This window comes from Myxococcus eversor, assembly GCF_010894455.1.
Lineage (GTDB): Bacteria > Myxococcota > Myxococcia > Myxococcales > Myxococcaceae > Myxococcus > Myxococcus eversor.
This window is the reverse complement of the sequence record NZ_JAAIXY010000014.1, coordinates 113,801-226,595: the sequence shown is the minus strand read 5'-3', so window position 1 is coordinate 226,595 and position 112,795 is coordinate 113,801. Positions and strand designations below refer to the sequence as shown.

Sequence of the window (112,795 nt, the reverse complement as noted above, 5' to 3'; positions counted from 1 at the left end):
CTCCGCGAGCTGGATGCAGAGCTCCTTGCGGCTCTCGTCGTCCGAGGCGTTGCGGAACGCCAGGAACAAGGCGTCGACTTCGCGGTGCTGTTGAATCAAGAGGTCGATGACGTCCACGGGTGCGCTCCTTGTTGTGTCGGTGGGGTCGCCGCACAACGGTCCGCATGCATGCGGGTCGTGGCAATCACAGGCATGGGCGCGCTTTCTCCCTCGCCATGTCCGCCGTGAGGGAGCGGGGAGGGGAGCGCTTCAATGGGGGCTCGGCCAGGCGCGACTCGTGGGCAGGCGGTCAGGAGGAAGGAAGGACTGTGGCTTGCTCGTTCAGGCTCGTGAGCGCTGGCGAAGGCGTCGAGCTCCCAGCAGGAGCATGAGTGCTCCGAGGAGTGGCGCCGAGGTGGTGTCGCAGCCTGATTTGGACGGAGTGCCACCATCGTCGCCCGGGATGCCGCCATCCGGTGAGGTGGAACATCCCTCCGTGGGCTGACCGAGGACTGGTCAGGTGACACGCGGGTCCTCTCTGGGACGCGGATGGGCCTCGAACCCTGATGCCTGGCAACGTCGCCTTGCCGTGAAGTTTGCCGAAGCGTGCCTGGACTTCCTGGCAAAGGGACTCGAGGGCCTCGGGGCAGTGTCTGCTTTTTCGGGCAGGCGCGGGCCATGGACAATCATTGCCATGCAGGCAAGGCGCGAGTACCCTTGCATGCGCGGTAGTGGTACCCCCATATCCCCCAGGTGCCCAGATGAGAATCCATCGACGGATGATGCTTTGCCTCCTGTTAGCCCTCGCGACAATCCCAGTTGTCGGTAGCGCCCAGCCAGCACCCCTGTTCATCACCAGTGTCACCGTCGATTTGGAGCAAGAACAGCTCACCATCTCCGGTCAGAACTTCGGCGCCGCCGAGCCAGGAGTCAGCCTCGCTGGCTTTGGGCTCACGGTCATGAGCAACAGTGCGACGACGGTTGTGGCGCAACTCCCCGCGCCGGTTGCGGCCCTCCCTGGTAGCTACCTCCTGACTGTGACAGCAAAGGACCCCGCGGCAACTGGCTATGACCGTTTCAACGTCGCCATCGGAACGGTGGGGCCGGCAGGGCCGAAGGGAGATGCGGGTCCTCCTGGGGCTCCCGGCCTGGACGGAGCTCCTGGTGCGGTCGGGCCTCAGGGGCTCAAGGGAGATACGGGCTCCCAGGGGCCTCAGGGAGCAAAAGGTGACGTGGGAGCCCAAGGCAAAGTCGGGGCGCCAGGACTGAAGGGAGACACCGGCGCGCAGGGACCCAAGGGTGACAGGGGTTTCGCGGGTCCAGGTGTCACGGTCTACAATGATTATGTCTCGGCACTCACGGCGAGTTTTAGTTCCTGCACGACCTCGACCATCATTACCTCTGGGCCTGTATTTGGATACTCCGCGGCCTGCAATGCCGCCGTCAGCCGCTATTGCAAGGCCCGAGGCTTTGCGACTGGTTTCGGCCCCATCGAGTATTCAGGAGGGCCGAACTATAGCGTTCAGTTTGTTTGTGTTGGATGAGCTCCGCTGTCAAAGAAGCGCATTCCCGACAGGGTTTTCTCGCTGTGCTTTCGCTTGTCCTTCCGCGCTGCCGCGCACTTCGTTGATGGCTGGGTGAGCCGTTCGATTGATGGGCATCGGCGGAGGCGCGCGGCAGCGCGTCTCTCAGCCCTCGCCCTTGCCTCCTGACTCGTACTTCTTGCGCTTGCGCCACAGCGTGGACGCGTCGATGCCCAGCACCTTCGCCGCTTCGTCCAGCGTCGGCGCGGACGTCATCACTCGCAGGGTGTGCTCGCGCTCCACTTCTTCCAGCGTGTGCGGCCCCCCCAGCGTCACCACCGAGCCCGCCGCCGCGGCGATTCGCTCCGGAAACGCCTGCGGCTCCAACACCCCCGCCGGCCACACGATGAGCGCTCGCTCCACCGCGTTGCGCAGCTCTCGCACGTTGCCCGGCCACGGATACGCCAACAGCATCTTCTCCGTCGCGGGCGACAACTCCGGCGTCGTCAGCCGCTGCGCCGCCTTCGCGAAGAACGCCACGAAGCGCCTCGCCAGCGACAACAAATCCTCCGGCCGCTCCCGCAGCGACGGCAGCTTCACCTCGATGACGTTGAGCCGGTAGAGCAGGTCCTCGCGGAACCGCCCCTCCGCCACGTCCTTCTCCAAGTCCCGATTCGTCGCCGCCACCACGCGCACGTCCGCCTTGCGCGTGCGGCCCTCACCCAGCCGCTCGAACTGCTTCTCCTGCAGGAACCGCAGCAACTGCGCCTGGAGCGACGGGCTCATCTCCGCGATTTCATCCAGGAACAGGGTTCCCCCCTCCGCCTGCTCCACCCGCCCTGGCTGGTCCTTCACCGCCCCCGTGAAGGCCCCGCGCACGTGGCCGAACAGCTCGCTCGCCAGGAGCTGCTCCGACAGCGTCGGACAGTTCACCGTGACGAACGGCCTCCGCCGCCGCGCGCTCATCGAGTGCAACGCCCTCGCGAGCACCCCCTTGCCCGTGCCGCTCTCGCCGCGCAGCAGCACCGCCGCATCCGAGGTCGCCGCGCGGGAGACCAGTCCAATCGCCGCGTGCATCACCGGCGAGCTGGTCTCCAGCGTCGCCTCCGGCACCGCCTGCGCGAGCTGTCCCTCCAGGCTCTCCAACTGCGAGGACAGCGCACGGTGCTCCCTGGAGCGGTCCAGCACATGTCGTATCTGCGCCGGCGTGAAGGGCTTGGGCAGGTAGTCCCGCGCCCCCCGCCGCACCGCCTCCACCGCCGTGTCGAACGTCGCGTACGCGGTGATGAGCACCACGTCCAGGTTGGGCGACTCGGCGAGCAGCCTCGGCAGCAAATCCAATCCACTCGCGGTGCCCAGCCGCAGGTCGACGAAGGCCAGGTCGGCCGGCCCCTGGGCGAGCGCCGCCAGCGCCGCCTCGGGCGTGGCCGCCTCGCGCACCTCGCAACCGAACCCCTCCAGGCACACCCTCAGCGTGTGGCGGATGTTGCGCTCGTCGTCCACCACCAGCACCCGCATCGGGCGCTCCCCTGAAACGGGGCCCTGCTCCTGCCTTGCGTCCATGCGTCAATCCTAAGTGCATCACCCGAGCCCCGCCGTGCGTCCCGCACGACGCGAGTCCTCACGGGGACTTCCACGCCGCCCCCGCCACCCCTGTCGTGCGGTCCGCAACCTGGACCCGGCCCTTTCGTGCAGGCTGCAACACACCGGACGCAACCAATGCTGGCGTTGGTCCCCGGTTTGCGGTGGAACAGGGGCCTATGGGTTTGAACGGGAACGACGAGGGTGCCGAGGACAACATCTTCACCCGTGACAGGCCCCCCACCCGCAACCAGAAGCGCGTCCGCCAGGCCGTGACGCTGGGCGTCGTGCTGGCGGTGCTCGCCGTCGTGTGGGGCTATCTCCAGGGCGGAGAGAACCGCGCCATCAACGCCATGTCCCCCGCCCAGCGCGAAGCCCTCTTCCAGGAGACGCGCGACAGCTTCCACCTCATGTGCCTGGGCGACGCCGGCCCCCGCCTCCTCCAGCGCTGCCAGAAGCAGGCGGAGTTCATCCTCCGCTTCTCCGAGTGTGACGAGGCGTGCCGTCAGGAGCTGGAGCCCGTGCTGCGCAACGCCGTGCGCTGAAGCCTTCGACTCGGAGAGGCTTGCGAGATGCACGGCTTCGCGCGGGCGAGCTTGCTGGATGCAACAGACGCGGAGCTTCGAGGCGCTCGAGTCCCTCGAAAGACCTGCTCCACCGCGCGGCACGGGGTTTGCCCCTGGAGTCGCCGTCATGCGTCCTCATCCGCACCTGTCCGTCGAGTCCTCCTCCCCTGACCCCGTCACCGAGCCGGAGCCCGCCTCCCTGGCGCGTCCCTGGTGGAAGGACCTGCTGTGGATGCTCGGGCTGGGAGTGGCCCTGGCGGCCATGGTCGGCTGGCTGGCCTCGGAGCGCCGCGCCGTGCTGACGCTGGAGCCCGAAAGCCGTGCCGCCGTGTTCGATGACGCGTGGGCCAGCTTCCAGCGTTTGTGCTCGGCCCCTCTTCACACCGGGCTGGTGCCGCGCTGCCGCGAGCAGGCCCGCTTCCTGTTGCTCTTCCCCGAGTGCCAGGGCGCGTGTCGCGAGCAGGCCCAACTGCACGGGCGTGCCCTGCGCTGAATCGGCGTGCCCCGCGCCGCATGGGCTTGTCCCGCGCTGAAGCAGCGCCCCCCGGCACGTGACGAGCGGGGGGCGCTCACTGGCGTCACGTCAGTGGAAGCTCACCGTCGTGCGCGCCAGCACCAGCCATGAGTCGCGACGGTCCGGCTCCTCGAGCGGTGCCGTGTCGTAGCGCTGCAGATACCCCGCGACGCCCACGCCCAGGAAGGACGTGGTCCACCAGCGCACGGCGAGCGCCGCGCTCGACGCGCCACCGGATTGCACATCGGCGGCGCCTCGGCCCAGCCACAGTCGCTCGACGCGCGCGGCCACCTCCAGCGCGCCCTCGGGGACCTGGCCCTCGCGCAGCGCCTGGAGGGACTGGGAGACATCGTCCTTCGGCTGCGGCCACAGGGGGCCGTCGTCGCGCGGTCTTCCCCAGGCCACCCAGGACACCTCCAGCGACGCCCCCTGGCTCTTCAGCTCGGGCAAGGCCTCGCGCGGAGTCCCCGGGTTTCCATCCGTGTCGCGCGAGCGCCGCTCCCACGCGGCGGCGGCCTCCGCGGCCACTCGCACCGGCCCCATGTCGACGCGCGCATGCGCCTCCGTCACGGTGCGCGTTCCGCTCACGGGCGGCGGCCGGTAGTAGACGAAGCCCTGCGGTCCGATGCCGCCGATGCCCGCGCGGTCATAGGCGCTCTCCACATGCGCGCCCGCGCCCACGCGCACGCCCCAGGGGGACTCCAGCACTCCCGCCGAACGACCCCACCTGCCGTCCACGCGCACGTCCAGCGCGGGCAGCTGGTTGTCATTGCCCAGCGGACTGCGCGAGCCGTTGCCCACGCGCACCCAGGTCTCCAACGGCAGGCTCGCCGGCGTCCACCGCGCCTCCAGCCCCAGGTCACGCCGAGGCCAGAAGGACTGCGCCAGGCCCGACAGCTCGGGGATGGCGCGGGCCTCCAGGTGCTCGTCGTGCGCGCTGGGGAACAGCGGCGTCTTGTTGAAGCCGAGCGACAGCCGCACGTCCCGCAGCACCGTCACCGCGACGAAGGCGTCGATGAGGGCGGGCTTCTCCTGGGCCCACTCCGCCACGCCGCGCGCCACCAGCCAGGGAAGGGGACGGGCCTCGGCGCCCAGGCGCAGGCGCGCGAGCGTGAAGCCGTCGAAACCCTCCACGTCCGAGGCGTGCTGGCGGTAGTCCAGCTCACCCACCAGCGTCGGCCGAAGCCATGCCTCGTCCGCGAGCGCCGGCGCGGAGGCCAGCCCCCAGAGCAACAACCACGGTGTCGGGCGCATCAGTCGACCGGGATGATTTGGAGGAAGTGCGTGGTGCCGTTCGTCTCGTCGTCGTCGTGGTCCGCGGCGAAGATGCGGCGGTTGACGGCGTCGTAGGCGAGCCCGCGCACCTGCTGGTAGCCCGTGGCCAGCGCGGACGTCGCGCCGTCGGTGGTGGAGATGCGCAGCACCGTGCCCTGCCGCGTGCCGGTGAGCAGCGCGCCGCCGGGCCCCAGGGCCAGCAGGTCCGGCTCCGGAATGGTGGCGAGCGTCGTGAGCTCCGAGGGGTTGGACAGCGGGGAGCGGTACACCTTCCCGGCCACCTGGTCGGAGATGTAGAGCGAGTCCTCCACCGCCAGCACGCCCACGGGCTTCTGGAGCGCGCCCACCAGCTCCGTCTCGGTGCCCTCCAGGGTGACGTGCGCCACCGAGCCCACGTTCACGTTGTTGTTGCGCACGAAGTAGCTGTCGAGCAGCCGGCCGTCCTTCGTCACCGTGAGGCCGATGCGACGGCGGTTGATGGGGAGCCCCGGCACGGTGCCCGGGGTGCCGTCCGGACGCACGAACAGCACCGCGCCCGCGTTGCCGAAGCCGAAGCGCACGGTGACGAGGGTGCCGTCCTGCATGCGCACCACTTCGCCCAGGTTGGGGCTGTTGGCGGGCGCGTCCGGCAGCGCGGCCGCCACCGAGACGCCTTCTCCATCGCGGTACTTGAGGAGCCGGTGGTTCTGGTCGTCGGCGATGTAGAGCGTCTGCGTGGTGGCGTCCCAGAACAGGCCGTTGGGGTCGCCTTCGAGGGGAATCGCGCGGGGGCCTCGGTCGACCTGGGTGCCCGAGTCCGGAGTGTTCGGGACGGAGTCGTCGTCGCAGGCGCAGACGAGCGCGCAGAGGAGGAGGGCGGAGTGGAGGGGCTTCATGGGCGCGCAGGATGCCACAGCGGATGGGCGGGCAGGCGAGCGGGCACGGAGGAGACCTCGCGATGTGCCGGGCCGCGCGGGGCTTCGGGTTGCGGTCTGCACGGTGCCGTTGGAGGCCGCTGGGGAAAAGGCTCGGGATTCCGAGCCCCTGGCGCGGGGCGGAGGTGGCACGGCGGATGCGATGGGAGGGCGCGTGCGGCGGGTCATGAGGGCCCGGCACGGAGGACCCATGTGGCTGCCCCGCTTCGTGATGTCACTGCCGTTGTTCCACGCGCTGGCCGCCGGGGAGGTCGGTCCGTCGCCTGGTGAGGCGCCGCTCAAGGCGGTGCGGCTGCTGGGCGTGGAGCGGCTGGTCGAGGCCCGGGCGCGTGCTGAACATGCCTTGGATGGCGCTCGGCGGTGCTCGTGCTGCAGGGGCGTGCTGGAGCATGTGTATGACCGGCTGGGCTCCACGCTGTTCCTGGATGACGACCCCGAGCAGCTCGCGCGGGCCTTCGACGACGACGAGCGGGATGCCTTCACGGCGCGCGTGCTGGCCGCATGCATCGTCCTGTCGGGGCGCGAGCGTGTGGCGGCGATGGGGTGAGGGCCGCGGCGGGCTTCGCGCCGGTGCCCCGCGAGTGAGTGGCGTTGCGGGCGGTGTGGTGCCCGCCCTGGGAGGAAGGCATGTTGCGGTGGACCGAGTTCCTGGACGTGGAGGCCATCCGCCTGTCGCTGCACGCGAGAGACCGGGTGGAGGTGCTGCATGAGCTGGCGGGGTTGATGTCGGCCCGGGCGGGGGTTCCCCAGCGGGAGCTGGCGGTGCACCTGCTGGCGCGCGAGCAGCTCGGCGCGACGGCGATGGAGGGAGGCGTCGCGGTGCCGCACTGTCGCCATGCGCGCGCCGGGCGCATCGTCACCTGCCTGGGCATCCACCGGAGCGGGCTGGCGTTCGGCGCGCCCGAGGACGGGCTGGTGCGAATCTTCGTGGGGCTGGTGTCGCCGCCGGACACGGCCGGGCTGCACCTCAACGTGCTCTCCCGCATCGCGACGCTGCTGAGCGATGCGCGGCTGAGGGCGGAGCTGCTGGCCGCGCCCTCCGCCGGGGCGATTCGCGCGCTGCTCGTCAGCGCCGAGGAGGCGCACCTGCCGCTTCCCAACGAGCCCGCTCACGCCCGGTGAGGGGGCTGCCCTGGAGGGCAAGGCGGATGTCTCGCGCGGACATGGGCCCGAGCGGGTCCGAGGTTGGCGAGGCGTGTGGAGCGGGCCGCGATTCCCGGTGCGCTCGCGGTCCTCACTCGATGACGCGGTGAGAGGTGGAGTGCCTTCGACGAGGTTGAGAAAAAGCGAGCGGGGCGGGGTCGAAGCGACTGACCCCGAATAACCAGAGAGAAGTGTGTAGTGGGCTCGAAGAAAGACAGGAGAGGGATGCGGAATCGCGGTGGTGGACACATCTCTGCGCCGACTCGGGAGGTGGCGGTGCGCCCGAGGAGGTGAGCCATGCTGCGGTGGACTGATTTCCTGGAGGTTGAAGCTGTCCGCCTGACGTTGGAGGCGCGCGAGCGGGTGGGGGTGGTGAATGAGCTGGCGGGGCTGATGTCGGCCCGGGCGCGGGTGTCCCCCAAGGAGCTGGCGTCGCATCTGCTGGCGCGCGAGCAACTGGGCTCGACGGCGATGGTGGGGGGCGTGGCGGTGCCGCACTGTCGGCTCGTCGGCGTGCCGCGCATCGTCACCTGCGTGGGAATCCATCCCCAGGGCGTGGACTTCGGCCAGCCCGATGGTGAGCGAGGGCGCATCTTCGTGGGCATGGTGTCGCCGCCGGACACGGCGGGGCTGCACCTGAGCGTGCTGGCGCGCATCGGCGCGCTGTTGCGCAACGCCCGGCTGCGCGAGGCGCTGCTGACGGCGCCGTCTCCATCGGCCCTGCGCGCGCTGCTTGTGTGCGTCGAGGACGCGCACGTGAATCACCGGTCCGAAGTCGCCCTGGCCCGGTGAGGGTGGGGTGGCCGGAGGAAGGCCGCTGACGCGGACTCAGTGGACGTCGAGAATCTGGCCCTGGCCGTCGACGGCGTAGACCGCGCCGCCGTCCAGGATGGGCACATCCAGGCCGCAGCGGCTCAGGACCGGTGAAAACCGGACGAAGTAGAGGTCGTCGCGAGCCTGGTGGATGAAGGTCTCGTAGGTGCTTCGCCGCGACAGGCACTCATCCAGACGTGGGTCGGTGCGGTGACCCTTGAGCTTGCCTCCAGGAGGCAGGAAGTCGCTCATGGCCACTTCCATCGCCGACGCCATGGGCCCCGTCAGATGGACACCCGTCTCGAAGGAATCAGGGAAGTCGATGTTCCGGGCCTGCTCCGGCGGAGCCCATCGCGCCTTCTCATGCTTGTAGTAGCCGAAGAAGGAGCAGCCGCTGAGGGCTCCGAGAGAGGCGACCGCGAGCAGGGTTCGTCGCATGGATGCTTTCCGCGTCATGGCAGCCAGTCCTGCCCTTCGAACATCTTGAGGTCACCCCAGTTCCCCTCGACTCTACCTATGTGGATGGCCATGGCCGGGCCCGAGGAGAAACACGCCTCCCGGATGCGACGCATCGCGGGCTCTCGGCACCTCGCAGTACTTCTTGCCGCTCGCCCGGTTTCCCCCGACACCCGACAGGTAGCTGATGAAGTACTGCCGCGCGTCCCTCGCGTAGTACCAGAGCACGCAATACTCCACGCCGAGTTGGCCCGCGGTGGCGCCTGGCTGGGCCGTCACCAGCTCACAGGCGTTCTGGGCCAGCTCCTCCTTCGTTTCGAAGGGTCCGGCGGCGGGGCCCTGCACGACGAGGAGTCCGTCCGCGCGGCGAGAAACCCGAACCAAGGGGTTCGGGGTCGCGCATCCAAAGAGGCCGACCCCCGTTCCCAGCAAGAGGGCCCAGCAAAGCCGCCGCATCATGCCTCCGGTGTGGAGAGGGGAAGTGTTGAAGCCGTTGACAGATAGCAGAGCGGGCCCACTGAGACGCCGGCCCGCGCCCGGCGCGCCTGCTAGCGTCGCCGGCCGTGACGACGACTTCGAGCTCGACTCCCCGCTGGTTGCTGTATGGCGCCTCTGGCTACACCGGCCGCCTCATCGCCGAGGAGGCCGTGCGTCGTGGCCACCGCCCCGTGCTGTCCGGCCGCTCTCGCGAGAAGCTGGCACCCCTCGCCGACGCGCTCGGCCTGGAGGTCCGTCCCGCCGCACTGGATGACGCCCGCCAGCTCGCCGCCGCCATGGAGGGCCTGCCCCTGGTGCTCCACGCCGCCGGGCCCTTCGTCCACACCAGCGAACCCATGCGCCAGGCCTGTCTCGCCTCCCGCACCCACTACCTGGACATCACCGGCGAGATTCCCGTCTTCGAGGGCTCCTTCCGCCATGACGCCGAAGCCAGGGAGCGCGGCGTCTCGCTCATGTCCGGCGTCGGCTTCGACGTCGTCCCCACCGACTGCCTCGCCCGCTACGTCGCCGACCAGGTCCCCGGCGCCACCGAGCTGGACATCGCCATCGCCGCCGGCTCCCAGGCCAGCGCCGGCACCACCAAGTCCGCGCTCCTCCAGCTCCCCGAGGGCGGCAAGGTCCGCCGCGACGGCGTCCTCCAGCCCTACCCCATGGGACAGGGCGCCCGCTCCCAGCGCTTCATCGACCGCGAGCGCACCGTGATGCCCATCCCCTGGGGCGACCTCTCCACCGCCTTCCGCACCACCGGCATCCCCAACATCACCACCTACATGGCCTTCCCCTCGTCCTCCGCCCGCGCCCTGCGGTGGACCTACCCCGCCCTCCGCCAGCTCCTGAAGGTCCGTCCCGTGCGCGACGGCCTGATGAAGCTCGTCGAGTCCCGCGTGAAGGGCCCCACCGCCGACATGCGCCTGTCCACCCGCTCCCAGGTCTATGCCCAGGCCCGCGCCCCCGACGGCCGCTCCGCCCAGGCCTGGCTGGAAGTTCCAGAGGGCTACCTCTTCACCGCCCGCGCCGGGCTCCACGCCGTGGAGGAGCTGCTCGCCCAGCCCTCTCCGGGCGCCCTCACCCCCGCCGGTGCCTTCGGCGCCGACTTCGTCCTCCGCATCGACGGCTGCCGACGCCTGGACACCCTGGGTTGATCCACCCAAGGGTGGTGTCTTTTTCCACCCAGACTGGTGGAAACTCCTCGGCTGACACTGTGGGATGACCTTTTGGGGGTGGCTTAGCAGCCAGTGTTCAGTTGGCTATCCTGCGCTTCGGCGGATCACCGGTCCGTCCGAACTTCAGGGGGTCCACGGGGCCCCACGGAAGGATGGCGACATGAGCTGGCACAGCACGCTCTCGAGGGTCGCTGAGAGGGAGGGGGCTCGGTGCGATTGAAGCTGAAGCAGAAAGTGATGCTGTCTCCAGCCGTCGCCGCGGTGTTCCTGGCGGTCATCTTCACGGTGGTGCTGGGGGGCGGGGCCTCGTGGCTGGTGGGGGCGCTGTGTCTGGTGTGCCTGGGGTTGATGGTGGCGCTGTCCATCTGGCTGCACCGCGAGGTGGCGGAGCCCATGGCGCGGCTGACGGCGGTGGCGCAGCGAATCGCCCACGAGGGGGATTTGACCCAACCCATCGACACGGCCGGACAGGACGAAATCGGGGACCTGGGCCGCAGTCTCCAGGTCATGGTCAACCGGCTGCGCGAGGTGCCGGCGACGCTGCAATCCGTGGTGACGGAGCTGTCCTCGGCGGCGACGCGGCTGACGCAGGCGAGCCAGGACCAGGTGACCTTCCTCACCAACCAGTCCCGCAGCCTCACCGAGGCGAGCACCACCATCGCCGAAATCGCGCAGACCTCCAGCATGGCGGCCAGCCGCGCGGAGATGGTGCTGAAGGTGGCGGCGCAGGCGGATGCGTTCAGCTCCTCGGGCCAGCGGTCGATTGAGCAGAGCGCGGAGGGCATGCAGCAGATTCGTCAGCGGGTGGGCACGCTGGTGGGCAGCATCGCGCACCTGAGCGACCAGGCCGTGCACGCCGGCGAAATCATCAGCAGCGTGAAGGATTTGGCGGACCAGTCCAACGTGCTGGCGCTCAACGCGGCGATTGAAGCCGCGCGCGCGGGTGAAGAGGGCCGAGGCTTCGCGGTGGTGGCGCGGGAGATGCGCGCGCTCAGCGGCCAGTCGCTCCAGAGCACGCAGCGCATCGGCAAGATTCTCCTCGAAATCAACCAGGCCATCCGCCAGACGACGTCCATCGCCGAGGGCGACAGCGAGAAGATGGAGGAGAACATCGAGCAGGTGCTGTCCTCGGCCAGCTCGCTGAAGGAAATCACCACGGTGGTGCAGGAGAGCAGTCAGGCCGCGCGCCAGATTGTCGCCTCCGTCACCCAGCAGAACGCGGGAATCGCCCAGATGACCGAGGTGATGACGCAGCTCTCCTCGATGATGGCGGACGTCGTCACCTCCACCATGACGGCGGAGGAGGCGGTGACTCAAATCAACGCCACGCTCGGCCGCCTCCAGGACTTGTCCACGTCGTTCCGCGTCTGAGTCCGAGCGCGAGTGGCGGCCCGACGTCCGGGCCGCCCGTGCTCGTGGATGTCCCAGGCGACGGCTACTCGCCCTGCATCAACCCGGTGATGCGGCCGTCGTCGTGGACGGTGATGCGCTTCGCGGCGGGCTCGCGAGGCAGGCCCGGCATGGTGAGGATGTCGCCCGTGAGCGCCACCATGAAGCCCGCGCCCGCGGACAGGCGCACCTCGCGCACCGTGAGCGTGAAGCCGCGCGGCCGGCCCTGCTTCGTCGGGTCGTCCGACAGCGACAGGTGCGTCTTCGCCATGCACACCGGCAGCTCGGAGCCGCCCAGCTCGCGCACCATCTCCAAATCCTTGCGCGCCGACGCCGTGAAGGCCACGTCCTCCGCGCCGTACACCGTGCGGGCAATCGCGCGGACCTTCTCCTCGGGGGACTGCTTCACGTCGTAGAGGAAGCGCGGTGTCGGCGGGGCCGCGTCCGTCGCGTCCAGCATCGCGAGCACCCGGTCCGCCAGCTCCAGCGCGCCCTCGCCGCCGCGGGTGAAGCCCTCGCACACCGCCATCTCCACGCCGCGCTCCTTGCCGAAGGCGCGCAGCTCGTCCAGCTCCGACTCCGTGTCCTGCGGGAAGCGGTTGACGCACAGCACGGCCGGCAGGCCGAAGGCGCTCACCGACTCCAGGTGTTTCTCCAGATGGGCGAAGCCGCGAGCCAGCGCGGCGCTGTCCGGCTCGGCCACGCGCGCGAGCGGGGCGCCGCCGTGGTACTTCAGCGCGCGCAGCGTCACCACCAGCACGACGCCTCGGGGCCACAGGCCGGTGTCGCGGCATTTGATGTCGAGGAACTTCTCCGCGCCCAGGTCGAAGCCGAAGCCCGCCTCCGTGACGACCTCGTCCGCGTAGGCCAGGCCCATCCGCGTGCCCACCACGGAGCTGCACCCGTGGGCGATGTTGCCGAAGGGGCCCGCGTGCACCAGCGCGGGGCCGCCCTCGCGAGTCTGCACCAGGTTGGGCATCAGCGCGTCCTTCAGCACCGCCACCATGGCCGCCGCCGCGTCCACGTCGCGCGCGCGCACGGGCTTGCCGTCGGGCGAGTGGCCCACCACGACGCGGCCCAGCCGCTCCTCCAAATCCTTGAGGTTCTCCGACAGCGCGAGGATGGCCATCACCTCGCTGGCGGCGGTGATGTCGAACGCGGCCTCGCGCGGAACGCCGTGCGCCTTGCCACCCAGGCCGATGATGACGTTGCGCAGGAACCTGTCATTCATGTCCATCGCGCGCCGCCACCGCACGCGCGTGGAGTCGATGGCCACCGGCTGGCCGTAATACACGGCGTTGTCCACCAGCGCGGCGAGCAGGTTGTTGGCGCTGGTAATCGCGTGCAGGTCGCCGGTGAAGTGCAGGTTGATGTCCGCCGCGGGCTCCAGGCTGGCCTGTCCGCCGCCGGTGCCTCCGCCCTTCACGCCGAAGACGGGACCGAGCGACGGCTCGCGCAGCGCCGCCACGGCCCGGCGTCCGCGCCGACGCAGCCCCATGGCCAGGGCCACGGACATGGTGGTCTTCCCCTCGCCCGGGGGCGTGGGGTTGATGGCGGAGACGAGCACGAGCCGGCCCTGGCGGCCCGCCTGTTTGCCGAGCGCGCCGAGGGACACCTTGGCGCGATTCGTTCCCCAGGGATGCACGTCGTCGGGCGACAGGCCCAGCTCGGCGCCCACTTCTGCGATGGGTCTCAGCGTCATGCCGAGGACTCTCGATGCGCGGGCGTCACGGGTCAACGGGGGAAGTGCGCGGGATGCCCGCCCGGCGTCATTGTCACCGCGCCGCGCGTTGACGGACCACGCGCAGCCGCCACAGCAAGGCCACGGGAAGTCCCACGCCCACGGTCATCGCCAACCACGGCCAGGCCCCCACGCTGGAGAGCCCCTGTCCCAGCCGTGCGCGCAGGTCGATGGGGAGCTGGGCCCACGACAAGAAGGCGGCCGTGGCGAGCACGAAGACGGCGAAGCCCCTGCGCAGCGAGCCCGGCGCCACGCGGCCCGCGAGCTTTCCTCCGAGCACGCTTCCCATCAGTGCCACCGCGAGGACCTCGCCGGTGAGTCTCCACGGCAGCTCCAGATGGCCCAGGTGTCCGACGAGCCCCGCGGCACACTGGAGCGCGATGACCACCAGCGAAGTGGCGGTGGCCATCGGCGTGGACAGGCCGACCAGGGTGAGCGCGGGGACGATGAGGAAGCCGCCGCCCGCGCCCACCAGTCCCGACAGGAGTCCCACGCCCAGGCCCTGAAGGACGATTCGTCCCACGTGGCGCGCGGTGGGCGTGTTCCCGTCGAGCCCGCGCGGAGTGGAGTGGAACAGGCCGCACGGCGTGAGGTGGGTGCGCGCCGTTGCGTTCTCGCGGCTGGTGTCGGGGGAGGAGTTCTCCGGCTGGCGTCCGGGTGCGCGCGCGGCGACTTCGGTGGACACCGGGTCCGTTGTCCCGAGGCTCGCGATGGACGCTCGCGGTGTCTCCGCGCGCAGCAGCATGGCGACCGCGGCGGAGACCATGACACCCGCGAAGAACAGCATCAGTGTGCTCGAGGAGAAGAGGGGATTGAGCTTCCCGCCCAGGAAGGCGCCCACCATTCCGCCCGTGCCGAACACGATGGCCGTGCGCCACCGCACCCGTCCTGCTCGCGCATGGAGGAGCGCTCCGCTCGCGCTGGTGACACCCACCACCACCAGCGACATCGCGATGGCCGTGCGGGGCTCCACGCCGAGCACGTACACCAGCAGCGGCACCGTGAGGATGGAGCCACCGCCGCCCAGCAGTCCCAACAACACGCCCACGAGCAACGCGCCCGCGAGGCCCATGTACAACATCATCGCGAGGCGCCCCCAGGTCTCGCGACCGCGAGCAGGTCCCTGACCTCGCGCAACGTCCGCTCGAAGCTCGCGGGGTCCACCAGCCTCGACGGGGGCGTGGCCTGGAGCGCGTCCAGTGCCGCGGTCAGCTCCGCGCGCGAGGGCTCGCGCGGCAGGGCCTCCACGTTGGAGTCCTGCACCCCCTGGAGGCGGGCGCGCAGCGTGTCGCGCACGTCAGCCAGGGTCGGCGGCGTGGCGCCAGGCGGCGTGCGCACCACGGGCAGCTCCTCCGTGTTCCACGCGAGCATCCCCCCGCGCAGGTTCATCACCCGCGTGAAGCCCACCTCCACCAACTGCGCGGCGGCCCTCGCCGACCGTGCCCCCGAGCGACAGATGAGCAGCACCTCCGTGTCCCGAGGCCACGGGGCCACCGCCTCGCGCACGGTGGCCAGCGGTGCCGGGCTCACGCCTTCGAGATGGCCCAACACTCCCTCCAGCTCGGAAGGCTCGCGCACGTCCACCAGGAGAAGGCCCGGGGGCCGCTCGGTCGCGAGCCGCCGCACGTCCACATCGCGGTAGCCCGCGGGTTGAGGGTGCGCGCTGTCGTAGAGGTGACTCAAGACGATGACTCCTTCCCGGTCCTTTCGTCGGAGGCAGGACGCGGGCAATGAGGTGCCGTTCCGCTTCCCTGATGGGAGGCGGTTCGACACGGGGAACAGGGAGGACGCAGCCGTGCCCGAAGGCACGTCACGTCACGCGGATGACGGAGACGAAGGCTCGAAGTCCAGACCGCAGGCGCGGTTGGCGGGGACGGCCACGTCCAGCTTGCGCGGCGGAGGAATCCGACGCTCGTTCATGAAGCGGATGAAGTCCTCGCGCGACCTGCCGGCGAGGCGGGGGTTGTGACGCTTCTCCTCTCCCACGGAGGAGACGGTGAAGCCCGCGTAGTCGTGGCCGGGATACAGCTCCGTCGCGTCGGGCAGCGTGAAGAGTTCGCGGGTGATGGAGTCGTAGAGCTGCCCCGGGTCGCCATTCTGGAAGTCGGTGCGGCCCGTGCCGCGAACGAGCAGCGTGTCTCCGGTGAACAGGCGCCCATCACACAGGAAGCAGAGGCTGTCGTCGGTGTGCCCCGGCGTCTCCAGGACGCTCAGCTCCAGTCCTCCCACGCGCACCCGGTCCCCGTGCGCCAGCGTCAGGTCCACACACGGCGCTCCCCGCTCGGAGGCCATCACCCGCGCACCCGTGCGCACCCGCAGCAGGCCCGCCGAGGTGATGTGGTCCGCGTGCACGTGCGTCTCCAGCACCACCGTCAGCTTCAGCCCCAACTCCTCGAGCAGGCGCAGGTCGCGCTCCGCCTGCTCCAGCACGGGGTCGATGAGCACGGCCTCTCGCGTCGCCAGGTCCGCCAGCAGGTACGTATAGGTCGAGGACTCCGCATCGAAGAGCTGTCGGAAGAGCATGGTCCACTTCCCTCCTGAGAAGGCCGTCGTGGGTGCGGGCCTGACGATACTGCCAGCGTCGTGCCAGGATTGCCTTGCCCTGTGAGAACAGGCCCGTTCAGGCCACGAGCCGTTCCCCGGGAAGTACCTGCAACACCCCGGTGAAACAGTTGCCGTGCGAGCGAAACGGATTCACCGCGTGGCTTCGCCCAGGGCGCGCAGGCGGCGCCACAGCGTCACGCGGCTGACGCCGAGCAGGCGCGCGGCCTCGGAGCGGTTGCCTCCGGCTTGGGCCAGGGCCGCGCTGACCTGTTGCGCGTCGAGCGGGCCCGCCTCCCTCGGGGCGCGGGCGACACTGCCGGGAGCCGCGGTCTTCGCTTCCGAGAACTCCGGAGGCAGGTCGGCCTCGCGCAATACCGCGCCCTCGCCGATGACGTAGGCGTACTCCATCACGTTGCGCAGCTCGCGCACGTTGCCGGGCCACGCGTGGGACTCCAGCAGCCGGCGCGCGCCGGGGGCGATTCGCTCCACGCGCCGCGTCCCTCGCTGGTGCAGCTCTCCCAGGAAGCGCAGGGCGAGCGGGAGGATGTCCCCTCGGCGCTCGCGCAGCGTGGGCAGGAAGATGGGCACCACGCGCAGCCGGTACATCAGGTCCGCGCGGAAGCGGCCCGCCTCCACCTCGCGCCGCAGGGCCCGGTGCGTGGCGGCGATGATGCGCACGTCCACCGGCACTGGCGCACGGCCTCCCACGGGGATGACGGTGCGCGTCTCCAGCACGCGCAACATCTTCGCCTGGAGGTCCAGCGGCAGCTCCGCCACTTCGTCCAGGAACAGCGAGCCGCCGTGCGCCAGCCTGAAGTGGCCCGGACTGTCGCGCACCGCGCCGGTGAAGGCGCCGCGCACGTGGCCGAACAGCTCGCTCTCCAGGAGGTTCGGAGGCAGCGCGGCGCAGTTGATGGCGCGCAACGGCCCCTTGCCGCGCGTGGACAGCGCATGCAGCGCGTGGGCGATGTGCTCCTTGCCCGTGCCCGACTCGCCGCGCACCAGCACGCTCGACTCCGTGCGCGCCACCTTCTCGACGATGCGGAAGACCCGCCGCAGCTCGGCGTCCTGGGTCCACAGGCCATGGAAGACCTCGGCGCCCTCGGTGCTTTTCGCGGGGGACTCTCGTGTCACGGTGAGCGCCCAGCCCTCCTTCTCCAGCGCCACCGCGCGCACGCGCACCGCATGCGAGTCGGCGCCCACGCGCAGCCGCGCCGTCGTCTCTCGGCCCGTCGTGAGCACGGCCTCCAGGCGCTCGGCGCCGCCCTGGGGCACGAGCACCTCCGAGAGCGGAGTCCCTTCTCGCACGGAGGCGTCGAGCTGCTCTTCGAGCGCGGGCGTCAGGCCCACCACGCGACGGCTCGCATCCACGAGCAGCACGGCGCCCGCGAGCGCATCGAGCGCGGACAGGGCGAGCTGGGACGAGCGTGGCGGACGGGACGTGGGCATTCGTCAGGGCATAGCCCGGCGCGCGGCGGCTCGCACTCAGGCCCGTCCGCGCATCATCCAGTTCCAGTAGAGCTGGGGCAGGCCGTACTTCTTCATCAGCCACATGTCCCGCCGCTCCTTAAGCGTGTCGATGAGGGGGAAGCTGGGCGCGGGCATGCCGTCGTAGTCGAACTCGGCGAGCAGCAGCTTGCCGTAGCCCGTGGTGAGCGGGCAGGACGCGTAGCCGTCATACCGCGCGGTGGGGGCGCGGCCGGCCATGACGGCGCGGAGGTTCTCCACCAACACCGGCGCCTGCTTGCGGATGGCCGCGCCCGTGCGGCTGGTGGGCAGGTCGGAGGCGTCTCCGAGCGCGAAGACGTCAGGGAAGCTCGGGTGCTGGAGCGTGTACTTGTCCGCGCGCACCCAGCCGACACACGCGCCCTCGCGCGAGGACAACGGACTGTTCTTGATGAAGTCCGGGGCACTCTGGGGCGGGGTGACGTGCAGCACGTCGTAGCGCAGGGTGACGCGCGTCTTCCGTCCGTCGCGAGTCGCCTCGAACGTGGCCTCGCGAAGTGCTCCGTCCACGGCCACCAGGCTGTGCTCGAAGTGCGTCTGGATGCCGTAGCGCTTCACCACGTCTTCGAGCACCCGGGCATAGGGCTGAACGCCGAAGAGGGCCTTGGCGCCAGAGCCGAACACGACTTCCGAGCGCTCCATCACCCCCGTGCGGCGGAAGTGGTCGGCGGCCAGGTACATGATTTTCTGTGGCGCGCCCGCGCACTTCACCGGCGTGGCGGGCTGGGTGAAGAGGGCGGTGCCACCCTGGAAGCGCTGGAGCATCCGCCACGTCTTGGGGGCGAGCTTCACGTCGTAGTTGCTGCTGACGTGCTCGGTCTCCAGCGCGTCGCGCAGGCCGGCCACCTTGTCCCAGTCCAACTGGATGCCGGGCGCGACGACGAGGAAGTCGTAGCCCACGCGCAGCCCGCCCCGGGTGCGGACCTCGCGACGCAGGGGGTCCACCTCCTCCGCGGCGTCCTTCAGCCACTTCACGCCCCGGGGGATGAGGCTGGCCTCGTCGCGCACGGTGTCCTCGACGCGCGCCTCACCCGCGCCGACGAGCGTCCAGAGCGGCTGGTAGTAGTGGTGCTCGGAGGGCTCCAGAATCGCGACGTCCTCCTGGCCCAGTCGAGCCAGGCGCGCCGCCACGCAGATGCCGGCCGTGCCTCCTCCGATGATGAGGACCCGGTGGTGCTCGCTCGCGGGCGCCACGTGGGGCATGGGCGTCACCGCCGGGGCCGTGCGGCCGGGGTCCTCGCTCGGGGGCATCTCGCGCTCGCTTCCTGTCTTTGTCATGGGACGTCGACAGGGGGCCTTAAGCAGGGCGCGTGCCACCATCGTCCCCGAGGGCGATGTGTATGTCGCCCGGGGACGTGGGGTGTTTCACGGTGTTTCAGCGCGTTTCAACTTCGGAAACACCTGAACGGAGCGCGCACGGCGCAGGGAAGGCCGTGCACCGTCGGGGGGACGCGAGCCAGGAAATCTCCCTGGCCCGCACGCCCGTGTGACTACTTGCCGAAGATGCCGCGCAGGCGCTTCTTCGCCTCTTCCTCGGCGCGCTTCTTCGCCTCGGCCTCCAGCCGCGCCTTCTCCTCGGCGGCCTTGACCTCCAGCTCCTTGCGCTTGGCCTCGGCGTCGGCGCGCAGCTTCTCCTCGCCGCCTTCGATGATCTGCTGCACCTGCTCGCCGCGCTTGCCGCCGATGAGGTTGCCCGCGAGCGATGAGGCCGCCAGCTTCGCGAGCGTCGTCACCGCCGGCTTCACGTCCACGCCCGTGACTTCGGGCTTCCACGCCGGGCCCGTCAGCTTCAGGCCCACGGGGATGTCGCCCGGCGGCGTCACCTTTCCCAGGGTCAACGTCTTCACCGTGGACGGCGTCAGCGCCACCGAGCCGATGAGGTCCAGCGTGCCGTCCAGCTTGATGCCACCGTCGAAGCTCATCGCCGCTTCCGGCCGCGTCCAGGTGATGGGCTTGGAGAGCTGCGCGACGCCGTTCTTGATTTGCACGCCGAAGGGCAGGTTCTCACTCAGCGACGTCACCTCGCCGCTCTTGAGCGCCTTGGAGGCGAAGGGCAGCGCCTTGGCGAGCGGCTCGGAGACGGACGCCACCAGGTCCTTGCCCAGGAGCGTGCCGCCCAGGATGTTGCCGCTGATGCCGCCCAGCAGCGTCTCCTTGAGCTTCTCCGGCGTGTAGCCGATGCCCTTCACGTCCACGTTTCCGTTGAACGTGCCCGTCATCACCTTCCGCGGCGTGGCCTGGGCAATGGCCTGTGCCATCTCCACGCCGTCCACCTTCACCTTCGCCTCGAAGGGGCGCTGCGCGGCGGCGGGGCCCAGGCGAATCGTCGTCCCGTCCGCGGCCACCTTGCCGCCGAAGACGCCCGAGGAGAACTTCTCCACGCTGATGAGGTCGTCCGTCATCTTCACGACGCCCGTCACGTTGGACAGGTCCATCTCGGCGTAGCGCAGCGCGCCCACCGCGAAGCGGATGTCACCCCGGTAGCCGTTGAAGCGCGCCGGGTCCTCGGGAGGCAGCTCCGCCGACTCCGGCGCCGGCGCGGGCACGGTGCCGCCGTTGCGCGCCGCCAGCTCCTTCTCGTCGAACAGCAGCGCGTCCGCGTCCAGCTTGTTGGCCTTCACGTCCGCGGAGAATGTCGTCGTCTGCTTCTTGCCCACGCCCGCGAGCGCGAACGCCGCGCTGCCCGTCACCGTGTCCTCCAGGACGTGTGCGGTCATCTTGGGCACCTCCACCTTCATGCCCACGCCGCCCTTGCCGGGCGCATAGGTGCCGGCGACGGCGAAATCCATCCGCTGGCCGGGCGACTTGTCCACCAGCAGGCCGGGCCGCAGGTCCACGCCGGACAGGTCCGCGTTCGCGTCGAACTTCAGCGCCCCGCCGCTGGCCGCCGCGCCCGTCACGCGCGCGGTGAGCTTCATGGCGCCACCCGCGCTCTTCACGAGCTGCGCGGGCACACGCAGGCGCACCGGCGTCAGGTCCACGTCCACGTTGATGGCCTGCGCGTCCTGCGTGCCGCTGCCGCGCACCTCGAGGCCGATGGGGCCGGCAATCATGCCGTTCAACTGCTTCTTCAGCGGCGGGTAGTACTCGGCGAGCACGGCCGGGTCCAGGTTGCGGCCCACCAGCTCGAAGCCCTGCACCGAAGGCTTGTCCGACAAGAGGCCCTTCACCTGGCCCTTGCCGGTGATGTTCGCGGGGCCCAGGTCCAGCTTCAGCTTGTCGAGCGACAAGTCTCCCGTGGCGATGTCACCCGCGACGTCCGTGTCCAGCACCACGTCCAGCGCCTTGCCACCCTCCGAGCCCGCGAAGCGCAGGCCCAGCGCGGAGATGACGCCAACGAGCCGCGTGGGGCCCTTGCCCCCGGGCACCGCGCCGCCCAGCTCCGCCTTCCAGTCCGCGTCCACCGTGCCGGCCTGGAGGCCCACGTCGGGAGGCAGGAACGGCCCCAGCGGAGACAGGTCGATTTTCTGCGCCTTGAGCGTCACGCTTTCCGGCGTGGGAATCAGCGTGGGCGGCAGCGGCGCGGCGTGCAGCGACAACTGGAGGTTCTGCTTGTCCGCGAGCACCGCCGCGGCCAGGTCCACCACCAGCGGCTTGCCCGCGCGCAAATCCTTCACCTCGATGTCCAAATCCTTCACCGCCAGCTCGCGCGCGGCCTGTCCACCCGAGCGGTCCACGAAGCGGATGGTGCCGTCGGTGAGCGCGGCGCGCTCCACGTGCACGCCGGAGAGGTCCGTGGGCTGCGACTCGTCCTCGGGCTTCTCCTCCTCCGTCTTCGGGCTCTGCTCCTCCAGCCGCTGCAGCAGTCGCTGCACGTTGGTGGTGCCGTCGGCCAGCCGCACCACGTTGACGGTGAGGCCGGACAGCTCGGCGTTCTTCACCTGGATGTCCTTGCCCCGCGAGGACAGGAGCGGCCCGGCCGCGACGCTGATGTCCAGAGACGCCATCTGCGCGAGCGGCAGGTCCTCACCCTCGGCGGCGCCGATGGAGACGTTCTCCACCTCCACGCCCACGGTGGGGAAGAGCTGGGTGGAGATGTCCCCGATTTCAATCGGACGACCCAGCTTCTGTGAATACGTGGCGGCCTGCTCGCGCGCTGTCTTCAACAGGATGGCGTCGAGCCGCCAGAGGACCCCGAGCACGACGACGACGAGGAGCGCGAAGACTCCTCCGAGCACGTAGGGCCAGCGGCGCTTCTTCTTCACGACGTCGGACATCGCTTGGTACCTCCTCCAGCGAGCGGGCCCCGGGACTCGGCCCGGCGCGGGGCCTGGGCAGCGGTGTGACGCTTAGCCCAGCCGGGGCCTTGCCGCACGCGTCAGGCGCGAGAACCTCCTTGCGTGCGGCGGAAACCTCATCGCATCCCGGGACGGGGGCCGGGGCGTGGAAATGCACGGCGCCCCGCTCAAGCGGGGTCGTCCGGCTGTCCCAGGGGCGAGAAACGGAGGCGCCAGCCGGCCCTCTGGCGCCTCCAGCCACTCAACACGCTCGATGTGCGCACGGAGCAGGCGAGAGGGAAGGGGCTTTCTCTCCTCAGGTCGCCTTCAACCCCCGGAAAACGCGCGGGTCAGGGGCCGCTCGGTGAGGGAGCGGCAGGGGTATTCCCGGGGGGGCTCGTGGGTTTCACGGAGGGCTTCACCGCGGGCTCCCACTTCACGGGGCCCACGGGCACGGTCTGCTCGGGCTTGAGGTCGGCCCACTCGGGGGCGGCATGCGTGTAGCGCAGCGCTCCGCCCCGCGTGTCGATGGCCAGGGGCGCTTCGGTGACGGGACCCAGCACCTGGGCGGTGCCCAGGTCCATCAGCCATCCCATGTAGAGCACTCGCTCTCCCGCCCTCTCCTGGAAGTCTCCACCGACCTCGCCGACCAGACGCTTCTCGCCGGTGTCCGCGCTCCACAGCCACAGTCGAGGCTTCGCGCCGTCTCCCGTGGGGTCCTCCCGCAGCAGCGCATGGGCACCCTGGGCATGGACCCAGGTGCTGGCGGGGATGGGAGGAGGCACGAGCGTGTGGCGCTCCATGTCCAGGAGGAAGACGGCGTAGGTGCGCTCGGTGTCCTTGCTGGTCAGGACGAAGGTGGGCAGCAGTCGAGGACGCTCTTCGTTGGAGGACCTCCTCACCGGTGTGTACGGAGACACCTCGCGCTCCAGGGACAGGTGCAGCTCGGGGCCGTGCAGCTCCAGCGTCGTCCCCAACGGGTCCCTCGTCTTGCAGCCGACGATGAGCAGCCGACGCGGCTCGTCCACGGCGTACAGCCGGGCCCGACAGCTCTCGGGCACCCATGTCTCTTGTTTCCCCTGCGCGTCCTCGAAGGCGATGGCGCCATACGGCAGGGTGCGAAGCAGGCCGTCACCCAGCGGCTGGAGGATGTCCCGGCCCTCGACGAGCGTGCCGCCGTCCACGCGCAGGAAGCGGCGCACGGGACTGTCTCCCTTCCAGTCGCCATGGGAGGCGGAGCTGACAGGGCCCCGGCACCGCGCCGGCGCGAGGGACGTCTGTTGATGAGGCCAGGTCAGCGTGCCGTCCTCGTCGGTGTCCTGTGCCACCACGTCGAAGACGGCCCAGAGTCCGTTCTCATGCAGCCTCGCCTGGCCGAGCAACCCCGGGCCCGCGTCCAGCACGCGCTCCTCGCCACGCGTGACGTCCCGCAGCACCGCGACCTTCTTTCCGGCCTCGGTCTTCAGATAGAGCAGGCGCTGGCCGTCGCGCGAGAAGCTGGCGCGCACGGGCGGCTGGGATGCGTTCGTGCCCACGTCGTCGGCGGTCCAGGGCGCGAGCACCTGCTCCGTGTCCGTCACGGTGTCGAGGAGTCGGAGCGCGCCCTCGCGCACCAGGACCAGGTGTCGTGCCAGGGAGTCCACCGCGAGCACGTCGTCGATGGGGATGCCCGCTCCGGGCTCCCGGAAGAGATACAGCCGCGCCTCGTCACCGCCGAGATTTCCGTGGGCGCCCACCTTGACCGCGATGGTTCCATCCTGGTTGGTGTCCGCGCGCGCCTGACACGCGAGCAGCCAACGACCATCGGGCGCGGCGGCCTGGAGGAGGAAGGGGTGCGGAGTTCCATACTCCGCTGGAGGAGGAGGCGTGCTCGGGAGGTGTTCACGCGAGGCACACGCACTGGACAGCCACACCAGGGACCACAGGACACAGGCGCGCGGAGTCATGTCCCCGAGCCTGCGTCACGTCGTCACAGGGGAGCAAGCAGGCGTTGCGCGCGCGTCGTGAGCGTCCGACTCAGGACGGACCCGGGGGCGTGTGCGCGCAACGGTGAGTCAGCACACGTCAAGGGGGACCTCTGGGGCGACCCGACGGGTTGAGCGCACGACGGCGTCTTGCGAGCGCGCTTGTTTCCGCCTACCCCTTACCCACACGAGTGCCGAGACTTCGGCCCGTCATCCTTGAAGAGAGCCCTCATGCGCATTCGTGTCGCAGTCATTTTGCTGGCCAGTCTCTCCGCGTGCGCGTCGCGCTCGAAGGACGGGACGGAGTCGTCCTCCTTGCCTTCTCCCTCTCGCGCCGCCACCGCCTCCTATTCGCACTTCATTCGCGAGTACCTGGATTGGTTCTCCGCGGCCAACCCCGTGCGCGCGACGCGACTGGGCTTCCATGCGCATGACGCGCGCCTGCAGGACGTCTCGCAAGAGGCGCTGCGGCGCAAGGCCGAGGCGCTGCACGGCTGGCTCACGCGACTGGAGCAGGTGAACTGCTCCGCGCTCACCGGCGACGAGGCCATCGACGGCGTGGTGCTGCAGAACGCCATCCGCGCGGAGTTGTTCGAACTGGAGGAGGAGCGCATCTGGGAGAAGAGCCCCGGCGCCTACGTGGGCCTGGTCTCCGGCGGCCTGTCCACGCTGTCCTCGCGCGACTTCGCGCCGCTGGGCGAGCGGATGAGGGACATGCGCGCGCGCATGGCGCGCATCCCAGACGTGCTGGAGGCGGCGAAGACGAACCTCAAGGGCGTGCCCCGGTTGTGGGCGGAGCAGGCCATCCGCGACGCGCGCGGCACGCAGGTGTACCTGCGCGTGGACCTGCCTCGGGCCCTGGAGGCCCAGGGCCTGGACAAGGTGCCGCCCGCGGAGCGCGAGGCCTTCCACGCCGCGCGCGCGGACGCCCTGCGGCAGATGGAGGGCTTCACCGAGTGGTTGGAGGAGGAGCTGCTGCCCCAGGCGAACGGCGACTTCCGCCTGGGCCGCGCGCTGTTCGAGAAGAAGCTGGCGCTGGAGGAGCACATCACGCTGAACGCGGACCAGCTGCGCGACATCAACGAGCGCGCCATCCGTGAGTACAAGGCCTGGGTCGCGCGCGAGACGGCGAAGGTGGACCCGACGAAGACGCCCGAGCAGGTGATGGCGGCCCTGGTGAAGGACCACCCCACCTCCGAGGAGCTGATTCCCCTGGCGCGCACCCAACTGGTGGAGTTGCAGCGCTTCGTGCGCGAGAAGGACATCCTGACCCTGCCCTCGGACGCGCTGCCGTCCGTGCGCGAGACGCCTCCGTACGAGCGGCTGGGCTTCGCGTCCATGGACACGCCGGGCCCCTTCGAGAGCAAGGCGAAGGAGGCGTACTACAACATCACCAACGTGGAGTCGGAGTGGTCCACCGACGAGAAGGCGCAGCACCTGACGTACTTCAACCGCGCGGGCCTGTTGGGCATCACCGTGCACGAGGCCATGCCGGGCCACTTCGTCCAGCTTCTCTACGGGTCCAAGATTCCCACCGACGTGCGCAAGGTCTTCACCCCCGCCTCCGTGGTGGAGGGCTGGGCCCACTACGCCGAGCAGATGATGGTGGACGAGGGCCTGGGCCAGGGTGACCCGTCGGTGCGCCTGGGCCAGTTGCGGCGCGCGCTCCAGCGGCACGCGCGGTGGTACGCGGCGCTGGCGCTGCACGTCTACAACGAGCCGGTGGACGCGGTGGCGAAGCGCTACGCGGAGATTGCGTACTTCGAGCCCTTCCCCGCGATGCGCGAGGTGGAGCGCGGCACGTCCAACCCCACGTACCTGTACTACGCGGCGGGGCGCATGCAGATTCTGAAGCTGCGCGAGGACTACCGGAAGCACCTGGAGGCGAGCGGGAAGAAGTTCGTCCTGAAGGACTTCCACGACCGCTTCCTGCAGCTCGGCCTTCCGGTGTCGCTCGCGCGCAAGGTGCTCATCCCCAACGACGAGTCACCGTCGCTGGAGTGAGCGTAGGGCGGCTACAGCTCGATGACGTCCGACGGAGTCGTCGGCGTCTCGCGCGCGGTGAGGCCCTCAATCGTGAAGCCCTGGGGCGCGCGGATGGCGGCCCCGTGGTTCGGGTCGATGTACAGCCGCACCGGGTCCATCAGTCCCTCGTAGCCGACCTCGAACACCTCCAGCCCCGCGTACTCGAGCGACGGCGTGGGGCCGGTGTCGCAGCACGGGCCCAGCCGCTTCCAGGCGACGCGCTGGCCCTGGGGGCCGCGCAACAGCTCGAAGAAGGCCATGACGCCCGGGTTGCCCCAACCCACGCGCACGGGGTCCTCCGCGCGGTAGCCGTAGGTGCTCCCGTCCTCCGTGACGCTCGCGACAGCGGGAGCCTCCTCGCGAGGGGCCCGCACCACGGCCGGGTTCGACGACGCACACGCCGACAGTGTCAGCAGCAGCCCGAGACAGGCGATTCGAAGCGAAACCATTGCACCCTCCTCCTCCACGCCACCCGGGGCGAAACTGGGGCCGGCCTTTCGCGCGTGCACGAACTCGTCCGCCGGAGTCGTTCGACAGCTGACGCTCCCAAGCCCTGGCGGCGGGCCCCCGCTTGCCCGTGCCTCTGAGACGGCCGTGCACCTGACTTTCCAGAACCCGGCACTTGGCCCTCGGGCCCCGAGGAATGCCGTCCTGGAAGGCCCCTGGTTTTCCACCCGGGGACACCGTTCCCCGGCGCGAATTGACTCCCGGGGACGGCGGGCCGAGCGTGGGTGCGTGCGCCCGCTCTCACGTCCAGCTCGCGGTGGTTCGCAGGGCGCCGCGGTGTCTGGCCGCCGCGCCCTGGCGTGGGGACTGCTGGCGCTGACAGTGGCGTGTCCGCACCGCAGGGAGGAGTCGTGTGCCTCCGTGCAGGCCCTGGTGATGGAGGAGCTGCGCGTGACGGATGGCTTCCGGGACAGCCAGCATGACGCGCACTCGCTGGCGTTGAACGCGAGTCAGCTCGAGGAGCTGTCCTCGCGACTGAAGGCCCTGCGCGTCAGTGACGCCGCGCTGCGCGAGGCCGTGCGGCGCTACGGCGCGGACCTGGACCTGCTCGCGCGGTCGCATGCGCACATCGCCCGGGTGAGGGCGCGCCCGGAGCAGGACGTCGCCGCGATGGACGATGGACAGGTGGGGCCCGGCGTCACGCTGGCCACCTACGAGGACTCGGTGAACGAGGCGCGCTCCGCCATCTCCCGCCTCTGCTCCAGGCCGTGAGGCCCCGTCACCTCACGTGCCCCAGTAGTAGCTCCACTTGAGCATTACCGCGTCGTTGGCGGCTCCGGCCAGGAGGCGCCGTGGACGCAGCGTCGCGAAGGGCCGCTCTCCCTCCGGCTCCGGCAGGCCCTGCTGCGAGCGCGAGTAGACGACGAAGAGCGTGGAGCCGAGCTGGTACTCCCACCGCGCCACGACATTCACGTTCAGCGCGGTGTCGTAGAAGCTGCTGTCGTCCGCGTGCTCGACGGGGGTCAGCGAGTCGAGCCGGATGCGCGACCGCCGCGCGTCGGACGTCGCCGTGAAGAAGGGCCCGTAGGTGCCGTGCGCGGTGAAGAGCTGCGCGTAGCCCTGCAGGGTGAGCCGGGGCGTCAGCACCCACTGCTGGCGCAGCGTGAGTGACAGGTATTGCGAGTCCAGCGCGCCCAGCAGGAAGCCGCCGTCGGCCCGTGTCTCCACATAACGAGGCCCGTGGTCCGTCTTGTCGTTGCCCACGGAGAGCTCCGTCTGGAGCGAGGGGTGCGGCCGCATCGACAGGGTGACCTCCCCGCCCCAGTCCCAGGCCGGAGCGCTCGGTCCGCCCCGGAAGCGGTGGCCCACCGACGCGTAGGCCTCCACCGAGACAGGGCGGTTGGGGTTCGTCTCGGCGCTGGCGGCCATGAACATCCGGTCTGGCCGCTCCAGGGGAATCCCCGTCCTCGCCAGCTCCCGCACGTCGAAGCTGTTGAGGTCCAACCCCGTCTCCACGCTCACCGTGTCGAAGCTGGGCAGGGTGGCGCTCGCGTAGAGGTTGAACCAGGTGACCCGGTGCTCGCTCCGCTCATCCGCCGTCCACTTTCCGCCGACGTGGGCATTGGCGAAGAACGCCTTGAACGGGCCCAGTCCATTGGGCTTCGCGAGGCGCAGCGTGGCCCTGGGGGCCACTTCGTTCTGCGAGCGCTGGAAGCCCGTGGCCACCAGCGACAGCTTCGGCGTGGCGATATCCACGCCGACCTCCGGACGCAAACCCTCGCCACCGAAGCGGCCCGCGCGCAGGTAGCCGCCCGCGCCCGAGTCCCCGCCTCGCAGCAGCGTGCCATCCGCGAGCACGCGCTCCGGTGGGCCGCCGTCCACGCGCGACGCCACCATCATCCCGTACACGCCCCAGGTGCTGTCCGCCGTCTTCAGGTCGAAGTCGAGCGCGCCCGTGAGCCCTCCGTGTCCCCGACACGACGCCGGTTGCTGAGCGCCTTCCAGGGCCGCGTCCTCGGCGGTGCAGGTGCCCGACAGCGGGTTGGCCATGGCCACCGCGCCGCCCACGCGCGAGCCCGCGCCCACCTTCCCGCGCGCCACCGCCACCAGGTAGTGCGTCGTCGCGGAGGGCTCGTCCGGCAGCTCCAGCCCCGCGCCCAGGTGCAGCGGCCTGCGCCAGTCGAAGCGCAGGCTCCGGTCCGGGCTCGCCTCGTCGCGCGCCTGCCAGGGGCCGGTGACGAGCGCGTCCAGTATGCCCACCTGCACGCCGCCCACCGAGCCCGTCACCTTCGCCGCGCCGAGCAGCGGCGTGTCCAGGCCGATGCGCCGCGAGTAGAAGAGCGCCAGCGGCGCGTCACCCACGCCCATGCCCACCGGTTGGAACAGCTCCATGCCCTGCGTGAAGAAGGGGCGGCGCTCCGGGAAGTACGCCTCGAACGTGCTCAGGTTGAGCAGCAGTTCGTCCGCCTCCACCTCGCCGAAGTCCGGGTTGAACGTCGCCGCCAGCAGCAGCTCGCTGGTGAGCGATGCGCGCACGTCCAGGCCCACGTCCATGGATGGGCTGAGCAGGCGCGGCGCCGGCCGTGACGCGTTCGAGAACTGGGGCCGCGCCAGGCCCCGCGCCGCCAGGTACGGCATCAACTCCCACCGCCCGCGAGGTTGGAGGTTCTCCATGCCCGTCAGGTGGCCCAGCCGCGACACGTTGGCGTTGTGGTTGCGCGGGTTGTCCACCGACTCCAGCTCCTCGTTCTTGCGCGCGATGTCGCGACGCACCGAGAAGCCCCACGTCTGCACCGGCGCCTCCGGGAAGCGCAGCAGCGAGAGGGGAATGGCGAACTCCGCCACCCAGCCGTCCTTCACGTCGCCCGCGGCCCCGGCCCAGATGCCGCTCCAGTCCTCCGTGTAGTAGCGGTCGTCGTAGAACAGCCCGTCGCTCTGCACGCCGCCGGCGGTGACGGAGAAGCTGTACGCGGTGCGATGGTCATGCGTCGGGTCGATGAGGACATGAATCGTGTCCGAGTACGGCGCGCTGTCCCGCCGCCCCAGCCGCCGGTCGATGCGCGAAGGCTCCGAGTCGCGCGCCACCACGCCCACGTACAACATGTCCTCGTCGTAGAGCACTCGCAGCTCCGTCTTCTCCGACGGTGCCCGGCCCGCCGCCGGATAGCGCTCCACGAAGCCGTCGAACACGGGCGCGCGCGCCCAGTCATCCTCGTCCAGCCTCCCGTCCACCTGGAGCGAGCCCGTGGCCCGCGCCGCCTGAAGGAACTGCTCCTTCCCTGGCCCCTCCACCGCCGCGCCCGCCGCCAGACTCCACAGCGACACCATGAGCGCGATGGCCCCTCTGACACCGAATGACATGTCCCTCTTCCCTGGTGCCCCGCGAAGCGGGGACACCGGGCTCCCTCGGTAAAGAACGTGAGTGGACGGCGCTTCCTGAATGACCCTGGAGTGCTACTTGCCGCCCTTGCCGTCCTTGCCGCCACGCGACATGGAACGCATGAACGTCTCGTCGATTCCGTGGATGCGCAGGCGCACCAGCTCCTCCGGAGTGATGTTCTTGTAGCCCGCGTCGCGCAGCTTCTTCACGAACTCGGGCGTCACGCCGTGGATGCGGAAGGAGACCAGTTCTTCCTGCGTGATTTCCTTGAAGCCCAGCTCTCGCATCTCCTTCACGAAGGGCGTGGTGACTCCGTGGATGCGCATGGCGACGAAGTCGTCCGAGTCCAAATCCTTGAAGCCCAGCTCCCGCATCTCCTTCACGAAGGCCGTGCTGACGCCGTGGATGCGCATGGCGACCAGCTCGTCCGCGTCCAGGTCCTTGAAGCCCAGGCCGCTCATCTCCTTGGCGAACGCGGTGGTGATGCCATGGATGCGGAAGGCGACGATTTTCTCGGCGTCCAGGCCGCGGTAGCCCATGGCGTTCACCTCGCGGATGTACTCGGGGGTGACGCCGTGGATGGACATGGCGAGCAGGTCCTCCCAGGACAGCTTGGGGAAGCCGGCGACGGCCAGGTCCTTGGCGCGCTGGGCCGTGACGCCGTGGATGCGGCCCGCCACCAACTGCTCGATGGACAGCTTCTCGTAGCCCAGCTTCGCCAGCTCGCGGACGTACTCGGGGGACACGTCGAAGATGCCCACCGTGAGCAGCTGCTCGCGCGGGATGTTCTTGTAGCCGAGGGCCGCCAGCTCCTTCACCCGCTGGGTGGTGACGTTGGTCGCCGCGAACTGGAACTGTTCGTAACTTGTGAGGTTCGTGTAGCCGAGCGCCGCCATGGCCTTCGCGTAGGCCTCGCTGGGCGCGAAGCGGTAGTGGCCCGCGCCGTCACCGCCCTGGAAGGTGCCGGTGAAGGTGAGGACGCCCGCCTCGCGGGTGAGGGTGAAGGTGGACGGGCCGTCCGCGGTGGACAGGCCCTGGAAGGAGGCGCGGGGCTCGGTGAAGCCCATCTGCCCCTGGCCGCCCTCTTCCTTGTCGGGGTGGATGAGGTTGATGTGGAAGCTGTCGGGGGACGACTTCTCGCGGGCGGTGGACGTCCAGGTGCCGCGCAGCTCGTTCGCGGCGGAGGCGGTGGTGGCCACGAGCAACAGGACACAGCAGGTCAACAGCGACGGCAGGCGACGCATGGAGAGGCTCCTTCGATTCTGGATGGACCCCTCCCGTCCGACGCGCCTGTGTGGACGCGTCAGCGGGGAAGGGCGTGAGAGGGATGGGGTGTCACGGGGCCGGGGAGCGAGCGCTGCTCCCCGGGCCACTCGGTGACGGGTGTTACAGTGTGGCGGGTGTTACTTGGAGTCGCGCAGCCGCCGGATGAACTCGGCGTCCACGCCGCCGGAGCGCAGGCGCACCAGCTCATCGGCGGAGAGGTTCTTCAGGCCCGCGGCGTTCAGCTCGCGCAGGAACTCCGGGGTGACGCCCAGCGCGCGCAGCTCGGTCAGCTGGTCCGGGTCCTTCGACTCCACGCCGGCCGCGCGCATCTGCTCCAGCCACGACGGCGTGACACCCACCGCGCGCAGCTCCTGGAGGTCATCCGCGGCGAGCTTGGACAGGCCGAACTTGCCCAGCGCGCCGATGTACTCCGGGTCCACGCCCACCGCGCGCAGCTCGGTGATGTCCTCCAGCGACATGCCGGAGTAGCCCGCGGCCTTCAGCCCGCGCACGTAGTCCTCGCTCACTCCCACCGCGCGCGCCTCCACCACGTCGTCCGGGTCCTTCGTTTCGAAGCCCGCGTTCTTGAGCGCGGCGAGGTACTCCTGCGTGACACCCATGGTGCGCAGCTCCACCAGCGTGTCGGCGTCCAGCTTGCGGCCGAAGTTCGCGGTCATCTGCTTCGTGTACTCGGGGGTGACGCCCACGTGGCTCATCTCCACCAGGTTGGCGACGGTGGGCTCGTAGCCCATCGACTCCAGCTCCCGCACCCGCTCCGGCGTGACGCCCGCCGTCTTCAGCGCCACGAGCTGGTCGACGGAGAGCGGCTGCCCCGCGCCCACCCGGGTGCGCTCGTCGACGTCATCATCGTCACGGCCCGAGAACGCCTTCACCTTCACCTTCACCTTGGGCGCGACGGCCAGCTTGATGGGGACGTTCACCTTGACGTCGACCTTGGGGTTCGGCGCCACGGTGAAGCGGGGCGCGGAGGGCGCGCTCGGCGGCGCGGGAGGCTCCGCCGCGTCGGGAGGCGCGGGGATGGCGACGCCCGGCGGGGCCTTGGACGACGTGTTGGACGCGGGGCTCTGGCCCAGCACCAGCGACGTCAGGGGCGTGGCCACCGCGAGGCTGCTGACGAGCGTGAGCACCGACGCTCCCGCCACCCAGCGGGAGGAGCAGCGCGGCGCGGCGGGGGAGACCAGTCGGCGCACGCGCTCGGGCAGCGAGCCACCGAGGGCGGACATCGCGTGGCTCGACTCCGAGGGCAGCACTCGCAGCGCCTCCAGCGCGGTGAGGGCCCGGGCGTAGGAGACGGAGTTGCCGCTGGCGCTCACCGCCACGTCGTCGCAGCAGTGCTCGCGCTCCACGCGGATGACGTTGGACATCCACCGCACGGCCGGGTGGTAGAAGAAGAGCGTCTCCACCACCACCTGCGCCAGGTTCACCGCGAAGTCATGCCGGCGGATGTGGGCCAGCTCGTGCGCCAGCACCATCTCCAACTGGCGCGTGGGGAGTCCAGAGAGCGTGGACACCGGCAGCAGCACCACCGGCGACAGCCAGCCCACCGTCGAGGGAACGTCCACCTCGGTCGACTGGAGCAGCCGCACCGCGCGCGCCAGGCCCAGTCGTCGCGACAGCGTGTCCAATCGCTCCTGCCACTCACGCGGCGCGGGCAGGGCACGGCGCGCGAGCCGGCGCAGTTGCACCCACTCCGCCGTCAGCCGTCCGGAGCTGAGCCCCACGCCCGCCACCCACGCGAGCACCACCCACCGCAGCAGGCTGTCCAGCGACGCGCGCGCCTGTTCCACCAGCCGCGTCAGCACGCTCGCCGGCTCCAGCCGAGTCCATCCAGACGTCGTGGGCTCGCGCTCGGAGGAGATGACGGCGCTGGGCGTGGCGGCCCACTGGGGCCGGGCCCGGGTCGCGAGGAGCGGCTCCTCATGCACGGCCCGGGTGGCAGCGGCGTGCTCCGCCTGACGCGTGGCGCGCGCTCGAGTCGCGTGCCGCCACCCGGTGGCCGCGGGCAGCACCACGGTCAGCACCAGCGCGCCACAGGCCAGAACATAACGCGCGTTGGCCGCGCGGCGTCCCACCGTCACCAGCGCCACCGCCAGCCCCAGCGCCACCAGCGCGCCCTGCCAGAGCGAGTGCATCAGCGCCCATCCCAAGGACTCCATCCACAGGCCGCTCATTCGTCCGCTCCTTCCATGGAATCGAGCAGCTGGCGCAACTGGGCCAGCTCCTCCGGGCTCGTCTTGCGCGAGGACAACGCCTGCATGGCCAGCCGCGCCGGAGAGCCGCCGAAGGCGCGCTCCACCAGGTCCGTCACCAGCTGTCGCTGCGTGCGCTGCTCCGTCGCCTGGGCCCGGTACACGTGCGCGCGCTGGGACTCGTCGCGCTCCACCAGGCCCTTGTCCGTCATGATTTGCATCAGCTTCAGCACCGTCGTGTAGCCCGTGGCCTCCGCCGGCTCTCGCCGGTGAAGCGCCTCGTGCACCTCCCGCACCGTGCTGTCACCGCGCTCCCACAACACCCTCAGGATGGCCAGCTCGCCATCCGTGGGGCGCGGCAGCTTCGACTCGCTCATGGCTTCCTCGCGTCCAACATGCACGACTCATCATACGAATGGCTTCGTAGATGTCAACGAAGGTCTTCGTAGATGCGAGGGGTGGGGTGGGATGCGCTCTGGAAGTGCGGGCCAGTTCCCAGTCTGGGAACGCGAGGCCTCACCTTCGTGCCTGCCTGCTCCCGGGCTTTACCCAGGAGGAGAAGAAAACCTCTTTTGGAGAGGGAAGCGCCGTTCCCAGCGGAGGGAAGCCGGGTTCCACGCAAGGTGCCCTGGCGTCCCGCCTGCTCGGCCTGGGGGGAGGTGGGTCCGTCGCGGCGGAGGCGACCTGACAGGTCTCCCGCGTGGCACATGAGGTGAAAAAGGCCCGTCCGACGTGAGCCATACAGGCTCGAGACGATGCAAGGCGGGACAGACAAATGAAGGCGTTGAGCGGTTGGATGGGAGCGGCCTGTGCCGCCGCGGTGGGGTTGGCGGGTGTGGCGGAAGCCCATGATTTGACGTGCTCGAAGCTGGTGAACGGGCAGTCCTCCGTGGAGGCCACGTCGTATCCGTTCACGGCGAACTTCAGCTACCAGGTCAACAACGTCCACCCGACGTTGCCGTCCATCATGCTGACCGCCGCGGATCCGCTGCTGGTGCTGGAGGGCTTCTCCTTCATCCCTCCGCCGCCGGTGGTGATTCCGGTGGGCCAGTCGGTGACGTCCACCTTCGCGCTGACCATCAACAGCTACGACGACTGCCGCACGCTGTCCATCCTCGACGGACTGCCGGACAACAACATCGACAACGTGTTCACCGCGGGGTTCGACCTGGGCTCCTCGCTGTGCACCGCGCGCGTCACCTGTGTGGAGCCGCCGCCGGACGCGTGTGCCAACGCGACGCGCACGCTGGGCTTCTACAAGAACCACATCTCCGCGGTGCAACAGTGCCTGGCCGGTGGCCCCATTCCGCTGGGCAGCATCGGCATCGTCGCCACGTTGCCGGGCGCGGAGGGCATCCTCTGGGGGGACCCCGCGAAGTACCCCATCACCGGCCTGCCGCGCAGCCAACTGGACCGCGTCCGCTTCCTGGCCTCGCGGCAGATGCTGGTGGCCACCTGCAACCAGCGCCTGTTCGGCGGTGTCACCGTGCCACCCAACCTGCTGGCGCTCGTGCTGACCGCGCTGGGCACCGTCAACTGCACCACGCTCGACAACCTCGCCACGCAGTTGGACACGTACAACAACTCCTGTGACTCGGCGCCGTTCCCGACGGGCTTCGACGCGGGGCCCCCGACGCCCCAGGCCGCCCAGGCGCTCGCCATCGACTTCACCATTCCCACGGGCCTCAGCTGCCTGCCGTGAGCCCCCCGTCACATCCCCTTTCCAGACATCGATTCACTGAAAAGCTTTCGAGGAGCCACGTCATGAAGAAGTTGCTGCTGTCCACCCTGGGGGCTTCCGCCCTCGCGCTCGCCGCCTGCAGCGGTGATGACCCCGCCCCGTTCCCCGGTGAGGAAGACCCGGGTGTGGAGACGCCCGTCCCCGGTGATGTGGACCCCGTGCCCCCGCCTGGCGGCGAGGGCCCCGGTCCGACTCCCCCCGGCGGCGAAGGCCCCGGGCCGACGCCTCCAGGAGGGCAGGGCCCCGGCACGCCTTCCACGCAGTCATTCGAGCTGCGGCTGCGAGCCGAGGGCGTGGCGGACTACACCTCGATGAAGGTGCCCGTCTCCGACGTGCTGGTCACCGCCGAGGGCAAGCCCGTGCCCGTGCAGGTGGTGTCCAACATGCTGGAGCTGGCGACGCCGGGCCATTCACCGCTGGCCGCGCGCTTCACCGTGCCGCCCGGTGTGGAGAAGGTCCAAATCACCGTGCACTTCAACGCGCTGGGTGACTTCGCCCGGAATGGCGCGCGGGCGTCGGAGCTGGACGCGCGGGTGGCGCCGGTGACGTTCGAGGCGCGCGTGAGGGACTTGTCCGTGCGTGGCCGCGCGGTGCTCGTGCTGGACATGGCGCGCTCGATGATGACGACGCAGAAGTCCAACTCGATGCAGCTGCTGCCCAACGGCACGGTGAAGTACTAGCCGCGTCCGGTACGTGCGGAGGGCGTCGTCACGGCGCCCTCCGGTGAAGCCTTCTGGCGAGCCGTGTGCGAAGGCTCGCCGTCGCTTCGTCTACGGCTCGCCGCGGGCGGCCGGAGCGTCCTCGGGCTGCGTGCCCTGGCCTTCCTTGCCCTGCCAGAAGCGGCGCGGGTGGTCATCACCGCGCGTGCCATTGGAGAGCTTGTCCACCCACGGGTAGCGCTTGGCCTCCTCGGCGGTGTAGCCCAGGTTGAAGACGGTGGGGCTCTTGGGCTTCTCACCGGCCTTCGAATAGAAGGTCCCGAAGAGGCGGTCCCAGAAGTAGTTGGTGATGCCGTAGTTGCCCTGCTCGTTGTGGTAGTGGTGAGACAGGTGCAGGCGCTTGATTTCCTTCAGGAAGCCCAGCTTCGGCGTGTAGTTCAGGTGCTGGATGCAGTGGCAGAATTCATAGAAGCACGTAATCACCATCGCCCAGCCCAGCGCCGCCGCCGCGCCCGACCTGCCGCCAATCAGATAGCCGATGGGCGCAATCACGCCGCCCACCGTCGGCAGCACGTTGGCCAGCGCGCCGAAGAGCACGCGCAAGTCATTGGGGTCCTGGTGGTGGTCGAAGTGGATGCGCTTCCACGTCGCCGCGGTGAAGGGCGTCTTGTAGAGGAAGCGGCTGTGCAGGATGTTCTTGTGCACCAGGTACCAGCCGAACGGGAACACCACGCTCGCCGCCAGCATGGCCAGCAGCATGCGCCCCGGATTCTCGAACCACTTCACCGCGTAGACGAAGCTGACGATGCCGACGGCGATGTAGGCCACGACGGCGTAGTACGTGAAGAACGAGTAGACGAGGTCTCCCAGCGTCATCCGGTCCAGGTTGTGCTTGCGGTGCTTCAGAAACAGAAAGGGTTGGCTGACCGCCACGGTATCCCTCGCGATTGGACGCTTGCCCGCCCATGCGGCGTCGTTGTGAGTAGCAGGGGCCCGGCACCCTTGCGCCACAATCATCAGGCCCGCTTTTACGTTTTTCTGCGGTGCAAGAGAAGCTCCGCTGCTCCCCTGCCCGCTGACTGGACGCCTGCCCTCCCACCTGGGTGGTGGCCGAGTTGAGCGGCGGACTTCCCCGAGAGGTGCCCACGTCCCACTTTCGACGAGGGGATCAGCGCGTGGAGGCTCCCATGGCGGAAAAGGCAGGGGAAGACAAGTCGCGAGGGAGCAGGGCCCGGGGGCAAGTCGCGGTGGCGACACGGAGCGTGGAGACGGAGGACCGAGGCACCCTCGCCCTACGTCGGACCACCTCGGAGTACCGGGCGTCGGCGGAGGAGCAGGCGGCGCGGGTGCGTGAGGAAATCGAGGCGGCGCTCGTCGTCGCCCGGGACACGCGGGAGGCCATCGAGCGGAGGATCGCCGACGAGCTGCACGCGCCTCCCGGCAGCTTCAGGGCTCGGGCCCAGCCCAAGGCTCCCCGGCGCAAGGTCGCCGCCCGGAAGAAGAAGGCGAGCGCCTGAAGAAGCCTGGGTGCGCGTCTCAGCTTCGCAGGCGCGTGGCCTCGGGCGTGGTGGGGCGCGGGGTGTCCTCGTGCGCGTCCGCCGGGGCGGGGGGAAGGGCGGACTCGTCGCCCATGCCCTTGAGCCGGCGCGCCAGCTGCGCGGCCTGCTCGCCCTTGGCACCCAGCTCATGGCCCTGCGCGCCGATGAAGGACACGCGGGCGCGCTCCAAGAGCGCCACCTGCGCGTGGAGCTGGGCGACCAGCCGCTCGCGCTTGCGGCTCAGCGCATCCAGGTGATTGAGCTCCTCGCCCAGTGAGGACGCGGCCAGCTCCAGTTGGCGGCGCGCCACGGTGTCCTGGATGGCGGCGGCGCGCGCGCGCAATTCCTTCACCTGTGCGTCCACGTCATGGGCCACGACGGAGTCGAGCTGCGCGGTGAGCGCCGAGTGGGCTTCCGCGAGCGAGAAGCTCTCCGCGGCCATCTTTTCAATCACGCCCACCAGCTCCTGCCGCCCGGTGCTCGCGGGCATGCGCAGCACCGCCGCCTTGCACTGCTGGTACAGCCCGAGCGCGCGCGCGGCCAGCTCCTGGGCCTCGCCCTTGAGCGTGTCGCCGAGCGCCAGGCCGCGGGCCTCCACCGTGTCGGTGTGCAGCACCACGTGCGAGGGCAGCGTGCCGATGCTCCAGAAGAGGGCCACGCAGGCGAAGCCCACCACCAGGGACACCAGGTTCATGTCACCCAGGAAGCGGGCGTCCAGCACCTGCTGCACGTACAGGCCCACCGGGGCGAGGATGCCGGCGGCGGCGGCGCTCGCGGCGACGGCGGTGGAGGTGCCCGCGCTCTCGCGGCCGTTGCCCAGCCACGTCACCAGCGCCGCGGCGATGCAGGCCGCCAGGCTCTGGGGCAGCGGGTGGGGCGCGGAGAAGAGGAAGGGGAACACCGGCAGCACGGCGAGCGCCGCGCGCAGGCCCAGCCCGTAGCCCTTCAGGGGCTTCGCGGCGGCGAGCGCGGCGGCCACCACCGCGAAGTAGCCCGGCTCCAGCGTCAGCCGGACGATGGGCGTGAAGGGCTCCCAGACTCGCAGCGCGAGCGCCGCGAAGATGCCCATACAGGCTCCTCCCCCCAGTGCGCGAAAGGTGCGGGATTCGAACTCCTCGCGGTGGAGGAACTGCAGGGAGAGGGCCATGGGCTGCACACCGTCCTGACTAATAGGCGTTGTTCTCGCCGAAGTTCTTCATCGTCTTCTTGTAGAGGTTCAGCGACTCGCGGCGAACGTCACCGTCATTCGACGCCCGCCCATAGGCTGCCTCTGTCTGGTCCAGCTCCGCAAGCTCCCCCGACAGCGCGGCGGCGGACGAGCCGAAAAGCTTCCGGGCGTTGCCCAGCAGACCCACGGCGCCCTTGCGGTTGCCGCGCTTCATCTCCTCCACCGCGGCGCGCATCTGCTGGGTTCCCAACGCTCGCACCGCGTGCACGCGCACGTCCCGGTCCAGGTGGGCGCGCACCAGGGCGGCGTCCTCGGTGACCTGGGCCTTCAGGGGCAGGGTGGACTCGGCCATCATGTCCCGGGCCACGTCCAGGTAGTGCACGGTGGCGTCGAGCAGGGGCAGGGCTTCCGAGGTGGCGCTCGCTCGCAGCGTCAGCTTCACGACGACGCGGACGGACTGCTCTCCGGACAGGTCGTACAGCGGCACCTTGACGACGGCGCCCTCGCGGGTGGAGGGCAGGCCCATGACCTCCACGTCGCGGACGGACGGGGGCAGGGTGAGCCGCAGCTCCACGCGGCGGGCGACGGTGCTGGTGGCCTGGTCCAGCTCGCGGGAGAAGACCTCCGCCAGCCGGGAGGAGTCGTTGAGGAAGCCGGAGAAGCCGCCGCCCTGCTCGGCCATGCCGCGCATGAGGGAGGCCTGGAAGTCCTCGCCCACGCCGAGCGCGCTCACGGTGATGCCCTCGTCGCGCAGGCGGCGCGTGAGCTGGAACAGCTCCGGCTCCGTCACCAGGCCCGCCGTCGGCTGGCCGTCGCTCAGCAGGATGGCGCGGCTGACGCGGAACTGGGAGAGGTGGCCGCGCAGCGCGGAGGCCGCCTCGGTGAGTCCGCCGCTGATGTTGGTGGAGCCGTCGTCCTGGATGCCGTCGATGGAGGCGAGCAGCTCCGCGCGGACCTCGGAGGTGACGAGGCGGCTGGGGATGACCTTCACGTCGGTGCCGTAGTGGATCAACGCGAGCCGGTCCTCGGGCGTCAGGCGGTTCACCAGCTCGGTGGCGGCGCGCTTGGCGTCCGCGAGCTTCTGGCCGGACATGGAGCCAGAGCGGTCCACGACGAGGGCCATGTTCACGGGGACGCGGTGCTGGGCCTCCACGGGGCGGGCCTTGAGCTCCATCCACGCGAAGGCCTCGCTGTCGCCCGTCTGGACATAGGTGCCGGACAGCTTGCCGGTGAGCGTGAGGGCCCCGTCGGAGGGCTGCGCGACGAGCAGCGGCAGCACGGCGGTGGCGGGCTGGTCATCCGGCCGGGCCACGGTGTGGCTGGTGTCGGTGACGGGAGGAGGCGGCGGCGGGGCGGGCTTGCCCAGCGAGAGCGCGCCCAGGGCGAGCAATCCAGCGGCGGACAGCAGCAGCAGGGTGCGGTTCATGTGTGGCCTCGGGGTGTGAGGGCTGAAGTGAGTGGCACAGTCGCCCGTCAGAGCCCCGGGCCGCATCGGTCACCGGGAGGAGGGTCCCCCCGATGACCGATGGAGCGATGTCAGGCGTTGCGTGGGTGGAGGAAAACCCAGACGTCTGTCCATGCGACGTGCCCGGTGGCCGGGGCGAACCCCTGGGACGCCGTGGATCCACCGAACCCGCGATTCGTTCCCAGGATTCGAGAAACGACGCAACTCCCACCAGGGGACCCCGATAATCGGGAATGACCACGATTGGAAAGCCTGGTTCGCGCCCCGCCCTCACCGTGAAGCCCGAGCCGAAGCCGGAGCCGGTGAAGCAGACCGCCCAGGCCCAGCGCGCGGACCCCGTGAAGACGGCCGTCGCGCAGCGGATGAAGGACGGCTTCGACGCGGCCCCGCGCACGGGCTCGGCGTCCCGTCCGGTGCTCTCCGAGATTCGGGGTGAGGGCGCGCCGGTGGGTCCGGGAAGCGCGGCGGGCAAGTCCGTGGGGAACCAGGCGGGCAAGTCCAATCCGCCTGTCGCGGCCACGGGCCCTCAGGTCAGCACGAACGCGAACGGTCAGACGGTGGTGGACCTGGGCACGGGGAACAACACCGCGACGGTGTCGCAGGGCCAGGATGGCTCGCTGACGGTCAGGTCTGGCACGGACTCGGTGACGCTGACGCCGGAGCAGGCCAGGGGCGCCATCATCAACGGCGGCGACGGCAACGACACGATTACGCTGGATGCGAGCGTCACCCAGGACGTCACGGTGGACGGCGGCGCGGGCAACGACAAGCTGACGGGCGGCCGGGGCAACGACACGCTCATCGGCGGCGCGGGCAACGACACGGTGCTGGGTGGCGCGGGCAACGACTCCGTCTCGGGTGACGACGGCGACGACTACGTCGAGGGTGGCGCTGGCAACGACCTGGTGAACGGTGGCGCGGGTCGCGACGTCCTCTACGGCCTGGATGGAGATGACCTGGTGAACGGCGGCGAGGGCCGCGACTACATCGACGCGGGCGCGGGCAACGACACGGCGACGGGCGGCGCGGGGGATGACCAGGTCATCGGTGGCCGGGGCGACGACTCGCTGAGCGGTGGCGAGGGCAACGACGCGGTGGCCGGTGGTGAGGGCAAGGACACGGTCAACGGCAACGGTGGGACGGACAAGCTCTACGTCGAGGAGGGCGAGGAGAGCGCCGACTCGGCCGGGGACACGCGGACCATCGTCGACATGACGAACGCGAGCACGCGCGGCAGCTCCGTGTCGGTGACGGGCAGCCCGGAGTTCCAGGCGCGCGTGCAGTCGGACCTGGACGCGATGCGCTCGCTGCCGTCGGGCCAGGACCTGCTGCGCTCGCTGGATGCCAGCGGCAAGACGACGACCATCTCGGAGACGTCCGGCGGCAACACGGCGAACGGCACCCACTTCAACGACGGCTTCTTCAACGCGGACGGCACGGCGGGCAAGGGCACGAACGCGACGGTGAACTACAACACCTCGCGCATCTCCCTGGGCGCCGACGAGTGGATGAACCGTCCTCCGATTGTCGGCCTGTTCCACGAGCTGGTGCACGCGTCGGACCTGAACAACGGCACGCTGGCGAACGGCTCGAAGGACGGCACGCGCAACCTCGAGACGTCCGCGGTGGGCCTGCCCATCGACCTGGACCAGAACCCGGCCACGCCGGACGTGGTGCAGGGTGGCCGCCCCGGTGAGAACGTCCTCCGCGACGACCTGAACCTGCCGACCCGGCCGCACTACTAGCCGCTGTTGAGCCGCTCCCGGCTTTCGAGAAACGACGCAACTGTTGTCCGGGGAACCCGATAATCGGGAAGGTCGGCGTTCGTCCGCCCCGGCATTGACCGCTGGGACTGTACCGGGTGCCTCGTCTTCAGGGAGAAATCGTCATGACCACGATTGGCAAGTCCGGTACGCGTCCCACCCTCACCGTGAAGCCCGAGCCGAAGCCGGAGCCGGTGAAGCAGACCGCCCAGGCTCAGCGCCCCGACGCGGTGAAGACGGCCGTCGCCCAGCGGATGAAGGACGGCTTCGAAGCGGCCCCGCGCACGGGCCCTGCTGCATCCCGTTCCGCACAGGGCAGTGACTTCGAGGGCGCCCGGCCTCCTCCGAGTGGCCCCGGTTCCACGGTGGGCAAGGCCGTGGCCGCCGCGGCCAACGCCATCAAGCAGGCCGTCGCGGGCACGGGCCCTCAGGTCAGCACCAACGCGAATGGCCAGACGGTGGTGGACCTGGGCGCCGGCAACAACGATGCCCGCGTGACGATGAACCGGAGCGGCGGGCTGACCATCACCTCCGGCTCCGACTCGGTGACGCTGTCGCCCGAGCAGTCCAAGAACGCCATCATCCAGGGCGGCGCTGGCAACGACACCATCACCGTGGATCCGAACGTCACCGTCGACCTCACGATTGATGGCGGCGCGGGCAACGACAAGCTGACGGGCGGCGCGGGCCACGACACGCTCACCGGCGGCGTGGGCAATGACACGCTCATTGGTGGCAACGGCAACGACTCCATCTCCGGCGACGACGGCGACGACTACATCGAGGCCGGCGCGGGCAACGACCTGGTGAACGGTGGCGCGGGCCGTGACGTGCTCTACGGCCTGGATGGCGATGACCTGCTCAACGGCGGCGAGGGCCGCGACTACATCGACGCGGGCGCGGGGAACGACACCGCGACGGGCGGCGCGGGTGACGACCAGGTCATCGGCGGCCGGGGCGACGACTCGCTGAGCGGTGGCGAGGGCAACGACGCGGTGGCGGGTGGCGCGGGCAAGGACACCGTCAGCGGCAACGGCGGCGACGACAAGCTCTACGTCGAGGCGGACGAGAAGACCGACGACGTCGCTGGGGATACGCGGACCATCGTCGACATGAAGGACGCGGAGAAGCGGGGCCGCTCAGTGACGGTGGAGGGCAGCCCGGAGTTCCAGGCGCGCGTGCAGTCGGACCTGGACGCGATGCGCTCGCTGCCGTCGGGTCAGGACCTGCTGCGCACGCTGGACGACAGCGGCCACTCGACGACCATCAAGGAGACGACGGGTGGCAACTCGGCGTCCGCCTCGAACAAGGACGACGCCTGGTTCAAGGCGGACGGCACGCCGGGCAAGGGCACCGACGGCACGGTGAACTACAACACCTCGCGCATCTCCCTGGGCGGCGAGGAGTGGATGAACCGCCCGCCCGTGGTGGCGCTGTTCCACGAGCTGGTGCACGCGTCCGACTACGCCAACGGCACGCTGGCGAACGGGGAGAAGAACGGCACCAACAACCGCGAGACGTCCGCGGTGGGCCTGCCCATCGACCTGGACCAGAACCCGGCCACGCCGGACGTCGTGCAGGGCGGCCGCCCCGGTGAGAACGTCCTCCGCGACGACCTGAACCTGCCCACCCGGCCGCGCTACTAAGCTCTGTCGCGCATGAGAGCCCTGCTCCAAGCTGGCGCCTGCTGCATGGCGCTGGTGATATTCGTGGGCTGCACGCGGGCTTCGAATCAGCCCGCGCATCCGGGAGGACGCGTGGCCCAGGCGGACGTGGAGCTGAAGGTGGAGTCGGTGACGAGCGGGCCCGAGGGGCTCGCCGTCGCGTACGCGGTGCGCAACGCCACGTCCCACGCGGTGCTGCTGGTGGACGGGCTGCCGGAGTGGGGCCCCACGGGCTACGTGGGCCTCGCCCCCGAGCGCGCCTATGTGGACTTCTCCGGCGACGACGCGGTGCTGCTGCGTCAGCTCGTGCCCGTGCCGGAGAACCTGGACGTGGAGGCCCCCGAGGTCCCCGCCCTGAGCCGCGTGGAGCCGGGCGCCACCGCGTCCCGTCGCCTGCTCGTGCCCCTGCCGCTGCGCACGTCGATGCCCTATCCCACGGGCCCCGAGGTGACGCGCGAGCTGTCCACCGTGCGCGAGCTGCGCCTGCGCGTGGGCTACGTGCCGGATGCGGCCGACCTGCGCCTGCACGGAGCGCCAGAGTCGGCGGGCCTCACGTACCGCACGGCCGAGTACGGCCAGGTCCTGACGCGCCAGCAGATATTGGACAGCGGACCCCTGCCGCTGGACGGCGTGAAGTAGGCCCCGCTCAGGGCTCGAGTCGCAGCAGCAGGAAGTTCGGCTCGTCGTGTCCCGGCGTGGCGAAGAAGCGGAACGACTCCGCGCGAGGCAGCTCGCGGAAGGCGTCTGACTTCACGGCCTGGAGCACGGCCGCGTGCGCGCATTGGAGGGTGCGCACCAGCAGCAGCTTCTGGAGCGGTTCGAACACCTCCAGCTCGCGAAGCGCTTCGTCCTCGGCCAGCTCCACCAGCGTCGCTCCGAGCGAGCCCAGGTCGAAGCCGCCAGAGGAGTCGAAGTTCGTCGCGCCGAACTCCAGCACGTTCTCCGTCTCCGTCTCCTCGTAGGAGCAGTCGACGAGCCCCTCTCCCCACACCATCTGCGGCACGTAGGGGCTCACGTCCCCGCCCGCCCAGTAGAGGAGCAGGGCGGACAGCGGCCGGATGCGCGCCGTGCGCACGCCGTCCCGCTCCTCCCAGGCATATGCCTCCGGACGCAGGTAGCGAGGCTGGCGGTACATCCCGAAGCTCTTCACCAGCCCGGCCGTCATCTCGGCGACGAGCCCTTCGTCAATCGCCTCGGCCTCGGCCACCTGCTCGCGGACGAGGGCGAACCCGTCCGCCTGGCGCACCTCCTCCAGCAGCCGCGCCGCGCAGGCTGGAAGGTCCCTCAGCTCCACGTCATTCCACATGTGTCCTCACGCCTCCGCGGTGGGACGCCGCAAGCGGACCAGGTCTTCCACCACGCGCCTCACGCGCCCCTCGTCGAAGGGCTTCTCCAGCAGGATGTTGGGAATGCTCGCGAGGAACTCGCGCGCGCCGGTGGTGAAGGCCCCGCCCGACACGAAGACGAAGCGGCCCTCCAGGCCCGCGTGCTCGCGCCGCACGGACTCGTAGACGTCGCGGCCCGTCAGGTCCGGCATCATCACGTCGCACAGCACCGCGTCTGGCTCCATGCCCTGCTCCAGCAACTCCAGCGCCTGTCGCCCGCTGCACGCCACCTCCACCTCGTGGCCCCGGAGGATGCGCTGCAACACGCGCCCCACCGCGGGCTCGTCGTCCACCACCAGCACGCGGCCTCGGGGTTGGATGAGGGGCCGGGGCGTCACGTCGAGCGCCGCCGCGGCAGCGCGCGTGTCCTGCTCCATGGTGGGCAGGCTGACGCGGAAGATGGTGCCCTTGCCGGGCTCGCTCTCCACGGTGATGTCACCGCCCAGCCCGTGGATGATGCTGTGACAGATGGACAGGCCCAGGCCCGTGCCCACGCCCACCGGCTTCGTGGTGAAGAACGGGTCGAAGATGCGGTCGATGACCTCTTTCTGGATCCCCACGCCCGTGTCCTGCACCTCCACCACCACCCGCGAGCGCCCGTCCCGTCGCGTCGCCAGCCGGATTTCATGCCGGTGCGCGGAGCCCTCCGGAATCGCCTGCGCCGCGTTCACCACGAGGTTCAGGAACACCTGGCTCAGCTTCCCCTCGTTCGCCATCACCGGGGGGATGTCGCCGTAGTTCCGCCGGAGCTGCGCGCGGTGGCGAATCTCGTTCGCCGCCATCATCGCCACCGACTCCAGCACCCCGTGCACGTCCAGCGGCGACACGTTCTCCTCGTCGGGCCGGGAGAACGTCTTGAGCTGACGGACAATCTGCCGCACCCGCTCCGCGCCCTCGCAGGCCTCGTGCAGCACCTCCAGCCACTCGCCCAAATCCGGCTCGCCGCGCAGCCGGGCCTGGAGCGCCGTCGCGCCGTCGCCGGGGGGCAGGTTGCGGCGGAACTCGTCCGACAGGAAGCTCAGGTTGGACAGCACGAAGGCCAGCGGGTTGTTGATTTCGTGAGCGATGCCCGCCGCCAGCGTGCCCACCGAGGCCAACCGGTCCGCCAGCGTCAGCCGCGCCTGGAGCTGCCGCTGCTCCGTCACGTCCCGGGCGATGGAGACGACGGCGGGCTGTCCGTCGAAGCGCAGGGGCAGTGAGACGACCTCCGCCACGCGCGTGCGTCCGTCGCGCCGCACCAGCCGCCGCTCGCCGGTGAGCGCGCCCGCCCTCACCGCCTCCGTGCCGCGCATGTCCTTCACGAACTCCGACAACTGGCGGCCCACCAACTGCTCCGCGCGCTCGAAGCCCAGCGTGCCCACCAGCGCCGCGTTCGCGTAGACGATGTGCCCGTCCCGCTCAATCGCCGCCGCGTCCGGCACGCCCTCCAGGAGCGCGCGGAAGCTGGCCTCGGACAGGCGCAGCGCCTCCTCGGCCTGACGTCGCTCGGTGATGTCGCGCGCCAGGCCCTCCACCGCCACCATGCGCCCCATCGCGTCCGTCACCGGCACGACGACGTGCTCCAGCCACAGCGTGCGCCCATCCGGATGCAGGTAGCGCACCGTCACCGGCGCGCCGGCCGACGCGCGCGGGGCCTCCAGCAGTCGCTCCAGCGCGTCGCGGTCCTCCGGGTGCACGCGCCGGTACCACAGGTCCGCGTCGCCGTAGTGCGCCACCGGCCCGTAGCCCAGCTTCGCGTGCGCCACCCGGCTGACGTAGACGAAGCCTCGCGGCGCCTCGCAGCGGTACAGGTACAGCACGTCGGACGCGTTCTCCGCGAGCTGTCGGAACCGCCGCTCCCGTTCGCGCAGCGCGCGCTCCGACTCCCGCCGCTCCAGCGCCACGGAGACGGCGCCCGCCGCCGCGGACAACAGGTCCACCTCCAGCCGGTCCCACCGCCGCGCCTCCGCGCAGTTGTCGAAGCCCACGAAGCCCGTCAGCACGCCCTGCACGCGCAGCGGCAGGACGAGGATGGAGAGGATGCCCTGCGGCTCCAACAGCTCGCGCTCCACGGGGGGAAACGTCTCCACCAGGCCCTCGATGACGTCGCCGCGCGACAGCGTCTTCAGCCACCGCTCCAGGTCCGGCATCATCGGGAGGTTCTGCAGTTGCGGATTGTCTATCTCGGCGCCCACGCCCGGCGCGCACCACTCCGCGCGCTGGCTGCAGAGGTGGTTGCCATCGGGGCTGGGGTGCAGCTCGAAGACGTACACGCGGCTGGCGCCCGAGGACTGGCCCAGCGGCTCCAGCACCGGCCCGTACAGGTCTCCGCCGTCGCGCACCGCGAGCAGCCGCTGCTGCACCTCCACCAGCGCGGTGAGGTAGCGCTCACGCCGCGCCAGCGCGCCGTCGGACGCCTTGCGCTCGGTGATGTCGTTGAGCGTCCCGGACGTGCCCAGCACCGCCCCGTCCTCGCCCATCATCAGCCGCCCGTAGACCTCCACCCACCGGAAGCCGCCGCCGCGATTCACGTAGCGTACCTCCGTGCGCACGTACTCCAGCTCCTTCGTCACCAGCTTGCGCAACCCCTCCAGGCTGCGCCGCTGGTCCTCCTCGTAGACGAACTCCGAGAAGTGCCTGCCCAGCGAGTCCTCCACCGGGTGGCCCGTGATTTCCGACCACGCCGGGTTGAGGAACGTCCACGCACCTTCCGCGTTCGTCTGGAAGACGACCTCCTTCAGGCTGTCGATGACGAGCCGATACCGGCGCTCGTGGGGAGTCCAATCAGGCCTGGCGGGCGGCGTCTGCATGTTGAGGCTCGAGGAAGTGGACGCGTCGTCCGAACGAGGAGTTCGGGCGATGTACAACTATCCAACGATTCAGGATTTCCTGCAGGACAGGCAAGGGGGCTGGCCTGACCCCAGGAAGGTTGGGATTCAGACCGCGCCCTCTCAGGTGTTGAGCGAGGGCAGGGAGTTGTCTTCCTTCGGGCGGGTCGGAATGCCACCATGCCACGAGCGGAAATTCCCTGAACTCATGTCCTCTGGCCGCGCCCCGCTTTCGAAGATTCATCAGGTGCTCGCGGAACGGGCGGAAGCCCGGCTGAGCGATGCCGCCCTGCGCCTGCTCGTCGAGCAGACGGGCGAAGCGCTCGTCCTGATGGATGCCATGGGCACCGTCCTCGTCTTCAATTCAGAGGCGGGACGCCAGTTCCGCATCCCCATGCCGGAGCGCCTGGAGCGAGGCGGACTGCCTGGGTGTGACTGGGTGCGCGCCGACAATATGTCCGTGCCACTGGAAGTTTCTCCACTGACGCGTGCGCTCATGGGGGAGCCGGTCCGCGAGGAGCGCTGGGGTCTTCGCCGACCGGACGGAACCGTGGTGGTGCTGCGAGGCAGCGTGTTCCCGGTGTCCCCGGACGGGAGCTTGAAGCCGTCGGGGGTGCTGCTGCGTGCGCGGGAGGAGCTGCTGCCTCGCCTGGACGCGGCGCGAGGCGCGAAGCTGCTGGCGGAGGCGGGAGCGCTGCTGGGCGCCGAGCTGGAGACCGAGGCGCAGATGGAGCCGCTGCTGCGGCTGCTGGTGCCCACGCTGGCGGACGCCGGAGTGCTCTTCCTGGGCTCGTCCGGCGAGTCGGTGCGCGCCGTGGCCGCGGTGCACGCGGAGCCGGAGCGGCACGTGTCGCTGGTGGAGATGCTGTGCCGGTATCCGCCGGACTCGCTGGACCCTCGGGGGCTGCCCGCCCTGTTCCTCACGGGCCGCACGGAGCGGACGGCGGAGCTGTCGGAGGAGCACCAGGTGGCCCTCGCGCGGGACGCGGAGCACGCGCGGCTCCTGCTCTCGCTGGGGCTGAGCAGCTACCTGGGCGTGCCGCTGGTGGCGCGCGGGCGCATCATCGGCGCGCTGGTGCTGTACCGCACGGATGGCGCGCCGGGCTTCGGCGACGAGGACGAGCGGCTGGCGGAGGAGCTCTCGCGGCGCACCGCGCTGTCCCTGGACAACGCGCGGCTCCTGCGCGAGGCGCGCGAGGCGGTGCGTCTGCGCGACGAGTTCCTCGGCATCGCCAGCCACGAGCTGAAGACGCCGCTGACGCCGCTGCACTTGAAGGTGCAGTTGCTCCAGCGGCAGGTGGAGCTGCTGGCGTTGAACGGCAAGCCGGTGTCCGCCGAGCGCGTCTCGGAGACGCTGGAGGTGGTGCAGCGCCAGGTGCGCAAGCTGACGAGCCTGGTGGACAACCTGCTGGACGTGTCGCGCATCACCGCCGGCCGCTTGAAGCTGGAGCTGGAGGAGATGGACCTGGCGAGCGTGGCGGCGGAAATCCTCTACCGCTTCGCGCCGTCGGCCGCGCAGCTCCACTGCTCGCTGGAGCTGCACGCGCCGGTGCCGGTGCTGGGGCGGTGGGACCGGCTGCGGTTGGAGCAGGTGGTGACGAACCTGCTCTCCAACGCGCTGAAGTACGGCGCCGGAAAGCCGGTGCGCATGAGCGTGGAGGCGGACGGCCGCACCGCGCGCCTCACCGTGGAGGACGGCGGCATCGGCATCTCCGCGCGGGACTTGCCGCGCATCTTCGAGCGCTTCGAGCGCGCGGTGAGCGACAGGCACTACGGTGGCCTGGGCCTGGGGCTCTACATCACCCGGCAGATTGTGGAGGCGTTCGGCGGCACGGTGAAGGCCACCAGCGAGCTGGGGGCTGGCTCCACCTTCGTGCTGGAGCTGCCGCGCGGCGACATCCCCGAGGAGTGGCTGTCGGTGGCCGGCGCGCCCGAGCCCTCGCCGTGAGCCGAAGCCCCTGTCCCCTCAGGCCGCCACGTCGCTGATGTGCGGCACGACTTCACGGGGCAGGCGCACGTGGAACGCGCTGCCCTGCTGGGGCCCCGGGCTCTCCGCCCAGATGGTGCCGCCGTGGCGCTCCACGATTTCGCGGCAGATGAAGAGGCCCAGCCCCAGCCCGCCGTAGTGCCGCGCGGTGGCGTTGGACGCGCGCGCGAAGGGCTTGAAGAGGCCGGCCAGGCTCTCCGGTGGAATGCCGATGCCCTGGTCCTTCACGTGGATGAGGACCTGGTCCGCGGCCTCCTCCAGCGTCACGCACACCGCGCCGCCCTGGGGCGAGTAGCGCACGGCGTTGCTCACGAGATTCGTGATGACCTGGTCCAGCCGGGGCGCGTCCCAGTCGCCTTCCACGGGGTGCTCGGGCACGCGCAGCTCGAAGGCGATGCCGCCCTCGCCGCGCAGCTCGAAGCGCTCCATCACCTCGCGCAGCACCGGCGTCAGGTCCACGCGTTGGCGCTCCAGCTCGAAGCGGCCGCCCTGGATGCGCGCCGTGTCGAGCAGGTCATCCACCAGCCGCGCCAGCCGCTCCGTCTGTCGGGCCATGGAGCGCAGCGCCTTGAGCAGCCGCTCGCGCTCCGGGAAGTCGCCGCTCTTCTCCAGGCGCTGGAGCGTGAGCGCGGCGAAGCCCTTGAGCGGCGTCAGCGGCGTGCGCAGCTCGTGGCTGGCCACGCTGAGGAACTCCTCGCGCGTGCGCACCGCCTCCTTCAGCTCCCGCTGCGCCTCGCCCGTGCGGTCCGCCATCTCGTTGAAGCCGCGCGCCAGCTCTCCCAGTTCGTCGTCCTCCTCCACGTCCACGCGCCGGTCCAAATCCCCCGCGGCCAGGGCGGCGGTGGCCTCGCGCAGCGTGCCGAGCCTCCGGATGACGTCGCGCGCGACGAGCTGGGAGAGCCCCAGCGCCATCAGCACGCCCATCAGCACCAGGCCCACCACCGCCGCGCTCATGCGCGTAATCGCCGCGTAGGCCACGCCCAGCTCCTGCGTCACCACGACGCTCCACGGCGAGCCCTCCACCGGGGCCTCGGCCGCGAGCACGCGTCGGTCCGCCGCGTCGAAGGCCTCCAGCACGCCGCCACCCGGGCGCTCCAGCTCCTCGCGCAGGGCATCCGGCAGGTGGGCCGCGCCCAGGAGCCGCGCGCCCGTTGCCGTGTCTCGAAGGACTTTCTGTCCGCGCCGGTCCATCACCTGCACGCGGAAGCGCTGGGACGCGGGCGTGGCGGCCTCGCTCAGTCGCTCCAGGGACAACAGGCCCACCAGCACTCCGCGCCGCGAGCCCTCCAGCTCGAACGGCAGGGCCACCGCCACCAGCGGGTGGTTGTGGGGCCGCATGAAGGGCAGCGACAGCGGTAGCTCGCCGGGCGCGGGCGGCTGGGGGAAGTGCTCCTGGAGGTTGAAGCCCCAGCCCTCTGGCCCCTCGGACGTGGCCAGCACCTGGGCGTTCTCGTCCATCGTCAACGCGGCGTGGAAGGTGCGCTCGCGGGCGGCGAGGTTGGCGAGGTACGGCTCCAGCCGCTCGCGCTCTCCACTGGCGAGCGCCGCGCGGAAGCCCGGGGACTCCAGGAGCAGGTGCAGCGACTCGCGCGAGTCATCCAGGTAGCGCCGCAGGAAGTCCGCCTCGCCCGCGGCGGCGTAGCGCGTGTCGTCGCGCACCTGCTTCTCGATGGCCTTCTGCGCCAGGTAGGCGGCGAGGCCCCCCAGCGCGAGCAGCGGCACCAGCCCCGCGAAGGCCAGCCCGCGCAAGAGCTTCCAACCCACGGTGCGCGGCGCGCGCGGACGCCAGTTCAGCGCCTGCGCGACGCAGGAGAGGGCCAGCACGGTGTACACGGCCGCGCCCAGCCATGAGGCGCCGCGGGCCAGCGCGTAGGCCAGCAGCGCGAAGGGCGCCGCCAGCATGGCCAATAGCAGCGGCGGCATGCGCGGGTGCAGCCAGCGCGAGGGCAACAGCAGGCCCACGCCGCCCGCGGTGAACAGCAGCCCCACCAGCGGACGCAGCGGCGACAGGTGCGCGTAGACGGACAGCGGGAAGCGCTCGGGCACGGCGAGCATCGCCACGCCGAAGGCCGTGCCGGTGAGGGCCACCATCACTCGCAGCGTGGGCCGCTGGCGCATGGAGGGCCACGCCTCCAGCAGCAGGCCCACGAAGAGCAGCGGGTACATGGCGATGCCCGTGAGGCTGCCGGGCAGGACATTCAGCACCCACCAGTACAGGCCGATGGCCGCGCCCAGCAGCAGGCGTCCGCCCACGTCCAGCCAGCGCGGGGCGCGCGGGTACAGGAGCGCGCCCATCAAGCAGATGCTGCCGGTGAGGTAGGTGACGCCGAGCAGGCGCACGTACGGGTAGAGCGGCCGGAAGGCGGCCACGCGGAACTCGTACGGCACATACGTCATCAGCACGCCGAACAGCAGGCCGATGAGGGCGGCGGGCCACGTGAGTGGCAGCAGCGTCGCGGTGGGGGAGGGCGCCTGGAGTGAACGCGGTGCGGAAAGTGGGGACATCTTCCCGGATTCACGCGTGTCGGGGCCCATGGGTTCTAGTGCTTGCTCGCGTTTCGTCGGGGGCAGGACACCCCGGACGACAGGGGTGGGACACCTGGGCTCAGGCGACCTCGAGCACCGTCCACTCGCGCACCTCACCCGCCAGCGTGACTTCGATGGTGTCGCCCGCCTTGCGGCCCATGAGCGCGCGGCCCACGGGGGAGGCGGGGGTGATGACGGACAGGAAGCCGTCGCCGCCGGGCCCTGTCAGCTCCGTGCCCGCGCCCACGGGCAGCACGAAGAAGGTGCGCTCGGCGAAGCCCTCTTCGTCCTCGGTGCTCACGTCCACCAGCGCACCCAGGCCCACGGGCCCCTGACGCGGGAAGCGCGGCACCGGCCCCTGGCCGAAATTGGAGAGCGCCTTGAGCTCTTCCTGCACGCGGCGGGCGCGATTCGCCTGGCCCGTGGCCAGGCTGCCGAACTCCAGCGCGGCGCGGCCGTCCTCTCGCTTCTCCGACTCGGTGGCCAGGCTGCGGGCCGCCTCGCGGGCTTCGGCCTCGGCCCGGTGGGCCAGCCTGTCGCTCTGCTGGAGGCGCTCGGCGAGCTGCAGCATCAATGCCTGCTTGTCGAGTGACATGGTGGCACAGAACTGTAGCGCCCCTCGGCGACACCTCCAGTTTTCGGCCAGGCGCGCGCGGTGGTGGTGCGGGCCGTGGGTGCGAGGGCTGGTGCGGTGCGACATCCCGTGTGGCCTCTCGTTCTCCAGCCGGTACGCGGTCCTGGTGCTCAACGGGAAGGAGCCCGGAGTGGGTGAGGAGGAGTTGGAGGCGAAGGTGCGCACCATCGCCGACTCGATTGATGAGAAAGTGGGACTCGCTGTCACGCACTTCCCCCGAATCCAGTCGCTCGTCGCGCGGCTTCTCGGAGACGGTGGGAGGCTCTGGTGAATGAGCGTCAACGCAAGCAGGTGAAGGTGCTCGCCGAGCAGGTGCTGAAGGGCGCGGGCGACGTGGTGGTGGAGTGGGGGAGCGACGGGCACCTGGAGGCGGGGCTCACGCAGGTCGACGAGGAGACGGGGGAGGTGCTCTCCCGGCTGTTCGTGTCGACGCGAGGCGACGTGGTGCGGCCCAGGCTCGCCGCGCGACTGGGTGTGGCGGCGCAGGCCGAGGAGCTGGCGCGTCGACTGGGGGCGCTGAAGCTCGCGCCCCGGAAGGAGGCCCCGCTCCGCAAGCAGGAGCTGAAGCTGATTCCCGGGGCGTTGGAGCACCTGACGCGCGTCTTCGATTACGGGACGTATCCGCTGGAGTCCGTCTTCGACTACACGAACGGCGGGGACTGGGACTCGCTCGAGGACGAGCGCGTGAAGCGCCTGGTGCTGGAGCAATTCGTCGCGCACGTCCGGGCGCGGCGGGAGGAGGAGAAGACGTGGCCGGACGTCCTGGAGGCGGACCGGGTGGAGGCGGCCTTCGCTTCGCTGAAGCGCGCGGGCATCGTCGCGGAGATGGGCGCCACCGACACGCAGAGCAGCGGCTGGAGCCTGGTCCGCGAACTGGCGGTGGAGCTCCGGGCGAAAGGCAAGAAGCCCTGGGGCGCGGCCTTCTTCCACGAGCAGGACCTGGAGGGCGCGTTCGAAGGCGAGGCGATGTGCATCTCCTTCGGCACGCTGGACAAGGAGCGCTCCGACAAGGACCTGGACGTGGCGCGCGCCGTCATCAAGGCGCTGCGAAAGCAAGGCTTCGAGCCGGAGTGGCCCGGCACCGCGGACAGCCGCATCGAGCTGCTGCCCGCGTTCGTCTGGCGACGCAGGCGCGCGCGAGTCGACACCACGAAGCGCCTGGAGCTGGGCCCCGGCGAGTACAGCCTCTTCCCCGGTGGGCTGGTGGAGTTCCTCCCCCGGCTGCACGTGCTCTCGTTCTGGGCACACCGTCAGCGACTGACGGACATGCGCTCGGAAAGCGTCGAGCATCTCACCGTGGAGTACGAGCGGGAGGATGATGCCCGGGAGGTCCTCGATGAGGTGCGACAGCAGGCGAAGGAGCGCTTCCCCCGACTGCGCAAGCTGGTCATCAAGGCGGACGACTTCGCGCACACCGCGCACTTCCCGAAGTGAGCGCGGGGATGTGCCGTGAAGGGAACAAGGGTTCGTGGGATGCGCGAGCCTCCGTTGCCTGAATCAGGCATGCTGCCCCGCATGACGCCCCAGGAACTGTCCCAGAAGGCCCGGCAGCTCGTCGCGGAAGGCGCGGTGCTGCTGGACGTGCGCACCCCCCAGGAGTTCCAGCAAGGACACCCGGACGCCGCGCGCAACATCCCCGTGCAGGAGCTGGCCCAGCGCGTCGCCGAGGTGGGCCCGCCCGGCACCCGCGTGGTGGTGTACTGCGCCGCTGGAGGCCGCAGCGCGGTGGCCTCACAAATTTTGCGCGCCAATGGTTTCCCGGACGTGTTCGACCTGCGGTCCGTGAACAACTGGTAACCCCCTGTCCGGGTGGGAGGGGCCGGACGCGTGGCGCGTGACATGGGGGGCGGGTTGGAGCAGCGTGCCGCCGCTCCCTCCATGAACCGCACCGCTGGCTTCCTCATCGTGGCCCTGTCCGGAGCGTGCTTCGGCGCGCTCGGGCTCTTCGGTCGCCTCGCCTACGCGGCGGGTGCGGACGTCTTCACGCTGCTCTTCCTGCGCTTCACGCTCGCCGGAGCGGTGCTCGCCGCCTTCATGGTGGCGATGCGCCAGCCGCTGCCGAAGGGCCGCTTGTTGGTGGGGCTCATCCTGCTGGGCGCGGTGGGCTACGTGAGCGAGGCGGGCGTGTACTTCGCCGCGCTCCAGTTCGCCCCAGCCGGACTGGTGGCGCTGCTCTTGTATTCGTTCCCCGCGCTGGTGGCGCTCCTTCAAGTCGTGGTGTTCCGCGAGCGCCTGGGTCGGCTCAAGTGGGTGGCGGTGGTGCTGGCCCTGTGTGGCACGGGGCTGACGGCGGACCTGAGGCAGGGCGCGGTGACGCCGACGGGCGTCTTCCTGGGCCTGCTGTCCGCGCTGCTCTACGCGGTGTACGTCGTCACCAGCGCACGGGTGGCGGGCAAGGCGGGGCCGCTGGTCTCCAGCACCGTCATCCTCTCGTCCGCGGGGATTGTCTTCGGCCTGGCCATGCTGGTGAAGGGGCCGTCCTTTCCCACCACGGGCCTGGGCTGGGGCGCGGTGGTGGGGTTGTCACTCATCTCCACCGTGGCCGCTGTCTTCCTCTTCTTCCTGGGCATGGCGCGCATCGGCCCGGTGAACACCTCGCTGGTGTCCAACATGGAGCCGCTGACGGCGGTGGTGCTGAGCGCGCTCTTCCTCGACGAGCGGCTCAGCCTGCGTCAAGTGCTCGGTGGTGCGCTCATCCTCACCGCCGCGGTGCTGCTGGCCCGCTCGGACACGCCGGGGGAGAGTCTGCCGCCCCCCGAGGACGCGAAGGCCGAGGGGCCGGCCTGAGACGCTTCGAGCGTTACCGGGACACGCGGCGCAGGAACTGGCTCACGTCGCGAACGAAGGTCTGCGGAAGCTCCGCGTGGGGCGCGTGGCCGGTGTTCGAGTAGAGGATGTAGCGGGCATCGGGCAGCGCGTTGACGAGCGCCTGCTGCTGCGCGACGGGGAAGAAGCCGTCCTGGTCTCCGCCCACCACGAGCACGGGCACGCGGATGTGACGCAGGCGCGAGGAGTGGTCCTCCGCGAGCATGCCGTCGAGCGTGTCCTGCCACACGCGCGCGGGGACCTTCAGGCTCTCCGAGACGAGCGTGTCCAGGTACGAGGCCGGTACGGGACGGACGAAGGTGCTCGACTGGAACTCGCGGACGAAGACCGGGTCCACGGTGCCTACCTGCTCGTCGACGACGGACTTGAGGAACAGGGCGACCTCGTTGCCCGCGACGGTGGGCGCAGAGCCGACCAGGACCAGGGCCTCCACGCGGCGCGGGAAGTCGAGCGCCACCTGCTGCGCGATGAAGCTGCCCATGGAGTGGCCGACGAGGATGGCGTCGCGCTCGCCCACGGCGTCGAGGAAGGCCGCCACGTCCGCGGCGAAGGATTGCTGCGTGTAGCAACACACCGGGCGCGTCGAGTCACCGTGTCCACGCTGGTCCAGCGCGTAGATGTGGAAGTCGCGGGAGAAGAGCGACAGGTTCAAGTCCCAGGTGTGGTGCGAGTCCGTGTAGCCATGGAGGAAGACCACGGCGGGTCCGTTGCGCGAGCCCTGCTCCACGTAGCGCAGGGTGACGCCGGTGCGCAGGCGGACGGAGCGCTCGCGAGGGGCGGTGGAGGACAGCTCGCTGGACTGCTCGGTCAGCGCTTCGGACGGGGCCGGTGTCTCGGTGGGCGCGGGCTCGGAGGCGGGGCCACAGGCGAGAAGGGGCAGCGTGAGCAGGGCGGCGAGAAGTGTCTTCATGGGTGCGTGCCTTGTTCAGGGCCGGCGGGTCATCCGCCGTAACGCACACCATTCTACGCCTACCTCTGACATTGCCTCCCCTGGCATGACGTGTGGGGTCGTATTCACTCAGGCCCGAGGTGAAACAGACCCGGAAGTGATGTCTGTCATCAGTCGGGGCGGAAGGTTTTCATCCGGGCGAAATCATGTGTGAGACATGTTTCAGCGTGCGCCCCGCTGGGCGATTCACTGCGCTTCTTCAGCGGCCTTGGACTCTTCCTTTTCCGCGGCCGGTGCATCCGAGGAGGGGGCAGGTCCATACACGGGCTCGCTGGAGGGGGCGGGGGGCGGCTCCCTGTAGGCGGGCTGGGTGTTGGACCGGGTGCTCGGGTGGTCGAATCGGGCGATGGGGAGGAAGGGGACAGCCCACCAGTAGTTGCTGCATCCGGTGAACAGCAGGCTCGCGACGATGGCGAAGATGATGTGGCGCATGAGTGTCTCCAGCCGGCCCTGAGTGCCCGTACCATAGCCGGGAGTTCCGCGCAGGCGACTCTTGATGAAGTCGCGTCAGGGAGGGCTCGCCAGGGGATGACACCTGAGCGGTGGAATCAGCGCATCCAGACTGCCCGCACGGCACGTCGCTCGGCACAACGCGCCGCGTCCTGGGGTGGAGCGGGCATGGGCTCGACGTCGTGGGCGGGGTCCAGCGGGAAGAACGACGGAGCGCGGAGCGGCGGGGCGTCGAGCCGCGGCATGGGGTACGTGCCGAGGGGGCGCGAGCTTCGCGCGCCGTGTGAGCCGCCGGGACGTTTCAGGGCGCTTCGTCGGCGGGCTTGGACTCTTCTTTTTCCGCGTCTGGCGCGTCCGAGGCGCGGTCCGGTCCGTACACGGGCTCGCTGGTCGGGACGGGGTCCTCCTCCCATCCGCCGGGCTGCTGGTTGAGGCTCCTGGGGTTCGGGGTGGAGGGGAGCATGGGGTAGAGCCACCAGCGGCTGCAGCCACTCAGCAGCAGTCCCGCGATGACGGCGATGGTGATGGTGGCGTAGCGCATGTTTCTCCCCAACGGCCGGCCCTGACTGAGTTCCCCACCATATCCGGGGGCTTGGACGAGTGCGACTCACGGTGGAGTCGTGAGCGGGCAGGCTCTCTTCGAAATGACACCGGCGCGGTGCGTCTGGCGCATCCAGAGTGCCCGCACGGTGTGGCGCCCAGCACGACGCCCCGCGTCCTGGTGCGGATGAGGCACGGCGCTCAAGGTGGTTCGAGGAGGCTCCTCATGAGACTGCGTGCCGTGGTCCCGCTGTTCCTGGCGCTGGTGGCGGCGGGGTGTTCATCGGGACGTGTCGTCCGCCTCGAGGCGGGCCCGGACTCTTTCGTCGTGACACCCCGCGAGGAACCAGGCGCGGAGTTGAAGGCGGCGGAGCTGGGGGCTGATGCTTTCGGGCAAGCCGTCGCGGAGCTGGCGGGAGATGTGCGGCCCTTTCGGCACCCCATGAGAGAGGCGCGAGCGCTCTTCGGTGTTCCCTCCCGAAGTGGGACGTTCCTGTACGAGTCTCAGGGGCAGCGCCTCGTTCCGCAGTAGCAGGAGGTGGACGGACCCCGGCTCCTGGAGACCTATGCGGATGAGGAACTCACGCGCGCCTACGGTGAGGGGTGTGCTCGCCGGCGGAAGGCAGGGGATTGCCTGCGCCTCTTGGATGAAGGTCCCTTGTTGGGGAGTGACGGCAAGTACACGCTGGCCATGGCCATCGCCATGGATGCGGTGTGGGACGAGACGGCCGAGGCCTTGGCGGACCTGGTATCCCCCGACGTCCTTCAAGCCACTGTCCTGGCTTCCGTCACCATGTACATGCTCCTGTGGTCTCTCCCCGAGCCTGTGAGCAAGGGGCTCGCGGCGGTGATGACCGCTGCCGCCATCGCCTATCTGGGCGTGGATACGGTGCTCCGCCTCATCGATGGCTGGGTGTCGTTGGTGCGGAAGGTGGATTCATCCAGGACGTTCGCGCAGCTCAGCGAAGCGGCTGGAGAGTATGGCGAGGTGCTGGGCGAGAACGCCGCCCGTGTCTTCGTCATGCTGGCGACAGCGGCGATTGGAAGCACGGCGGGGCTGGCTGCGAAGTCAGCGGGGTTGCCGGGCTCCGCGCAGGCGGCGCTCGCCGTGGAGTCGCAGGCCGGCTTCTCGTATGCCGCACTGGGTGGGGTTCAGTCCGTCGCGGCGACCACGACGGGACTCACGGTGGTGCTGGCCCCTACCGCGGTGGCCATGGCCGCGCGTGCGCCGCGAGGTGGCTCGCTTCCGCATCAACATCATCTCGCCACCAACAAGAACGACATCTCTTCGGTCCGCGGAGGACCCTGGACTCCAAGGTTCCGGCACATCTTCCAGAAGGCGGGGATGGAGCTGAAGGACTCCGAGAACATCGTGCCCCTCAAGGGGCATCGGGGGCCGCACCCTCAGCGTTACCACGAGCTGGTCTTCGAGGAATTGGACGCGGCGACGCTGACCTGTCGAACGGTGCTGTCCTGCCGAGCTGCCCTGAAAGCCACGTTGCGGCGGCTCGCACGGGAGGTCTCCACTCCGGGGACGGAGTTGAACCTGCTCGTCACTCGCGGAGCAAAACCGTAGGTTCCCTCCATGTCCCGGCGCTTCTTCGAGCTGCATGATGATGTCCAGGCTCCCAGGCGTTGGCATCTGGGAATGCCCGTCGACGCTCGGGGCCGTGCCGTGAAGGAGCCCGAACGCTTCCGGTTGGGCGCGCCCGTTTCAGTGGAAGGGTGCCTGAGACTGCCCATCGAAGTGCCGGGTCGTCCCCTGGACTTCACCGAGGCGGGAGTGCGAATCCCGGTGGTGCACGTCAAGGTCGCGACGGTCTTCACCGAGCTGGCACCCGACGACGTCCAGCTCATCCCAGTGGACATCGACAAGCACGAGGATGCGTATCTCATCCTGGTGGCCACCCGCCTCATCCGCTGCATCGATGAGAAGGCCTCGCGGATTCAGCGCTGGCTGCCCGAGGACGGAGTGCCCGAGAAGGTGGGCCAGTATGCCTCCGTGCGCGGTCTTCGAATCGATGCCTCGCAAGTGGGAGAGGCCCGCGTCTTTCGGCCGGAAGGCTGGCCCGGAGCCCTCATCATCTCCGAGGACCTTCGAGATGCGCTGATGCGTGTTGGAGCGACGGGGCTGTCGCTCACGGACGTGTGAACCCCGGGCCCGGAGGTATTCGCCAGGCCCTCTGTAACCTTTCGCCCCCCATTTTCGTGGAGTCGTCGAGTGCTCGGGATTTTCCCGGGTGTGAGTCGACGGAGGACGGACATGGACGCGAAGACGGTGGCGGTGGTGGGGGGTGGACTGGGTGGGCTCGCGGCGGCGGCCCTGCTGGCGCGTGGCGGCTGCGCGGTGACGCTGTACGAGCGCTCCAAGCACCTCGGTGGACGCGCGCAGACCTCGGACGTGGAGGGCTTCCGCTTCAACCTGGGACCGCACGCCCTGTACCGCGCCGGAGCCGGCATGCGGGTGCTCGGCCGCCTCGGTGTGAAGCCTCGGGGGGGAATCGCAGGCCAGTCAGGTGCCAGCTATGCCCTGCGCGCTGGCCGACTTCACACGCTGCCCCGTGGCCCCGTGTCGCTGATGACCACGGACGTGCTGCCCCTGACTGGCAAGCTGGAGTTGGGCCGACTCCTCGCGAGCCTCCGTCGAATCGACCCCAACACCCTGGCGCACGTGTCCCTGCGCGAGTGGCTGGACCTCCGCATGTCTCGCGAGGACGTGCGTGCCCTCGTCGCCGCGCTGGCTCGCCTGGGCACCTACTGTGGAGACGTGGACACGCTCAGCGCGCAGGCCGTGGTGACGCAAATCCAGCTCGCGCTCCAGGCGAACGTGCTCTACCTCGACGAGGGCTGGGCTTCGCTCGTGTCGTCGGTGGAGTCCGTTGCCCGCGAGGCCGGAGTCACGCTGGAGCTCTCCGCGCGAGTCGACCGCGTCGTCATCCAGTCGGGCCAGGTCCAGGGCCTGCGAATGGGCGACGGCACGGTGCGCGCGGCAGACGCGGTGGTGCTGGCCGGCAGCCCCGGTGACGTGTCCAGCCTCATGCCCGAGGACACGGTTCTCGCGCGCGAGGCCGCCGAGTCGACGCCGGTGAGAGCGGCCACGCTGGAGCTGGGCCTGTCGCGGTTGCCCAGGCCCGAGGCGCTGTTCGCGCTCGGCATCGATGGTCCATGGTACGCCTCGGTGCACTCGGCCTTCGCGAAGCTGGGGCCGGAGGGAGGCGCCATGGTGCACGTATTGAAGTACCTCGCGACGCCCGACTCCGAGGCGACCGAGGCCGAGCTGGAGGCGGTGATGGACGTGCTGCAACCCGGCTGGCGCGCGCACCTCGTGGCCCGACGCTTCCGCCCCTCGCTGGTGGTGAGCCACCGGATTCCCACGGCGAAGTCGGGAGGCCTCGCGGGCCGTCCGTCGCCAGAGGTGCCGCACGTGCGCGGCCTGTACCGCGTGGGGGACTGGGTGGGCGCCGAGGGGCTGCTGGTGGACGCGTCCTTCGCCAGCGCGGAGTCGGTGGAGCACGCGTTGCTGCGACAGCGCCACGAGGAGCCGCGCCTCGCGGTGGGAGCCTGAGCCATGTCGGACGTGTCGCACGGGGCACTGGCGAAGGCGGCGCGGGAGCACGAGCGCTACCTCTGGGGCCTGTGCTACCGCATGACGGGCGTGGCGGCGGACGCGGACGAGCTGGTGCAGGAGACCTTCGCCCGCGCGCTGACCTCGCCTCCCGAGCGTCACGAGGAGCTGCGCCCCTGGCTGACACGCGTGGCGCTGAACCTGTCCCGAGACGCCCTGCGCCGCCGTCGACGCGAGGGCTACATCGGCCCGTGGCTGCCCTCGCCGCTGGAGACCGGTGATGAGGAAGTGCCGCCCGCGGTGGAGGCGAGGCTGCCGGGTGGAGGCTCGACGGAGGGCCGCTACGAGCTCTTGGAGAGCGTCTCCTTCGCCTTCCTGCTGGCGCTGGAGGCCCTGACCCCCAAGCAACGCGCAGTGCTGCTCCTGCGCGACGTGTTCGACTCCACCGTGCACGAAGTCGCCGAGGCCCTGGGCATGACCGAGGCCAACGTGAAGGTGGTGCATCACCGCGCCCGCGCCGCCATGGCCGCCTACGACGGCGCGCGCTGCCTGCCGACGAAGGACCTCCAACAGCGCACTCGCACGGCGCTCGAAGGCTTCCTCGGCGCGCTGCTGTCGGGAGATGTGGCGGCGGCCGAGGCACTGCTTGCCCACGACGTGTTGACGCTGACGGACGGCCGGGGCGAGGTGCGCGCGGCCCAGGTGCCCATGGTGGGCGCGAAGCGCGTGCTGACGTTCCTGACGCGGCTGATGGAGCTGCGTGGGACTCCCCTCGCGGTGGAGCTCCAGTGGCTCAACGGCCTGCCCGCGCTGGCGCTGGTGTATGCGCCCGCGAAGGATCCGCTGCTCGCCACGAACGTGGTGGTGCGCGTGGAGCTGGGAGCGGACGGACGCATCGCCTGCATCCACTCGGTGCTCACACCGCGCAAGCTCTCCGCCGTGCGCATGCCCGTACCCGCCTGAGTCGATCCGACCCAGCGGAGCCGCCAGGGCGCGGCGGAGTCCCGCGGCCCATACCCCAGACAGCAGAAGGCCCTCGCGAATCACCGCGAGGGCCCGGAACCACACCCTACCGCGCCGTGCCCAGCGTCTTCCCAGGTGGTGCTGACGTCGCGCTCGACTCGCGGCGGCGCAACAGCCCCCACACGCCATAGGCCACCAGCGCGAAGCAGCCATACTGCGCGGGCGTCAGGCCGAAGTAGCGCGCGTCCACGTAGTTCATGTCCGTGGCGCGCAGGAAGTCGAAGCTGAACCGGCACGCCGCGTACAGCAGCGAGAGCAGCGGCAGCAGCCGCCCCTTCATCTTCTCCACGTCGCGCAGCGCGTACAGCAGGCCGGAGATGAGGAAGAGGGCGATGGCGTCGTACATGCCCAGGTCATGCCGGGCCCCGTTGGGGAACGCCACCGCGAGGAAGAAGTCGGTGCGCACGCCCGGGTGGTCATGCACCGCGAAGCAGCCCAGCCGCGCCACCGCCCAGCCCGGCGCCACGCCCAGGGCGAACGCGTCCGCGTAGTCGTTGAAGCGCAGCTTCCGGTGCCGGAAGAAGAAGATGGCCGCGATGATGCCGCCCACCAGGCCGCCGAAGGACGACAGCCCGTCCCACACCTTCAGAATCTGGAGCGGCCCCTTGGACAGCTCCTCCGGGTGGTAGAAGAACAGGTGCACCCAGTGGCCCACCAGCACGCCGATGCCCACGCCCCACGGGGCGTAGTCGGCGAGCGGCGTCGGGTCCAACCCTTGGCGCTGCGCCTGGCGACCGAGCAACCGCGCGGCCAGCAGGATGCCCACGGCGACGAAGATGCCGAAGGGCTCGATGGTGAGGGGCCCCAGCTTCAGCGAAGGGGCATGCCAGTAGGGAATCACGTCGATGGCTCCAAAGGACGGACCGCTTGCGCCCACTTAATCCGTCGTGGGCGACGTAGGCGAACAATTGTGGGGACGCGAACTTCCCCCTCCCTCCCCGCCTCCTCCGACGCCCCGGGTCGGCTGGCGGACACCGCTCTTGTGACGCTCCGAGCAGTCTGGGGGGCCTCCTTCATACTTCCCGACGCTCCGGAAAGTCCCGCAAGGACCGATTCAGGGGGGCTCATGCGTCTACAGCATGGAATCCCTGGTTTAATTGTCAGGCCCATCCTGTCCAATCTCACAATGGGTCCGGGGATTCCTGGAGGAGAGAGCGAAGCCATGGAAGGGCGCGCCACAGCCACCGCGGGTCGGGCGCCCGTGAAGGCGACGGACCGGGGTGTACGGCGGCTCGCACGCGAGGACGCGGTGGCGTCCTTGAAGTCCTGGGGAGTCGGGGGCCGGAGGGCTGCCCCATGCCGCGAGGAGGTCTCATGCGCCGGGGAGGAGGACCCGGCTGTTTTCGGCGCCGCTCCCGCGTGCGCCATCCACATCCGCCGCTCTCGCGAGGCTCCGGGCGCGGCGGACGCAGCTTGGGTGCCGGTGGCCCTTGCCTCACGCCGCCAGCGTTGCACGGTCGTTCAAGGAGTAGACAACCCATGAAGTCCTACCTGTTGGTTCCCAAGGAGTCCATCGAAACGCAGGCCCGCGTCGGGCCTCGCGGTACGCAGCAGGGCGAGCGCGTGTTGCCGCGCACCACGGCACTTCGCTTCGCGGTCGCCAACCGCGCACCGGACACCCTGTCGTCGCTGGGCCTGCGCTCGGCCACGCTGCCCGGACCGCGTCCGGCCATCAGCGGCCAGGAAGAGCGCAAGCGCGTGGCGAAGGGGTCCAAAATCAAGCGTCCCACCACGCGCGGCGCCGACTCCACGACGGTGCCGTTGCCGGGCGCGCCCGTGACGGAGCAGACCGGCAGCGAGGCGGGCAGCTTCCGCTTCATGCCGCTCATCGGCGCCACCATGGCCCACTTCTACTCGGAGGACACGGAGCGCGAGGCGCGCGGCGAGCTGTCCAACGACTTCGAGTTCATCCCCGACGTCGTGCCCCTGTCCTTCCCCGGCCCCGTGTCGGCGGGACAGTCCGGTCCGCGCAACCGGGGCATGAGCTCGCTGGCCGAGCGCGAGTGGCCCGAGGAGAGCGGTGTGCCCCTGGCCCACGCCCAGGGAATCCGCGGCGCGGGCGTGCTGCTCGGCGTGCTCGACACCGGCGTGGACGCCGACCACCCCGAGCACGCCGCCAAGGTCATCCAGTTCCGCTACGTGTCGCTGTTCCCCAACTCGCCGCACAATCCGGCGCGCGACATCCGCGGCTTCGACCCGGATGGCCACGGCACGCACGTGTGCGGCATCGCCGCGGGCACGCACCATGGCGTCGCTCCGGAGGTCGACCTCTACGTCGCGTCCGTCATCGAGTCGGAGACCATCCGCACCAGCCTGGGCCGCGTGGCCGCCGGCATGGAGTGGCTGCTGCACCAGTTCAGCAGCCCGCAGAACGTCACCCGTCCCGCCGTCGTCAATCTCTCGCTGGGCTTCCCGCTCAAGCCGCCTCCCGGCATCTCCGAGGCGGACTACAAGCTCAACCAGCGCGCGCTCCAGACGATGATTCGTCGGCTGCTCGACAGCAACGTGCTGCCTGTTGTCGCGGCAGGCAACAGTGGACCCGACTCGGTTGGTTATCCAGCCGCCTTTGACGAGTCCCTGGCCGTCGGTGCAGTCGACTTCGAGCGCAACGTGGCCCATTTCTCGGCCAGCGGTGTCGTGGAGCGCCGCGTCGTGCCCGACATCATGGGTTACGGGGTGAACGTGTATTCCAGCACTGAAAGGCGCTGCAACAACCAGGCGTTCTACGAGCGAATGAGTGGCACGAGCATGGCGGCGCCTTATGTAGCGGGTATCGCGGCGCTCTACCGATGCCGTGCCCCTGACTTGACGGCGCTCGAGGTGCGGGATTTGATTTTGGCCAATGCGGTCAAACTTCCTCGCTCAGGCGGACACCGGACAGGCAAGGGCCTGGCTGTATTCAGGTGACGGCGGGTTGAAGCCGGGGTCGGCGCCAGTCGAGCGCCGGGCCCGGGGGAGGAGGATGAGGCCATGAGCAGAAAGATTGGCGAGCCGGGGGACGGCTTCGCGGCGGGTTCGTCCCGCATCACCTCGGCGGTCCGTCCGTTGCCCGGCCTGGCCGGCGCGCGGACGCAGCCTGAATGGATAGATGTCACAGTCATGCCCCGCGAGGAGCCCAAGGCTGCTCGTGGACGCACTCCTCCCCGTCCTCCGCCCCTGTCTCGGGCGGAGGTCCAACGGGCCGGGCTGGCGGAGAGCGCTCGTTTCCACGAGAGCTTCATGCGCTGGCTCGAGGCACACCACCTCCTGGGCTCCGTGCGTTCGGTGAGCGAGCCGGGCTCGTTGCCCATGCTCCACCTGCGCTGCGCGCCGCGCGTGCTGGACCAGCTGCGGCGTGCTCCGGAGTTCGAGGCGGGCGCCATGATGCCCGTCGACCTCTACTAAGCGGTGGGTGCCCCTCGCCGTGCACCCCTGGTCTGGGCTCCCCTCCAATGACGTGGAGGGCGGCCCTGGTGGTTCGTTCCACCGTGCGCGGCCGTCCCGCGTTTCCAATTCGGGAAACGCACGGGTTCTCCGCTTCTTCCTGACTAGCGTAGAAAGTCGCGATTCGCCTGTCATCCCGCAATCGTCCCGCGGGGCATGTATGCGTCGTGGGTCGGTTGAAAGAGGACAGCCTGGGGCTGGAGCTGACTGCCAGTCACCAGAGGCGCGAGAGGCGGGGCGAAAATGTTTCGACTCAGGACCGAGGCCTTCATCGACGCGCCGCCGGACGCCGTGTGGGCGGTGCTGGGTGATTTCGCCCGCTATCCCACGTGGAACCCGTTGATGGTGGAGGCGCGGGGCCGGGTGGAGCGTGGGGCGCATGTGAAGATGAAGGTCCGCCCGCCGGGGCGCCTGGGGCGCGTGTATGGCTTCACGGCGACGATGTCGCGCGTGGAGCCGCCCAGGGCGCTGGAGTGGACGGGTGGCATCCCTGGACTGATGCATGGACGTCACTACTTCCTGTTGTCCCAGGAGGGCACGGGGACGCGGCTGGTCCACGGCGAGGACTTCAGCGGGGTGGTGACGTGGGTGGCGGGGCGCCAGTTGAAGACGCTCCAGTCCTCCTATGAAGCGCTGAACCGCGCGTTGGCGGAGCGGGTGATGGCGGAGCAGGCGAAGCCCTCCGTGCCCGCGTTCCACTGAGCGCCTGGCGGTCCTCATTCCTCCGAGCGGACTTGAGGTGGGGCGCCGGCGCACGTGGATGATGCGGTGTGACGGGTGGTCTTTCGCGCCACCACCGCGCAGGCGCACCCACGTGTAGCGCGCGGTTCCGTCGTGTTTCGAGCAGTGACGCGCGGACACTTCGCGCGCGTCTATCGCCTGGACGACGCGTGTGCGTTCGGCGTGCCCGGCGCCCGGTCCCAAGTCTGCCCTGCGTGCAAATCCTCAGGGGCCCGAATCGCGGAAGAGGGCATGCATGGATGGACGACGTCGGCTGCGCGTGGGTGCCATGGCGATGTGCGTGGCCTGCGCGGGCCTGGTGGGTGGGGCGGGTTCCGCTCGGGCGCAGTCGCTCGAGGATGACGGGCCGGGTGAGGGGTTGTCGGAGGAGCAGTTGGAGCAGTTGCTCGACACTCCGGCGGAGCAGCCCTCTGGCGCGGAGCTGTCGGTGGTGTCCTTCGGGCCCGAGCAGCTCGCGCCCTACTTCGCGGAAGGCGTCCTCGCCAAGGCCCGTGACGAACTGCGCCGGGGCCGTCATGCCCGCGCGCGTGCGCTGCTCAAGGACGAGGAGTCCACGCTGCCGGTCCGCTTCCTGCGCGCGCAGAGCTCGATGTTCGCCAGGGACTACGCCACCGCCGCGGACGAGTTCGCCGCGCTGGCCGTCGACTACGTCCCGCTGAAGGACCACTGCCTGCTGTGGGCGGCGCAGGCGAACGAGAAGCTGCGTCGGCTGGAGCTGGCGACGTCCCAGTACCGCGAGGTCAGCCCGGGCTCACCGCTCTACGCCGAGGCGCGCTTCAGCCTGTCGCGCGTGCTGCAGCGTCGCAAGGACGTCCCCGGGGCGCTGCAGGCGCTGCAAGAACTCATCGACAGCCGGCAGGCGCGAGGGCCGGACGCGCTGCGGATGAAGGCGCTCCTGGCCATCTGTGATTTGGCGCGGGTCCAGGGCCTCTACAACGTGGAGCACCGCGCGCTCCTGGAGGTGTGGGCCACCAGCCCCCTGTCGCGAGAGGCGCAGCGGGCGCGTCAGCGGTTGCAGGGCCTGCCGTTGCCCACCAAGTGGAAGGTGCGTCGGGGCGAGGCGCTGGTGGAGCTGCACCGCCATGCCTCCGCGATGGACATGTTGTGGGGCGTGATGTCCTCGGTGGACCTGCCCGACGAGCTGTCCTGTCGCGCGCACCTCGCCTACGGACGCGCGCTGCGCAAGGACCGGCAGCACCGCCGCGCCATCCAGCTCCTCACGCCCGTGGCGGAGAAGTGCATGTCCGCCGAGCAGCGGCCCCAGGCGCTCTACGTGCTGGGCTACTCGCAGTCGGTGGTGGACCCCAAGGCCGCCATCAACACCTACGCGACGCTCGCGCGTGACTATCCCGAGCATGGATATGCCGACGACGCGCTCTTCTTCGAGGCATGGCTCCTCCAACGGACGGGACAGCTCGACAGCGCATTGGAGCGCTATGAGGAGACGGCGCGGCGCTACCCGGCGGGCAACTTCGCGTCGGAGGCGCTGTTCCGGGCCTTCTGGCTCCACTCGCGCAAGGACGCTCCCGCCGCGGCGCTGGCCGCGCTGGAGGCCGTGGAGAAGCTGCCCGCGGCGTCTCGCACGGACGAGGCACTGTGGCGCTCCCGCTACTGGCGCGCGCGGGTGCGGGAGCCGATGCCCCTGACGAACGCCACTGCGCTCGATGAATACGAGCTGCTGGCGACCGAGCGCCCCGCGACCTGGTACGGGATGCTGGCGCGCTCGCGGCTGGCGTTGCTGGCTCCGGAGCGGCTGACGCGCCTGACGCCACCTCCTGGAGCCGGTGACGACGCGCCGCCGCCGGACGAGGTGTGGCCCCTTCCGCCTGGGCCGCTGCGCCATGACGCGCGCTTCGCGGCGGGAGTGGAGCTGATTCGACTGGGGCAGCCGGGCGCGGCGGATGAGTTGCTCGCGGTGAACTCGCGAGGGTTGCCGGAGGCGCCGGCGAGACTTCTCTACCAGACGATGCTGCGCACGGGGCGCCAGCGGGCCGCGCGGCAGGTGGCGCGCGAGTCACTGCGCCAGGAAGTGCAGGGGCCCCTGAGCGCGGCGTCGCGTCCCGTGTGGGAGGCGACGTGGCCGCTGGCGTTCCGGAACGTCATCCAGCGTTATGCGCGCGCCTCCAAGGTGGACCCGGACCTGATGCAGGGGCTCATCCGTGAGGAGAGCCGCTTCCGTCCGCAGGCGCGCTCGGCCACGGGGGCGCTGGGGCTCGCGCAGCTCATGCCCGCGACGGCGCGCCAGGTGGCCAGCTCGCTGAAGCTGGGCGAGGTGGGGGAGGCGGCGCTGCTCCAGCCCGCGCAGAACGTCCGGCTGGGCTCGGCCTACCTGGGACAGTTGCTCAACCGCTTTGGCGGGAACATGGCGTACGCGGTGGCCGCCTACAACGCGGGGCCCAGGGCGGTGGACCGCTGGCGTCAGGCGCTGCCTCAGGCGGAGCTGGACGAGTGGGTGGAGCACATCGCCTTCGACGAGACGCGCGAGTACGTGAAGCACGTGCTCGGCAGCTACGGCGCCTACAAGCTGCTCTACAAGGGCGAGCCCGTGCTGCTGCACCAGACGCGCGTGGGCGACGTCAGCCGCAGGTAGGACGCGTCCCCGGATGAAGCGGAGACGCGCCCATGACGCGGCCTAGAAGTTGAGGCCGCCGTCCACGTCGATGGTGCGGCCGTTGAAGTAGTCGCACTCGAGGATGAACTTCACGGCCAGCCAGATGTCCTCGGGCAGGCCGATGCGGCCCACGGGAATCGAGGCCACCAGCGCGTCGCGGGCCTTCTGGTTCATGCCCTGCGTCATCGGCGTCTCAATCATGCCCGGGGCCACCGCGCCCACGCGGATGCCGAACGGGCCGAACTCGCGGGACCACGTCACGGTGTTCGCCGCGAGCGCCGCCTTGGCGGACACGTAGTTGGACTGACCGCGGTTGCCGTGCCGGGCGATGGACGACATGTTGACGACGACGCCGTTGCCCTGGTCCGTCTCCACCATCTTCGCCACCACCTCGCGCACCATCAGCGTGGCGCCCGTGAGGTTGACGCCGATGACCGCGTTCCAATCAGCGGTGGACAGCTTCTTCACCTGCCCCGTGGTCCGGTCCTTCTTCACCAGCAGCGCGTCACGGAGGATGCCCGCGTTGTTGATGAGGCCGTTGAGCCCGCCCATGGCCCCGTGCGCCCAGCTCACGAAGGACGTGATGTCGTCCTCGGACGACACATCCAGCTTGCGGCGGTGGATGCTCGCGGGCAGCGCCGCCAGCTTCTCCTCGTTGACGTCGCCCACGGCCACCTGCGCGCCCGCCTCCACCAGCCGCTGCGCGAAGTGCGCGCCCATGCCCTGGGCACCACCCGTCACCACCACCTTCAGGTCCTTGAGCTGCATGTGTCTGTCTCTCCGGTGTGTTGGGGGCGGCTGGGGAACCTCGGGGCTCCGTACCGCCGTTGAAACCCGCCGCGCAGGGTACGCAACCCGGCCCTCCCTGGCCAGCGTCGAAGAAGTTGAAACCTGAATCGGCATTCAACTCGGGCGGAAATGAAAACGCCGCGTCGGGGAGTCCGACGCGGCGCGGCACGGCCTTGAAGTGTCAGCGCGGGGTTACAGGGCGCCGGAGATGACGGCGCCCAGCCGGCGCATGCCCTCGGCAATCAGGTCGGGCGGCCGGTTGGAGTAGTTGAGGCGGATGAACTCCGAGCGCGGGTTCATGGCGAAGAAGGGGCTGCCCGGTACGAAGGCGACCTTCTGCTCGACGGCCCGGGGCAGCAGGGTGTCGCCGCTGATGCCGGGGGGCAGCCTGGCCCACAGGAACATGCCGCCGTCCGGGTGCGTCCAGCTCATGCCCTCCGGCATGTGGGCCTTGAGCGCGTCCAGCATGGCGTTGGCGCGCTCGCCGTAGACGGGCCGCAGCGAGTCCAGGTGCTTGTAGTAGTCGAAATTCTGGAGCAGCTTCACCACGGCGCGCTGGGCGACGGTGGCGGTGTGCAGGTCCGTGGACTGCTTGGCGATGGTGAGGCTGCGCACGAAGTCGCGCGGGCCCGCCACCCAGCCGATGCGCAGGCCCGGGGCCAGCGTCTTGGAGAAGGTGCCCAGCGACACGACGACGCCCTGGTCGTCGAAGGCGGCCAGCGAAGGCAGGTGCTCGCCCCGGAAGCGCAGCTCGCCGTACGGGTCGTCCTCGAGGATGAGGAAGCGGTGCTGCTGCGCCAGCCGCACCAGGGCCTTGCGGCGCTCCAGCGACAGCGTGGTGCCCTTGGGGTTCTGGAAGTTGGCGACGACGTACAGCATCTTCGGCTTGTGCGTGGCCAGCACGCGCTCCAGGTCGTCGATGCGCATGCCCTCGTCGTCGCTCTCGACGGTGGCGAACTTCGCCTCGTAGCCGCCGAACGTCTGCAGCGCGGCCAGGTAGCTGGGGTTCTCCACGACGACCAGGTCGCCCGGGTCCAGCAGCACCTTGGCCACCAGGTCGATGCCCTGCTGCGAGCCGTTGGTGATGAGAATCTGGTCCGCGTCGCACACGCGGCCGGAGCGGGCCAGGTGCGTGCAGATCCACTCGCGCAGCGGGGCGAAGCCCTCGGTGGTGCTGTACTGGAGCGCGGCGCGGCCCTCCTCGGCCATGACCTTGGCGTGGGCCTCGGCGATGGCCTCCAGCGGGAAGAGCTCCGGCGCGGGCAGGCCTCCGGCGAAGGAGAGGATGTCCGGGCGCTCGGCCACCTTGAGGATTTCGCGCACCGCGGACGTCTTGATGCGCGACATGCGTTGGGCGAGTCGCCAGACCGGTGGCGGGGGAAGCGGTGCGCTCATGGCGTCGGCGCTCATCTTTCACTCTCCTTGGCGAGCTCGGGAGGCACGCGGACATGCGTGTCCTCCTTGATGGAAGACAGGACGATGGTGGTCTGGGTACGGGTGACGCCCGCGATGGTGCGCAGCGTCTCCACGAGGAGCGAGTCGAGCGTCCGCGTGTTCGCCGTCTTGACCTTGACGAGGTACGAGTCCTGCCCGGCGACGCGGTGGCACTCCAGCACGTCCGGCAGGGCGAGGACCTTCTTGGCGAAGCCCTCGAAGTACTTCGGATGCTCGATGCTCACCCCGATGAAGGCGGTGATGTCCTTGCCCAGCTTCGTCGCGTCGACGCGCGCCGCGTAGCCGGTGATGACGCCCCGCTCCTCCAGCTTGCGGATGCGCTCGGCCACCGCCGGCTGGGACAGCCCCACCGCGCGGGAGAGCTCCAACTGCGTCGCGCGGCCGTCGCGCTGCAGCAGGTCTACCAAGCGTATGTCGAGCTCATCCATGGGCATGGGCGGGATGGACCTTATTTTTATAAGTCCTTGAGCGTTTCGACAGCTAAATTAAATTTGGCGTCCAAAATAAGCAAGTGGGGCGGAAGTGCAAGTCCGAACGACGTGGGAGGTCGCTCGGAGGGCGGTTCGCCCGTGGGGGGTCGGGGACTGGTGGGGGCAGGCGGGGGGGGAGGGGGGGGGGGGGCGGGGGCGGGGGGGGACCTCGCGGGTGACGCGGTCTCGACGGGTGGTGGACCCGGAGGCGGGCGTCAGGCGCGGCGGGGCTCCTGCTTGGGGGAGGAGCCCCTGGGGCGCGTCAGCCGTTGTAGCTGCAGAGCCACTTGTTGAAGGGCGTGCGCTGACACTCGCACTCGCCTTCCGCGCCATCGTTCCAGGTGCAGTGGGTGACCGCGCCCGGGCGACAGAACGTGCCGATGAGGGACTCACAGGCCCCGGCCAGTTCGGAGGACACCTGCTCGGTCTGCACGCTGTTCTCGGCGCCCTCCTCGAGCGCCTCGTCGCCGGTCTCGATGCCACCGCACGCCGTCAGACCGAAGGCCAGGGCCACCCTCCAGATTGCTCGCATGACTCCCTCCATGGATTCGCGCGGAATACGCGAGACGCGGAGCTAGCTTGGTTGGAGGGCGCAGGGCTGGGCAGGGGGCGCCGAAGACGCCGCGCGGAGGTGGAGTGACGAGAGGCGCGGTGCTCACGCCTCTCGTCCGCGGGCCTCAGAACAGCTTGGGCTCGTAGTAGGAGATCTTGCTCACGTGCAGGTAGGTGCACTGACCGGACGCGTCCCAATTGAACCAGAGATAGGACTCATCCCCGATGCTTCGAACCCCCTCCACAATCACCGGGTCGGTGGACGAACAGGTGCCGTAGACGCCTGCCGCGGAGTTTGCCACGCAGAGGACCCGGACCGGTCCTCCCGTGGAGGCCGCGTATGAAATGAGGTGGCAGCCAATGTGTTGCGTGGCGTCAGCGCTGTTTCTTGCCCCTGCCAGGGAGCCCTGTGCGTGGCCAGTCCCATCGCTGGCGTTGGTTACGGTGACAGGGGCTGCGCGCTTGTTCCCTGCCCACGCGGTCGTCCCGATGATGATAGCCACTGCCACGCCAGCCCACTTCATGCCACGCTTGTCCATGATGGCTCTCCTTGAGGTGACGGGAGGTCACTCGAAGGCCGAGGATGCTGTTGCCGGGGGGGGAAGGCGAATGGAATACGAGTGAAGTCTGTCTGACGTTCTCCAGGAGTTGTTTGGAGTTGTTCCAGGTGCGGGAAAACGTCGCCAGGAAGTCAATGGAGGCGCGGACGAGAGGCACGGCGCCTGCGCCTCCCGGCCGGGGCCTCGGGGCCTCAGAACAGCTTGGGCTCGTAATAGGAGAACTTGGTCACGAGCAGATAGGTGCACCGGCCGGTCGGGTTCCACTGGAACTCAATGAAGGAGTCATCCCCGATGCTTCGAGCCGTCTCCAGAATCACCGGGTCGGTGGACGAGCAGGTGCCGTAGACGCCCGCCACGGTGTTCGCGGTGCAGAGCACACGGGGAGTTCCTCCTCCCGTCGCGTAGCCATAAACGTTACAGCCGATGTATTGGGTGGTGTCCGGGCTGTTTCGCGCGCCCGCCAGCGAACCCCAAGCAGTGCCACCACTGCCGCCGATGGCGACGGCGACGTTGGAGGCCATCTTGGCCCCCGCCCATGCGGTCGCTCCGATGAGGACCGCCGCCGTCACTCCTGCCCACTTCATGATGTGCTTGTTCATGATGTCTCTCCTTGAAGTGACGGAAGGTCACTCGGAGAGCGAGGATGTTGTTGCCTGGGCGTGAAGGCAAATGGATTGCGTCAGAACGGAGCACCCATCGTCCGCACCTCGAGGGTGTTGGTGTTGAGCGTGACGACGAGCCGCTGGATGACTTCATCTCGCTGGGCGGGCGTCATGGCGCCGAGCTCCTTGCGCAGCGAACTGGCGTCCTCTTCCGTCCAGCGCCGTGCCGCGATGGCTTTGTCGATGACCCTGGTGCCTTCCTGGAAGGCCGCCAGGTTCTGGGGCGTGGGCTCCGGAGCGGGAGGCTTCTTCTGCGCATCCTCGGGCTCGGTGGGAGCCCTGTTGCCCAGCTCCTCGCGCAGCACCTGGGCCAGCTCCGCGCGCAGCCAGGCCGCGTCCACGGTGCTTCCCGTCGGAGGCGCGCTGGCGTGACGCATCTGGAGGGACGGGGCGCGTGTCGCTTCGAGGACGGACTGGAGCAGCGCGCGCTGGCGGGCAAGCTCCTCCAGCACGGGGCCCGTGTCGGCCGAGTTCGGCGCGGTGGCCCGTCCCGCGATGAAGCCCGTGAGGGGGCCCAGGCAGAGCGAGGTGGTCAGCAGCAGCTTCATCCGCGAGGACATGAGAGAACGCCTCCAGGGTGAGTCTTGGCTACTCGAGGGGTGTTTCGCGCGGGAGCTGGCGCACGGCGTGGCCCTTCTTCTGGAGGAGGGCCACGATTCCCTCGGGGCCGACGACGTGGCCCGCGCCCACCACCATCAAATGCACGCGGGGTTCGGTGAGCAGGGCCTCCAGGCGGGTGGCCATCTGCGCGTTGCGCTCGAAGAAGATGCGCTCGTAGACGGGGCGGTAGGTGGTGTCCTTGGCGCCTTCGAGGAGGATGGTGGCCATGCCGTCCGCGTCGCCGGCCTTCCAGGCGGAGGTGATGGCCTCGACGATTTCACCGGGGCCCTGCTCGCGGCGGAGCTGGTCTCGGAGCATGAGGTCCTGGAGGTTGTCGGGGGTGCCGGAGAGCATGCGGAACTGGCTCTCGGCGGACTCCAGCTCCAGCACCTGCATGTGGGCGGCGTGGGCGCGGTCGAGGAAGGCGCGGTCCACGCCGTGGCCCTGCTCGTAGCCGGCGGCCTGGAACTCCAGGTTGTTGAGGACGATGCCGGCGAGCCAGGGGCGCAGGCGCTCGAGTCCCTGCACTTGCACCTTGAGGCGGGTGGCGGCGCGGCTCAGGAGGTCACGGGTGCTGGGGTCCAGGCGTTGGGAGAGGCTCTGGCCTTCGGGGAGGGTGCCAAGCTCGCGTACGAGCTTCTGCATCGCGGTGGGGTCGGTGCGGGTGGTGTCGACCTCGACGGCGAGGACCTGGGCCCTGGAGAAGGCGGACTCCATGGCGGAGGGGAGGGTGAGGGCGCCGGCCTTGCCCATGTGGATGGAGCCGACGAGGTAGGCGGTGCCGCCGCGCGGGTCCTTCACTTCCCACAGGAAGGCGTTGCCGGAGTCGACGGGGACGTACTTCCTCGCGGCGGGCGTGGAGGCGCAGCCGGCGCCGAGCAGCGCGACGAGGAGCAGGGACAGCGGCAGGGACGACGGGCGCTTCATGGTGTGGGCTTCCCCTTGAGTGTCCACGCATCGAACCACTCGGGTGCCCGCCGCGTCGAGGTGCGATGGCGTGGGTCAGTCCCGCTTCAAGATGACGCCGTCGTCACTGATGGCGTAGCTCGCGCCGGGGGCCATGACCTCGGGCTTGAGGCCGCAGCGCTCTGCTTCGTTGGGTGTGAAGTGGACGAACGTCATCCGCTCTCCGCGCACCAGCCAGGCGTCATAGGTGTCGGGGGCGAGAAGGCACCGTGTCATGGCATCGGCGCCCCTGGGTGGGGACGAGCCTGGATGCAGGAAGTCCTCCATGGCGATCTGGAGCGCCTTGAGCTGGTGGCCCTCCACGATGACGGAGGCGTCCTTGGTCCAGGACGGGAACTGGATGCTGTTGGCGACCTCGGGAGGCGCGAGCGGCGCTTGAGGACGTGCGCGGGAGAGCTGGCAGCCCCCGAGCGAGAGCGCGAGCACGCAGAGGGTGAGGGGCTTCATCCAGAGGAGCCTCGAACGAGTAGGAGTGGGTTCCGCCGACATGGACCCTCGGGGTGGAGTGTATCCACGGGGTACTTGTTCTTCAGAACCTCACGCCATCGAGTGTTTGCAGGACGGCGCGGAGCGACTCCTCGGTGGTGCCGCCGTACTTGGCGACAGCGGGCGCTGAAAAGGTCACGGCCGCGGTTTCTGGAGGTGACTTCAGCATGGCTTCCACGGTGATGCGGCTCGTGCCCGGCCAGGGCGCGGCGAGCAACTCCCGCTGCCTGTGAGTAGGGGCCAGGAAGGTGAAGCAGGGCCAGGACGGGAGCTTCAGTGTGTCGACGTCACAATTGACGAAGCGACAGGCGTCGAGTCGTGCTCCAGAGAAGTCGCAGTCCTCGATGCCGCCCAGTGTCCTGGCTGCCTCCTCGATGCCGCCCAGTGTCTTCTCTGCCCCCTCTTCGACGGGCCAGAGGCCGAAGTCGTTCCCGCTCATCGTGCCGGTGAAGCGGCAGCCCTTCAGGAATGCCCTGTACCAGCGGAGGTTCTTGAGCTCCTGCTTGACCTCGATGATGCAGTCGATGAGCCGTGGCCGGATGAGAATCAGGTTCCGGGCCGTGACCCTTATCGTCACGGTGCAGCCGCGAAGGGTCAGGTCCGGACCGAGGAAGGCGATGTCCTCACGACCGAGGACAATCCGCTCATTCTCTATCACCCTGTTCTCGATGTTGAGCTGAGCCATCCGTGCTCTCTTTGGTTAGAAGCCAATCATCCGGAAGAAGAAGCCCGCCATCCGCTGCCCGTGGAGCGCGAGGTTGGCGTCTGTTCCCGAGAGAATCTCGTACCTGTAGCCCGTGGAAGGATCAATCGCGTCGACGCCTCGGTTGCTCCAGCGCAGTTGCTGAAATTGGGCTTTCAACTGGTCCTCCACGTACCGCCCTCGAGCCTGCCGCTCAAGGAGGCGTGCCAGCCAGTGCGCTCCCTTCGCGAGAGCGGCGTCAATGGCGCGTGTTTCCTTGATGCTCAGCTTGTTGGGTCCCCACTGCCCTGCGGCGCGCAGCGCGGCGGCCTGAAGCTGGTCCCCGACCGGGTCGTTCTTGGGAATGGCGTGGGTGGGCTTGCCAGCGGGCACATGCCAGCGCTGCCCGTTGACGACCACCTGCTGATTGCCTCCCTGGTGTTGGACGAGGACGCGCACCGGTGCGCCCGTCGTCGCGGGAGGCACCGTGGCTTGCGTGCCGGGCCTACGCGCCAGGATGGAGAAGGTGCCCTCGGAAGTCGCCGCCACCGACTCCACTTCGGCCAGGGTCGCGAGCCTCGCGCCTCCCTGGGCCTCTGCCTGCACCGCAGCCTGGGTGTAGCCCGGTAACCCGGGCATCTTCTTCGAGAGCTTCCCCGCGCCAACGCCCACCGCCGCCGTGACGAGCATCACCAGCACCCGCGCGGTGTTCTCCCCCATCACCTTGCCGTAGGCCTCCCCGGCATCCTCCAACTCCCCGAAGGTGGTGGCCCGGCCCGCTTCCTCCATCAGCCGTGTCCAGCCCTGCATCAACCCCCAGACGGTGTCGACGCCCAGCCACGCCAGCAGGCCCACCGTCAGCACCGCCCCCACGCCCTTTGAAATCGGCTCGGGCAATGCCCACAGGACGAAGTAGAGCGTGGCGGACCACACCACGAGGGCCAGCACCGCCGCGGGGTCCGCCATGTCCCGGAGCGAGTGCCGCGTCTCCTCCAGCACCGAGCCCATCGCGAGCGCCAGCGCCACCGCATACCGGTCCTCGCTGCCCAGCACGGGCCCGTCCACCAGCAGGCGCAGGCAGTCCCCGCCACCCTGCGTGCGCTGACACCAGCGCAGGTACTCCCGCTTCAGCTCTGCCTCCGCTGCCGTCTCCGGGCGCACCTCCACGGAAGCCAGCCGGTAGACGCGTCCACCGCCCATGGGGCTCACGGGCTCGGAGTCCGGTGCGTGCGCGAGGAGCTGTCGGACAACCTCGGGCGAAACCCGCCCAGGACGGACCTCACGGGCCAGGCGCGTGACGACCCGGGTGAACTCCTCCTTGTCCAGCTCCACGGGCTCGTTGTCGGCGACCCGGAGCGGGACGACCCGCTGCGAATACCACGCGTCCGCCGCCTCCTCGCTGGAGGCCGTACGCGGAACCCGCGCCGCACCCCCACAGGCGGTCAGCAGTGCAAGCAGGAGGGCACCAGCCCGACGGAGCACCATGCGTCTCCCTTCAGCGGCGAGGACCTCCGACGCTACGGGGAACCCGTTTCCACCACGAGGACGTTGCGCGTCGCGCCACCTCGCCAGCACGGATGTTCTTACAGGGCGGCGAGCACCCCACTGACCCCCACGCCATTCGGGGTACGCTCCGCCGAGCGGAGACATGAGGTCTCCAGGTGACGCCCTGCGTCGCTCACAGTCCATGACGCGCGGAGCCATGCTCCGTGCTTTGACAACCCCGTCGAGCGGGTGCTACCGCTAGGTGAAACATGAATCGGCCTTCAACTTCTCCAGACCGCTCCGGACCCGTCACGCCGCGAGGACAGCGGACGCGTGCGAAGCTGCTGAAGGCCGCCGAGTCGGTCTTCGGAGAGAAGGGCTACGAGCGCGCCTCCATCGCGGACATCACCCGCAAGGGCGGCGTGGCGCTCGGCACGTTCTACGTCTACTTCCCGGACAAGCAGTCCATCTTCGTCGAAGTCGTCGACGACCTGGGCACCCGCCTGCGCCGCCTCATCGGTGACTCCACCGCCGCGTGCGAAAGCCGCATGGACGTGGAGCGCGAGGGCCTGCGCACCTTCTTCCAGTTCGTCCGCCAGCACCCCAACCTCTACCGCGTCGTGCGCCAGGCCGAGTTCGTCGACGCCGACTGCTACCGCCGCTACTACGACCGCTTCGCCAAGGGCTACGTCAACGGCCTGTCCATCGCCATGGACGCGGGCGAGGTCCGGCGCATGGACCCGGAGGCGCTCGCCTACTGCCTGATGGGCATCGCCGACTTCCTCGGCATGCGCTGGGTGCTCTGGGAGGAGGACCCGGGCCTGGAGCGCGTGCTCGACACCGCCATGGGCCTCATCCGCCACGGCATGGACTCCCGCTCGGCTGCTCCCGCGCGCAACAGCGTCAAGCCCACTGCCTCCAAGGCGAGCCCCACGAAGGCCGCCTCCGCCAAGAAGAAGAACACCCTGCGTCCCGCGCGCCGCCCGGCGCGCAGCGCCCGGAGCTGAGAAGACCGCACATGCGATACGCGCAGATCCTCGCCACTGGCCGTTACGTCCCCGAGAAGGTCCTCACCAACGCGGACGTCGAGAAGATTCTCGGTGAGCCGGTGGACGAGTGGCTCCAACAGAACGTGGGCATCAAGGAACGCCACGTCATGGCCGACACGGAGGCCACCAGCGACCTCTGCGTCGCCGCCGCCCGCCAGGCCCTGGAGCGCTCCGGGACGAAGCCCGAGGAGCTGGACCTCATCATCGTCGCCACCGACACGCCCGACTACCTGAGCCCCGCCACCTCCTCCGTGGTGCAGGCCAAGCTGGGCGCCTCCAACGCCGGCACCTATGACCTCAACTGCGCCTGCGCGGGTTGGGTGACGGCGCTGGACGTGGGCTCGAAGACGATTGCGGCCGATGACGGCTACCACCGCATCCTCGTGGTCGGCGCGTACGGCATGACGCGCTACGTGAACTGGAAGGACAAGAAGACCTGCACCCTGTTCGCGGACGGCGCGGGCGCGGTGGTGCTCGGCGCGGGCGACAAGCCCGGCTTCATGGGCGCTCGGCTGCTGGCCAATGGCGAGTACCACGACGCGCTCGGCATCTACACCGGCGGCACCCACCGTCCCGCCACCGCGGAGACGCTGCCCCTCACCGGGGGCAAGCCCGCCGTCCAGTTCGTCCGCAAGTTCCCCGCGACCTTCAACACCGAGCGCTGGCCCATGCTGTTGGACCAGCTCCTCAAGAAGCAGTCGCAGACGCTGGACGACGTGAAGCTCTTCGTCTTCACCCAGCTCAACCTGCGCACCATCGAGGCCACCATGAAGGTGCTCGGCCAGCCGATGGCCAAGGCGCACTACACCATGGACAAGTGGGGTTACACCGGCTCGGCTTGCATCCCGATGACGCTCGATGACGCCGTCGTCCAGGGCAAGGTGCGCCGGGGCGACCTCGTGGCCTTCTGTGCCAGCGGCGGCGGTCTCGCCATGGCCTCCGCCCTCTACCGCTGGACGGCCTGATTCGTGGAGGCGCGCATGTTCATCGGCGACTGGATGGGGCGGGGCGCCCTGTACTGGCCCGAGCACGTCGCGGTGGTGGACACGGCCAAGGGTGACGCCGGCCGCTTCACCTACCGTGCCCTGAACACGCGCGCCGAGGCGCTCGGCGGCTGGCTGCGCGACGTGGCCGGCGTGAAGCGCGGCGACCGCGTGGGCATCGTCGCCCACAACGGCGTCGAGTACCTGGATGCGCTCTACGCCTGCGGCAAGCTGGGCGCCATCTTCGTCCCCTACAACTGGCGCCTGCACGCCACCGAGCTGACGGACCTCGTGCGCGCCATCCGCCCGCGCGTGCTCCTCTTCGGCGACGACTTCCGTGACGCCGTGGCCCAGGTGCGCGAGAGCATCGGCGACTCGCTCGGCCTGGTGTCCCTGGAGTCGCAGGGGCTGCCCGGCGCCGCTGTGTACACGGAGGTCCTGGCGCACCGCTCCGCCGAGCCCGTGAAGAACGACGCGGTGTCCGAGGAGGACACGCTGTGCCTGCTCTTCACCGGCGGGACGACGGGCCGTTCGAAAGGCGCGTGCATCAGCTACCGCATGGTGGCGTGGAACACGCTCAACACGCTGGTGCACGAGCTGCGCCCCGGCGACGTCACGGTGACGCACACGCCCATGTTCCACACGGGCGGACTGCTCGTGTACTCGGTGCCGCTGCTCACCGCGGGTGGCACCATCGTCATCATGCGCCGGTGGGACCCGGAGGAGCTGCTCGCGCTCATCCCTCGCGAGAAGGTGTCGCTCTTCTTCGCGGTGCCCACGCAGTACCAGCAGTTGCTCGACTCGCCGCGCTTCGCGACGACGGACTTCTCCACCGTGCGCTTCATGACCAGCGGTGGCGCGGCGCTGCCGGTGCCGCTGATTCAAGCGTGGCAGGCCGTGCACGCGGTGCCCTTCAAGCAGGGCTTCGGCATGACGGAGTTCGGCCCGGGAATCTTCAGCATGGGGCCCGAGTTCGCGGTGTCGAAGGCGGGCTCCATCGGCCGCCCCAACTACTTCATCGCGGCGAAGCTGGTGGACGACGACGGCCGCGAGGTGCCGACGGGCGACGTGGGTGAGCTGCTCCTCAAGGGGCCCTCCATGTGCTCGGGCTACTTCGAGGACGAGGCCGCCACGCGCGAGGCCATCGACGCGGATGGCTGGTTCCACACCGGAGATTTGGCGCGCAAGGACGCGGACGGCTTCTTCACCATCTCCGGCCGCAAGAAGGACATGTTCATCTCCGGCGGAGAGAACGTGTACCCGCTGGAGTTGGAGTCGGTCCTCTATGAGCACGCGGCCGTGCAGCAGTGCTCGGTCATCGGCGTGCCGGACGCGAAGTGGGGCGAGGTGGGCCGGGCCTTCGTGGTGCTCAAGCCCGGGGAGGCGTGCTCCGCGGAGGCGCTGCTGGAGCACCTGCGCGGGAGGCTCGCGCGCTTCAAGGTGCCCAAGCGGGTGGAGCTGGTGGAGCGCCTGCCCATCTCCGCGGCGGGAAAGATTCTCAAGCGCGAGCTGCGCGAAGCGGCCATCGCCGCCGAGGCGGAGGGGCGATGACCCCCTCCGTGTCCGACGCGCCGCGCTGATACATTTTTATCGGCTGTCGTCACATCCCGGCGGTGACGCCGGAGAGAAGAGGAGCACTCACATGAAGAAGAAGCTGCTGTCCGCGGTCATGGTTTGCGCGCTGGGCCTCGTAGGCTGCGGAGATGATGGCGACGACGACAAGGATCCGCCCGTCGAGGCGCCCAAGCTGAACAGCTCCGCCAACATCCTCGCGTTCCTCGAGGGCAAGTCGATGCTGATGACGGGGGCCAACATCCCCAGCCACCCCAATGGCTTCAGCGAAGATGTCGACTTTGGCGCGTCGTCCCAGTGTTACAAGAGCGTCACCATGTCGGTGGCCGGTGGCAACTTCAAGGTCGACAGCATCCCGGGCACCATCACCGATGGCGTCTGCAACCATGAAGCGGCGAAGAACCCGCTCTCCTTCACGTCCAACACCGTCCTCATCGAGAACGTGGCGTCCGACGGAAGCTGCTTCGACGTGACGTTCACCTTCCCGGGCGGTCTGGTGCAGGAAGGCCGTGGTGGCTTCACCGCGGACCAGAAGACGCTCAAGCTGGAGATCTTCTTCAAGAACCAGTCGACGGGCAGCCGCTGCGCCAACGGCGCGGTGGGCACGTCCAGCTCCGTGACGCTCAACGGCCAGCCCTTCACGGGCAACGCCGTGCAGACGTACGCCATCCAGTAGGCCCGTCACACCTCGTGCCGGAGAGAGGGCGCGCTCCCGCCCTCTCTTCCGGACGAAGGACTGGACGCGGGCGCTCGCCGCCCCGTCCCAGGAGCACGGCCGTACGCAGCGCCAGCGACAGTGGTGACATCCGAGCCCGGTGCACCGGGAGTGCCCCGTGCGCGGGGCCGAGGTGGATATGACGGGAAGTGGGTTTGAAGCACGCGAGACGCTGCGGCGAGGCGCGAGGATGCTCGCGGCGCTGGGGCTCGTGGGACTGGCGACGCCAGCCGCCGCGCAGAGCACCCCGGTGCCAGGGCTGTACGCCGAGTGGATGGAGGCGAAGGACCGCGAGGAGGACGCCGAGCCTCGTGAATTCACCCTCATCAACTACTTCTTCACCCGCGTCTCCATGACGAACCAGGTCGGTGACCCGGCGGGCCTGCGCGGCGTGTCGCTGGGTCCCATCGGCTCGCCGGTGGGCAGCGCGGTGAGCACGGAGTCGGGCCGCTCGGCGTACTTCATCGAGCAGCGCTGGATTCCCGTCATCGAGTACAGCCCCTTCTTCGTCGACGGGCTGGCGTCCTTCCGCGCGCAGTTCGAGGTGGACTTCCTCTGGGGCCGCTCGGCCAACACCATTGGCCAGAACGAGGGCGGCGGCTTCAACGCCGACCAGGTCAACATCCAGACGAAGAACGTCAACGTCGCCATCTACCCGACGCGCAATCCCAGCCAGCTCACGCTGCTCGTGGGCACGCAGCCCGTCTACGACAGCGCCTATGACCCGACGCGCACGCCGCTGTCGGACCTCACGCGCACGGGCTACAAGCTGGCCTTCCTCGGCAGCGACGCGACGGGCCTCTCCATCTTCAGCAGCTACAAGGGCAGCGCGCGCCTGAGCCTGATGCCGCTGGGCACCGCGCAGGCGGACCGCGCCACGAAGAACGACCCGCGCCTGAAGTACATCTGGCTGGCGATGGCGGACTACGTCTACCCGGTGCGCCCCAACACCAACGTGGGCGCGTCGTTCTGGGTCCTGAACGACGACACCAAGGGTGACGCGTACGCCTTCGAGGGCCTGGTGAAGAGCGGCCCGTCGTCCTCGGGCCTGCCCGGCTTCACCGGCACGGCGCGCTTCAACATCAACCGTCCCACCGGCACCGTGTTCTGGGCGGGTGCGCACTTCAATCACAACATCGACTTCCGCAACGGGCGGCTCGGGGCCTCCGGCTTCGTCATGTACAACGGCGGCAAGTACACGAGCGACGACCCGGAGAACTCGGTGCTCGACGAGCTGAACATCTCCGGTGTGTCCGCCAACCTGGAGGTCCTGTACCAGTGGGGCCGCGGCCCCGGCGACGTCATCACCGTGGAGGGCATGTTCACCTCCGGTGACAGCAACCTGGAGGACGACAAGTACACGGGCGCCTTCACGCTGAACCAGTACGGCCTGCCGGGCGCGGTGTGGTTCAACCACAAGATGCTCATCCTGTTCCCTTTCACCAGCACGGTGAACAACTACACGGGCGCGGTGACGGACATCTCCAACCAGGGTTACGGCCTGCGCGCGGGCATTGCCTCGGCGGCGTGGGACATCATCCCCAACAAGCTCAACCTCAAGGTGGCCACGGGCCTGGCCAACGCGGGCTCGGACCCGGCGCGCTGGGTGGCCGACGTGCGGCGCGGCCGGTTCATCGGCGCGGAGGTCAACGCGGAGCTGCGCTACCACATCCGGTATCTCATGACCGTGGGTCTCCACGGCGGCTACCTCTTCCGCGGCAGCTTCTACGACGGTGCGACCACCGTGCAGAGCGACCCGTGGGCGGCCTTCACCACCTTCACCTGGTACGCGTTCTGACCATGAGCTCCTCCCGCGCTTTCACCGCGTTGCTCCTCGCGGCGGGGCTGTCCTCCGCCGGTTGCGTGCGCTCGTATGCTGGCGAGTCCGCGCTGTCCTTCCAGGACCTCGACTACTCCACCGAGGGCACCAGGCAGCCCTGGCCCGTGCACCGCGTCTCGCTGCCGGACGTCACCGCCCGCTACAAGCTGGTCACCGAGCTCCACGTCTCCTACGTGGACCTGCCGGCGTCGTCGCCGGACGCGCGGACGGTGGTCTTCGTGCATGGGCTCGGCTCGTATCTGAAGTTCTGGCGGGCCCAGTTGGATGTGTTCCATGCGCAGGGTTACCGCGTCATCGCGGTGGACCTGCCCGGCTACGGGAAGTCCGACAAGCCGGCGACGTTCCCGTACACCATGGAGGCGATGGCCGACGTGGTGCACGAGCTGACGCGGGCGCTGGGCGTGGACAAGCCCATCCTCGCGGGTCACTCGATGGGCGGGCAGACGTCGCTGTCGTACGCCATCCGGTATCCGGAGGCGCTCAGCGCGCTGGTGCTGGTGTCTCCGGCCGGGTTCGAGAAGTTCACCTGGAAGGAGAAGGCGTGGTTCGCGCGGGTGATGAGCTCGGAGTTCATCAAGTACGCGCCCGAGGCGAACATCTGGGGCAGCGTGCGCCAGGGCAACTTCATGCACTGGAGGCCGCAGCTCGACTGGTTGGTCGAGGAGCGCGTGCGGCTGGCGAAGTCGCCCGAGTTCGACTCGTACGCCTATGCCAACGTCCGCACGGTGCGGGGGCTGGCGCACAACGACTTCGTGCGCGAGAACATCCAGCACATCACGGTGCCCACGCTCATCGTCTACGGCACGGATGACCGGCTGATTCCCAACCCGTTCCTCCACGGCGGCGAGGCGCGCGACATCATGGAGTACGGCGCATCCCGCATCCCCGGTGCCGCGCTGGAGGCGATGAAGGGCTGTGGCCACACGGTGCAGCTCGACTGCCCCGCGCCGTTCAACGAGACGGTGCTCGCGTTCCTGAAGGACCCGGCGGCGGCGAAGCCCTTCGTCGCGAAGGAGGCTCCGAAGGACAAGGCGCCCAAGCCGGGTGAGCCCGCGCCGGTGCCGGGTGCGCCGGAGACACTGCCGTCGCCCACTCCCGCGCAGAACGACGCGCCGGCTCCGTCGGACGGCCCGAGGCCGTGAGTGCTGGTGCCGCCGCGTCCCCGGTGGGATGTGGCGGCACGAGTGCGTCCAGCCCGTGACGCGAGGACGGCCGCATCCACTCCCCCACGGCGTGGATGGGCCGTCGTCCGGTGCCTCCCGTGAAGAAGGTGCCGGAAGCTCGCTGTCACGGTGCTGTGGAAGGACGAGGTGCTTCCCGCCCTTCGTGAATCGAACCGTCCTGAGACTCCCGGCTGCGCCTGGACTTCGGCGTGCCGGGAGCCCGGTGCGCGTGCCTTACGGAATGGTGTGGTTGCGCACCATGCTGTACTGCACCGCCGCCGTCAGGTCCTTCGAGTTGAAGTGCCCGTAGGGATAGGCCGAGTAGACCTTCTCGCCATTCTGACCGGGGATGCGGGAGGTGTACTCGCCGTACACGATGCCGCCGTAACCGACGATTTCATCGGCCGTCGAGTAGATGCTGTAGCGGTAGGCGCCCTCGTAGCCGCTCGAGGAGCGGAGGTTGTCCAGGTACGCGGAGCGCCCCATCACCAGGCCGAAGTAGAGGTAGCCCGGATACAGGCCGTTGGTGGAGCCGCACGTCGGAGTCGACGGGCCCGTCTGGTAGCAGGACGTGAGGCCCAGGTTCGCGCCGGCGATGCCGACGAAGGTGTCCACCGAGCTGGTGAGCGCCGAGCCGACGTTGTACGAGCCGCCGTTGGCCGAGTCGTTCGCCGTGCCGCCGAGGATGGCCTTGCGCGCGAGCGTCACGCCCATGGAGTGGGTGACGATGTCCACCTTCGTCGCGCCGGTGTACGCCTTCACCGCCTCGATGAACTTGCGCACCTTCATGACGTTCGTCTTCGAGTGGTACTGCACCGCGGTCTGCATGATGTCCGCGGGGCCCCACGTCGTCGCGTACAGCTCGCTCGGCTTGTATCCATTGGCGAGGAAGTACTCGATGGATGCATTCCAACCCGACTGGCCCGCGGTGCCAGTGCCCACGGCCTTGTCGGAGTTGCCGTGGATGAAGATGACGGGCGTGTTCACCACGGTGTCGGTGGCGCTCGCCTTTCCGCCGAAGCTGCCTCCGACGAGGTCGGCGCGGGGGAAGTCGTAGCTGCTGTAGCCGTTGGAGGTGAGCCACTGGCGGAAGTGCGGAGTGAGGCCCGCGGTGGAGACAGCGGCGGCCTCATTCGTGCCGAGCTGCTCGGTGGCGGGGGCTTCGGGCGCGAGGGGCTCCTCTTGCTCAGGTCCGCAGCCAGTGAGGGCGCCGACGAGCAGGGGGGCCATGAGGAACAGCGAATGCCGCAATCGCATGGAGGACTCCTTCTGTTGTGGGGGATGCGCGCCCGGACCAATGAAAGTCATCGAGCGCGAGACACAGTGTAGAGACATCGCGCGCGCGAGTCGTCCGTCGTGTGGACGTGCACGCACGTTGTCGCGCTGCGTCGCGTGATACTCACGGGGACATGAGCGCACGCAAGGTCGTCATCCCGAAAGCCGGTGGGTACGAGCAACTCCGACTTGAAAACCTGAATCAGCTTTCACCTGGGCCCGGGGAGGTGGTGGTGGCCACCGAGGCCATCGGGGTGAACTATGCGGACTGCGTCATCCGCATGGGCCTGTACGCCTCCGCGAAGGAGTATGTGGGGTGGCCGATTACCCCCGGCTTCGAGTTCGCGGGCACGGTGCAGTCGGTGGGTGCGGGGGTGGAGGACCTGGCGCCTGGAGCACGGGTGTTCGGGGTGACGCGGTTCGGCGGGTACGCGACGCACGTGGCGGTGCCTCGGCATCAGGTGTTCGCGCTGCCGTCGAAGCTGACGATGGAGCAGGCGGCGGGATTTCCGGCGGTGTTCCTGACGGCGTACTACGCGCTGTTCGAGCTGGCGCATCCGAGGCCGGGGACGAACGTGCTGGTGCACTCGGCGGCGGGCGGGGTGGGCAGCGCGCTGTTGCAGTTGGGGCGCATCGCCGGGTGTCGGATGGTGGGTGTGGTGGGTGGGACGCACAAGGTGGCGGCGGCGCGCGCGTTGGGCGCGGACGTGGTCATCGACAAGAGCCGCGAGGACTTGTGGAAGGCGGCGGAGGCGGCGTCGCCGAAGGGCTACGAGGTGGTGCTGGACGCGAACGGGCCGTCGACACTACGCGACAGCTACCGGCACCTCGCGTCACCGGGGAAGCTGGTCATCTACGGGTTTCATTCGATGCTGCCGCGCACGGGCGGGCGGCCGAACTACGCCAAGCTTGCGTGGGATTGGATGCGGACGCCGCGCTTCGACCCGCTGACGCTGACGAACGACAACATGAGCGTGCTGGCCTTCAACCTGTCGTACCTGTTCGAGCAGCGCTTCGTGCTGGAGGACAGCATGGCGCGGCTGCTGGCCTGGGTGGAGGAGGGGAAGGTGGTGTCGCCGCAGGTGACGAAGTTCCCGTTGGACTCCGTCGCGGAGGCGCACAAGGCGCTGGAGTCCGGGACGACGGTGGGCAAGCTGGTGCTGGTGCCGTGAGCGCGGGTGGATGATTCCGCGCTTCACTTCAACGCAGGGCCTTCTCCAGCTCCTCGCGGCTGAAGTCCCTCGAGAGGTTGCTGGGGTCCCAGAACGCGGCCAGCTCCAGGATGGCCGGGAGAATCGCCTGGATGCGCTCCTTGAGTCTGGCGCGCACGTGGTCCTTGAACTGCTGGTTCTTCAATCGGGCCAGCTCGCGCACCTCTTCCGGGACGCGGTTGACCAGGTCGTCGAGGGGACGCAGGCCCTTGTCGAGCGCGCTGTCGACCTCGCTCTGGATGAGGCCCGGCAACGCCTTGAGCTTGCCGGCGGCGTCCTTGCGAGTGATTTCCTCGATGTGCTGGCGGAAGAGATAGGACTCCGCGAGCTGCTCGATGGTCTCGCTGCCCAGGGACTGCACGAAGATGCCTTTGAACTTGTCGCGGAACTTGCCGTCCAGCTCCTCGGTGAGCCGCCAGTCGGTGTCGATGGCCGAGCAGACCTTGTCCTTGAAGCTCGCGGCCTCGCTCTTCTGGGCCGAGCTGGGCACGCGTGAAGCCCAGTCGGAGAGATACCCCTTGGCCTGGTCGAGGATGACCTTGGCCTTCCCCAGGTCATTCTTGTCGCGGTACGTGTCGACCTCCGCCCGCGTCGAATTGAAGAGCAGCAGGACGCTGCCCTTCTCCGCCTGCACCAGGCTCTGGTAGGTCGCCACCAGGTTGCGGTAGTGGCCCTTCTGCACCTGGTAGATTTCGGAGCCCCCCTGCACCGCGTCCAGCAGGTCGCGGCTGATTTCGTCGGGGATGTCGACATCGAAAATCGAGGCGACGAGCTTGGCCACGTCCACGCCCTTGCCGGCCAGGAACTTGTCGTCGAGCTTGAGCGCCACGCCGAGCGACTTCGCGGTGGCGCGCGAGACGCCCTCGCTGGCGCGCTTGAGCACGCCCGGGGCGAGCTCGTCGATGATGGACTGCGCCATCCGTGAGACCTGCTGCACCACCTGACGCTGGTCGTTCTCGAAGACGACGTCCTTGGACAGCAGGAAGGTCCACTTGTCCCACAGCTCGCCGAGCATCTTGTTGAGCAGGTCCTGATGGACCAGCAGGTCGTCGTGGAGCTGGGGCGTCTGCACCTTGGCCAGCGAGTCGAAGAAGGCCATCTCGTGCTCCAGCGCCTGGTACCAGAAGAGCTGGAGCGCGGGCGTCAGCATGTTGTCCTTGGCGGCATCGCCAAAGGCGCGGCTGATGTCGGCCGTGGCCGTGGCACAGCGCTCCTGCCACTTGCGCTGAGTCCCCAGGTTGCCCGCGCTGGTGCGCTCACTGGCGTCGAGCATGGCGGTGAGGGCCTGGTCGGCCATGTTGCCCACTTTCACGATGGCGTCGCTCAGGGCGCGCTTCACCGGGTCGGCGGCGCCCTCGGAGGCGCGGGTCAGTCGTTCGTTGAGTTCCGAGACGCGGCTTGAGTACCAGCCCATGGAATGCTCCTTACAGGCTCTGCTCGCTGGTGATGCGCCAGGGGCCACCGTTGCGGCGTTGGACCGTCCATTTCCGCCGCACCTCGACCGAATTGAAGGTCCTCGTCTGGCCCTCGAAGAGGCCGACGTGGTCCACCTCCAGCTCGACCTCCTCGATGCGCGGCAGGCCCGGGGCCTCGTCGCCTTGGATGACGACCCGTGACTCGCTGCTCCAGCGCACCCGCGCGTCGAGCACCTTGTTGAGCAGGAGTTGCCGCGAGCGCACCCACTCGCTGTCGCGGCCGTTCCAGGTCCAGACCGGGTAGTAGATGGGCCGGTTGGAGTCGGGCACGGCGCGCCAGTCGGCGAAGAGGCCGTTCCACGTCTCCTGGTCGCCGCGCTTCACGGCCGAAATCATGGCGGTGATGACCTCGCGCGGGCCCGCGTCATCGGCCGGGGCCCCGGAGGTCTCCTGGCTGAGCGTCTCCTCTCCTGCGAAGCGCGGTCCGCCCTCGCTCGAATCGCTGGCATCGACGCAGACCACGCCGCCGACCAGCGCTGCGACGGGCTCCACCTCCAGGCCCGCGGCGGTGCGCCCGGAGCCCGCGAGCAGGCGCGGGTCAGGCAGGATGCGGCCGAGCAGGGCGATGTCGATTCGCACCGAGGGTGCCACGCGCCGCTGATAGCGCTGCATGGCGGTGAAGACCTTCTTCATGGCCGGGCTGTCGACGGGGCAGAAGACCCACGCGCCCGACTGGTTCCAGGCCAGGTAGCCCTTGCCCATGTCGACCAGCCACTCGCGCTGCGTCACCGTCGGCAGCGAGACCAGCTTGCCCGTCAATGCCGAGCGGTCGCCACGGAAGGGGTCGACGGTAGGGAAGGCGCTGAGGGTCTCTCCAGCACGGGCCGCCAGCAGGGCCTTCCAGGACGCAGCGGCCTGGAGGCCGATGGCCTTCACCTGCTCCTCGCCCCGGGTGCGGAACTCCAGCGCATCCGCCGGGAGCGTGACGAGGTCTCCTTCGAGACAGGCGCGCACCGTCTCCCAGTCCTCGCGCATCGCCGACGCGAAGGGGCCGGGGTGATGCTCGACGAGGGAGTCGACCCGGGCCTTGTGTCCGAGGTGGTTCGCGAGCTCAGCGCGCGTCCCCCGCGAGGTGCGCCAGGCGCCGAAGGTGCTGTCGAGCAGGCGCTCCCAGTCGAAGACGCGCTTCTCGAGCCACGACATCCAGGCTTCGTCGAAGCCATCGCGACCCATGCTCTCGGGTCCGCCCGGGCCGAGGATCCGCCGCGTCGTGTCGGCGATGCCCCAGGTGCGTTCGCGGAGCAGGGTGCCGCTGAACTCGTGCTCCTCCCAGCCTTCGCCGGGCTCGCGCCGGCGAGCGATTCGCACCTGGACCTTGTCACCCTCCTTGCGCCCCTGTTTGGCCCAGGTCTGGTCCTCGGCGTACTGGCCCAGAAGGAAGGGCACCGTGCGCTGCGCGGTGGTCTGGTCGGGTGGCTTGACGACGGGCTGACCGTCGATGGCGATGACCCGGTCGCCGACGCGCAGGCCCGAGCCGCGGAAGCCGCTGTCCCAGGCAATCCACGCCACGTGGAGGTGGGGCGTCAGGGCGTCGAAGCGCGCGTCGAGCTTGAGGCCGCTGCGCAGTCCGTCTTGGAGGTATTCCTTCTCGGCGCCGCGATTGTGCATGAAGAAGGTGTCCCCGCCGTGGCTCCCCGCCCCCTGCGGAGATGAGGGGTCGTTCTCTACCTCGCGGGCTTCAAGTGTTCAAGGCAGGGCAGCGTCCGGAGCCCCTGCTCCCGTGTCCCGGCCTTGATGTCTTGGATTGAACGCCGCCCTGTTTGCCACGATATGGATAGGGCCCCACTTCGTTCGCGATTATCCGGGCCGGCTGTCTTCCTTTGCTCGTGCCTCCAGGTCTCGCTGGCCCCATCCCCGGGGGCTGTCATGGTGAAGTGGACGTACGGTGTTGTCGCGACGTTGATGTGCGTGGGTTCGCTGGGGGCATGCAACAGCCGGGACTACGAGGTCGTGGAGGTCCCCGTGGACCTGTCACCGGGTGCGCCCATTCAGGACGCGGCCGACTGGGCTCCGGAGCCGCTCGCCGCCTGTTCGCTCCGCTCCACGGTTCTCACCGCCGAAGACTGTGAGTCCATGGATGCCTTCGACCTGTCCGGCTGCGACCTCGCGAGCCTGAACGGACTGGCGTCCGGAAGCTTCAATGTGCGCGTCCTCGAGGCAGCGACCGCCGCGCTCCCCGTGTCCCAGTACTTCACGAACCTGTACTTCTACTTCGAGCCCGACCCCGCCCATGGGGGACACCCCTATTTCCGGACGTCGACATTCACGCTCCCGGACGGGAGGCCCTCTATCCTCACGGAAGTGGGGTGCGCGGCGCAGGGCCCGGACCGGCTGACGGGCTGTGAGCTGCGCTGCACAGGGGCCGACGCCCCGCTGTTGAGCACGTTCGAGGGCGCCCGGGTTCGTCGTCGTCCGGGCGAGGCGGAGTCTTCCGGCGGGCTGACGTTGCTGGGCGAAGCGGCCATCGGTGAGCGCATGGGGATACCCGTGGATGTCTATGTCACCAAGGGCCATGCCTATGTCGTGTCCATCAACAGCATTGACAATGGCCCCGGTGGCCTCTCCGTCTTCGACCTGAAGGTCCGCACGGCACCCCGGCTGGTGAGGGCCGTCCAGATTCCTGGCAACGGTTACTGGAACGGCGTGTGGGCGAAGGACGACGCGCTCTATGTCGCCAGCGCCTCCCGGGGCGTGCTCGTGTTCGACATCACCGACCCCGCGAACCCGACCTTCGTCCGAGACCTGTCCGACGGCAACCGCGTCAACATCCACACCCTCTTCGTGTCGGGCAACCGGCTGTATTCCATGTCGGCCAGCGGCAGGGTGGGGACCACCATCCACGACGTGACGAACGCGCGGGAGCCGGTGCGCCTGGGCAGCTACAGCGACCCCAGCTTCACCGGGGCTGACATCTCCTACTCGCACGACGCCACCTCCCTGAACCACCTGCTCTTCGTCAGTCATTGGAACGCGGGCCTGCTCATCCTCGATGCGAAGGACCCGGCGAACGTGAAGAAGCTGGGCGCGTACAAGCCGCCGCACGCGACCAGCCACACCTCGCGCGTGGCGTACATGAACAACAACCTCATCGCCTTCGAGGGCGGGGAGAACTGGGGCGCCCACCTGCGCGTGCTCAACCTGAATGACCCGGAGAACCCCACGCTCATCGGCGAGTACAAGCTGTCGCCCGAGGTCTCCATCCACAACATGGAGCTCGTCGGCGGCCGGCTCTACCTGACCCACTACCAGTACGGCGTGCGGGTGCTGGACGTGACCAGACCCGCGCGGCCCCGGGAGATTGCTTACTTCAACACCTGGCAGGAGAAAGACTCGGACTTCGGCGGGTCCCCCTATGTCGGCGCCATCGGCATCCGTGTCCCGGGAGACGGCTACGTCTATGTCGTGGACACGGAGCGCGGTCTGCTCATCTTCCCGGAGGTGTGAACCGGGGAGCGTTCGGGTGACGAGCGCCGGGCACACTTCCCGGCGCTCGGCTAGCGTGCGGGGCCATGCCCATCGTCCATGACTGGCTGGCCCGCCGCGCGGCTCTGGACCCCGACCATCCCGCCCTCGTCGACTCCACCCGGGGCGGGCGCCGTCGCATCACCTATCGCGAGTGGAACGCCGCCGCCTCGCGCACCGCCGCGTACCTGCACCACGTGCTCGGCGTCCAGCGCGGGGACCGCGTCGCCGTGCTCGCGCACAACCGCGTGGAGACGCTGGACCTCCTCTTCGCCTGCGCCAAGCTGGGCGCCATCCTCCAGCCGCTCAACTGGCGCCTCAGTGCCTTGGAGCTCGTCGGCATCCTCGCGGACGCGGAGCCCTCCGTGCTCGTGTACGGCCCGGAGCTGCGGGCCCAGGTGGACACCGTGCGCGCCCGCGCCCCCTTCGTGCGCCACTGGCTGGGCCTCGGCGAGGCGGGCCCGGGTGAGCGCTCCTTCGTCGAGGAGCGCAATGCGGCTGCCCCCTCCGCGCTCCCCGCGCTGGAGCTGGAGGCCGATGCGCCGTGGATGCTCTGCTACACGGGCGGCAGCACCGGCGTCCCCAAGGCCGCGGTCCTCACCCACGGCTCCGTGACGGCCAACGCCGCCAACACCGTGGTGAGCTGGGGCCTGACGTCCGAAGACGTGGCCGTGCTCAACGCGCCGCTGTTCCACACCGGCGGCCTCAACGTCTTCACGCTGCCCCTGGTGTACGTGGGCGGCGCCTCCGTGGTGTGCAAGGGCTTCGACGTGGAGCAGGTGTTCGAGCTCATCCACCAGCGCGAGGTGAGCCTCGTCTTCGGCGTGCCCACCATGTTCATCGAGATGCAGCGCCACGTGCGCTTCGAGTCGGTGGACTTCTCGCGGCTCAAGCTGCTCGTCAGCGGTGGCGCGCCGTGTCCGCTGTCCGTGTTCGAGCGGTTCTTCACCCGGGGCGTCGCCTTCAAGACGGGCTACGGCCTCACCGAGGCGGGCCCCAACAACTTCTGGCTCCCTCCGGCGGACGTGCGTCGCAAGCCGGGCTTCGTCGGCGTGCCGCTCTTCCACGTGGAAGCGCGCATCGAAGGCGAGCGACAGCCAGGGGACGTGGGCGAATTGCTCCTGCGCGGTCCCCACGTGTGCGCCGGCTACTGGCGCCGGCCCGAGGAGACGGCGCGCACCTTCGCCGACGGCTGGCTGCGCACCGGAGACCTGGCCCTGCGTGACGACGACGGCTGCTTCCGCATCGTCGGCCGAGGCAAGGACCTCATCATCTCCGGGGGAGAGAACATCTACCCCTCCGAGGTGGAGAGCGTCCTCTCCGGCCACCCCGACGTCGCGGAGGTCGCCGTCATCGGCGTGCCCGACGCGAAGTGGGGAGAGACACCGCGCGCGCTCGTCGTCCTCCGCGCGGGGACCTCTCCCACCGCCGAGGTCCTCCTGGCCTTCTGCGATGGCCGCCTGGCCCGCTACAAGACGCCTCGCTCCGTGCGCTTCGTGGAGGCCTTGCCGCGCACCTCCGCGGGCAAGGTGGACCGACGCGCCCTGGCCGAGACGCACGGTTCAGCCTGAACACGGCCCGCGAGAGACGCGGCTTCATCCATTAACTGGAGAAACGTCCGCCCAGCGGAAATGACGCCGCGCGTCCACGGCGTCATGGACTTTATTGTTCGTCCGATAGAAGTGTCGTGATTTTCTAGAAATACTTGAATTGTTTGACTTGGCTCCTGAATCTCGCTTCCGTGGCCTCCGCGGACCGGCCCGTTCGCCGGTGCGCGTTCCCCGTGTCGAGTCGAAAGGAAGCCCCCATGAACCGAAGACTCCAGGCGCTCTCCACCGCGACGGCGCTGTTCGCCGGTGCCGCGTTGTTCCCCCTGTCCGCGCTGGCGGCCGATGAGGCCTCGCTCGCGCAGGACGTGTCTCCGGAGGTGCTGCAGGCGATGCAGCGGGACCTGGGCCTGACGGCCACGCAGGCCCGCCAGCGGCTCGTCACGGAGGCGCTCGCGGCGCGCACGGAAGCCTCGCTGCGCGGAGAGCTGGGCGGGACGTTCGGTGGCGCGTGGCTGAGCGAGGAGGGAGACCGGCTCATCGTCGGTGTCACCACCGCCGCCGGTGCCGAGGCCGCGCGTCGGGCGGGCGCCGAGCCGCGCTGGGTGACGCGCACGGAGCGCGAGCTGGACGCGCTGAAGGCGGCGCTGGACAAGGGCGCGGACGTGGCCAGCAAGGACATCCATGGCTGGTACGTGGACGTCATCACCAACAGCGTGGTGGTGCTCGCCAAGGACGCGGCGGTGGTGAACGCCGAGCGCTTCATCGCGGAGAGCGGCGCGGCGGACCGCGCGGTGCGCGTGGAGGTCTCCTCCGAGCAGCCGCGTCCCATGTATGACCTGCGCGGTGGCGACGCCTATTACATCAACGGCAACGTGCGCTGTTCCATCGGCTTCTCCGTGGCGGGAGGCTTCGTCACCGCGGGCCACTGCGGCGGGGTGAACTCCAGCACCGCGGGCTTCAACGGCGCGGCGCAGGGCACCGTGCGCGGCTCGTCCTTCCCGGACAACGACTACGGCTGGGTCCAGGTCAACGGCTCGTGGGCGTCGCAGCCGTGGGTCTACAACTACGCGGGCGGCAACGTCATCGTCTCCGGTTCCGCCGAGGCGGGCATCAACGCGTCCGTGTGTCGCTCCGGCTCCACCACCGGCTGGCGCTGTGGCGTCATCGAGGCGAAGAACGTCACCGTCAACTACAACGTCGGCCCCGTGTATGGCCTCACGCGCAGCAACGCGTGCGCGGAGGGTGGCGACTCGGGCGGCTCGTGGATTTCGGGCAACCAGGCGCAGGGCGTGACGTCCGGCGGCGTGGGCAACTGCTCCACCGGCGGCACCATGTACTACCAGCCGGTGAACGAGATTCTCTCCGTCTACGGCCTTTCGCTCACCACCAACGGCGGCGGCGGAGGGGGACGCGCCATCGTCGGCCTCAACGGCCGCTGCATCGACGTGGACCACTCCAACACGGCCAACGGCACGCCCATCCAGCTCTGGGATTGCAACGGCAGCGCCGCGCAGAGCTGGACGTTCCACGGCGACGGCACGCTGCGCGCGTTCGGCAAGTGCATGGACGTCACCTGGGGCTCCACGGAGAACGGCGCCCTCATCCAGCTCCATGACTGCAATGGCAACGCGGCCCAGCGGTTCGTGCTCAGCGGGGCGGGGGACCTGGTCAACCCGCAGGCCAACAAGTGCATCGACGTGAAGGACTGGAACCCGAACAACGGCGCGCGGCTGCAAATCTGGGAGTGCGCGGGCACCGCGAACCAGAAGTGGACCCTGCGCTGAGCCAGGGCATCGGCCCCTGGAGGTGAAGGGCCGAAGGGGCTCCGCCCGGCTGTCCGGTGGCCGGGCGGGCCTTCCGCCTACACCCCGTAACAATCCGTCATCCCAGGGACGCATCCTGGACACATCCCGGTGCCACCCTCAGGGTGTGGCCCGGGAGCGTGAATGCCCTCGCTGGACCCGGCCGGAGCGTCCCGCGAGGCGCCAGACTCCTCCCTGCTTGCTCCCGGGCCACGGCTCCGCTGTTACTTTCCCACCTGGAAGGTCCGCGGAAGCAGGAGGAGCACGCGAATGGAGCAGCTCAATCGTCCCAGCCTGGAGGAAGGCACCATCCAGGTCCTGCTCGTCGAGGATGACGAGCGACTGGCCCGGCTCACCGCCCGCTACCTCCAGGAGCATGGGGTCGTCGTCACGCTGGCCCACTCCGGCACCGACGCGCTGGTGGAGTCCAACCGCCATGTCTTCGACGTCATCCTCCTGGACCTGATGCTCCCCGGGAGGGACGGGCTGGAGGTGTGCCGGGATTTGAGGGGGCGCACCGACGTGCCCATCATCATGGTCACCGCGCGCGGCGAGGAGGCAGACCGCGTGCTCGGCCTGGAGACGGGCGCGGACGACTACCTGCCCAAACCCTACTCGTCGCGCGAGCTGCTCGCCCGCATCCGCGCCCAGGTGCGCCGGGCCCGAGGCAAGGCGGGCCCCTCCTCGCAGCCGGTGCACGCGGGGCGACTGCTCATGGACCCGCGCAGCCTCCGCGCCACGCTGGATGGGCGGGCGCTGCAGCTCACCACGTACGAGTTCAGCCTGTTGCGCGTGCTGGCCGAGCGCGCCGGCCGCGTCCTCAGCCGGGAGCAGTTGCTGGATTTGGTGAAGGGCAGCGCGGACGAGGTGTTCGACCGCTCCGTGGACGTGCACATCTTCCGGCTCCGTCAGAAGCTGGAGGTGGACCCGCGCAACCCCCTCTTGCTGAAGACGGTGCGCGGCGCCGGCTACATGCTCGCCACGGGTGAGGAGTCGTGAGTCTTCGCCTGCAGCCTCCGGGCAGGCTGCTGCTGCGCATCTACCTGGTGGGCCTCGCCCAGCTCGTGCTGGTGGTCGCCACGCTCTACGTCGCCCGCTTCTTCATCCTGGAGAAGCCGCTGAAGCACGGCTTCACGCGCAATGCCGCGTACAACATCCGCGAGTGGGAGGAGCTGCTGGAAGACCCGGTGGCGCTCCAGGCGTCGTTGGACCGAGCCGCCAGGCTGCTCGAGGCGCGGGTGACGCTGAGAGACGCCTCCGGGCGGCTCATCGCCACCAACACCGCGTCACCCACCCCCGCGCTGGGGCCCGTGGAGCTGGAGCACCTGGCGGAGCGCGGTGAGCGCTTCTCGGGGGGGCCTCCTCCCCATTCGCTCACGCTGCCCATTCCCGAGGACGGGCCGGTGGAGGCCTACGCCACCATCATCACCCGTCCGCCCGAGCCGCCCCCGGGCAACACCGCGCTCGTGCTGGGCGCGGTCCTGCTGTGCACGGCCATCACCTCGCTGGCCTTCGCGCGCACCCTGGCCGAGCCGCTCCAGCGCCTGGCGGAGGTGGCGCGCGCGCTGGGCGAGGGGAAGCTGGACACCCGCACCGGCATCCGTCGGCGCGACGAGCTGGGACAGGTGGCGGAGGCCTTCGACGAAATGGCGGGACGAATCACGAATCTGCTGCGCTCGCAGAAGGAGCTTCTGGCCAACGTGTCGCACGAGCTGCGCACGCCGCTGGCGCGCATCCGCGTGGCGCTGGACCTGGCGGAGGAGGGTGACGCGGCCACCGCGCGGGAGATGTTGACGGACATCACCGGCGACCTGTCCGAGCTGGAGCGACTGGTGGATGACGTGCTCACCACCGCGAAGCTGGACCTGGCCTCGGAGGGCGCCACCACGGGGACTCCGCCGCTGCGGCCCGAGCAGGTGGAGATTCGCGGCCTCGTGGAGAAGGCGGCCTCGCGCTTCCGCTCCGCGCGTCCGGGGCGGGTGCTGGAGGTGAGCGTGGAGGGCGTCATGCCCACGCTGGAGGCGGACCCAATGTTGCTGCGGCGCGCGCTGGACAACCTGCTCGACAACGCGGGCAAGTACTCCGAGTCGGGGACGGCCGTGCGGCTGCGTGCCCTCTCTGGCACGCCGGGAGAGCTGTCGCTGGAGGTCGCCGACGAGGGCATCGGAATCGAACCGGAGGACCTGTCCCGCGTGGGCACGCCCTTCTTCCGCACGGACCGCAGTCGCGCGCGGCGCACCGGTGGCGTGGGCATGGGGCTCGCGCTGGCCCGGCGCATCGTCGACGCGCATGGCGGCACGCTGACGCTGGAGAGCCGGCCCGGCGTGGGCACCACGGCTCGCATCCTGTTGCCGGTGCCGCGCGCCGAGGCGCGCGTCGAGGGGGCTCCCCTCCAGCGCGTGGACCCTGACTACAGGCCGACGTGAAAGGTCGTCACGGCCCGCGTCTCATCGTGGTTCAGGAGCGTGACTCGGGCCGTGGGCGCGCCGCTGTGCTGGAACGCGAAGGTGAGCAGGCCGCGCATGAAGTGAGGCGGGTCCGAAAGCCGGCGGGGGTGGTCCACGAACTCCCGCACCGGATAGAGGCTCAGCTCCCAGCCGCCGTCATCGCCCCGGGGCGCCACCGACACGTCGAGGAAGTTGTTGATGGAGCGCAGGTTGCGCGCCATGCGCAAGAGCATCTTCTCCGGGCCCACCACCTGGGCGAAGTCCTGGAGCGCGGTGCCCATGCGCGCGTGGATGAACCGCTCCCCGAAGCGCAGGCCCAGCGCGTACTCCGCCGCCTCGCGGTCCGCGTGGGGCGGGCTTTCGGCCGCCGCCAGCAACTGGATGGCCTTGGGCCACACCGCGCAGGGATAGGCGGTGTACAGGGGGCGGTGCGCGAAGAGGCCCTGTCGCTCCAGCGCCTTCTCGGTGAACGGTGTCAGGGGCGCCGCCGTCGACAGCAGCGTCTCCAGCGCGTATCCGAACACCACGGGCTCGCGCCCGGGGGCCCGCGTCAATGCCAGCGCCATGTGTCTTGCCTCCGAATGGGGGACGGCGAGAAGCCGCGCCCCGTGTGGAGGTGGAGACTGCCCCGCGCCCCTGTCCCGGGCGTTGCGCGGGTGTGAAGAAAGGTTAACCCGGCCCTGATGTGGTGAAGCGGGCGGCCAGCTCCCGCAGCCGCGAGGCCCTGGCCCTCAAGTCGTCCACCGAGCGGGCGATGCGCTCCACCCCCGAGACTGACTCCGCCGAGCGCACCGAGAGCGCCTGGATGCGCCCGGCGATGGACTCGCCCGACGCGGACTGGCGCGCGTTCTGCTCCGCCATCGTCTCCACGCGCGCGCCCAGCTCCTTCACTCCGGACAACAACCGCGCCAGTGCCTCGCCCGCGGCCGAGGACAGGCCCATGCCCTCGTTCACCTTCGACGTGCCCCGGCGCATCAACTCCGCCGCCGCCGCGGTGTCCGCCTCGTTCTTCACCAGCAGCTCGCGCACCTGGCTCGTGGCCTCGTGCGTGCGCTCCGCCAGCTTGCGCACCTCGCCCGCGACGACGGAGAAGCCCTTGCCGTGTTGCCCCGCGCGCACGGCCTCAATCGCCGTGTTCACCGCCAGCATCCGCGTCTCGTCCGCCACCGCCTGGATGACCTGGAGCATCCGCGCCGTCGCCCGGCCGGACTCCTGGAGCTGCTCCACCGTGCGCGCCGAGCGCTCCACCACGTCGACAATCTCCCCCATCTTCCGGGACGCCTGGTCCACCGCCACGCCGCCTTCGCGCGCCACCTGCCCGTGGCCCACCGCCGCCACCGCCGCCACCCTCGCCGCCGCCGCGCCCCGGGAGACATGCAGGCTCATGTCCTGCACCGACTCGGCCGCGCGCTGGAGCGACTCCGACTGCTCCCGCGTCGTGCGCGACAGGCCGTCGGTGGAGACGCGGATCTGCTCGGCGTCCGCCGCCGTGGCACCTGCCGCCTCCACCAGCGCCTCCACCACCTCCCGCAGGCCCGTCACCATGCCGTTGAAGGCCTGGGTGAGCTGGCCCACCTCGTCCTCGGTGCGCACCTCCACCCGCACCGAAAGGTCCCCCCTCGCCACCCGGTGGGCCGCGGCCGAGAGCGCGCGCACCGGTCGCACCACCCGCCGCGACACGTACGCGCCCGAGAGCATCGCCAGCACCAGCGCGCCGCCCATCGCGAGGAGGATGCGCTGCCTCACCGCGGAGACCTCCCGGTCGATGTCCTCCACGTACACGCCCGTGCCCAGCACCCAGCCCCACGGCTCGAAGAGCTTCACGTAGCTCTCCTTCGGGATGGGCTCCGGCGAGCCCGGCCGCGTGGCCTCGTAGCCGATCGAGCCTTCGCCGTGCTGGCGCACCAGGGTGACGATGTCCACGAACACCGGCCGCCCGCGCACGTCGCGGTAGCCCTTCATGTCCTGGCCCACCCTCTTCGGCAGGTGCGGGTGCATGACCAGCCGCGTGTCCAAATCGTTCACCCAGAAGTACTCCACGCTGGAGTAGCGCAGCGACTGGAGCAGCGCGGCGGCCTGTCGCTGCGCCTCCTCCCGCGTCAGCACGCCCGAGCGCTCCTGGGCCTCGTACTCGCGAAGGATTCCGTAGGCCGTCTCCACCGCCTGCCGCAGCCCGCGCACCCGGTCCGCGTGGAGCTGCGCGCGAAGCTGCGGCAGCACGTAGCCGAGGATGGCGACGAGCAGCGGCAGGGCCACCACGCCCATCGCCACGCAGAGCTTCACCAGCAGGTTGCTCCGTCCGAGCGCCATCGCCGCCCAAGCCTAGTCCTCCCGCCCCCAGCGCGCGCGACTCCCAAGGTCGTCTGCCCCTCGAATGCCACCGGTTGTCCCAGGTCGTGCCCCCGCCTGCGTACCCCGCGTGCGGCAGGGCGGCCCCACGAGCGGACACGGGCCTCGTGAAGACACCCCCGCGCGCGCCCGCCGCGACAGGCCTTGGACACCCGGCGCGGCGCTAGGGACCGGCGACGTGATGAAGCGGCGGACAGCGGATACAACCTTGGGGGGAGGCCCTCGTCGCAGGACTCTCCGGCACCGTAGGAAAATCCCCGCCCAACGTCACAGGTTGTCCGCTTGGAGGGCCTCTTCCCCTGATTTCGGGGGGCCGGGTTGTGCCTGGAAGACGGGTCTTCCGTCGAGGAAAAGGGGCGGGTGCGGAGGCACTCGGGACCCCGAAAGTCTCCCTCTGGGACGGTAACCCGCTGGGTGAACAACCTGAGGCTGACCCGACAAGTTCTGTCTGTCTGCCTCTATACGTCCTATGCCAGCGGCCAAACGTTTCGGGTCGGCAAGGCATGGACAAGAAACTGGCAACCACCATCGGAGCGGCTGCGCGAGTCGCGCGGAACCGGCTGGAGCTCACACAAGCTGACGTGGCCGAACGCATCGACGTGGCCACAGAGGTCTATGGGCGTCTGGAGCGCGGCGGCATGCTTCCCAGCGTGCAGACGTTGCTCAAGCTGTGTCACGAGTTGCATGTGTCGGCGGACGAGCTGCTGGGGCTCGCGTCGCATGGCACCGCGTCCTCGCGCACCAGCGAACCGTCGTCAGCACCCGCCGAGCGACCGGAAGTCCGGCGCCTGCTTCGCACCGTGCGTCAGCTCGAAGCCCCCCACGTGAAGCTGCTGGGGCTGGTGGCCAACGCCCTGGGCCGGCGCTAGCGCGCCGCCCATTTCAATGGCGCCGGCCCGCGCCTTCTTCTCGTTCCGCTCCACTCAAAGATTCGACAGCAGGCGATCCAACTCGTCCGGCTTCACCGGCTTGACGATGTGCAGGTCGAAGCCCGCCTTGAGCGCCCGGTCGTGTCCCTCTGGCCCGCCGTAGCCCGTAATCGCGACGAGGCGGATGTCGTTGCCCACGCGCGTGCGCAGCTCCTGCGCCACCCGGTAGCCGTCCAGCCCCGGCAGGCCAATGTCCACCAGCGCCAGCTCCGGCCGCTTCTTCACCGCCAGCTCCACGCCCTGCAGGCCGTCCGGCGCCACCTCCACGTGGTGGCCCCACAGCTCCAGCAGCTCCCGCATGGCCTGGCGCGCGTCGGGGTTGTCCTCCACCAGCAGGATGTGGCGCGCGGCCCGGGTGCGCCGGGAGAGCGGCAGGGCCACCGGCTCCTCCATGAGGTGCAGGAGCGGCAGCCTCACCTCGAACTCGGAGCCCGTGCCGGTGCCGTTGCTGCGCGCGGTGACCTGGCCGCCGTGGAGCTGCACCAACTGGCGCACCAGCGTCAGGCCAATGCCCAGGCCCCCGCGCGTGCGCTCCAGGGACGTGTCCGCCTGGGCGAACAGGTCGAAGATGCGCGGCAACACCTCATTGGGGATGCCGATGCCCGTGTCGCGCACCTTCACCACCGCCTGCGCGGTGCCGTTCACGCCCTCGCGCTCCACGCGCAGGGAGATGTGGCCGCTGTCGGTGTACTTGGCGGCGTTGTCCAGGAGGTTGGTGAAGACCTGCTCCAGCCGCGTGGCGTCCCCGCTCAACCACAGCGGGCCGTCCGGCAGGGACACCTCCAGCCCCAGGCCGCGCGCCTCGGTGGAGGGGCGGATGACCTGCACGACCTGGAGCAGCACCGCGCGCAAGTCCAACCGGCCCGTGCGCAGCTCCACCTTGCCGCGCGTAATCCGGCTCACGTCCAGCAGGTCGTCCACCAGGCGCGCCAGGTGGTGGGTCTGCCGGTGGATGATGCCGCGCATCCGCGCTTCCTTGGTGTCGTCGGTCGGCTTGCGCTCCAGGATGCCGATGGCCGTCATGATGGCGGCCAGGGGATTGCGCAGCTCGTGCGCGAGCATGGCGAGGAACTCGTCCTTGCGCCGGTCCATCTCCGCCAGCTCGTCGGCGCGCCTGCGCGCGGCCTGCTCCGCGTGCCGCAGCCGCTGGAGCGAGCGCACCGTGGCGACCAGCTCCGAGGCCTCGAAGGGTTGGGTGAGGTACGCGTCGGCGCCGGAGTCCAGGCCCCGCGCCTTCTTGTCGGAGGTGACGAAGGTGGCGGACGTGTGCATCACGGCGATGGACGCCGTGTTCGGGTTGGCGCGCAGCCGCGCGCAGACCTCGTAGCCGCTGACGTCCGGCAGCTTGACGTCCAGGACGACGACGTCTGGCCGGTGCTGCTCGGCGATGAGCAACGCGGCCATGCCGGTGGCGGCCTCCAGCACGTGGTAGCCCGCCATCTCCAGGATGCGGTTGACCAGGTAGCGGTTGGCGTCGTCGTCGTTGACGTTGAGCACTGTGGCCAGTCGAGATTCAACCACGTTTCCCCTCCTGTGGAGTGTGGGAGCCCAGGCCCGCCTTGGCCAGGGCATCGCGGATGCGGCTGATGGCCACCTCGCGACTGAGCGTGTGCTTGGAGAGAATCGCCGACGTCTCGTGGGCCAGCCGCGCGCGCTCGTCGTCGCGCAGCTCGTGCGAGGTGTGGAGGATGATGGGAATCTCGCGCGTGCGCGGGTCCGCCTTCAGCGAATCCAGCACGTCGAAGGCGGTGATGTCCGGCAGGATGAAGTCCAGGAAGATGAGCTGGGGCACCTGCTCGCGCGCCAGCCGGACGCCGTCGACGCCGCCCGCGGCCTCCAGCAGCACGTAGGGCATGTCCTTGAGCAGCTGCTTGAGCAGGTAGCGGTGCACGTCATCGTCGTCGATGATGAGGATGCGCTCCACCGGCCCGCTGCGCGCCAGCTCCTGGAGCTTCCTCTGGAGGCGGACCTCGTCCACCGGCTTGAGCCAGAACTCGTCGGCGCCCAGCGCGCGCGCCTTCTGCTCGCGGTCCGTCACCGTGACGACGAGGATGGGGATATCCCGCGTGGCCTCGCCGTTCTTCATCTCCGCGAGGAAGTTCCAGCTCGTCTCGCCCTCCAGCATGACGTCCAGCACCATGGCGGCGGGCCGCACGCGCTGGAGCACCTTGCGCGCCTCGTCCGTGCTGCGCACCGGCAGCACCTGGAAGCCCGAGCGCGACAGGTACTTCTCGTAGAGGAACAGCGTCTGCCGGTCGTCCTCCAGCACCAGCACCGGCGCGCGGCCCGGCTCCAGGTGCTGGCTGCGCTCGGCCAGCCCCGCCATCTCCGAGACCTCCATGTGCACGCGGGGAATGGTGACGGTGAAGGTGGAGCCTTCTCCGAGCTTGCTCTGGAGGGTGAGGTTTCCGCCCAACAGCTCCACCAGCCTGCGCGCCAGCGGCAGGCCCAGGCCCGTGCCCTTCACCTTGCGCTGGATGTGGCTGTCGACCTGGGTGAACTCCTCGAAGACGCGCTCGTGGTTCTCCGGGGCGATGCCGATGCCCGTGTCCTTCACGGTGAAGATGACCGTCTCGCGCGGGCCCGGGGCCGCGGACACGGTGACGTGGCCGGTCTCGGTGAACTTCACCGCGTTGGACACCAGGTTGCGCAGCACCTGGCTCAGCCGCGTCTCGTCCGTCTCCAGCTCCAGCGGCTCGGTGGGCTCCACCAGCCGCAGCTCCACGGGCGACTCGTCGGGCACCAGCGGACGCATCATGCCGCGCAGCGCGGCGAGCAAATCATGCACCACGAAGTGGCTGTGGCGCAGCGTGGCCTTGCCCGCCTCCACCTTGGACAAATCCAGCAGGTCATTGACCAGCTCGAAGAGGGACTCGGCTGAGTTGCGGACGAAGGTGACCTGCTTCTCCTGCTCGGCGGACAGCGGCCCGTTGATGGGGTTGAGCAGGACCTTGGACAGGCCGAGGATGGAGTGCAGCGGCGTGCGGAACTCGTGGCTGACGTTGGCGACGACGCGGTTCTTGATTTCAGCGGCGCGGTGCAGCCCCTCCGCCTTCTCGTCCAGCGCGGCGTGCAGGCTGCGCATGCCCCGGTTGGATTCGTTCAGCTCCTGGTTGAGCCGCGACAGCTCGTCCGCGCGGCGCTTGAGCTCGCGGCGCTGTCCCTCCGTCTCGCGGTGCAGCGCGGACAATTCGCTCATGGTGGAGCTGACCTGCTCCAGCGCCTGGCCATAGTCCTCCGGCACCAGGCTGCCCACCAGCAGCACGCCGCCCTGGTGCGGGCGCGCGCGGAAGGCGAAGGTCGTGGGCACGTTGTCATGGCAGAGGATGAGCTCCCAGCCATTCACGCGCTCGTCGCGGGCCTGCACCAGCAGCTTGTCGACCTTGTCCTCGGTGCCCTGCGCGGCCATGGCCCGCAGCGACTTGCCGGGCCAGGCGTCGAGCAGTTGCCGGGCGCGGGCATCCACCCAGGTGAGCGTCCCCTCGGCGTCACACGCCAGGGCCACCTCGCGGCTCAGGTCGTCGAAGGAGGGGCTGTCGTCGGGCGTGGAGATTCTCATGAGCGCGTCTCGTCCCATGAAACGCCGGCGGTGGCGAGCAGCGCGCGGGCCTGGGGATGCCTGGCTCCGAGCACTGCCTTCAACATCCCCAGCACCGTGGGAAATGCCAGCAGTCCGAAGCCCCGGCGCGGCCAGAAGCCCACGTACCAGCGCACGTGGTCCGCCAGCAGCTCGGGCTTGCCCGCGGCGAGTGCATCCGCGAGATATGACAGCTGGAGTCGCAGTTCATCCTCCAATCGGGGCCGGTCCTCCGCCGTGAGGTAGAGGGCCAGACGTGAGGTGGCGGCTCGGCACAGCTCCGCGGCGTCATCTTGCAGCGCCCGCGAGGGTCCTTCCGGATAGCGAAGGGCCTCCCGAGCGGCGCGCACATGCTCGTACGGCTCGGTGCCTGGGCCCCAATTCTCGGCCTCCAACGCGGCGGCCAGCCCGGCGAAATTCAGGTCGAGGTGGAGGGTGGACATTCCTCGCGACACCAGCAAGGTGCGAAGCCACCGCGCATACTCCTCCATGACGGAGGGACGGTGTTCGTCCAACGATTGCACAAGGTAGCGCACATGGAAGCGGGCATCCTCGTCGCCAAAGCGGCGGGTCCGCTCGGCGCCGTAGCGCGCCTCCCAGAAGGGGTCTTGATACATCGGCTCGACAGAGGCTTTGGCGAGGGCATCGGCGCGCGCTTCGATCAGGCGGCTCGGTGTCTCCATTCGGTTCCTCAAACTCCCAGGGTGCGGCAGGCGGCGGCGACCAGCTCGCGCGCGTCCTTGCCGTGAAAGCTCACGTCCAGTTCATGCTCCAGCCCCGGCGCCCAGCGGAAGGCGTGCCCGCCCACGGCGATGGGCAGCTCGGGCATGGCCTGGCGCGCGTGCACCACCGCGCGGCGCAAGGCCGGCAGGTGGTAGGACATCGTCACCGAGAGCGCGAGCAGGTGGGGCTTCACCTCGCGCAGCATGCGCTCCAGGTGCTCGGGCGGCACGTTCGCTCCGAGGAATTGCACGTCGAAGCCGGCCATCTCCAGGAAGTCGCTGGCCATGCGCGCCCCCATCTCGTGCAGCTCCCCCTCCACGCACGACATCATGACGAGCTTGCCATTGGGCGGGTCTCTCGGCAGGTGGCGGTAGAGGTGGGCGAGCGCGAGCTGGGAGATGGCGGTGGCCTGGTGCTCCTGGGCCACGGAGATGACGTTCTCCTGCCACAGCCGGCCAATCTCGTACTGGGCCTGCTGGATGACTTCCAGATGGAGCACCTGGAGCGGGACGCCGACGAGCAGTCCCTCGTCCACCAGCAGGCGGAGGGCTTCTCTCCGGTTGCCCGCGAGCTGCGCGGTCAGATACCGGGCCCGGAGGTGGGTCAGGGTGTCTTCTGTCTCAATCACGGATGTCACGGGCTCGGGGGGAGGTCGAGTACCGGAAAGTAGTGACGGGGTCCCGCTTCGTTACAGTCGAGTACAGCGGAGCCGGGGTGTTTTCATCGACAACCCGACACTCGACAGGAGCGGCCCCGAGCGCTTGCCTCGTCGGCCGCCCTGTAGATTTTGCAGGAAGCGGGGTAGGGACGAAATCGCGAAGCGGCGGGTGACAGGTTCGCGGAGCACCGGTGTTCCCTTCACCGGACGAGGGAGGCGCGACGCCGGTGTCAATCGATGTGGAGGCCTATTACCGCCGCTACGGCCCCCAGGTGCTCCGGCGCTGCCGCTTCCTCCTGCGTGACGAGGAGAAGGCCGTGGACGCCATGCACGATGTGTTCGTGCAGTTGCTGCGCTACCAGGGGGCGCTGAAGGACGCCGCGCCGTCCAGCCTGTTGCACCGCATCTCCACCACCGTGTGTCTCAACCGGCTGCGGGGGGCGAAGCGCAGGCCCGAGGACCGCGAGGATGAGCTGGTGTTGCAGATCGCCTCCGCGGAGGACACCGAGTCACGCGCCAACGCCCGCGGGATGTTGGACAAGCTCTTCGGCCGCGTGCCGGCGTCCAGCCGGGACATCGCGGTGCTGCACCTGGTGGACGGGATGACGCTGGAGGAGACGGCCGCCGAGGTGGGCCTGTCCGTGTCGGGCGTGCGCAAGCGCCTGCGCGCGCTGACGTCGGCGCTGCAAGAGCTGGAGCTGGAGGCCGCATGAATTCCCCCGCACGCATCCCGGACTGGCTGCTGGAGCGAATCGCGCTGGGCGAGCTCCCCCCCGACGAACTGGCCGCCGCGCGCGCCCGGCTGGAGCAGGAGCCCGGGGGCCTGGAGCGGCTGGCCGCGCTGGAGGCCGACTCACGCGCCACCCTGGAGCGGCTGTCACCCGAGCGCGTGGCCCGAGAGGTGGACACCCGCTTTCGTCGCGGCGCTCAAGCGCGCCAGGCTCCGGCTCGTTCCCCGTGGCTGACGTCGGCGATGGGGCTCGTGCCCGTGCTCGCCGCGCTCGCGCTCTTCGTCATCGCGCAGCCCGACTCCAACCCCGGCGGCGCTCCCGGCTCTCCCGGTACGGAAACGACGGGCCCGGTGGCGGGCCTGGAGCCGGAGCCCACGCGCTCCAAGGGACTGACGCCCCGGCTGGAGGTCCACCGGCAGCGGGCCCAGGCGGACGAGCTGCTCGCCGAGGGTGCCTCCGCCGTCGCGGGCGACGTGGTGCAGCTGGCGTACGTGGCGGCGGGACAGACTCACGGCGTCATCCTCTCCGTGGACGGGCGCGGCTCGGTGACGGTGCACGCGCCGGAGCATGGGGCCCAGGCCGCGACGCTCTCGCCCTCCGGCACGCACCGGCTCTCCGGGGCCTACGAGCTGGATGACGCACCGCGCTTCGAGCGCTTCTTCCTGGTGACGTCGGATCATCCCTTCGCGGTGGAGCCTGTGTTGGAGGCGGCCCGGGTGCTGGCGGCCTCTCCAGAAGCGCACACCGCGTCCCTCTTCTTGCCCGAGGGCTTGACGCAGGTGTCCTTCACGCTTCAAAAGTAAGGAGTGATGAAACCCTGCGCCCTTCTCGCACTGTGGCTGTGGGCGGGGGCGGCGGCCGCGGACGTCAGCGCGGTGCGCCCCCTCCCGTTGGTGGAGGGTGAAGGTGCGTTCGCCCAGGACTCGGCGGAAGCAGCGCCCGGCATCCGACGCGGACTGCGCCGCGGCAACGTCCACATGGAGCTGTGGGGAAGCGACATCCAGCTCGCCAACCTCGCGGTGAAGGTGGGCGGAGGTCCGCTCTACCTGACGTTGCTCGCGGGCATCGAACCCGGCAGCGGCGATGAGGCGCGCTTCAGCTTCGGTCTGGGCGTGGGGGGCCATGTGGTGCTGTCGCACCGCTTCTGGCTGGACCTGGACGTGACGGGCGGCGCGGTGCAGCCGGTGCAGAAGCCGCTGGAGGGTGACGGCGGCAACGTGCTGGGCCAGGCCCGGGTGATGCTCGGGGTCCAGGTGCTGCCGCGACTGGCCGTGTTCGCCGGCCCCACCTACAACATGTGGTTCGTGTGGGGGCAGCCGGACTTCGCGTCGGTGACGCGCATGTCCGTGAGCCAGAGCCAGCCGAAGGCGGACCAGCGCCTCCAGCATTGGCCCGGCCTCCAGCTCGGCCTGCACTTCTAGCGGCGCCTACTCCAGCTTGCTGGCGCGCAGCACGGTGGCGTCGCCCGAGGGGCCCGCCTTGGGCCGCGTCTCCAGCGAGCCGCGAACCTTGAGGCCGCCCGCCGTCGTGCGCTGCATCAGCGAGTCCATCTGCTGCTCGTTGCCGCCCGTCACCGCCGACAAGTCCAGCTCGTGCACCGGAATCGCGTCCATGTCCGGCTTGTCCGCCAGGACGGCGTTGTAGCTGGGGCAGGGCGGGGCGATGCAGCGGATGCCGCTGTCCTTGACGATGTAGACGGCGCTCTCACCCGCCTTGGCCTCGCCGCCGTTGCCGGGGGTGGGCGGAGGGGCGACGGGGGTGCCGCTCTGGTCTCCGCTGGGGGGCGCGGCGTTCTCCGCGGCCGGCCGGGAGTCACCGCTCGGCGTGCCGGGCTCGTTCGAGGGCGTGGAGGAGGAGGCGGACGGCTTGCTGCAACCGGCGGCGAAGCCCAGCGCGAGGGCGGCGAGCAGAAGCGGGCGGACGTTCATGGGAAGCTCCGGAAGGCGAGTAGACAGGGAGTGTCCATCGCCCACGGGGCAAGGGCCAGTCCCCTGTCAGCTCGGCTGACCGCCAGTCAGTTGGACGGAGGGTGACTGAAACTCCGTACAGCCCGACTGGGAGTGTCCTGGCCGGGCTGTCGGCGGTGCGGACGAGGGCGCGGGCGGGGGCATTGGCGCGTTGACGCTCCCCAGGCCACGGGCTACATCGGCCCCCTGATCGGCCCCCTGGGGCCGGGACCTTTAAGGACGGGACGCCCTCCGATGGAATTCCGCATCGCCGCCGACGAGCTGAAGAAGGCCCTCTACCGCGCCCAGGGCATCGTGGAGCGCAAGACGACGATGCCCATCCTCGCCAACGTGCTCGTCAACGCGACGAAGGGCGGCATCACCGTCACCGCGTTCGATTTGGACATCGGCATCGTCTCCGAGCACCCCGCCGAGGTCATCAAGCCGGGCGCCGTCACGCTCAGCGCCAAGTACGTCTTCGACATCGTCCAGAACCTGCCCGACGCGCAGGTGACGCTGAAGAAGCTGGTCAACAACTACGTGGACATCTCCAGCGGCTCGGCCCACTTCAAGATTGTCGGCATGGCCGCCGAGGAGTACCCGAAGCTGCCCAAGGAGGAGAACGCTCCGCTGGTGCAGGTGGGTGGCAACACGCTCCTGGAGATGATCAAGAAGACCCAGTTCGCCATCTCCAGCGACGAGACGCGCTACATCCTCAACGGCGTCTTCTTCGAGCCGCAGGCCTCCGGCAAGGTCCGCATGGTGGCCACGGACGGTCACCGGCTGTCGCTCATCGAGCGCGAGCTGACGGGCGACTTCAAGCTCAAGAGCGGCGTCATCATCCCGCGCAAGGGGTTGATGGAGCTCAAGCGCCTGTTGGACGAGGCGCCGGACGCGGAGTGCCACCTGGGGTTCGCGGAGAACTCCGCGCTGTTCAAGAAGCCCGGCCTCACGATGGTGATGCGGCTCATCGACGGGCAGTTCCCCGAGTACCAGCGCGTCATCCCCAAGGAGGGCGAGAAGGTGGTTCTCGTCCCCAAGGTGCGCTTCCTGGAGGGGCTCAAGCGCATCGCGCTGTTGTCCGCGGACAAGAGCAACGCCGTGCGCATCGGCCTGGAGACGAACAAGCTGGTCATCACCGCGAGCAACCCGGACCTGGGTGAGGCGCGCGACGTGGTGGAGCTGGCCTACCAGGGCAATGACATCACCGTGGGCTTCAACGCGCGCTACCTCACGGACGTGCTCGCCGTCACGGACACGGACGAGGTGAGCTTCGAGCTGGGTGACGAGCACAGCCCCGGCGTGCTGCACGCGCCCGGTGACCGCACCTTCACCGCGGTCGTCATGCCCATGCGCGTGTGAGTCGTCCGGGGGCCTGCCCCAGGCCCTCCCGCGTCGTCTTCGAGCCCATGCGAGTCCGCGCCACGTCAGGCCGGGTCGCATGGGCTTTTCATTGCCCGAGCCCCTCGCGCAAGTGCCGCCTGGTGGACGGGAAGGCCACCGTTGGAGCGGGGGCCCTGTCGGGTGGAACAGTCATGGGCGACCCATCGTTCACTCTCGCGAGGGCCAATGGGTCCGAGGGCCTGCCGGAAGCGGGGGCCGCTTTTATAGTGAGGGCGTGGCCACGCACCCGGACAACCTGCGCGCACGACTCGAGGACCGCGCGGACCTCCTGGAGGCCACGCGCCTGCGCTACGTGGCCCTGCGAGGGATGCTGGAGGCGTTCTTCTGGAAGGACCGCGTGCGCGCCCACTTCGAGCTCTTGCGCGAGGTGGCGCAGGTGCAGCCGGAGGTGGACGCCACGCTCACCGCGCTGAAGCGCCGCGCCGCCGCGGAGGGCTGGCCGCGCGAGGCCGCGCCCATGAAGCTGATGGCGGAGGTGGAGCGGCTGCGCGCGGCCGTCCAGCACGTGGCGCTGCGGCGGCTGCCGGAGGCGGAGCGCTCGGTGTCGTTGGGCGAGGCGCTGCTGCGGCTGGAGGAGGTGGTGCTGGAGGCGGGGCCGCTGTTGGGCGGACGCACCTGGGCCCGGGCCGTGGAGCTGCTGCCGCGCAACCTGCCGGAGCTGCGCGCCGCGTGCGCCGCCGCCGAGGTGTGTGAGCGCGTCTTCAAGCGCCCCACGCCCGAGGGGGTGTTGCCCTTCAACGAGGCGGAGGCGGAGGAGCTGCGCCGCGCCCTGCCGCTGGCCGAGTCCGCGCTGGCCTCGCTGTGGCAACGCCTGGAGCACTTCGACACCAGCGGGCGGGTGAAGGACTTCCTGGCGCGGCGGGCCTCGCGCGTGCCGTTGCATGTGCCCCGCAGTGGACCGGAGCTGGTGCTGCACGCGGCCTTCTGGCACGGCGTGGCGAGGGCGAGGCTGCGCGCGCTGCTGGAGAACCGCCTGGCGCCTGTCCTCCCGTTGGAGCGGGAGGTGCCGGAGCTGCTGCCGTGGCTGGCCGCGCGTGAGTCGAGCGGTGGGGTCGAGGCGAGGCTCGCTTCGGGCGAGGTCTTCGATGAGGGCCGCGCGGGCCTGTTCGAGCTGGCGGCTGAGCTGGCCACCCTGTCACGTGAGCGGCCCGCTGGAGCCTGGAGCGAGGAGGCCGCGTGGGCGCGCCTGTGGAGCGCGGCGCAGCGGGCACGCGACGAGGGCGGCGCGGACGTGGAGCGGCTGCGCGATGCCTTGCGCCTGTTCAGCATCCTGCACGGCAAGGCGCAGACGCCGGCCCGGCTGTTCCTACCGTCCCGCGCGCAGCCGCGTGCCTCGGAGGACGCGGGGCCGGACATGACGCACGTGAAGGACCTGCCCGCGCTGGTGCAGGCCGCGCGGAACGCGGCCTCTCGCCACGGTTGAGCGAGAGGCCCTGACGTTCCGCTTCAGCTCGCCGTGGCCGTGTCGTCCACGAGGGGCATCAGCCGCGTGGCGAGCGCCGCCAGCAGCGCGTCCTCCGCGAAGGCCGCCACCATGGCGGGGATGTGGAGCTTCCCCGTGGCCAGCTTCCTCAGCGAGTAGAAGGCCCAGGTGGAGGCCACCGCGGCCAGTCCGCCCATCGCCGCCGCGAGCACGACGCGCCGCCGCGTCTGTCCTCCCACCGACGAGGCCGCCGCCATCGTGCCCATGAAGATGCGGCCCGTCATGGGCACCCACTTCACGCGCGCGGGAGTCGTCGGCAGCTTGTCCGCCACCAGCTCGCCCAGCGCGAGCACCTCCAGCACCCGAGGCACCCAGGGCTTCGAAAAGGCGACGGACAACGGGTCCGTCCTCGCCCCCGGCGACTGGGCCAGCTTGCGGCTCACCAGCGTGGGCGCACTCAGACTGCGCATGCCCGCGAGCACTCCCAGCCCCACGGGTGTCAACCAATGTCCTCGTTCCACGGCGTCCACCTCCTCTTCCAGCTGTGACTTCAATCGTCCCGGCGCGCGCTGCGTGTAGAAGCCCACCGGGCCCAGCTCCTCCAACTCGTGTCCGGAGTGGTCCACCCTGCCGTGATGCGCGGGCATGCCCGCGAACTCTGGATGATGCCGCGTCAGCTCGCGCATGCGCGCATGCGTCAGCCGGTGCCAGGCGCGTTGGTAGCGCTTGCCCACGAGCGCGAAGCCCAGGCGGCTCCACGCGGTGGGGAACGTCCCGGGCCGCCAGCTCGCCTCGATTTCGAAGCGCACCTCTCCGGTGTCGTGGTGCTTGCGCAAGAGGAACCACTCGCGCCCTTTTTCGAGGTGTCCTTCCAGCGTCACGAAGCCGAAGCCATACACGCTGCACGTCTCGCCAATCTCCAGGCGCGTGTCGCCCACGCGCACCGCGCACAGGAAGCGCAGCCGCGCGCCCAGGGACTTCAGCTCCAGCAGCACCGTGCGCCCATCCAGCGGCGTGTCGGGGGAGAAGTGCCAGCGGACGATGCGCGGGTCGGAGAAGTCGAAGGTCTCCATCACGCCCCGGGCGCGCTCGAACAGGCCCGTGGGCAACGGCGGGCCCGGCTGCTCGCGGCCCAGCGTGGACACCGAGTGCACCTGGTTCCAGCCCGCCTCCAGCGTCATCTCTCCCGACGCCGCGGTGAAGTTGCGCACCAGCGCGCGCGCCTT

97 protein-coding genes and 1 pseudogene (2 of these 98 cut by a window edge) are annotated in these 112,795 nt (G+C 69.8%); 46 read left to right on the top strand and 52 right to left on the bottom strand.

Annotation, left to right across the window (positions count from 1 at the left end; all coding sequences use genetic code 11):
- Together G4D83_RS27345 and G4D83_RS27335 are read right to left on the bottom strand one after the other, a co-directional pair.
- Positions 1–117, bottom strand: partial view of a hemerythrin domain-containing protein gene (locus G4D83_RS27345; RefSeq protein WP_163867780.1) — the beginning only. It extends 348 nt beyond the left edge of the window; 117 of the gene's 465 nt are visible here — the first part of the coding sequence; it begins with the start codon at positions 115–117; its stop codon lies off the left edge, out of view.
- Between the two features lie 1,550 nt (positions 118–1,667).
- Entirely contained in the window at positions 1,668–3,020 is a 1,353-nt protein-coding gene (locus tag G4D83_RS27335) for a sigma-54-dependent transcriptional regulator (protein ID WP_163867835.1), read from the bottom strand.
- 242 nt (positions 3,021–3,262) lie between these two features.
- Between G4D83_RS27335 and G4D83_RS27330 the strand changes: the two genes are divergently transcribed.
- Positions 3,263–3,628: a hypothetical protein gene (locus tag G4D83_RS27330; RefSeq protein ID WP_163867778.1), complete on the top strand. Its 366-nt coding sequence runs from the start codon at positions 3,263–3,265 to the stop codon at positions 3,626–3,628.
- 148 nt (positions 3,629–3,776) lie between these two features.
- Positions 3,777–4,142, top strand: a complete 366-nt coding sequence (locus tag G4D83_RS27325; protein ID WP_163867777.1) for a hypothetical protein — start codon at positions 3,777–3,779, stop codon at positions 4,140–4,142.
- 90 nt (positions 4,143–4,232) lie between these two features.
- Here the strand turns inward: G4D83_RS27325 and G4D83_RS27320 are convergent, their stop codons facing one another.
- Together G4D83_RS27320 and G4D83_RS27315 are read right to left on the bottom strand one after the other, a co-directional pair.
- Entirely contained in the window at positions 4,233–5,417 is a 1,185-nt protein-coding gene (locus tag G4D83_RS27320) for a hypothetical protein (RefSeq protein WP_163867776.1), read from the bottom strand.
- Positions 5,417–6,313, bottom strand: a complete 897-nt coding sequence (locus tag G4D83_RS27315; protein ID WP_163867775.1) for a YncE family protein — start codon at positions 6,311–6,313, stop codon at positions 5,417–5,419. The genes G4D83_RS27320 and G4D83_RS27315 overlap by 1 nt, the downstream gene beginning before the upstream one ends.
- A gap of 229 nt (positions 6,314–6,542) precedes the next feature.
- Between G4D83_RS27315 and G4D83_RS27310 the strand changes: the two genes are divergently transcribed.
- The 3 genes from G4D83_RS27310 (at position 6,543) to G4D83_RS27300 (ending at position 8,287) form a co-directional block, all read left to right on the top strand.
- Positions 6,543–6,899 carry a hypothetical protein gene (locus tag G4D83_RS27310; protein ID WP_163867774.1) on the top strand — a complete coding sequence of 119 codons (357 nt, stop codon included), beginning with the start codon at positions 6,543–6,545 and terminating at the stop codon, positions 6,897–6,899.
- An 80-nt stretch (positions 6,900–6,979) separates the two neighbouring features.
- Entirely contained in the window at positions 6,980–7,474 is a 495-nt protein-coding gene (locus G4D83_RS27305) for a PTS sugar transporter subunit IIA (RefSeq protein WP_163867773.1), read from the top strand.
- A 318-nt stretch (positions 7,475–7,792) separates the two neighbouring features.
- Positions 7,793–8,287 (top strand): PTS sugar transporter subunit IIA, encoded by a 495-nt coding sequence (locus G4D83_RS27300; RefSeq protein WP_163867772.1) that lies wholly within the window; start codon positions 7,793–7,795, stop codon positions 8,285–8,287.
- 36 nt (positions 8,288–8,323) lie between these two features.
- On the opposite strand, the gene G4D83_RS27295 is transcribed toward G4D83_RS27300, so the two are convergent.
- Both G4D83_RS27295 and G4D83_RS27290 read right to left on the bottom strand, forming a co-directional pair.
- A complete protein-coding gene (locus G4D83_RS27295; RefSeq protein ID WP_163867771.1) occupies positions 8,324–8,746 on the bottom strand; it encodes a hypothetical protein in 423 nt (140 codons plus the stop codon).
- A 72-nt stretch (positions 8,747–8,818) separates the two neighbouring features.
- Positions 8,819–9,148 carry a hypothetical protein gene (locus tag G4D83_RS27290; protein ID WP_163867770.1) on the bottom strand — a complete coding sequence of 110 codons (330 nt, stop codon included), beginning with the start codon at positions 9,146–9,148 and terminating at the stop codon, positions 8,819–8,821.
- 179 nt (positions 9,149–9,327) lie between these two features.
- Here G4D83_RS27290 and G4D83_RS27285 point away from each other — a divergent pair, with 179 nt between their 5' ends.
- The gene (locus tag G4D83_RS27285; RefSeq protein WP_163867769.1) at positions 9,328–10,404 is read left to right on the top strand and encodes a saccharopine dehydrogenase family protein; all 1,077 of its coding nucleotides are present in this window, start codon (positions 9,328–9,330) and stop codon (positions 10,402–10,404) included.
- Between the two features lie 231 nt (positions 10,405–10,635).
- Entirely contained in the window at positions 10,636–11,796 is a 1,161-nt protein-coding gene (locus G4D83_RS27280) for a methyl-accepting chemotaxis protein (RefSeq protein WP_240356634.1), read from the top strand.
- A 64-nt stretch (positions 11,797–11,860) separates the two neighbouring features.
- Here G4D83_RS27280 and G4D83_RS27275 read toward each other — a convergent pair whose 3' ends face one another.
- From G4D83_RS27275 to G4D83_RS27240, 8 genes are all read right to left on the bottom strand, one after another.
- Positions 11,861–13,516 carry a formate--tetrahydrofolate ligase gene (locus G4D83_RS27275; protein ID WP_163867768.1) on the bottom strand — a complete coding sequence of 552 codons (1,656 nt, stop codon included), beginning with the start codon at positions 13,514–13,516 and terminating at the stop codon, positions 11,861–11,863.
- 73 nt (positions 13,517–13,589) lie between these two features.
- Positions 13,590–14,639: a sulfite exporter TauE/SafE family protein gene (locus G4D83_RS27270; RefSeq protein WP_163867767.1), complete on the bottom strand. Its 1,050-nt coding sequence runs from the start codon at positions 14,637–14,639 to the stop codon at positions 13,590–13,592.
- A complete protein-coding gene (locus G4D83_RS27265; RefSeq protein ID WP_163867766.1) occupies positions 14,636–15,238 on the bottom strand; it encodes a rhodanese-like domain-containing protein in 603 nt (200 codons plus the stop codon). Before G4D83_RS27265 ends, G4D83_RS27270 begins: the two co-directional genes overlap by 4 nt.
- 132 nt (positions 15,239–15,370) lie before the next feature.
- The gene (locus tag G4D83_RS27260) at positions 15,371–16,078 is read right to left on the bottom strand and encodes an MBL fold metallo-hydrolase (protein ID WP_163867765.1); all 708 of its coding nucleotides are present in this window, start codon (positions 16,076–16,078) and stop codon (positions 15,371–15,373) included.
- Between the two features lie 171 nt (positions 16,079–16,249).
- Positions 16,250–17,548: a sigma-54 interaction domain-containing protein gene (locus G4D83_RS27255; protein ID WP_163867764.1), complete on the bottom strand. Its 1,299-nt coding sequence runs from the start codon at positions 17,546–17,548 to the stop codon at positions 16,250–16,252.
- Between the two features lie 36 nt (positions 17,549–17,584).
- Positions 17,585–18,883 (bottom strand): NAD(P)/FAD-dependent oxidoreductase, encoded by a 1,299-nt coding sequence (locus tag G4D83_RS27250; RefSeq protein WP_275902396.1) that lies wholly within the window; start codon positions 18,881–18,883, stop codon positions 17,585–17,587.
- Between the two features lie 212 nt (positions 18,884–19,095).
- Positions 19,096–21,822, bottom strand: coding sequence for an AsmA family protein (locus G4D83_RS27245; protein ID WP_163867763.1), 2,727 nt, complete (start codon positions 21,820–21,822; stop codon positions 19,096–19,098).
- Positions 21,823–22,172: 350 nt separating this feature from the next.
- On the bottom strand, positions 22,173–23,768 hold the full coding sequence (locus tag G4D83_RS27240) for a hypothetical protein (protein WP_163867762.1): 1,596 nt from the start codon (positions 23,766–23,768) through the stop codon (positions 22,173–22,175).
- A gap of 333 nt (positions 23,769–24,101) precedes the next feature.
- Between G4D83_RS27240 and G4D83_RS27235 the strand changes: the two genes are divergently transcribed.
- The gene (locus tag G4D83_RS27235; protein WP_240356632.1) at positions 24,102–25,790 is read left to right on the top strand and encodes a DUF885 domain-containing protein; all 1,689 of its coding nucleotides are present in this window, start codon (positions 24,102–24,104) and stop codon (positions 25,788–25,790) included.
- An 11-nt stretch (positions 25,791–25,801) separates the two neighbouring features.
- Here the strand turns inward: G4D83_RS27235 and G4D83_RS27230 are convergent, their stop codons facing one another.
- Complete coding sequence (locus G4D83_RS27230) at positions 25,802–26,260, bottom strand: fibril protein (protein ID WP_240356630.1); 459 nt, start codon at positions 26,258–26,260, stop codon at positions 25,802–25,804.
- Between the two features lie 334 nt (positions 26,261–26,594).
- On the opposite strand from G4D83_RS27230, the gene G4D83_RS27225 reads away from it, so the two are divergent.
- Positions 26,595–27,029, top strand: coding sequence for a hypothetical protein (locus tag G4D83_RS27225; RefSeq protein ID WP_205522720.1), 435 nt, complete (start codon positions 26,595–26,597; stop codon positions 27,027–27,029).
- Between the two features lie 12 nt (positions 27,030–27,041).
- On the opposite strand, the gene G4D83_RS27220 is transcribed toward G4D83_RS27225, so the two are convergent.
- The 4 genes from G4D83_RS27220 to G4D83_RS27205 form a co-directional block, all read right to left on the bottom strand.
- Positions 27,042–29,618, bottom strand: coding sequence for a DUF5916 domain-containing protein (locus tag G4D83_RS27220; RefSeq protein ID WP_163867759.1), 2,577 nt, complete (start codon positions 29,616–29,618; stop codon positions 27,042–27,044).
- Between the two features lie 93 nt (positions 29,619–29,711).
- Positions 29,712–30,881, bottom strand: a complete 1,170-nt coding sequence (locus G4D83_RS27215; RefSeq protein ID WP_163867758.1) for a 4-hydroxy-3-methylbut-2-enyl diphosphate reductase — start codon at positions 30,879–30,881, stop codon at positions 29,712–29,714.
- 159 nt (positions 30,882–31,040) lie between these two features.
- Complete coding sequence (locus tag G4D83_RS27210; protein WP_163867757.1) at positions 31,041–33,095, bottom strand: M56 family metallopeptidase; 2,055 nt, start codon at positions 33,093–33,095, stop codon at positions 31,041–31,043.
- Positions 33,092–33,490, bottom strand: a complete 399-nt coding sequence (locus G4D83_RS27205) for a BlaI/MecI/CopY family transcriptional regulator (protein WP_163867756.1) — start codon at positions 33,488–33,490, stop codon at positions 33,092–33,094. The genes G4D83_RS27210 and G4D83_RS27205 overlap by 4 nt, the downstream gene beginning before the upstream one ends.
- 398 nt (positions 33,491–33,888) lie before the next feature.
- On the opposite strand from G4D83_RS27205, the gene G4D83_RS27200 reads away from it, so the two are divergent.
- The gene (locus tag G4D83_RS27200) at positions 33,889–34,815 is read left to right on the top strand and encodes a hypothetical protein (protein WP_163867755.1); all 927 of its coding nucleotides are present in this window, start codon (positions 33,889–33,891) and stop codon (positions 34,813–34,815) included.
- A gap of 62 nt (positions 34,816–34,877) precedes the next feature.
- A complete protein-coding gene (locus G4D83_RS27195; protein ID WP_163867754.1) occupies positions 34,878–35,534 on the top strand; it encodes a hypothetical protein in 657 nt (218 codons plus the stop codon).
- 90 nt (positions 35,535–35,624) lie between these two features.
- Here G4D83_RS27195 and G4D83_RS27190 read toward each other — a convergent pair whose 3' ends face one another.
- On the bottom strand, positions 35,625–36,446 hold the full coding sequence (locus tag G4D83_RS27190; protein WP_163867753.1) for a sterol desaturase family protein: 822 nt from the start codon (positions 36,444–36,446) through the stop codon (positions 35,625–35,627).
- A 254-nt stretch (positions 36,447–36,700) separates the two neighbouring features.
- Here G4D83_RS27190 and G4D83_RS27185 point away from each other — a divergent pair, with 254 nt between their 5' ends.
- The gene (locus G4D83_RS27185) at positions 36,701–37,030 is read left to right on the top strand and encodes a hypothetical protein (protein WP_240356628.1); all 330 of its coding nucleotides are present in this window, start codon (positions 36,701–36,703) and stop codon (positions 37,028–37,030) included.
- 19 nt (positions 37,031–37,049) lie between these two features.
- Here the strand turns inward: G4D83_RS27185 and G4D83_RS27180 are convergent, their stop codons facing one another.
- Both G4D83_RS27180 and G4D83_RS27175 read right to left on the bottom strand, forming a co-directional pair.
- Positions 37,050–38,198 (bottom strand): hypothetical protein, encoded by a 1,149-nt coding sequence (locus tag G4D83_RS27180; RefSeq protein WP_163867752.1) that lies wholly within the window; start codon positions 38,196–38,198, stop codon positions 37,050–37,052.
- Between the two features lie 19 nt (positions 38,199–38,217).
- Positions 38,218–39,645 (bottom strand): vWA domain-containing protein, encoded by a 1,428-nt coding sequence (locus G4D83_RS27175; protein WP_163867751.1) that lies wholly within the window; start codon positions 39,643–39,645, stop codon positions 38,218–38,220.
- A 272-nt stretch (positions 39,646–39,917) separates the two neighbouring features.
- Between G4D83_RS27175 and G4D83_RS27170 the strand changes: the two genes are divergently transcribed.
- From G4D83_RS27170 to G4D83_RS27160, 3 genes are all read left to right on the top strand, one after another.
- Entirely contained in the window at positions 39,918–41,429 is a 1,512-nt protein-coding gene (locus G4D83_RS27170; protein WP_163867750.1) for a M91 family zinc metallopeptidase, read from the top strand.
- Positions 41,430–41,572: 143 nt separating this feature from the next.
- The gene (locus tag G4D83_RS27165) at positions 41,573–43,093 is read left to right on the top strand and encodes a M91 family zinc metallopeptidase (RefSeq protein ID WP_163867749.1); all 1,521 of its coding nucleotides are present in this window, start codon (positions 41,573–41,575) and stop codon (positions 43,091–43,093) included.
- A gap of 45 nt (positions 43,094–43,138) precedes the next feature.
- Positions 43,139–43,750 (top strand): hypothetical protein, encoded by a 612-nt coding sequence (locus G4D83_RS27160; RefSeq protein ID WP_240356626.1) that lies wholly within the window; start codon positions 43,139–43,141, stop codon positions 43,748–43,750.
- A gap of 7 nt (positions 43,751–43,757) precedes the next feature.
- Here G4D83_RS27160 and G4D83_RS27155 read toward each other — a convergent pair whose 3' ends face one another.
- Both G4D83_RS27155 and G4D83_RS27150 read right to left on the bottom strand, forming a co-directional pair.
- Entirely contained in the window at positions 43,758–44,417 is a 660-nt protein-coding gene (locus G4D83_RS27155) for a hypothetical protein (RefSeq protein ID WP_163867747.1), read from the bottom strand.
- A gap of 6 nt (positions 44,418–44,423) precedes the next feature.
- Positions 44,424–47,285 carry a PAS domain S-box protein gene (locus G4D83_RS27150; protein WP_163867746.1) on the bottom strand — a complete coding sequence of 954 codons (2,862 nt, stop codon included), beginning with the start codon at positions 47,283–47,285 and terminating at the stop codon, positions 44,424–44,426.
- Positions 47,286–47,511: 226 nt separating this feature from the next.
- Between G4D83_RS27150 and G4D83_RS27145 the strand changes: the two genes are divergently transcribed.
- Positions 47,512–49,251 (top strand): sensor histidine kinase, encoded by a 1,740-nt coding sequence (locus G4D83_RS27145; RefSeq protein ID WP_205522719.1) that lies wholly within the window; start codon positions 47,512–47,514, stop codon positions 49,249–49,251.
- An 18-nt stretch (positions 49,252–49,269) separates the two neighbouring features.
- On the opposite strand, the gene G4D83_RS27140 is transcribed toward G4D83_RS27145, so the two are convergent.
- Both G4D83_RS27140 and G4D83_RS27135 read right to left on the bottom strand, forming a co-directional pair.
- Positions 49,270–51,795: a sensor histidine kinase gene (locus tag G4D83_RS27140; RefSeq protein WP_240356624.1), complete on the bottom strand. Its 2,526-nt coding sequence runs from the start codon at positions 51,793–51,795 to the stop codon at positions 49,270–49,272.
- Between the two features lie 100 nt (positions 51,796–51,895).
- A complete protein-coding gene (locus G4D83_RS27135; protein WP_141641679.1) occupies positions 51,896–52,411 on the bottom strand; it encodes a GreA/GreB family elongation factor in 516 nt (171 codons plus the stop codon).
- Between the two features lie 91 nt (positions 52,412–52,502).
- Between G4D83_RS27135 and G4D83_RS27130 the strand changes: the two genes are divergently transcribed.
- The 4 genes from G4D83_RS27130 (at position 52,503) to G4D83_RS27115 (ending at position 55,237) form a co-directional block, all read left to right on the top strand.
- A complete protein-coding gene (locus tag G4D83_RS27130; RefSeq protein WP_163867743.1) occupies positions 52,503–52,721 on the top strand; it encodes a hypothetical protein in 219 nt (72 codons plus the stop codon).
- Positions 52,718–53,884 carry a DUF6891 domain-containing protein gene (locus tag G4D83_RS27125; protein ID WP_163867742.1) on the top strand — a complete coding sequence of 389 codons (1,167 nt, stop codon included), beginning with the start codon at positions 52,718–52,720 and terminating at the stop codon, positions 53,882–53,884. Before G4D83_RS27130 ends, G4D83_RS27125 begins: the two co-directional genes overlap by 4 nt.
- Positions 53,885–53,965: 81 nt before the next feature.
- Positions 53,966–54,247 carry a rhodanese-like domain-containing protein gene (locus G4D83_RS27120; RefSeq protein ID WP_163867831.1) on the top strand — a complete coding sequence of 94 codons (282 nt, stop codon included), beginning with the start codon at positions 53,966–53,968 and terminating at the stop codon, positions 54,245–54,247.
- 30 nt (positions 54,248–54,277) lie between these two features.
- A complete protein-coding gene (locus G4D83_RS27115; RefSeq protein ID WP_240356622.1) occupies positions 54,278–55,237 on the top strand; it encodes a DMT family transporter in 960 nt (319 codons plus the stop codon).
- Between the two features lie 13 nt (positions 55,238–55,250).
- Here G4D83_RS27115 and G4D83_RS27110 read toward each other — a convergent pair whose 3' ends face one another.
- From G4D83_RS27110 to G4D83_RS27100, 3 genes are all read right to left on the bottom strand, one after another.
- The gene (locus G4D83_RS27110; protein WP_163867741.1) at positions 55,251–56,186 is read right to left on the bottom strand and encodes an alpha/beta fold hydrolase; all 936 of its coding nucleotides are present in this window, start codon (positions 56,184–56,186) and stop codon (positions 55,251–55,253) included.
- Positions 56,187–56,411: 225 nt separating this feature from the next.
- Positions 56,412–56,657, bottom strand: a complete 246-nt coding sequence (locus G4D83_RS27105; protein WP_163867740.1) for a hypothetical protein — start codon at positions 56,655–56,657, stop codon at positions 56,412–56,414.
- A gap of 319 nt (positions 56,658–56,976) precedes the next feature.
- Positions 56,977–57,216, bottom strand: a complete 240-nt coding sequence (locus G4D83_RS27100) for a hypothetical protein (protein WP_163867739.1) — start codon at positions 57,214–57,216, stop codon at positions 56,977–56,979.
- A gap of 225 nt (positions 57,217–57,441) precedes the next feature.
- Here G4D83_RS27100 and G4D83_RS27095 point away from each other — a divergent pair.
- The 4 genes and pseudogenes from G4D83_RS27095 (at position 57,442) to G4D83_RS27080 (ending at position 61,743) form a co-directional block, all read left to right on the top strand.
- Positions 57,442–58,791 (top strand): annotated as a pseudogene (locus G4D83_RS27095) (AHH domain-containing protein).
- Between the two features lie 9 nt (positions 58,792–58,800).
- Positions 58,801–59,367: an imm11 family protein gene (locus G4D83_RS27090; protein ID WP_163867738.1), complete on the top strand. Its 567-nt coding sequence runs from the start codon at positions 58,801–58,803 to the stop codon at positions 59,365–59,367.
- Positions 59,368–59,478: 111 nt separating this feature from the next.
- Positions 59,479–60,780, top strand: coding sequence for a phytoene desaturase family protein (locus G4D83_RS27085; protein WP_163867737.1), 1,302 nt, complete (start codon positions 59,479–59,481; stop codon positions 60,778–60,780).
- A gap of 3 nt (positions 60,781–60,783) precedes the next feature.
- A complete protein-coding gene (locus tag G4D83_RS27080; protein ID WP_163867736.1) occupies positions 60,784–61,743 on the top strand; it encodes a sigma-70 family RNA polymerase sigma factor in 960 nt (319 codons plus the stop codon).
- A 106-nt stretch (positions 61,744–61,849) separates the two neighbouring features.
- Here the strand turns inward: G4D83_RS27080 and G4D83_RS27075 are convergent, their stop codons facing one another.
- Positions 61,850–62,644: a prolipoprotein diacylglyceryl transferase gene (locus tag G4D83_RS27075; RefSeq protein ID WP_163867735.1), complete on the bottom strand. Its 795-nt coding sequence runs from the start codon at positions 62,642–62,644 to the stop codon at positions 61,850–61,852.
- A 638-nt stretch (positions 62,645–63,282) separates the two neighbouring features.
- Here G4D83_RS27075 and popC point away from each other — a divergent pair.
- From popC to G4D83_RS27055, 4 genes are all read left to right on the top strand, one after another.
- On the top strand, positions 63,283–64,710 hold the full coding sequence (gene popC / locus G4D83_RS27070) for a subtilisin-like protease PopC (RefSeq protein WP_163867734.1): 1,428 nt from the start codon (positions 63,283–63,285) through the stop codon (positions 64,708–64,710).
- A gap of 63 nt (positions 64,711–64,773) precedes the next feature.
- Complete coding sequence (gene popD / locus G4D83_RS27065) at positions 64,774–65,187, top strand: PopC secretion inhibitor PopD (protein ID WP_163867733.1); 414 nt, start codon at positions 64,774–64,776, stop codon at positions 65,185–65,187.
- A 282-nt stretch (positions 65,188–65,469) separates the two neighbouring features.
- Positions 65,470–65,928 carry an SRPBCC domain-containing protein gene (locus tag G4D83_RS27060; protein WP_163867732.1) on the top strand — a complete coding sequence of 153 codons (459 nt, stop codon included), beginning with the start codon at positions 65,470–65,472 and terminating at the stop codon, positions 65,926–65,928.
- Positions 65,929–66,202: 274 nt separating this feature from the next.
- On the top strand, positions 66,203–68,557 hold the full coding sequence (locus G4D83_RS27055) for a transglycosylase SLT domain-containing protein (RefSeq protein ID WP_163867731.1): 2,355 nt from the start codon (positions 66,203–66,205) through the stop codon (positions 68,555–68,557).
- A 42-nt stretch (positions 68,558–68,599) separates the two neighbouring features.
- On the opposite strand, the gene G4D83_RS27050 is transcribed toward G4D83_RS27055, so the two are convergent.
- The 11 genes from G4D83_RS27050 to sitA5 all read right to left on the bottom strand — a co-directional run bounded on the left by G4D83_RS27050 (position 68,600) and on the right by sitA5 (position 77,285).
- The gene (locus tag G4D83_RS27050) at positions 68,600–69,346 is read right to left on the bottom strand and encodes an SDR family oxidoreductase (protein ID WP_163867730.1); all 747 of its coding nucleotides are present in this window, start codon (positions 69,344–69,346) and stop codon (positions 68,600–68,602) included.
- 213 nt (positions 69,347–69,559) lie between these two features.
- Positions 69,560–70,777 carry an aminotransferase-like domain-containing protein gene (locus G4D83_RS27045; RefSeq protein ID WP_163867729.1) on the bottom strand — a complete coding sequence of 406 codons (1,218 nt, stop codon included), beginning with the start codon at positions 70,775–70,777 and terminating at the stop codon, positions 69,560–69,562.
- Positions 70,774–71,256, bottom strand: a complete 483-nt coding sequence (locus tag G4D83_RS27040; RefSeq protein ID WP_176437567.1) for an Lrp/AsnC family transcriptional regulator — start codon at positions 71,254–71,256, stop codon at positions 70,774–70,776. The genes G4D83_RS27045 and G4D83_RS27040 overlap by 4 nt, the downstream gene beginning before the upstream one ends.
- A 298-nt stretch (positions 71,257–71,554) precedes the next feature.
- Positions 71,555–71,824: a hypothetical protein gene (locus tag G4D83_RS27035; protein ID WP_163867728.1), complete on the bottom strand. Its 270-nt coding sequence runs from the start codon at positions 71,822–71,824 to the stop codon at positions 71,555–71,557.
- A 145-nt stretch (positions 71,825–71,969) separates the two neighbouring features.
- Positions 71,970–72,383, bottom strand: coding sequence for a hypothetical protein (locus G4D83_RS27030; protein ID WP_163867727.1), 414 nt, complete (start codon positions 72,381–72,383; stop codon positions 71,970–71,972).
- Positions 72,384–72,595: 212 nt separating this feature from the next.
- Positions 72,596–73,003 carry a hypothetical protein gene (locus G4D83_RS27025; protein WP_163867726.1) on the bottom strand — a complete coding sequence of 136 codons (408 nt, stop codon included), beginning with the start codon at positions 73,001–73,003 and terminating at the stop codon, positions 72,596–72,598.
- Between the two features lie 80 nt (positions 73,004–73,083).
- Positions 73,084–73,626, bottom strand: a complete 543-nt coding sequence (locus tag G4D83_RS27020; RefSeq protein WP_163867725.1) for a hypothetical protein — start codon at positions 73,624–73,626, stop codon at positions 73,084–73,086.
- A 28-nt stretch (positions 73,627–73,654) separates the two neighbouring features.
- The gene (locus tag G4D83_RS27015; RefSeq protein ID WP_163867724.1) at positions 73,655–74,593 is read right to left on the bottom strand and encodes a TraB/GumN family protein; all 939 of its coding nucleotides are present in this window, start codon (positions 74,591–74,593) and stop codon (positions 73,655–73,657) included.
- Between the two features lie 75 nt (positions 74,594–74,668).
- Positions 74,669–75,079, bottom strand: coding sequence for a hypothetical protein (locus G4D83_RS27010; protein WP_163867723.1), 411 nt, complete (start codon positions 75,077–75,079; stop codon positions 74,669–74,671).
- Between the two features lie 82 nt (positions 75,080–75,161).
- Complete coding sequence (locus G4D83_RS27005; RefSeq protein WP_163867722.1) at positions 75,162–75,803, bottom strand: hypothetical protein; 642 nt, start codon at positions 75,801–75,803, stop codon at positions 75,162–75,164.
- A gap of 15 nt (positions 75,804–75,818) precedes the next feature.
- A complete protein-coding gene (sitA5, locus tag G4D83_RS46425; RefSeq protein ID WP_176437206.1) occupies positions 75,819–77,285 on the bottom strand; it encodes a SitA5 family polymorphic toxin in 1,467 nt (488 codons plus the stop codon).
- Between the two features lie 269 nt (positions 77,286–77,554).
- Here sitA5 and G4D83_RS26995 point away from each other — a divergent pair, with 269 nt between their 5' ends.
- The 6 genes from G4D83_RS26995 to G4D83_RS26970 all read left to right on the top strand — a co-directional run bounded on the left by G4D83_RS26995 (position 77,555) and on the right by G4D83_RS26970 (position 84,586).
- Positions 77,555–78,292, top strand: a complete 738-nt coding sequence (locus G4D83_RS26995; RefSeq protein ID WP_163867721.1) for a TetR/AcrR family transcriptional regulator — start codon at positions 77,555–77,557, stop codon at positions 78,290–78,292.
- An 11-nt stretch (positions 78,293–78,303) separates the two neighbouring features.
- Positions 78,304–79,299: a 3-oxoacyl-ACP synthase III family protein gene (locus G4D83_RS26990; protein ID WP_163867720.1), complete on the top strand. Its 996-nt coding sequence runs from the start codon at positions 78,304–78,306 to the stop codon at positions 79,297–79,299.
- A 15-nt stretch (positions 79,300–79,314) separates the two neighbouring features.
- On the top strand, positions 79,315–80,868 hold the full coding sequence (locus G4D83_RS26985) for an acyl-CoA synthetase (protein WP_163867719.1): 1,554 nt from the start codon (positions 79,315–79,317) through the stop codon (positions 80,866–80,868).
- A 91-nt stretch (positions 80,869–80,959) separates the two neighbouring features.
- Positions 80,960–81,565: a hypothetical protein gene (locus G4D83_RS26980; RefSeq protein WP_163867718.1), complete on the top strand. Its 606-nt coding sequence runs from the start codon at positions 80,960–80,962 to the stop codon at positions 81,563–81,565.
- A gap of 178 nt (positions 81,566–81,743) precedes the next feature.
- On the top strand, positions 81,744–83,402 hold the full coding sequence (locus G4D83_RS26975) for a LolA-like protein (RefSeq protein ID WP_163867717.1): 1,659 nt from the start codon (positions 81,744–81,746) through the stop codon (positions 83,400–83,402).
- Positions 83,403–83,404: 2 nt separating this feature from the next.
- On the top strand, positions 83,405–84,586 hold the full coding sequence (locus G4D83_RS26970) for an alpha/beta fold hydrolase (protein WP_163867716.1): 1,182 nt from the start codon (positions 83,405–83,407) through the stop codon (positions 84,584–84,586).
- A gap of 255 nt (positions 84,587–84,841) precedes the next feature.
- Here G4D83_RS26970 and G4D83_RS26965 read toward each other — a convergent pair whose 3' ends face one another.
- Positions 84,842–85,864, bottom strand: coding sequence for a lipase family protein (locus tag G4D83_RS26965; protein ID WP_163867715.1), 1,023 nt, complete (start codon positions 85,862–85,864; stop codon positions 84,842–84,844).
- A 152-nt stretch (positions 85,865–86,016) separates the two neighbouring features.
- Between G4D83_RS26965 and G4D83_RS26960 the strand changes: the two genes are divergently transcribed.
- Positions 86,017–87,054, top strand: a complete 1,038-nt coding sequence (locus G4D83_RS26960) for a synaptic vesicle VAT-1 family membrane protein (protein ID WP_163867714.1) — start codon at positions 86,017–86,019, stop codon at positions 87,052–87,054.
- A 28-nt stretch (positions 87,055–87,082) separates the two neighbouring features.
- Here G4D83_RS26960 and G4D83_RS26955 read toward each other — a convergent pair whose 3' ends face one another.
- Positions 87,083–88,507: a hypothetical protein gene (locus tag G4D83_RS26955; RefSeq protein WP_163867713.1), complete on the bottom strand. Its 1,425-nt coding sequence runs from the start codon at positions 88,505–88,507 to the stop codon at positions 87,083–87,085.
- 10 nt (positions 88,508–88,517) lie between these two features.
- Positions 88,518–90,176 carry a hypothetical protein gene (locus G4D83_RS26950; RefSeq protein ID WP_163867712.1) on the bottom strand — a complete coding sequence of 553 codons (1,659 nt, stop codon included), beginning with the start codon at positions 90,174–90,176 and terminating at the stop codon, positions 88,518–88,520.
- 258 nt (positions 90,177–90,434) lie between these two features.
- On the opposite strand from G4D83_RS26950, the gene G4D83_RS26945 reads away from it, so the two are divergent.
- From G4D83_RS26945 to G4D83_RS26925, 5 genes are all read left to right on the top strand, one after another.
- Entirely contained in the window at positions 90,435–92,012 is a 1,578-nt protein-coding gene (locus tag G4D83_RS26945) for an LVIVD repeat-containing protein (protein WP_163867711.1), read from the top strand.
- Positions 92,013–92,077: 65 nt separating this feature from the next.
- Complete coding sequence (locus G4D83_RS26940) at positions 92,078–93,601, top strand: acyl-CoA synthetase (RefSeq protein ID WP_163867710.1); 1,524 nt, start codon at positions 92,078–92,080, stop codon at positions 93,599–93,601.
- A gap of 236 nt (positions 93,602–93,837) precedes the next feature.
- The gene (locus G4D83_RS26935) at positions 93,838–95,364 is read left to right on the top strand and encodes a S1 family peptidase (RefSeq protein ID WP_163867709.1); all 1,527 of its coding nucleotides are present in this window, start codon (positions 93,838–93,840) and stop codon (positions 95,362–95,364) included.
- A gap of 288 nt (positions 95,365–95,652) precedes the next feature.
- Positions 95,653–96,381, top strand: a complete 729-nt coding sequence (locus tag G4D83_RS26930) for a response regulator transcription factor (RefSeq protein WP_163867708.1) — start codon at positions 95,653–95,655, stop codon at positions 96,379–96,381.
- Positions 96,378–97,808: a sensor histidine kinase gene (locus tag G4D83_RS26925; RefSeq protein WP_163867707.1), complete on the top strand. Its 1,431-nt coding sequence runs from the start codon at positions 96,378–96,380 to the stop codon at positions 97,806–97,808. The genes G4D83_RS26930 and G4D83_RS26925 overlap by 4 nt, the downstream gene beginning before the upstream one ends.
- Here the strand turns inward: G4D83_RS26925 and G4D83_RS26920 are convergent.
- Positions 97,793–98,395 (bottom strand): DUF2378 family protein, encoded by a 603-nt coding sequence (locus tag G4D83_RS26920; RefSeq protein ID WP_163867706.1) that lies wholly within the window; start codon positions 98,393–98,395, stop codon positions 97,793–97,795. The genes G4D83_RS26925 and G4D83_RS26920 overlap by 16 nt on opposite strands.
- A 103-nt stretch (positions 98,396–98,498) precedes the next feature.
- The gene (locus G4D83_RS26915) at positions 98,499–100,139 is read right to left on the bottom strand and encodes a methyl-accepting chemotaxis protein (RefSeq protein ID WP_163867705.1); all 1,641 of its coding nucleotides are present in this window, start codon (positions 100,137–100,139) and stop codon (positions 98,499–98,501) included.
- A 542-nt stretch (positions 100,140–100,681) separates the two neighbouring features.
- On the opposite strand from G4D83_RS26915, the gene G4D83_RS26910 reads away from it, so the two are divergent.
- Complete coding sequence (locus G4D83_RS26910) at positions 100,682–101,047, top strand: helix-turn-helix transcriptional regulator (RefSeq protein WP_163867704.1); 366 nt, start codon at positions 100,682–100,684, stop codon at positions 101,045–101,047.
- A gap of 54 nt (positions 101,048–101,101) precedes the next feature.
- Here the strand turns inward: G4D83_RS26910 and G4D83_RS26905 are convergent, their stop codons facing one another.
- Genes G4D83_RS26905 through G4D83_RS26890 form a run of 4 tightly spaced genes read right to left on the bottom strand, consistent with a single transcriptional unit; the run spans position 101,102 to position 106,035 of the window.
- A complete protein-coding gene (locus G4D83_RS26905) occupies positions 101,102–102,628 on the bottom strand; it encodes a response regulator (protein ID WP_240356620.1) in 1,527 nt (508 codons plus the stop codon).
- Positions 102,621–104,666: a hybrid sensor histidine kinase/response regulator gene (locus tag G4D83_RS26900; RefSeq protein WP_163867702.1), complete on the bottom strand. Its 2,046-nt coding sequence runs from the start codon at positions 104,664–104,666 to the stop codon at positions 102,621–102,623. The genes G4D83_RS26905 and G4D83_RS26900 overlap by 8 nt, the downstream gene beginning before the upstream one ends.
- The gene (locus tag G4D83_RS26895; RefSeq protein ID WP_163867701.1) at positions 104,663–105,367 is read right to left on the bottom strand and encodes a hypothetical protein; all 705 of its coding nucleotides are present in this window, start codon (positions 105,365–105,367) and stop codon (positions 104,663–104,665) included. Before G4D83_RS26895 ends, G4D83_RS26900 begins: the two co-directional genes overlap by 4 nt.
- 8 nt (positions 105,368–105,375) lie before the next feature.
- Positions 105,376–106,035, bottom strand: coding sequence for a cobalamin B12-binding domain-containing protein (locus G4D83_RS26890; protein WP_163867700.1), 660 nt, complete (start codon positions 106,033–106,035; stop codon positions 105,376–105,378).
- A 257-nt stretch (positions 106,036–106,292) separates the two neighbouring features.
- Between G4D83_RS26890 and G4D83_RS26885 the strand changes: the two genes are divergently transcribed.
- The 3 genes from G4D83_RS26885 to G4D83_RS26875 are packed head-to-tail and all read left to right on the top strand — an operon-like array spanning position 106,293 to position 108,217.
- Positions 106,293–106,778: an RNA polymerase sigma factor gene (locus tag G4D83_RS26885; RefSeq protein WP_163867699.1), complete on the top strand. Its 486-nt coding sequence runs from the start codon at positions 106,293–106,295 to the stop codon at positions 106,776–106,778.
- Positions 106,775–107,599: an ActD-like protein gene (locus tag G4D83_RS26880; RefSeq protein ID WP_163867698.1), complete on the top strand. Its 825-nt coding sequence runs from the start codon at positions 106,775–106,777 to the stop codon at positions 107,597–107,599. The genes G4D83_RS26885 and G4D83_RS26880 overlap by 4 nt, the downstream gene beginning before the upstream one ends.
- A gap of 6 nt (positions 107,600–107,605) precedes the next feature.
- Positions 107,606–108,217, top strand: coding sequence for a peptidase (locus G4D83_RS26875; RefSeq protein WP_163867697.1), 612 nt, complete (start codon positions 107,606–107,608; stop codon positions 108,215–108,217).
- A gap of 6 nt (positions 108,218–108,223) precedes the next feature.
- Here G4D83_RS26875 and G4D83_RS26870 read toward each other — a convergent pair whose 3' ends face one another.
- Complete coding sequence (locus G4D83_RS26870; RefSeq protein ID WP_163867696.1) at positions 108,224–108,724, bottom strand: DUF6748 domain-containing protein; 501 nt, start codon at positions 108,722–108,724, stop codon at positions 108,224–108,226.
- 273 nt (positions 108,725–108,997) lie between these two features.
- Between G4D83_RS26870 and dnaN the strand changes: the two genes are divergently transcribed.
- Both dnaN and G4D83_RS26860 read left to right on the top strand, forming a co-directional pair.
- Positions 108,998–110,104, top strand: a complete 1,107-nt coding sequence (dnaN, locus tag G4D83_RS26865; RefSeq protein WP_163867695.1) for a DNA polymerase III subunit beta — start codon at positions 108,998–109,000, stop codon at positions 110,102–110,104.
- Between the two features lie 256 nt (positions 110,105–110,360).
- Complete coding sequence (locus tag G4D83_RS26860) at positions 110,361–111,569, top strand: hypothetical protein (protein WP_163867694.1); 1,209 nt, start codon at positions 110,361–110,363, stop codon at positions 111,567–111,569.
- A gap of 23 nt (positions 111,570–111,592) precedes the next feature.
- On the opposite strand, the gene G4D83_RS26855 is transcribed toward G4D83_RS26860, so the two are convergent.
- Positions 111,593–112,795, bottom strand: the 3' portion of a protein-coding gene (locus tag G4D83_RS26855; RefSeq protein ID WP_163867693.1) for a DUF1990 family protein. It continues 60 nt past the right edge of the window; the window shows 1,203 of its 1,263 coding nt (coding positions 61–1,263); its start codon lies off the right edge, out of view; the stop codon is at positions 111,593–111,595.

What these genes read in the sequence shown, in the direction of transcription:
- G4D83_RS27090 (WP_163867738.1), top strand. Translation starts at nt 58,801, where the DNA reads ATGTCCCGGCGCTTCTTCGAGCTGCATGATGATGTCCAGGCTCCCAGG.
- G4D83_RS27250 (WP_275902396.1), bottom strand. Translation starts at nt 18,883, where the DNA reads ATGACAAAGACAGGAAGCGAGCGCGAGATGCCCCCGAGCGAGGACCCC.
- G4D83_RS27150 (WP_163867746.1), bottom strand. Translation starts at nt 47,285, where the DNA reads ATGCAGACGCCGCCCGCCAGGCCTGATTGGACTCCCCACGAGCGCCGG.
- G4D83_RS27140 (WP_240356624.1), bottom strand. Translation starts at nt 51,795, where the DNA reads ATGTCCCCACTTTCCGCACCGCGTTCACTCCAGGCGCCCTCCCCCACC.
- G4D83_RS26980 (WP_163867718.1), top strand. Translation starts at nt 80,960, where the DNA reads ATGAAGAAGAAGCTGCTGTCCGCGGTCATGGTTTGCGCGCTGGGCCTC.
- G4D83_RS26965 (WP_163867715.1), bottom strand. Translation starts at nt 85,864, where the DNA reads ATGCGATTGCGGCATTCGCTGTTCCTCATGGCCCCCCTGCTCGTCGGC.
- G4D83_RS27305 (WP_163867773.1), top strand. Translation starts at nt 6,980, where the DNA reads ATGTTGCGGTGGACCGAGTTCCTGGACGTGGAGGCCATCCGCCTGTCG.
- G4D83_RS27230 (WP_240356630.1), bottom strand. Translation starts at nt 26,260, where the DNA reads ATGGTTTCGCTTCGAATCGCCTGTCTCGGGCTGCTGCTGACACTGTCG.
- G4D83_RS26920 (WP_163867706.1), bottom strand. Translation starts at nt 98,395, where the DNA reads ATGGCGCTGGCATTGACGCGGGCCCCCGGGCGCGAGCCCGTGGTGTTC.
- G4D83_RS27020 (WP_163867725.1), bottom strand. Translation starts at nt 73,626, where the DNA reads ATGTCCTCGCGGATGAAGCTGCTGCTGACCACCTCGCTCTGCCTGGGC.
- G4D83_RS27255 (WP_163867764.1), bottom strand. Translation starts at nt 17,548, where the DNA reads ATGCCCACGTCCCGTCCGCCACGCTCGTCCCAGCTCGCCCTGTCCGCG.
- G4D83_RS26945 (WP_163867711.1), top strand. Translation starts at nt 90,435, where the DNA reads ATGGTGAAGTGGACGTACGGTGTTGTCGCGACGTTGATGTGCGTGGGT.
- G4D83_RS26870 (WP_163867696.1), bottom strand. Translation starts at nt 108,724, where the DNA reads ATGAACGTCCGCCCGCTTCTGCTCGCCGCCCTCGCGCTGGGCTTCGCC.
- G4D83_RS26950 (WP_163867712.1), bottom strand. Translation starts at nt 90,176, where the DNA reads ATGCACAATCGCGGCGCCGAGAAGGAATACCTCCAAGACGGACTGCGC.
- G4D83_RS27320 (WP_163867776.1), bottom strand. Translation starts at nt 5,417, where the DNA reads ATGCGCCCGACACCGTGGTTGTTGCTCTGGGGGCTGGCCTCCGCGCCG.
- G4D83_RS27270 (WP_163867767.1), bottom strand. Translation starts at nt 14,639, where the DNA reads ATGATGTTGTACATGGGCCTCGCGGGCGCGTTGCTCGTGGGCGTGTTG.
- G4D83_RS27315 (WP_163867775.1), bottom strand. Translation starts at nt 6,313, where the DNA reads ATGAAGCCCCTCCACTCCGCCCTCCTCCTCTGCGCGCTCGTCTGCGCC.
- G4D83_RS27060 (WP_163867732.1), top strand. Translation starts at nt 65,470, where the DNA reads ATGTTTCGACTCAGGACCGAGGCCTTCATCGACGCGCCGCCGGACGCC.
- popD (WP_163867733.1), top strand. Translation starts at nt 64,774, where the DNA reads ATGAGCAGAAAGATTGGCGAGCCGGGGGACGGCTTCGCGGCGGGTTCG.
- G4D83_RS27275 (WP_163867768.1), bottom strand. Translation starts at nt 13,516, where the DNA reads ATGACGCTGAGACCCATCGCAGAAGTGGGCGCCGAGCTGGGCCTGTCG.
- G4D83_RS26960 (WP_163867714.1), top strand. Translation starts at nt 86,017, where the DNA reads ATGAGCGCACGCAAGGTCGTCATCCCGAAAGCCGGTGGGTACGAGCAA.
- G4D83_RS27055 (WP_163867731.1), top strand. Translation starts at nt 66,203, where the DNA reads ATGGATGGACGACGTCGGCTGCGCGTGGGTGCCATGGCGATGTGCGTG.
- G4D83_RS27330 (WP_163867778.1), top strand. Translation starts at nt 3,263, where the DNA reads ATGGGTTTGAACGGGAACGACGAGGGTGCCGAGGACAACATCTTCACC.
- G4D83_RS27205 (WP_163867756.1), bottom strand. Translation starts at nt 33,490, where the DNA reads ATGAGCGAGTCGAAGCTGCCGCGCCCCACGGATGGCGAGCTGGCCATC.
- G4D83_RS27040 (WP_176437567.1), bottom strand. Translation starts at nt 71,256, where the DNA reads ATGCCCATGGATGAGCTCGACATACGCTTGGTAGACCTGCTGCAGCGC.
- G4D83_RS27295 (WP_163867771.1), bottom strand. Translation starts at nt 8,746, where the DNA reads ATGCGACGAACCCTGCTCGCGGTCGCCTCTCTCGGAGCCCTCAGCGGC.
- G4D83_RS26935 (WP_163867709.1), top strand. Translation starts at nt 93,838, where the DNA reads ATGAACCGAAGACTCCAGGCGCTCTCCACCGCGACGGCGCTGTTCGCC.
- G4D83_RS26875 (WP_163867697.1), top strand. Translation starts at nt 107,606, where the DNA reads ATGAAACCCTGCGCCCTTCTCGCACTGTGGCTGTGGGCGGGGGCGGCG.
- G4D83_RS26900 (WP_163867702.1), bottom strand. Translation starts at nt 104,666, where the DNA reads ATGAGAATCTCCACGCCCGACGACAGCCCCTCCTTCGACGACCTGAGC.
- G4D83_RS27210 (WP_163867757.1), bottom strand. Translation starts at nt 33,095, where the DNA reads ATGAGCGGCCTGTGGATGGAGTCCTTGGGATGGGCGCTGATGCACTCG.
- G4D83_RS27220 (WP_163867759.1), bottom strand. Translation starts at nt 29,618, where the DNA reads ATGTCATTCGGTGTCAGAGGGGCCATCGCGCTCATGGTGTCGCTGTGG.
- G4D83_RS27135 (WP_141641679.1), bottom strand. Translation starts at nt 52,411, where the DNA reads ATGTCACTCGACAAGCAGGCATTGATGCTGCAGCTCGCCGAGCGCCTC.
- G4D83_RS27175 (WP_163867751.1), bottom strand. Translation starts at nt 39,645, where the DNA reads ATGAACCGCACCCTGCTGCTGCTGTCCGCCGCTGGATTGCTCGCCCTG.
- G4D83_RS26895 (WP_163867701.1), bottom strand. Translation starts at nt 105,367, where the DNA reads ATGGAGACACCGAGCCGCCTGATCGAAGCGCGCGCCGATGCCCTCGCC.
- G4D83_RS26930 (WP_163867708.1), top strand. Translation starts at nt 95,653, where the DNA reads ATGGAGCAGCTCAATCGTCCCAGCCTGGAGGAAGGCACCATCCAGGTC.
- G4D83_RS27120 (WP_163867831.1), top strand. Translation starts at nt 53,966, where the DNA reads ATGACGCCCCAGGAACTGTCCCAGAAGGCCCGGCAGCTCGTCGCGGAA.
- G4D83_RS26985 (WP_163867719.1), top strand. Translation starts at nt 79,315, where the DNA reads ATGTTCATCGGCGACTGGATGGGGCGGGGCGCCCTGTACTGGCCCGAG.
- G4D83_RS27180 (WP_163867752.1), bottom strand. Translation starts at nt 38,198, where the DNA reads ATGGCCCTCTCCCTGCAGTTCCTCCACCGCGAGGAGTTCGAATCCCGC.
- popC (WP_163867734.1), top strand. Translation starts at nt 63,283, where the DNA reads ATGAAGTCCTACCTGTTGGTTCCCAAGGAGTCCATCGAAACGCAGGCC.
- G4D83_RS27155 (WP_163867747.1), bottom strand. Translation starts at nt 44,417, where the DNA reads ATGTGGAATGACGTGGAGCTGAGGGACCTTCCAGCCTGCGCGGCGCGG.
- G4D83_RS26970 (WP_163867716.1), top strand. Translation starts at nt 83,405, where the DNA reads ATGAGCTCCTCCCGCGCTTTCACCGCGTTGCTCCTCGCGGCGGGGCTG.
- G4D83_RS27160 (WP_240356626.1), top strand. Translation starts at nt 43,139, where the DNA reads ATGGCGCTGGTGATATTCGTGGGCTGCACGCGGGCTTCGAATCAGCCC.
- G4D83_RS27025 (WP_163867726.1), bottom strand. Translation starts at nt 73,003, where the DNA reads ATGAACAAGCACATCATGAAGTGGGCAGGAGTGACGGCGGCGGTCCTC.
- G4D83_RS27310 (WP_163867774.1), top strand. Translation starts at nt 6,543, where the DNA reads ATGTGGCTGCCCCGCTTCGTGATGTCACTGCCGTTGTTCCACGCGCTG.
- G4D83_RS27110 (WP_163867741.1), bottom strand. Translation starts at nt 56,186, where the DNA reads ATGAAGACACTTCTCGCCGCCCTGCTCACGCTGCCCCTTCTCGCCTGT.
- G4D83_RS27240 (WP_163867762.1), bottom strand. Translation starts at nt 23,768, where the DNA reads ATGACTCCGCGCGCCTGTGTCCTGTGGTCCCTGGTGTGGCTGTCCAGT.
- G4D83_RS27010 (WP_163867723.1), bottom strand. Translation starts at nt 75,079, where the DNA reads ATGAAGCCCCTCACCCTCTGCGTGCTCGCGCTCTCGCTCGGGGGCTGC.
- G4D83_RS27035 (WP_163867728.1), bottom strand. Translation starts at nt 71,824, where the DNA reads ATGCGAGCAATCTGGAGGGTGGCCCTGGCCTTCGGTCTGACGGCGTGC.
- G4D83_RS26910 (WP_163867704.1), top strand. Translation starts at nt 100,682, where the DNA reads ATGGACAAGAAACTGGCAACCACCATCGGAGCGGCTGCGCGAGTCGCG.
- G4D83_RS27165 (WP_163867749.1), top strand. Translation starts at nt 41,573, where the DNA reads ATGACCACGATTGGCAAGTCCGGTACGCGTCCCACCCTCACCGTGAAG.
- G4D83_RS27015 (WP_163867724.1), bottom strand. Translation starts at nt 74,593, where the DNA reads ATGAAGCGCCCGTCGTCCCTGCCGCTGTCCCTGCTCCTCGTCGCGCTG.
- G4D83_RS27185 (WP_240356628.1), top strand. Translation starts at nt 36,701, where the DNA reads ATGGCGGAAAAGGCAGGGGAAGACAAGTCGCGAGGGAGCAGGGCCCGG.
- G4D83_RS27195 (WP_163867754.1), top strand. Translation starts at nt 34,878, where the DNA reads ATGAAGAAGTTGCTGCTGTCCACCCTGGGGGCTTCCGCCCTCGCGCTC.
- G4D83_RS26975 (WP_163867717.1), top strand. Translation starts at nt 81,744, where the DNA reads ATGACGGGAAGTGGGTTTGAAGCACGCGAGACGCTGCGGCGAGGCGCG.
- G4D83_RS27085 (WP_163867737.1), top strand. Translation starts at nt 59,479, where the DNA reads ATGGACGCGAAGACGGTGGCGGTGGTGGGGGGTGGACTGGGTGGGCTC.
- sitA5 (WP_176437206.1), bottom strand. Translation starts at nt 77,285, where the DNA reads ATGGTGCTCCGTCGGGCTGGTGCCCTCCTGCTTGCACTGCTGACCGCC.
- G4D83_RS27045 (WP_163867729.1), bottom strand. Translation starts at nt 70,777, where the DNA reads ATGAGCGCCGACGCCATGAGCGCACCGCTTCCCCCGCCACCGGTCTGG.
- G4D83_RS27245 (WP_163867763.1), bottom strand. Translation starts at nt 21,822, where the DNA reads ATGTCCGACGTCGTGAAGAAGAAGCGCCGCTGGCCCTACGTGCTCGGA.
- G4D83_RS27145 (WP_205522719.1), top strand. Translation starts at nt 47,512, where the DNA reads ATGTCCTCTGGCCGCGCCCCGCTTTCGAAGATTCATCAGGTGCTCGCG.
- G4D83_RS27005 (WP_163867722.1), bottom strand. Translation starts at nt 75,803, where the DNA reads ATGGCTCAGCTCAACATCGAGAACAGGGTGATAGAGAATGAGCGGATT.
- G4D83_RS27080 (WP_163867736.1), top strand. Translation starts at nt 60,784, where the DNA reads ATGTCGGACGTGTCGCACGGGGCACTGGCGAAGGCGGCGCGGGAGCAC.
- G4D83_RS26940 (WP_163867710.1), top strand. Translation starts at nt 92,078, where the DNA reads ATGCCCATCGTCCATGACTGGCTGGCCCGCCGCGCGGCTCTGGACCCC.
- G4D83_RS27260 (WP_163867765.1), bottom strand. Translation starts at nt 16,078, where the DNA reads ATGCTCTTCCGACAGCTCTTCGATGCGGAGTCCTCGACCTATACGTAC.
- G4D83_RS27100 (WP_163867739.1), bottom strand. Translation starts at nt 57,216, where the DNA reads ATGCGCTACGCCACCATCACCATCGCCGTCATCGCGGGACTGCTGCTG.
- G4D83_RS27215 (WP_163867758.1), bottom strand. Translation starts at nt 30,881, where the DNA reads ATGCGTCGCCTGCCGTCGCTGTTGACCTGCTGTGTCCTGTTGCTCGTG.
- G4D83_RS27050 (WP_163867730.1), bottom strand. Translation starts at nt 69,346, where the DNA reads ATGCAGCTCAAGGACCTGAAGGTGGTGGTGACGGGTGGTGCCCAGGGC.
- G4D83_RS26995 (WP_163867721.1), top strand. Translation starts at nt 77,555, where the DNA reads ATGAATCGGCCTTCAACTTCTCCAGACCGCTCCGGACCCGTCACGCCG.
- G4D83_RS26880 (WP_163867698.1), top strand. Translation starts at nt 106,775, where the DNA reads ATGAATTCCCCCGCACGCATCCCGGACTGGCTGCTGGAGCGAATCGCG.
- G4D83_RS26915 (WP_163867705.1), bottom strand. Translation starts at nt 100,139, where the DNA reads ATGGCGCTCGGACGGAGCAACCTGCTGGTGAAGCTCTGCGTGGCGATG.
- G4D83_RS27300 (WP_163867772.1), top strand. Translation starts at nt 7,793, where the DNA reads ATGCTGCGGTGGACTGATTTCCTGGAGGTTGAAGCTGTCCGCCTGACG.
- G4D83_RS27325 (WP_163867777.1), top strand. Translation starts at nt 3,777, where the DNA reads ATGCGTCCTCATCCGCACCTGTCCGTCGAGTCCTCCTCCCCTGACCCC.
- G4D83_RS26990 (WP_163867720.1), top strand. Translation starts at nt 78,304, where the DNA reads ATGCGATACGCGCAGATCCTCGCCACTGGCCGTTACGTCCCCGAGAAG.
- G4D83_RS27170 (WP_163867750.1), top strand. Translation starts at nt 39,918, where the DNA reads ATGACCACGATTGGAAAGCCTGGTTCGCGCCCCGCCCTCACCGTGAAG.
- G4D83_RS27335 (WP_163867835.1), bottom strand. Translation starts at nt 3,020, where the DNA reads ATGCGGGTGCTGGTGGTGGACGACGAGCGCAACATCCGCCACACGCTG.
- G4D83_RS27030 (WP_163867727.1), bottom strand. Translation starts at nt 72,383, where the DNA reads ATGGACAAGCGTGGCATGAAGTGGGCTGGCGTGGCAGTGGCTATCATC.
- dnaN (WP_163867695.1), top strand. Translation starts at nt 108,998, where the DNA reads ATGGAATTCCGCATCGCCGCCGACGAGCTGAAGAAGGCCCTCTACCGC.
- G4D83_RS27105 (WP_163867740.1), bottom strand. Translation starts at nt 56,657, where the DNA reads ATGCGCCACATCATCTTCGCCATCGTCGCGAGCCTGCTGTTCACCGGA.
- G4D83_RS27200 (WP_163867755.1), top strand. Translation starts at nt 33,889, where the DNA reads ATGAAGGCGTTGAGCGGTTGGATGGGAGCGGCCTGTGCCGCCGCGGTG.
- G4D83_RS26955 (WP_163867713.1), bottom strand. Translation starts at nt 88,507, where the DNA reads ATGGGCTGGTACTCAAGCCGCGTCTCGGAACTCAACGAACGACTGACC.